The sequence below is a fragment of the Paenibacillus sp. GCM10023252 genome (assembly GCF_042653305.1).
Classification (GTDB): Bacteria; Bacillota; Bacilli; order Paenibacillales; family Paenibacillaceae; genus Pristimantibacillus.
Genome location: NZ_JBHSHW010000036.1, coordinates 1 through 114,266, shown reverse-complemented (window position 1 = coordinate 114,266; position 114,266 = coordinate 1). Strand labels below are relative to the sequence as shown.

The window sequence follows — 114,266 nt, the reverse complement described above, 5'->3', positions numbered from 1 at the left end:
GCTTGGATGGTTGTATTCCTCATGCTCAGGGACACTTAGCATCAGGCGAACGCCGTTGCACTCCAGGAAGGCCATATTCGACAGCTGGAATAATAGGGTTAGACCGAGCGTCTCGTGGTAGAACTTGGCGGCTTGCTCGATATTTTGAACCGGAATACTGACCTGCCCGATCCTCGTAATGTTGAACTCCTGACTCATCCTCCATCTCTCCCTTATCTTGTCTAGTTACCTCTATAGATTAGCACGATTGCCTCTTCCTATACTTCTCCAATATCACCTAATTGCGGCGAGCAGCCGCCCGATACGACCGAGGAGCCAGACCAGTACGCAGCTTGAACAGCTTGTGAAAAGAAGAAGGGTTATCAAACCCCACCCTTAAGGCAATCTCCGTAATAGACTCCTCCGTATGCTGGAGGAGACGCTGTGCTTCAGTCATCCGTCTGGCGCTTACATATTGATGCGGAGATACGCCGAACAGCTGCTTGAAGCTGCGAATGAGATGATTCACCGACAAGCAGGCGACGCGGGACACCTCCTCCAAGGGAAGACTGCGATCATAGTACGCATGCAAGTATTCGCGGGCTATGGCTGTCCTGCGGAACAGCTCCTCTCGTGTGGTTAGACGTGCAGCAGCCAGAGATTCCATCTCCATGGGCATTAAGCGATGAACGCAGAGAAGCGTCTGAAGCGCTTCGTGGAATTGTTCCTCCATCCATAGCGGGTCTTGGCCCATGACGGGGAGTTGCTGCTGCATTCGGTTCATGAAGCTCAGAATGAGGTCGCTGTGCTGGTAAGTCTTCGCATGGAATGGAGGAACGGGAGAGGAGATCCCGTCTTGCCATGGATCATTCAGCCCGTCTGCGAGCCCTCTGCTGAGATCGGTTAGCAGCTCCGGAGCCAGCCCCCTTCGGAAGAATAGACAGAAGGAGTCGACCCTCGTGTCCGAATCAATGGCAATCGTATAGTGCTCCCCTTCATTCAGAAGGAGATAGCTGTCCTGCTCAATGACATAATGCCCGCGGTTCGTCTGGTAGTAGGCGCGGCCGCCCTTGAACGTCTTGATCGACAGTGGTCCGTCGCCGCTCCAATGATGGGTCTTCGAGCTTGCTTGCAGGATGAAGCTGGATTGGAACAGCGGGTAGGCAGAGGATGGCATCCTAATTCCTCCAGTATGTAATGATATTGGACGAAGGTGGTAATAGTAAGTCGGTAACTCAATCTATGGGAATGAAGGATGGTGCTAACCAGGTGAACAAGTTGAAGTGGATGGGTAAATACATAGCTGTAGCTGCAATGGCTGTTATGCTGCTGGTCAGCATGCCTCATGTAAGTCTAGCTGTAGGTAAAGGTGCTCATGGACCGGATATATTCGTCATCCAGGGCATGCTTAAGTCCGTTGGCAGCTATGCCGGCGAGATTCATGGGTACTATGATGATACCACGGTTCGGGGCGTGAAGCATTTCCAGAAGAAGCATGGCCTTCCGGTGACCGGAGCGGTAGATCCGAAGACGTTCGAGTCCATTATGTACTCGTATGCTAGCGTGAAGCTCCGCGGCGGCGGCGGCGGAGCTGGGCAAGGCGGCGGAGCCGGTCAAGGCGGCGGAGCCGGTCAAGGCGGCGGAGCCGGACAAGGCGGCGGAGCTGGGCAAGGCGGCGGAGCCGGTCAAGGCGGCGGAGCCGGACAAGGCGGCGGAGCTGGGCAAGGCGGCGGAGCCGGGCAGGGTGGCGGAGCCGGGCAAGGTGGCGGAGCCGGGCAGGGTGGCGGAGCCGGGCAAGGTGGCGGAGCCGGTCAAGGTGGCGGAGCCGGTCAAGGCGGCGGAGCCGGGCAGGGTGGCGGAGCTGGTCAAGGCGGCGGAGCCGGTCAGGGCGAAGGGTCGGAGCAGACGCCGAGTCCCGCACCGAATGAGAGCAAGCCGGAGCCAAGCCAGGCTCCGAATGAGAACAAGCCGGCGCCCATCCCGTCGCCAGGCGAAGTGAAGCCGGCCCCGGCTCCAGCGCCTGTGCCGAATGAGAACAAGCCGGCTCCTGAGAACGGCAGCAAGCCGAACCCGAATAAGAGCTTCCCGGATAACTAAGGGGACCAGGTAATGCGTCAATGTGTGTCGGTAAGATGTGTCAAGGTACGACATCCTGCGTCTTATTGTCACTGAATCCATAGAATTATAGTAGGTACGACTTAAGTCCTACAATAGTTCATGAAGTTTGGGTGAAGTGGTTCCATTTTCCAGAGAAGTGTTGTAAAATGAACATCAGAGCAGGTAAAACTGTATATCATTAGGGATACGTTGAAGTATGTTCCGTCAATTGGGCACTAGGAGCATATGGAGTTACTAGTGCAACCGACCTAGTCTATTCTATAGACCAAGGTCGGTTTTTTTGTTGTCCTTCGACCTTGTCAGGGGAGAATGTGGAATGAAGAAGTCATTACTTATCACAGCCATTATCGCAATGATGACAGCGGGATTATGGATGAAGTCAGCTGCCTTCACAGAAGCAGCGGTGGAGAACGGTCTGCAATATGCCATAGTTCCAGGAAGTACAGCACTTATTGCTATTGATGATCAGTTGGAGCCAATGACAGGAGCAGCGAATGCTGAACTTACCCTGACTCTGCCTGTCACGAACAATCAGAATAAGGCTGCAGAGGTGACTGTTGATCCTCTGAATCAGAATGGAGAAGTCTTCTCAGCAGAGTCTGCCCCGCTTAGGCTCCAGCCGGGAGAGAGTGGAGAGCTGCACGTGTTGCTGCAGTCCGCTGAAGGGATGAATGCTGGTCTGTACCAGGTGGAGCTGCCTGTAGCGGTTAGCTACTTGGACGGGAGCGCTGTCGTCCCTGTCACCGTAGAGATCATGATTGAGGATGAAGCAGACCTTAAGGAAGAGCAGCTGAGTGAGGAACAACTGGATGAACCTTCCACTGCTCAAGCAGCTGAGCAGTCTGCGCCAGTGCAGCAATCGCAGGAGGAGTGGAAGGTCGAATGGCCTGCTATTGTCTCATCCGAAGGAGCGGGATCCGTGAATGAGTAACCTGCCATCCTCTGTGCCAGTCGCTATGCAAGGAACTCGTGCTCGAGGTACATCCTCTAAGAGACAGTTAGCACTAATGATCATCTTAACTATAGTCATGTCTATTATATCAATCTTGTTATGGTCACATCCTGCAAGCACGGTTACGTCTGTCGACATGAATGAGATTACGCAAGAGACGAAGCTGGATTATGAAGTTAAGGTTCTGCCACATCTGCTGCATCCGAGCGGGGGGTGGGTGAAGCCGGAGCAGGGACTTATTTTCGACGCGGTATCAACGGTATTGAAGCTGAAGCTCACGACGGAATTCTCATCCCGGCAGCCGATTACCTGGACGGGAGAGGAGGAGGTTACGCTCTCTCTGGTTGCCCCAGACTTGTGGAAGAAGGACATTCCACTGCGAGCGAAGAAGGCCTTCGAGGTGAAGGAGCAGCAGCAATATGTCATCACTGGAAGCTATGAGATTCAGCTGGCTGAATTGCTGGATGCGATGGAGCAAGTGGAGAATCAGCTGCGAATATCGCCAGCCGAGTATGTGCTTGAGGTGAAGCCGAGAGTAACGGGATTAATGATTCACGGAGAGTATCGCAAGGCGATCGCCGAGATTCCCCCGTTCGTATTCAAGCATCGTAACAATATGTTCACCTTCGAAGGCGAGCAAGCCTTCCAGAGCTCGGATGTCGAGACCACTCAAGAGACGATGGCAAGGCCCATCGAGCTTGCAGGGGTTGAGTTGCCGGTGACCGCATGGAGATATGGTTCGACAGCAGCAGCTCTTCTGCTGCTCATCTATTCGGTTCGCCTCTTAGGGAGAGACCGGCCTGCAACTAGATACTCTTCAACCGAGAGACTGGAACGATTCGAGAGGAAGTACGAGAAGCGTTGGATTCGTGTAGCAGAGCCTGTCCCGCAGCAAGCGACGATTCGGCTGCTCAAGATGGAGGAGCTGCTCAAGCTCGCTGACGAGAGGGATCTTCCTATCCTGATGTACCGAATGGAACACTCCCTTCATTGTTATATCATGGACCATCGCAATACGTATTGGTATAGCTTCGGAGAGGATGATCAGGCACATGGGCACAACGATGATAGGGCTGTTCAATCGCATGTTGTGGCTGCCAGCCATTCTTCGCATTCCTCATAAGGAGAAGCGAGTCCTGTCGCTCTTCCGATATTGCACATGGCTGCTCACATCGGTCTCTTATCTAGTTGGCATGCCTGACTCGCCTCTCGTATTCAAGGGAGCGGTCGTAGTCAGCTTATATGCGGCTGCTAGAATATTAACCGACTTGTATGCGAAGGTGGAGGATGAGCGATTAGTGAAGGGGATGGCTCTGCTCGAGATGGCAGGGTCGGCGGTGCTGCTCGTTCCTACCTTGGGTCTGGACAGCCCCTTCCTATGGTATGCCTTCAACCCTGTGCTAGTGTCAGCGGGCATCGCCTCGTATACCTTCTGCTGGGTGAACTTAACCTTATACATCAGCTCTGCTACGGCTGTTACTTACTTCATGGACAGCACCTATTCACGCTCGCTGCCTCTAATCCTGCAAGAGAATGTTCATCTCTTCACAGTGTTCCTCCTGCTGACGCTAGCAGCCCAGATGACACTTCTGCTGGCTAAGGAGCTGCGCGCACGGACCGCAAGCTTGCTCGAAGCGAAGCTGCAGGCACAGCAGAGTCGAATAGCGGGAGAGATGCATGATCAAGTGGCTCAGCAACTGTTCTCCGTCGTCTACGGCCTGAAGGCCTTGTCTGGTAACTGGTCTAAGCTCCCTCAGGAAGAAGTGGATGAGCAGCTTGGACTCATACGCACTAGTGCGTATGAAGCGTCCCAAGAGCTTCGCAGGGCAATCTACCGCATGAGTGAGGCTGGAGATTCCGAATCGCCGTCATTATATACCGAGCTTCGCCGCTCGCTTGAACGCATGACTAAGCTGTATGGCGTGGAGCTGAGCCTTGATCTGGAGGGAGTGGACAGCCGGTTGTCCGAGCCGCAGAAGCTGACAGCAGGCAGGATCGTGACAGAGGCCGCAGGCAACGCAATCCGTCATGGAAGATGCTCTACCCTTGCCATTATGATGAGGGTAACGGACGAAGGGCTGGAAGCGGTCATTCGGGACAACGGAATTGGCTTCATCGTGGATAGCCAGCGCCGCAAGGGGAAGCAAGGTCTTGGTCTGCGCGGAATGGAGAAGCTCATTAAGGATTGCGGCGGACAGCTCGTCATTCAGAGCCGCTTAAGCGCAGGTACAGAGGTTCGTATTGGACTCCCTATGCAAGAGCCGAAGGAGGCATTAGCGTGAATATAGTAGTAGTGGATGATCACCCCTTGGTACGCAGAGGATTAATCGCTGTATTAGACCAAGAGGAAGATATGCATGTGATAGGAGATGCCCCTAGCTCCAAGGAGGCGTTGCAGCTTCTTCAGAAGCTGTCGCCAGATCTTGTCCTCGTTGACTTGCACCTGGGCAGCGAGAGCGGACTTGACCTGATTAAGCGAGCCAGAGAAGCGGGAGCAGCATGCCGGTTCGCAATATTGACTTCTTCGGGTCAACGTGAGGACTTCCTAAGTGCAGATGCCATTGGTGTGGATGGATACATCCTGAAGGAAGCCCTTCCGGAGGAATTGGTCCTTGCGGTCAAGCGAATCATACAAGGGCGCAAGTATTATGATCCAGGCTTGCTCGAGTACAAGATGAAGAGTGCAGAGTCGGAGCGGCTAAGCGAGCTCACGCCCAAGGAGAGAGAAGTCATTGCCTGCCTCGGCAGCGGCTTCAGCAATCGGGAGATCGCTCAGGAGCTCTATATTACGGAATTCACAGTGAAGAAGCATGTCAGCCAGATTCTGTCCAAGCTCGGATTGTCCGACCGGACGCAGGCAGCCCTGCTCGCACAGGCGAGAGGGCTGACGAAGCTTAAGGTATCTGTATAACTCATAATGAATTAATGAACATAGGGGATTCGCCGCAGGCTGCGGCGAATCCTCTTGCTCGTCTGCGCACGGAATCGTGCATCCGTTAGTGGCGCAAGCATGATAGGAAGCGCCGGAATGAAGGAGGTGACTAGCAGCGCCACCCAGTAATTGAGCCGGCATAGCCAGTGAATAACCGCTGGCGGGAGCACAGGCAGGAACATGCCAATGTGAATGGTGGAATGATATACACCAGATCTCCGGCCCTCCACCGCCATCACTAGCTCCTGCTTCTCCCCCTTCGTCAGCCACAGCTTGTTCTGACTGAAGGTAATCTGCTTGTCCTCACTGGACACCGACACCGCAAGCGGGAAGGCCGTTGCATTATTCAAGGTGGATAAGGGCTTCTCCACCCGTTCACCCATGGGAATGACGCCGGTCGTTCCTACCGAAGGGCCGCTGCTTGCCCTCCCAGCTTCAGGGACGGAATAGTTGATATGGAGCTGTTGGCTGACAGAGAGGGTTACCCCGCCTATAATGACAGCAACCGTCAGCCCGGTCAGTACATAGAGAGCTTGGCCTCCGTCTACGCCGTGCCGTCTGCGCCGCTTCTTCCCGCGAAGCTCCATGACTCCGACGACACCGGCCAGCACGAGTGCCAGGGAAGGCAGCGTCCATGGGCTCTGCTGGAACTGCTCTGCATAGAGCGGCAGATAGCCAAGCTTCGGGATGACAATCGGCTTATCCTGCCAGGTTATCGCACGCGAGACGATCCAGTCCCGCTGAATCGCCCCCGTCTCACCAGCCGACTGGTCGGACAACTCATTGTTGTCTCCCTTCGTCATGTACCCCTTAGCATCATTACCTTCTATAATACGGTGGAAGATCCACCCTCTCGAAGCCAGCTCTCCGCTCTCCGATCGGAAGATGACGATGTCCCCAATCCGCCGCTCCGCTTGCTTGCTTAGCGGCCATACGACGACCATATCTCCTCTCTCCGTCAGGGGATACATGCTATTGGAGCGAATAACCGAGAGCAGCAGCGGCTTCTTCACTACCGCGGAGCCGATGGAAGCCGTTAAGATGACACCCGTGAAGATGAGCAGCAGAATCGTTATCCCTCGGGAGATTGCCTTGCGTATCGACATTATTTTTTTCACCTCTGATACTTAGTGTAATGCAGGAGGAGCGGGTATGCAGTGCACGTCATGCTACCTTCGTCTGGTACTTAAGTCTACTGTTGGTATACTTACGGGCCACGCCGATATGGTGCCTGCGTGATGCACAAGACTACTCCATGGAGGGAAGTGGAGGACGAGGGGGGCAGATATAATAAGAGTATCAAATACGAGATACGAAGGCGGAGGTCATTCACATGAAAAAAAGTCTAATCATTGTTGTCGCACTACTAGCAATCTCTGGCGTTATGGCTGCAATGGCATTCACAAGCGCTACAGTAACGAACTCAGCATCCTTCACGATTAGCAAGACGACTGGCGCATTGCTGGCTATGACTAAGGGCAACCACGCAGCTGCTTACTACGGCGGTCCTCGCGGTGAAGCCGAAGAGCACTTGATCATTGATCTGGCTAAGGGCCGCGACGGTCTGTCCTTCGGTGTACAGAAGAACTCCACTTACCAATGGGACAAGCTGTTCCAAGTAACGAACAACAACGAGAACCCGGTTAAGCTTCAAGTGTACCTAGCTACGAATGCAACACAACAAGGCAAGTTCTCGATCAAGGGCAATGGCGACACGAATTGGGCATGGGTGACTAATGCTCTGGCTGTAGGCGATAACAAAGAGTTCTACCAATCCGGCGTGCTTCAGCCTGGCCAATCCGTATGGCTTGACCTGAAGTATGAAGCTAAGCTGGCTCAGAACAACTGGCAAGGTACAGAGACTCCGAACATTGTCGTTAAGGCTGTATCGGTAGTTGAGTAATAGATGATGAATAGCGAACTCCCGTTATCCTTAGTGGATAGCGGGAGTTTTTTTTTATTAGCCGAATTCATACGGGGTGGATGGTGTTAAGCAGAGTGGTCGATTAATCCGTTAGCCTTAGACGCAGCAGCAGAGCGGGATCGGATGTGGTAGTACGCGTATGAGCCAGCTACGAATAGGTAACCGACGATGAACACGACGATGCCTCCTGTTAGTCCGTCGACCATGAGGGTCGAGTAGAGAGCTCCTGTCAGGTCGATAGCAAGTCCGGCATACGCCCACTCCTTCACCCGAGGGTTAATGCCCGGTATGAGAATGGCAGCAAGTCCAAGCAGCTTCGCCCAGCCTAAGAAGGGGAGCAAGTAATCTGGATAGCCTAAGTGTCGCATCAACTCAAGTGATTGCTCGGAGGATAGAATGTTCGGGATGGAGCCCGCCCCCATTAGGAGGATTAGTCCCCCTGTGCAGATCCAGTAGATAATCGCGTGCTTGCCCATGGTCGTTATTGCCCCTCTCCTATAATAGTTGCCAGCTCTTGCTCGAGCCGGTTCAGTGTCGACTTCGCTCCCTCAATCGCCCCATACTGCTCCGCTGCAATCTTCAGCTCTTCGGCGGACTTGAACACCATAATCATCGTTAGATCCGTCTGTCCGTCGTTATCCGCGAAGGCAACGCTAACCCGGAATTGCTCTTCATCTCCCGGTTCGCCATGAGTGTACTCGATCCGCTCGGGGCGCTCTACCTCTACATATCGAATGACATTGTTATAGTTCGTGCCGTCCGGGCCATGCATCACATAGATCCAAGAGCCGCCCTGCTTCACATCCATGCTCTCCTGCGTAATCGTGAACCCTTCCGGTCCCCACCAGTTGAGCAAATGCTTCGTCTCTGTCCATGCTTGGAAGACCAGCTCTCTTGGAGCGTGGAACCTTCTCTTCACGGTAAGCTCGCGTCCTTGTACCTCGGTCTCAGTATGCTGTAGTTGTGGGCCATGTGCCATCTCATAATTCCTCCTTAAGGTTCTTGTGAAGCCAAGAGCAGCTTCGTAAAATATTAGGGACACTCGCTGACTATGTATGATGTGCTCGCTTGATCTGATATTAATATACCTTATAGAGAATATTCCTGTCAAGGAATATAATAAATAAAGTTTTGCTATGCGTGTGAGATGAGGGACTTAAGAGCGCTTCGCTGTAATATATAAGTTAACGGACGACATAGTTCCAATATGTGGTATTATTTTATGAGTATAATCTAGGCTGTAATATTGGAGGAAAGCAATCATGCGGAAGGAACTATGGTGTGGGATATGATGATTAATCGGACATAATTAAATGCATTTAACTGAAGCAGGATTTTTCCAATTAGCCGTTTACAGACTGATCCGCTAAGGGATTGAGTAGATTATCGTTCATATTCTCTTGTATAGGAGTGAATTGAGTTTGCCAAAAATTATTAATCTTTTTATTGGTTTTATTGTTGGAGTCGTTCTGATGCTTCTACCTCAACCGCATATTTTTATTGTAAGTGAAGTGGTAAATGCATGGAGTGGAGGGGACTTAATAGATGGTCTTATCCATAAAATATTAGGCACAATAGGACTCGTACTTGTATGCCTTTTTGGATTTAGAATTGTGAAATTAGCCATCGAGGATGATAGATTTAAGAATCATTAGTGCTAGTTTGAATTGGGAGGTAAATCAGTGGTTATCTCGGCAGTTGTAAAGGGATAAAGAAGAAAGGATGATTGTATATTTCTACCCGATCGATTTTATTCCGCAAAATGAAAACGCCAAGTTCTATTTTCTTCTTCTCCGTGCTCCTTGTGTCAATTCTAACGGGCGTCTTGTCGAGAACATATTTCACGGAACGAGTCTTCTACCTGTACGAGGATATGTACAAATTCGCCGGCGAGCAGACCCATCTCGTCACCTATCATAGCAGCACGGCCGGTCCCGTCCAAGTACGTACCGACGACGAGCTGCACCGCACTTTGATCATTGGCAGGCAGTCCTATGCGATTGCGGACATAAGCGTCCCTTACTCGACCAAATTCAGCGTGTCCTACCCGAACGGCCATGTCTACAGCGTCGAGGATAATAATGGCATGCTCTTGAGCTACGATGACAAAGGCAATATCGTCATGACTATTCAGACGTACGTCAACGGCGAGCGGATCAAGGAAGAAGGCGAAGAAGACTTTCCACCATCGGCGCTCGTAAGCGCGGCTTACCCCGATTACCATGTCAATCGAGGCATGCCAGGGTTTCTGTTTCTTTCCCTCGGCTTGTTGATCTTCGGTTGGTGCAACTTCCGGTACCAAGCCATCCAGGATTTAATGTTCTGTCTATCTCCGCAGCGGCTCATGTACGAGAACCCCGAGCCGAGCGACTTCTATTATTTCATGAGTAAGGTTGGTGGCATTGTCGTGATGGTCGGTTCCATTTTCATCGCTTTCAAAGCGTATTAGACGCATGAGTTATGGTAAGCTCATTAAGCTAAAGAGCAGTTTTGCATGGGGCTATGCTAGAATTGTTAAGCGGTATTAAAACTTTGATCAATGGAGTCGGTATCATCTATGAAGCAACTTATTAAGCAAACCGTTTATTCAAGCTTCAAAGAGCTTAACATGTTAGAACAGTTAGAAGATGAACTGAAAGCTGAACTTGGTCTGGATTTCTGGGACACCATCGGGATCGGCTTCAATTATTGGCCTGAAGATGACAGTGGCCAATATGAGTGGGAAAGTATGCCGCTAGATATGGTTTTGCTAGGGTCAACGACCATTTCGGAGTGCACCTTTGGCTTTCTTACAGAGTTTAGTACGGTGGATGATCTTTCGAATGCACCAATTATTCAGCATGAAGCGATAGGTCTGGATAAACACTCGACTCTTATTGCGCGTAACTTTATTGATTTTCTTCGATTGCTCATCACCACAAAGAGCGTATTCGGATTAATTTCGGAAGAGGATGCTGAAATAGACGAGGTCCTAGATCCCACACATGAGTTAATTTTCAATCGAATTCAAGAAAAATTTCAAATTCATCCATTTGACAGTGTTAAGGCCTATAAGCAGCAACTTGTGCAAGAACGTGAAAAGAGTGTGGTCGTTCAAACTTTCAATGGTATTGGTGTGAAAAGAATAAAGGATCATAGTAACCAACAAAAGATTGACTTGGATTATACTGAAACTGACGAACGAATTGAAGAACGTTTACTAGCGTTTGTGAAAACGGTTAGTCTTGAGAGTGTTCTTGCCTATATTCGTGATGTTCAGGAAACAAGTTATATCGATGTGCCTTTTCCAGAGAAAGTTACGGCAGCAGTTAAAAGTTTGTTACAACAGCATGGGTTTGTAAATGAATTGCGACGTCTGAATTCCCTGTATTAACGATCTACTAGTTTTACTAAAGGGGAACGTTAGTTCAATTGCGGCATGACGGCAGCCGGAATACGATCGGCTGCCGTTGTCCGTTGAAGTAACGGGCAGCATTCCTATAATGCAGAAATAACAGGTTTGAAAAAGAAAAAGACTCCTTGGTAAGATAGTTTAGGGATCCCGGTAGCTGGCCAGCGAACGGATCCGAAAACAAAACCAAGGAGACTACAACATGAATTCTACCCAAAACGAACGAATAACTCAAATCACATCTACGACTCTCATCGTCGGGGTGGACATTGCAAAGTTCAAGCATGTGGCTCGTGCCCAGGACTTCCGGGGAGTAGAAGTTGGGAAGCCGGTAACCTTTGAGAACACGTTGAATGGGTTTGAGCAGTTCACGCATTGGTTTCGCAAACTCATGGTCCACCAAGGATATAAAGACGTCATCGTCGGCATGGAACCGACAGGCCATTACTGGCTGAATCTCGTTCATCATCTGAAGCAACAGGATATTATGTGTGGTGTGGTAAATCCGCTGCATGTGAAGCGGACGAAAGAGCTCGACGACAATTCACCGACGAAGAATGACGTCAAGGATGCACGCGTCATAGCACAACTGGTCAAAGACGGACGGTACGCCGTACCCAGCTTGCCGCAGGGTGTTTACGCCGAACTGCGAGAGGCTACGAAGATTCGCGACCATCTATCTACTGACCTGCGTGTCGTGCAAGGGCGCATGCATAACTGGCTGGACCGCTACTTTCCCGAGTTCCTGACAGTATTCAAGGATTGGGAATGCAAATCAGCCATACAGCTACTTAAGCTCAAACTTCTGCCGGCAGAGATCGTTCATGTATCCGACGAGTACCTCTTGGAACATATGAGACAGGTAGCGAAGCGTGGAGCCGGATTGAACCGGATTCCGGTTTAAAGAGGCGGCACGCCGCTCTGTAGGGATTGAGCAAGGCAAGGAACTGGCTAAGATGGAACTGCAACTGCTGCTAACGCAGTACGAATTTCTTCAGGAGCAGTTTACGGAGTTGTATGCCAGGATGGATGAACTCTTGGAGCAGATTCCGAGCAGTAAGCAGCTTTTAGCCATGAAAGGAATCGGCCGCGATACTGCTGTTGGATTTCTCGCTGAAATCGGCGACATTCAGCAGTATCGGCATCCCAGACAGATCAGCAAGCTGGCCGGCTTGAACTTACGGGAGAATACCTCCGGCAAGCACAAAGGCCAGACGAAGATTACAAAGCGGGGCAGGAAAGGGCTTCGAGCCTTACTTTTCCGAGTCGTCATACCGCTCGTGGCAAAGAACCCAGCCTTTAAGGCCTTGCATGAATACTACACAACAAGACCCGAAAATCCGCTCAAGAAAATGCAGTCGCTTATTGCGCTATGCAACAAGCTGATTCGGATACTATTTGGAATCCTTAAGAAAGGCCACGCATTCTGCGAGGACAAGATGCTGGCTGATATCCCTCGGTTTGCAAGTGAACCGGTTGCCGCTTAAGTAACAGTTACTAAACAGCTGAAACCATGACAACAACAGCACGGATGAGTCAGAACGGCGTTAACATACGGACGTAGATCCTGGCGGGCAGCATAATCTGACCTCCACCTCATGGACAGGTTGAATGAAGGAATGTGGGAGCGAAGACTCTTTGAGACATGGGAGGGTCCACCACCATGAGACCTTGTGGAGATCCAAAAGTGCGACTATATCTTTCCTGAGTAACCACTTTTTAAAACAGGTGGTCTAAGGAGAGGTTATTTTGCGCTTTCCCCGCCCCCAAGAATTTCTTCACCTTGATAACCGTTCCAACCCGTCATGGTCATTGCTTTCTTAAAAATGCCGGATTCATGAGTATAAGCGAGCAATTCGGAGAAAAACGTTTGCTCATAGAGGGAGTTATGTTTAATGATAAAATAGTTGATAAAATACATGTGGGCGTGATTTGTGTGGATATTTTGAGATACGGGGCTATAACACCAGGTAAGAGTATAGGTCCCTTCGAGATTGGATGTAATCGTGAAGCTCTTATATCTCTTTTAGGGAAGAACTACGAAGTTGAGACAAGAGCTAACTTCATTGTAATAAAAACAGAGACCTATTGGTTTTGGATTGATGACACTGATTCAGTATCTCAAATACGCATATTCAACGGATTTTTTGGGAAATTTGGTGGAAAAATTGGCATTGGCAATACTTTGAAGGATGTTGTAAATAATTTTGGTAAGTGTTCTTATGAAAAATATACCTATTTCATCTCAGCCATTCCCGGAATCTGTTTCGAATTAAAAGACGTAGAGGATTATGATGATGAATGGGACGAAATGAGCGCCCCAATCGAGTCAATTTACGTATTTGCTATTTCTTAATTAACTAAAAAAATAAAAACACATCTCGTTAAGCTAACGGGAGACGATAGCTGAAACAATACAACACGGCAGCCGCCCAAAACGTCGGCTGCCGTTGTTTATTGAAGTAAAGGGCAGGATAACTTAATCGTTACTCGAATATTTTCTGGAATGGATAATTTTATAAACTTTGTGAAAATGACGTTCATCTGAAAGATGCGCAATTATTATATGTGAGGGTGATTCGTTTGGAGAAAGGAATCGTTGTGTTGTTGAACGGAACTTCAAGTGCAGGAAAGACTAGTATTTCTTATGAACTGATAAATCAGAAAGAGATTCTTTTTCATCATTTATCAATAGATGATTTTTTTAATAATTTCAATGAATTTATTGAAAAAAAATTTCCGAATTTTAAACCTACAAGAGAAGTAGATGATCAAGTTATCGCGCAAATCATTTTTGATCCCATAGGCTCATATTACTATTCGACAATTAAATTGATCTCAGAAATGGGTTTGAATGTAATCGCAGATACTGTAATCGACAATGACAAGAGGTTTAATGAGTGTCTTGATGTATTTTTTGATCAGCCTACATTGTTTATAGGTGTAATATGCTCGAAAGTAGAACTCATAAGAAGAGAGCAAATAAGAGGAGATCGACAGATTGGACTAGCAAGTTCCCAATTTGACAAAGTATATTGCTTTGATGAATATGACCTTGAGGTAAATACTGAAGAATTGAATCCAGTAGAATGTGCTGAAAAGATATTGGGTTTTATTAAGTCCAATAAGGAATATTCGGTATTTAAGAAATTAAGTAAAAGAAATGTTAGTGTTTCTTAGAAGGCGTATCCATCAGATAGCACCATATACACGCAACGGAGAAATCGCCCCTTGGGCTGCCCGAGGGATTTCGGAATGCTAACGGGACACGATAGCTGAAACAAAACAACACGGCAGCCGTTGTTTATTAAAGAAAGGGAGTTTAAAGCAATAGTCAACTTTCACTACGTCTAGCTTAGAAGGAGGGAATCGGGGTATGAATAAAACGTTATTAATCTTCATTTTTATGGTTATTTTTTTATGTGCTTGTGGTAATAACGCAGAAATATTTCAGAAACAGACGGAAAAAGAAACACGAGTATTGGTATTAAACGACGTGTTGACTGCCCTTAATGATGCAGCTATTCAATATTTAAAAAGAGCGGAATCCAATAGCGCATATGATTTAGAGAGAGAAGGCGCTGAACGCCACCTATTTCAACTTGAATCAGGAAACTTGACAATATACATCTTCTCAAACGTTGCAATGAGGAGAGAAGTACAACGCGACCCATTTCCAACCGCTGGTGCTGTTCCACCTAACGGATCATATGGCATGGACAAAGTTCTCGTCTTTTATTTCGATGGGGATACCACAATAGCGCAGAAACTTAAAGAAGCTTTTGAACCGCTAGGTGTTGAGGAGCAAAGTCAATTGGAGATGTTAGCTCATAAGACGGATCATTGATGTATCAATAAAGGACTTGTTGTCTGTGGAGGTCAAACATCAAGCTTCTGGCATACTTTACCCGCGTGATATTAGAGCTACTACATCCTGATATTTTGAATGAGATTAATTTGCCCGTTCCGAATAATTACTATAATGAATTTACTTTATTCATATTAAGGATGTGTGCTGGATTGATCAACATATTAATTAACACTGCAAGGTTACTGCTAATAGTAACTCTTTTATTTATTGGTCCTGGAATTGTCCCAGTAAAAGCTTCAAATAGTTCGGATAACAATATTCGCGTTATCTTAGACGCAAATTTGATTTCATTTAGTAAGCCGCCATATATTGAAAACTCCACAACACTTGTACAATTCAGACCTATTTTTGAAAGTTTGGGTCTTGAAGTTTCATGGGATAAGTTCACTCGCACTGTCAAAGGAAGTAAGCAAGGCGTACTGATCGAATTACAGATTGATAATCCAGTAGCCAAAGTAAATGGTAAACCTATAACATTATCTGTGGCCCCTAAATTAAAAGATGGTCATACATTTGTTCCACTGCGCTTCATATCGGAGTCTGTTGATTCAAAGGTTGAATGGGATGATTCAAGTCGAACAGTGGTGATCTACAGCAAGAATAATTATGCAAGTGCCGACGGTAAATTTCATTTTACCGCTTATGGTCTTTGGAGAAATATGGCGGGGCTAGATAAAATTAAATCTGAGGACGATGAAAGAGTTCAGGATTTCGTTAGCGTTGAAGATGTTGAGAATATACAATTAGCACTACGTTACTTTAACTATACCATGTTATTTATTTCAGCTGAACCGTAGATAGATGAGACTAAAGGTATGAATCTGATTCAATATCTGGAACGTGCCAAGAAAAAAGCTGCTATATCTAACGTTGATATTCTCGAAGAAAAACAAATGAAGCTATTTGGATTTGACGCTCAACAGTTGACATACGTGAATCACAAAGATTGGGACAAGCGTGTCGATACCCTCATCGTATTCAAGTCTGACTCCCAGTTTTATAGTATTAGGAACTCATCCTATGAAGTTACTTATAAGAGTTCAATTCTAGATTTTCAAGAAATTTTAGAAAGTATGGAATTTCACGAAAGTAGTTCATAGTTTACCAATGAAAATGATTTTAGAACAAAGTGTCGATTGGATCCAACTGCCCGTCTAAGGGAGCAGGAAGACGACACGCGGCTGAATGAAAAGATGGTGTGCGACGGATGGACGGACAAGCTCTCTTGGTCGATCGGAGGGGTGGTGGAGGAACAGTCCTTAATCATTGGAGAGGGTCCTTCGAGCCTTCTAAAAATAATAGATCGGATTCGGAGGATAGCGAAAAACGAAGAGCAGAAGTGTTCACTTCCTCAATATTCAGTATAAAGTGAGTAATCCATCAGTAAACGAAGGATGTACGCTAACGATGAACGTTAATTCAATGAAAACAGCGACAGTTAGGACTATATTTTCTAGTCCATGACTGTCGCTGTTTCATTTATACAAGAGAGTCAGTCTAGCTGACAGCTCATCCGATATTATGGAAAGATGTGTGTAAACTAATCTAGAATCAGCCAAACGCAGCTTCAGCGAGCAGCTCGTACGAGCGAAGCCGTGCTTGGTGGTCGAAGATCTGGGAGGTGACAATTAACTCGTCAGCACCCGTCTCCTCTAATATTACGGGCAGCCGCTCGCGGATCGTCTCCACCGTGCCAACGATGGCGAAGCCGAGTTGCTTGCGTACGATGGCCTTCTCCGCCGCATTCCACAACTCATCCATATCGCTCACTGGAGGATTAAGCTGACCGGTACGGCCGCGTATCAAGTTCAGGAAGGCTTGCTCTTGAGAGGTGGCCAGCCTGCGTGCTTCCTCTTCCGTGTCGGCCGCAATGATATTAAGCCCCGCCATGACATAAGGTGCAGCAAGGTCAGCGGATGGACGGAATGAGCTGCGATAGAGGTTAATGGCAGGCATCAGATAGTCGGGTGCAAAATGGCTCGCAAACGCAAACGGCAGTCCGCGCTGACCAGCCAGCTGCGCACTGAAGCCGCTGGAGCCAAGCAGCCAGATCGGAAGGTTCAATCCTTCGCCTGGTATGGCGCGGACCGCGCGAGGGGCGTCCCCCTCGGCAGGTGCCTTGAAGTAGTCTTGCAGCTCGCTAAGCCGCAGCTGGAAGTCCTGACCATCACTGGCTCCGTCACGCCGCAGTGCTCTGGACGTTGCTCCGTCTGAACCCGGAGCCCGCCCTAGGCCAAGATCAATCCTTCCCGGGTACAAGGATTCCAATGTGCCGAATTGCTCGGCAATGACGAGTGGAGAGTGATTCGGAAGCATGATGCCGCCCGATCCGACTCGAATGGTGCTCGTTCCTCCGGCAATATGGCTAATGACGACAGAGGTTGCCGAGCTTGCAATACCCGGCATATTATGATGCTCAGCGAGCCAGTAGCGGTGATAGCCAAGCTTCTCGGCATGCTGCGCAAGGGATAGTGAATTCGCTAAGGATTGAGCAGCTGTGCCGCCCCGGACGATGGGAGCAAGGTCCAGCACGGAGAGTATAGGTGACTTGTATGACATAGAAGAACCATCTCCTTAAGATGTATGATAAAAATAAAGTTAATATAGTAATTATAGACACAGAACATCACTCAGATGCAAATCTGGTGGAGTTGACCGCTTGACAACTATCTCTAAATAAAGTATCTTTAAATTAAGATAAGTTGCTGAGCAAGTTGTTCATTACAAGTTGCTAACTGATTGAAGGAGGTGTGCAGCCATGAAGTCACAGCCGTCTGAGGAGTCACAGCAAGCCAAGCAATCACAGCAGAACGAAGTGCTCGACCTCTATATTGCCCTCAATCGTGCAAGCCAGTGGGTGAATGCCCATGCGGACCGAGATATCAAGCGTTATGGATTGAACCGCACCGAATTCGGCGTGCTGGAGCTGTTGTACCACAAGGGCGCGCAGCCTCTGCAGCAGATCGGCGGCAAGGTCCTCATGAGCAGCGGGAATATCACCTACGTCATCGACAAGCTGGTACAGAAGGGCTACGTGAAGCGTAATGCCTCGACTGAAGATCGCCGGCTCACGTATGCCGAGATTACGGAGCAAGGAGAGCAGTTCATAAGCGAAGTGTTCCCTAAGCATACAGCAATTATCACAGCTGCTGAAGCTGGACTGACCTCGGAAGAGATGCAGCAAGCAAGCGCACTGCTTAAGAAGCTGGGCAAGCATGCACAGGAGCACTATAAGTAGCAAGGGAGCGAATGGGTTAACCTATAAGACACTGCTCGAATAGGTTGCTGAGGCTTGGGACTCTTTTCACCCCATATATCTTAAATTAAAGATAGCTCAACAAAAATAAATCAAAGAGGTGTATTCCATTGACACAACAAACCGCAGGTATTCACCATATAACAGCCTTCGTAAGGCATGCACAGGCTAACGTAGACTTCTATGCAGGCGTGCTCGGTCTCCGGATGGTTAAGAAGACGATCAACTTCGACGCACCGGAAGTGTACCATCTGTACTTCGGCGACGAGCATGGAAGCCCGGCAACGATCATTACGTTCTTCCCTTGGGAGCATTCCCGTCAAGGCCGCATAGGCGGCGGGCAGGTTGGCGTTACGACCTATGTCGTTCCTCCGAATTCCTTCGAATTCTGGCGGGCAAGGCTGACTAGCCTAGAGATCTCCTACGAAGAATCCACTCGCTTCGGGGAACAATATATCGGGTTCAGCGATCGTGACGGCCTGCGTCTGGAGCTGGTCGAGCGGGAAGAGGGCCCGGAGAGCACTTGGTCCTACAGCGGAGTTCCTACTGACAAGGCGATTAAGGGGTTCGGCGGAGCGATACTGCTCAGCACGGCGCCTGCTAAGACAGCTCGTCTGCTGCAGGATGTCATGGGGCTGGAGCATGTTGCGACAGAGGGGGCTTATTCGAGATTCCGCGCAACGGGCAGCCTGGGCAACTTAATTGATGTGAATGTGGAGCCTGTGGCAGCTGGAGCTGGAGGAGCGGGAACCGTCCATCATATCGCATGGCGTGCGAAGGATTATGCCGACCATGAAGTGTGGAGAACCCATGTGGAGAGCAGCGGATATCATCCGACGCCGATCATTGACCGTCAATACTTCAATGCGATCTACTTCCGTGAGGAAGGCGGCATATTATTCGAGATTGCGACGGATCCTCCGGGCTTCGCGCGGGATGAAGAGGCTGAGCACCTTGGCGAGAAGCTGATGCTGCCGGAATGGTTCGAGCCGAAGCGTGCTGAGATCGAGAGCAACCTGCCGCCGATCGTCGTTCGTGAGCTGAAGGGAGAGGCTTAAGCTATGATGATGAAGCATATATGGAAGCAAGGGACGGATACGACTGCACCAGTCATTGCGCTATTCCACGGAACAGGGGGGACGGAGCATGATCTGCTGCCTCTGGCTGAGCGGTTCTCTCCAGCTTCCTCGGTACTCAGTGTGAGGGGCAATGTCCTTGAAAATGGGATGCCCAGATTCTTCCGCCGCCTAGCGGAAGGCATCTTCGACGAGGAGGACCTCATTGCGCGGACGAAGGAGCTGCATGAATTCCTTGCCGCTGCTGCCGCGGAGTACGGCTTCGATCGCAGCAATATCGTCGCTGCCGGTTATTCTAACGGCGCGAATATTGTGGGGAGCTTGCTCTTCCACTATGAGGGGGCGCTTAAGGGGGCCATTCTTCACCATCCGATGGTGCCGCGACGCGGTCTAACCTTGCCGAACTTGGCCAGCCTGCCTGTCTTCATCGGGGCTGGCAAGAATGATCCGATCTGTACGCCTGCGGAGACGGAAGAGCTTGCGGCCCTGCTGAAGGGTGCGGGAGCAGAGGTGGCCGTACACTGGGAGTCAATGGGGCATCGTCTGACGGGCACGGAAGTGGAAGCGGCGGCGAGCTGGTATGCACGCAGCTTCGGCAGCGAGCGGGGGTAAGGGATGATGGTATCCATTGATCCTTCCACTCAGACGGAGCGGGACAATTACAAGCTGCTTATTGGCAGCATCATCCCAAGGCCCATTGCCTTCGTCACGACACTCGCTGAGGATGGAACGCTGAACGCCGCGCCATACAGCTACTTCAACATCGTCGCGGCGAATCCGCCGATGGTGTCCATCTCGGTTCAGCGGAAGAATGGGGAGAAGAAGGACACCTCGCGCAACGCGGCAGCCACCGGCTCGTTCGTCGTGCATATCTCGGATGAGCATTACATCGAGCAGATTAATCAGACGGCGGCGGCGCTTCCTCCAGATGAGAGCGAGGTGCAGCTTGCCGGGCTGACGCCTGTAGCGAGTGAGGAGATCTCCGTGCCGGGTCTTGCGGAAGCGCGAATTCGGATGGAGTGCGTGCTGGAGCACTCGTTAGAGTTGGGCGGCAGCGCCGGCACCGACGGCCCAGGAGCGCCTGCATGCGACCTGTTAATTGGACGTATCGTAAGGTTCCATATCGATGAGAGCATCTACGACAATGGCCGAATCGATGCGGAGGCTCTAGCGCCAGTCAGCCGCCTTGCTGGCAACGACTACGCGAAGCTGGGCGAGCGGTTCACGATCGAGCGGCCGGTATAGGTTTTGAAGGAGGACTAAGCAGCGTAGATGCTGCTGGTCCTCTTTCTTTTTGTCGAGATTATGTATAAGGGAGTCACGTTAAGGTGGATAGTCCATGTTAAGTCTGCTTGAAGGGGGGCTGGCGGAGGACTTACCGGGGATTATCCTCGTTAAGTGCCTGATAAGCGATTCGTTTGGAGTTATGGAGTCGCGATAACACAGGTTTTCCGTGTTAAGTGGGCATCGAAGGGGGTTGGTGGAGGACTTAACGAGGATTTTCCTCATTAAGTTCCTAATAGGCGTACTGGATGGTGCTATGGCTCCCATAGACGGATCTTCCGATGAGTGGCAGTCCGGCTAGCGGCCCCTCGTTTTTTCGCTGTTTTCATGCACCATTCGACCATTCCTTAGAAAATTCTAACGAACAACTATGCCTTCAGTGGGTTGTGCGGTGTGACCAAGTGTGACAGAGTAGGACTACGGGAGAAATCCCGCAGCAATTGTAGAGGATGCTGCTTAAGCATCTTCCATTATTATTTTCTCAAGGAGGAATATCTGATGAACTTCCATTTCTACGTGGGTAACGATAACGGCAACAGTGAGCATGATCTGATTATCGACGGCAAGCTGGTGCAGCAGCCGAATGTGAACTGCACGGTGGACAAGCTGCCGTGGAGCGAGGAGCAATCGCCGGAGAGCTTCATTAAGAATCTGCACGACCAGCTGGTCGTGACAATTGACTCCCCCGCAGCGCGGCCGGGCATGTACTACATAGGCAAGTTCGCGCTCGAGAGCGGCGAGATTGTCGATAACCTGCAGATTGGCATCGACCTCAAGTCGGATATGGACCTGCCGGTCATTAATACGCTGGCGCAGATCGCGGCAGTCGGGGTGCAGAAGGCGTACGAGGAAGAGAAGAAGATTCCGGAGCAGCTCGTGCTTGAAGTTGATATGGCGACAGCTCTCCCAGTTACGCAGCATACAGATGAGACGGCCGCGAAGTTCGAGAAGCGGTTCATGGCGGGCACCCATCATGTGACGGTTCATCTCGGCACGGTGCGAGTCGGCGTGCGCATGACGTTCACATTCACGAAGGTGGTGCCTGAGGCGACGCCGGTTATCTTCACCTTGCAGAAGGATGCAGAGGGCAGCTGGCGTGAGGGCGATATTTTCACCGAATTCTCGGAGACGTATGGGGTGGACAAGAAGTTCAATGGCAGCTACTTCAAGGACAAGCGTATCCTTCATGTGGACATCGGCGACGGTTCCACCGAGTATCCGATTACAGAGGGCAATAAGTTCCTGCGTCAATTCGTCCAAGGCAGCCATCATGGGGCAGGGTATGCGATTGAGGAAGCGCTGGATGAGTTCAATCGGTTAATTCATCTGCCGGACAGCCCGCGTCAATTCTTCAGCGACGTGCTGAAGAATCCGAAGCATAAGTACCACGCCCGCGCCATCCGCACGCTGAAGCGGCCGCTCGAGAGCCAAGTGCGGCACATCGTCCAGCATGTGAAGAAGCAGCTAACGAAGGCGCGCAACGAGATCGACGTGATCTGCGTGTATGGCGGCGGCAGCATTCTCATGCGGAGCATGCTTGCGCCTCAGCTTAAGGAGCTGTGCGAGGAGCGGGAGATCAAGCTGCTCTATATTCCGGCGGAGTATGCGGTGCAGCTGAACGCGATGGGGCTGGACGCTTTTGTCCGAGGGAAGATCTATGAAGCACTGAAGAGTAAGGCCGTTCAGCCGGCGTAGAGGGTGAGAGGGACGAATGAAGAAGACGAAGCAGCCGGGCGACAATATTAGTCTGAAGACGAAGAAGTCCGAGAACCAGGCCATCATGGACTGGATTAATGCGCAGAGCAATCTGATGGATTCCTTGCGGTACCTCATCGAGCTGGAGGTTCATCGGTACGGCGTGCGCAACCTGCAGGCTCATGTGCCGATGGAGCGGAATGTGCTCGGGGGCGCAGAGGGCGTTGGCGTTGCTGCGGGTGCTGCCGCCTATGAGACGGCCGCTTCAGCGGAAGGTGCGCAGGCGGGAGCTCGGGCGGAGGATCTGGAGCCGGAATCGGGTACGGGGCTTGAGCTTCCTCCCGAGGATGAGATAGACGATGATGATATCGAGGCTTGGACATAACACTTCGGAATGCCGAGTAACACTTAGTAATACCTAGTATTACTTGGTTGTACTGAGTATCTCTTAGTAATCCGTAGGCATACTTAGTCATATTATTTGTGAAAAAAATATACGCCAAGCCCTGACTAAGTTGTCTGTCGGCTTGGCGTTTTTTTATCATACTATTCAGAGCCCTCATCTAGATGTCAACGTCCTTCCTACCTCTCTTATGCTCGCTTCTTGTACACTCTCATGGCGAAGATATAGGCAACGATTGTTATTCCGATGCACCATGCGAGTGCGACCCAGATGTCCTGGCCTACGGGCTGGTCGGACAGCAGGGAACGAATGGCTTCCACAATGGAGGTCACTGGCTGATTCTCGGCGAAGACGCGAACGACAGTTGGCATGGTCTCAGTAGGCACGAAGGCAGAAGAGATGAATGGAAGGAAAATGAGCGGGTAGGAGAATGCGCTGGCCCCTTCAACCGACTTGGCGGACAGTCCGGCAATCGCCGCCACCCAAGTTAGAGCGAGCGTGAACAGTACGAGTATACCAGCTACAGCAAGCCATGACAGTACCCCAGCCGATGAACGGAATCCCATAAGAAGGGCAACGAGTATGATGACAACAACCGATATGGCGTTGGATACGACGGAAGTCAGCACATGCCCCCACAGCACGCTGGAGCGAGCAATCGGCATCGTATGGAACCGTTCGATAATACCCCGTTGCTTATCTAGGAACAGTCGGTAAGAGGTGTACGCAATTCCGCTCGCGATGGCAATGAGCAGGATGCCAGGCAGCAGGTAGTTCACATAATTATCTGTATCGGTCTGAATAGCCCCTCCGAACACATAGACGAATAGCAGCATCATGGCAATGGGAGTGAGGCAGACGGTGAAGATGGTGTCCATGCTTCGCATAATATGGCGCATGGAGCGTCCGAGCATGACACTCATGTCGCTGAAGAAGTAGTTGTTCATCGTTATTGATCTCCTCTCTTGTGACCGATAATGGTAAGGAATATATCCTCGAGAGACGGCTGCTTCTCCACATACTCCACCTTAGCAGGCGGGAACAGCTTCTTCAGCTCCGAGAGGGTGCCATTCGCTATAATTCTACCCTCGTGTAGAATAGCAATTCGATCGGCAAGCTGTTCGGCTTCCTCTAGATATTGAGTAGTTAGGAATACGGTCTTCCCACCCTCAGCAAGCTCCTTCACAATCTTCCATGTCTCGATGCGTGCCTCGGGATCCAGCCCAGTGGTCGGCTCGTCAAGGAAAATAATGTCCGGATTGCCCAGAAGGCTCATGGCAATGTCCAGCCTGCGGCGCATACCGCCTGAGTAAGAGGAGGCCTTACGGTCTGCTGCATCCGTTAAGCCGAAGCGCTTCAGCAAGTCATCCGCCGCTTGACGCGGCTGCTTCAGATGGCGCAGCTTGGCGATCAGGACCAGATTCTCCCGTCCGGTCAGAATCTCATCGACTGCGGCAAATTGTCCGGTAAGGGAGATGGATTGCCGCACATGATCGGGCTTCGAAGCAATGTCGAAGCCGTTAACGGTTGCTGTCCCAGCATCCTGCTTGAGCAAGGTAGTTAGAATCTTGACGACGGTGGTCTTACCCGCCCCATTCGAGCCTAGTAGGGCGAAGATACTGCCCTTCTCTACCTCGAAGTCTACGCCCTTAAGGACCTGGTGCTCCTTGTAAGACTTGTGCAGACCCTTAACCTGAATAGAATGGCTTGTTGGCATCGTTATTCCCCCTTAATAGATCAATGCTTGTTAGATTGTGTATTAGATAACGGTGACGTTCGTTAGATTCGCTTCAATGCCCTTCAGTGAAGCGTAAGTCAGCTTATCCATCACCGCACCGTCGAAGTTGATCGTCTTAATGGCGCGGTAATATTTCTTAGAGAGTGTGAAGCCAGGCAGGAAGGATACATTCCGAAGCACGGCGCCCTTGAATGATACTCCGGAGAGTGCCGACTTGCCGAAGTTAACGCCGATGAATGTCTGTCCGTCGAAGTTCAGTCCGGTTAGATCGGAAGTGCTGAAGTCCACGCCGTCGAAGCTGCAATTGTCGAAGGTCGTCTTCCTCAGGTCAGTCATGGTCAGCTTAACGTCTGTCATCTTCACATCCTTGAATCTGACTCCGTCCAGACCGGACTTGCTGAAGTTGGTACGTACCAGGATGGACTTATGGAAGCTTGCATTCGATAGGTCAAGAGTAGAGAGCTTGCAGTCTGTCAGGTTCGCGCCGTCGAAGCGGGCATCCCGTACATCGCTGCTGGCGAACGAGCTGCCGGTCAAGTCTGCGCCAGTGAAGTCAGATCCTCTAAGCGCGCTTGATGTGAACTTACCCTTGTGGGCAGTAACGCCGGCGAAGTCGCTCTGAGCAAGGTTGCTCGCGCTTAAGTTCGTTACCACCTGGCGCTCCAGCGAGCGGGAGAGGTTAGCAACCTCAAGTACCGTCTGTTCAATATCACCGATGCTCTCAATCGTCAGCTCCAGGGCGGTCTGGTCATCCTTGCCTTCAGACTTGAGCTCACGGAACCGTTCCTGCAGGTCAGAGTGCAGGTCCGCCTTCAATTCCTCCACGCTTCTCACTCCTTCATAAGGTGCGAATACTCCATTCAGATAGTTGGTTAATTTCGAATTCATTCCATCCACTCTCCTTGTTATAGTAAGTTTTCTAACACACGCTTCGAGTACTCCCAGTTGCTCTTGTTCCGGACGTAAGCCTCCTTGCCCTTCTCGGTAATTCGGAAGTACTTACGCCGTCCCCCCTGTGATTCATCGCCCCAATACCACTCGATATCACCGTCCGCTTCAAGCCGTCGAACGCTGGAATACATCGTGGCTTCCTTCAATTCATACTCGCCATCCGAGCGCTCAGCAATCAGCTTAACTATCTCATAGCCGTAGCGGTCAGCTTCGGACAAGAGCCGTAGAATCATCGTGTCCGTATGTCCGCGAAGCAGGTCGGATGTGATCTTGTTCTCGCTCATATCATCACCTCCATGTCTGTATAATAAGGCATAGTACCTTGACTGTCAAGGTAGTATTTTAAATAAAATACTTTGGTCGTAAACTTAGTGAATCTGGAGTGGTACCGTTGCTGGAAAAGTGCGCCAGGATGGCGGTTAGCAAGGGGGGTGAGCGGTGGTTGGCGAGCGTGATAAGGTGCAGAAATGCACCAGAATGGTGGTGAGCGGGGGTTGGCGAGCGCGATAAGGTGCAGAAATGCACCAGGATGGCGGCGAGCGAGGGTTGGCGAGCATGATAAGGTGCAGAAGTGCACCAGAATGGCGGTGAGCGGGGGTTGTCTGGCGAGGGACGGAGAGCACGTGCAGCTCCAACAGTTGCAATGAGCCGCCTATTGCAGATACACTACAGTTGAAATGTAATAGTCGAAGTTACAGATGGAAGTCAGGGGAGTGGAGTCATGGGAACAAGGACGATAATAGAAGAGAAATCTACTACTGCTACTGATGCAGCGGGGGCTGCATACGCCTACACGCATCGCGGCAGCAAGTACAGCAACCAGCCGCCGTCTGTCATGGCGATGAACGGCAAGGTTATCCGCTCGCTGCTGCGTGACTATATGAAGCGAAATACGAATAGACGCCCGTCCGCTCTTATCTCTATGGATACCCCACAGCTTGACCACATTCCAGCAGATGGAGCCGTAGTCTCCTGGTTCGGCCACTCAGCGTTCTTCCTGCAGCTCGGAGGACAGAAGCTACTCATCGACCCGATGTTGGGCAAGGCACCCTCGCCGCTGCCTATCTTCGGAAGCAGCCGCTACAGCGGCAAGCCGCCGATTGAAGTAAGCCAGCTGCCGCAGATTGACGCCGTACTCATCTCCCATGACCATTACGATCATCTGGATGCGGGAACGATCAAGGGACTGAAGAATAAGGTGAAGCGCTTCTTCGTTCCGATTGGCGTTGCGGCCAGGCTCGTGAAGTGGGGAATCAGCCCGGACCATATTCAAGAGCTGAACTGGTGGGAGGAGACGACATACGAGGGGCTGAAGCTGGCCTGCACACCAGCCCGCCACTTCTCGGGCCGCGGACTATTCGACCGTGATTCCACGCTGTGGTGCTCGTGGGTCATTGAGGGCGGCGATACGAAGGTATTCTACAGCGGAGACAGCGGCTATGATGACCACTTCCGGGAGATCGGGGAGAGATACGGCCCGTTCGATCTGACCTTAATGGAATGCGGCCAATACGATGAGAGGTGGTCCGCTATCCACATGATGCCGGAGGAGACGGTACAAGCGCACATTGATGTGAATGGACGCATACTGATTCCTGTCCACTGGGGAGCCTTCACCTTAGCCTTGCACACCTGGACCGATCCTATAGATCGCGCGATCCGAGCTGCAGCAGGCCGCGAAGTGCTCGTGGCCACCCCGCGCATCGGGCAGCTCATGAATATTAACGGCACAGAGTACCCTTCGGAAGCTTGGTGGAGAGCGAGCGTTGATGAGCGGCTGCGGGGACACACCAGTAACAGCATGAATCCTAGGAGGTATAATCGCGAATGATCGATGCATCCTTGCATAAGAGGGTTACCTGGCTAGAGCTGTTCTACGACTTAATCTACGTCATTGCCATCTCCAGCGCGACCCACGTTCTCTCCCATCCCCATCACGGCGAGCTGGAAGCGGAGCTCTACTTCAAGTACATCCTCATCTTCGTGCCACTCTGGTGGTCATGGACGGGGTATACGATGTATGTGAATCGGTATGGAGAGGACCAGACCGGGCAGCGGCTGGAATCCATCTTGAAAATCTTCTTCGTCATGGTCATGGCAGCCAGCATCAACGTCGACTTCGACAGCTATTATCTGCCCTTCATGATCGGGTATGTAGGCAGCCGGCTGCTTACGGTCCTCATGTATGTGCGCATGTGGCGCAAGCATGAAGGCCATCACTCCTCCGTGGCAGGCTTCCTTGCGGCAAGCTTCACGGGCGGAGCGATTATTAGCTTGAGCTCCGTTTTTTTCACCGATGAGCTTCGATATATCCTGCTATATGGGGGGATTGTATTCGATATTGTCTTGTCGATCATTGGGAGGCCCCAACTGCGTAAGTTCCCTGTGCTCTATTCGCATCTGCTGGAGCGGTTCGGGCTCGTTACGCTGATTGTACTCGGGGAGTTCATGATTGGACTCGTCGCGACGCTGAAGTCATTGGACTACTCTCCAACCATCGTCGGGCTGGCGGTCATCGGCTTCATCCTGACCATCGCCATCTGGTGGCATTACTTCGAATCCTCGGAACGGGTAGGAGGCAAGCGCAGAACAGCGGTCGGACACTCCATTATCTACGGACATCTGCTCGTCCTGCTGTCACTCGGTCTGCTAGCCAATGTGGTTCGCTTCGGCATCGATCAGCAGCTGCACCGTGAAGCATACGAGCTGCTAGCGGCAGTCGGTATAGCTCTCTACGTACTAGCAACGGCTTATCTGTTCCGCTCGCGTAAGGCAGATTGGCCAATGATTGGGCGCTCTGCCTTGCTGATTGCTGCATACTATCTCTTGCTCCAATGGCTGCCGAGCGTCACCGCCATCTATGCGGCAACTGCAGCATTCCTCGTGCTGTACGCGACCCTCGGCCTGCTGAGCAGGAAGGTAGGGCAGGGACGCAGCGTCTGATTGTTTATCCCCACAACTTATGGGTAATGTAAGGAAGAACCTATAAGATGAGAGTGGGAGACAGCGCAGATGAAGCGTAGACTGGAATACATGTTAGTAGTCGTAATTGCAGCAATCCTCTATATCCTCCTCGGGACCGATGCCGGCTGGCTAGTGAAGGCTGCGGCTTCGGTCTTATACGCGTCTATCATCCTCTACAGCATGTATTCCTTAGTGCTCGAGAATCGTACGCCGCAGCATACGCTGCTGTGGCTGTATGTGCTGCTCTTCTTCCCTCTGTTCGGCTATATCTTCTACTTATACTCGGGCCAGCTCTATCTGAAGGGGTACTTGTTCCGCAGCAAGCGGAAGAATGACCGCGAGGAATGGCATCGTCTCGTGAAGGACGGCCAGACGTTCGACCAATCCCTCATTCCCGAGGCTCACCTTGGCTTCGCTCACTATGCCCAGCGTGTAGCCATAACAGCGATGGATACGGAGACGCATACGAGCATCCTCCGCAACGGCGAGGAGACCTTCGACGAGATTAAGCGCAGATTGCGCGAGGCAAGGCACTATATCCATATTCAGTATTACATCTTCCGGTCGGACCTGCTCGGCCAGTCGCTCATGGACATACTCATCCAGAAGGCTGGGGAAGGCGTCGAAGTGCGGTTCCTGTACGATGGGCTGGGCAGCTTGTCGCTGGCAGGCAGCGATATTGCGCGAATGAAGGAGGCTGGCATTGCGGTGCATGGCTTCTTGCCGATTAAGTATGCCTTCTTCAACCAGAAGTTCAACTTCCGCAATCATCGCAAAATCATCGTCATCGACGGCTCCGTCGGCTTCGTCGGCGGCTTGAATGTGGGGGTGGAGTATCTGGGGGAGGATAAGGGAATTGGCTTCTGGCGCGATACCCATATGGTCATGGAAGGCAGTGCCGTTCAGACGCTGCATGCCGTATTCCTGCTGGACTGGGACTATGCGGCCGGCGAATGCCTGCTCGAAGACCCGCGTTATACCGAGGCGAAGCCTGCCCCGGGAAGTGACGGTGTCGTGCATGTCGTTGCGAGCGGTCCTGATACCCAGCAGGGGGTCATGGGGGATATGCTCTATACGATGATTGCGAGTGCAAGGGAGTCCATCTGGATTGCTACGCCGTATTTTATACCGAATGAGGCCATTCGTACGGCGCTCCGAGTAGCGGCGAATCGCGGAGTTCAGGTGCAGATTATGGTGCCAGAGATTAACGACGGCTACTTGACCCAATATGCGACACGGTCATACTTCCCGGAGCTGCTGCGCTGCGGCGTAGAGATCTATTCCTATCAGAAGGGCTTCCTCCATCAGAAAATCACCATCGTAGACGGCGATCTCGCCACCATCGGCACCGCCAATATGGATATGCGCAGCTTCCATCTCAACTTCGAGGTGAATGTCTTCTTAATGGGGGCCAGCTCGATCCGCGATCTGGTGCAGCATTACGAGGACGATAGGAAGGACAGCACACGGGTCATGCCTGTCCAGTTCTACAAGCGGGGAAGGAAGGAGCGGACGAAGGAATCCTTCGCCCGCCTGTTCTCGGGGGTGCTGTGAGGGATCTTCCAGGATACTGCCCTTGAGCGGAGTGTGCCTGAGCTGCTGCCCGCCGCAAGAGCCTGCCGAGACCTTCGCGAAGGTTACTTCACCCGTACATTAACGCTATGCTTACTCGGTTCCACAGGAGTTGGAGCAGAGTCAGCGGTGGGGAGGCTGTAGCCGAGATTCAAGGCAGCTCTCTTGACCGAGTGAGTCACATTCTGGATCACCTCTCCCACATCATGCGCGGACTCGATAATAGGGTCGACCGCCTTCATCTTGCCCTTCACATCAGCCGTCACTTGATTCGCATTGCGAATCAGCTTCTTCGCTTCGCCCGTCAGCTCGTTCACCGATCCGCGAACCTCCGCGAGCGTCTTGTTCGTCTCATCGAGAGAGCTCATCGTCTTGCGCAGCGTTAAGATGGCATATACCACAAGCGCCGCGAAGGCAACCGCAATCAGTGTGACACTTAGCTGGAATGACATCGTGCACCTCCTTATTTTACTACCTATCGTATTATACAAGCCCCTCACTTATGCCCCGGGCCTGGTGATTCATCCGTGTAATCTATGGGTACATGGGTAGAATATGAGCTAACGAAGGCGTAGAAGAGGTGATTGGCAGCATGATTCAATTCATAGATGTGAAGAAGAAGTATACCGACGGCACATTAGCGCTGAAGGGAATTAACCTGGATATTAAGCAGGGTGAACTCGTGACCCTGATCGGACCGAGCGGCTGCGGCAAGACAACCACGATGAAAATGATCAATCGACTAGCCGAGCCTACATCCGGCCAGATCTTAGTGGACGGACAAGATATATCTCGTATCAATCCGGTGGAGCTGCGGAGGAATATTGGCTATGTCATCCAGCAGATCGGATTGTTCCCGCATATGACGATTGGTGAGAACGTCGCAATCGTGCCTAAGCTTAAGAAGATGTCCAAGGAGTCCTATGATCGTCGAATCGACGAGCTGATGGATATGGTTGGACTTGATCCGATCCAATACCGCGACCGCTACCCCGCTGAGCTAAGCGGCGGTCAGCAGCAGCGGATAGGCGTCATTCGCGCGATGGCGGCGGAGCCTTCCATTATTCTGATGGATGAGCCGTTCTCCGCGCTCGATCCGATTAGCCGGGAGCAGCTCCAGGATGAGCTAATTCGGCTGCAGGAGGAAGTGAAGAAGACGATCGTCTTCGTCTCCCATGACATGGATGAGGCGCTGAAGATTGCGGATCGCATCATCCTGATGAAGGATGGGGAGATCGTTCAGGCGGATACGCCTGAGCGTATTCTTCGCCGCCCGAACAATGACTTCGTCCGCACCTTCATCGGTGAAGGGCGGCTGCATGAATCCTCGGAGGCACTGACGGTAGATGAGGTTATGCTGACTAATCCGGTCACCATCTTCCTCTCTCGCGGTCTCGCGCACGGGGCGAAGCTGATGAAGAAGCATCGGGTCAATTCCCTGCTCGTCACGGATAAGAACCGCCGCTTCATGGGGGTCGTGACCAAGGAGATGCTCGAGGAGCATTATCATAATGAGGACCTGTCGCTGCTGGAGATTATGGAGCCGGATGTACCGTTCGTCTATACCGGTACGCCGGTAACCGATGCGGTGGAGCAGATGAAGGACCATCATATTCACCGTATTCCGGTAGTAGAGCGGAATGGTCAGCTGGCAGGGCTGGTTACGAATTCAAGTCTAATAGATGCATTGCTGAAGCAGATGTAAGGTGGAGACAACGATATGAACTTATGGGAAGTACTAGTTAACCGACAAGACGACATTATACGCGCTACAATGGAGCATATTCAGATCTCCTTCATCTCCCTCTTGATTGCGATCGTTATCTCTATTCCGCTCGGCCTGGCCTTAACACGCTTGCCTAGACTGGCAGGTCCGATTATCGGCATCACCTCCTTGTTCCAGACGATTCCGAGCCTTGCGCTGCTAGGCTTCATGATTCCGCTGCTAGGCATTGGTATGCTGCCGGCGATTATCGCCTTGACGGTGTACGCGTTGCTCCCGATCTTAAGGAACACGTATACGGGAATCATGAACGTTGAGCAGCCGATTAAGGAAGCTGGCGTTGGGATGGGTATGACGAGCATGCAGGTCATGGTGAAGGTGGAGCTGCCCCTTGCGCTCAGCGTCATTATGGCCGGTATTCGGACTGCGACGGTCATGCTGATCGGTGTCGCGACGCTTGCTTCGCTGGTTGGCGCGGGCGGGCTGGGTGATTTGATTTTCCGAGGGATATCTACCGTTAATACAGAGCTTATCCTGGCGGGGACAATTCCAGCTGCGCTGCTTGCCATCGTGTTCGACTTCCTGCTCGGACGGATGGAGGGCGCGGTGACGCCGAAGGGGCTGAAGGGTCGCGGGAAGAAGAAGTCGAGGCTCATGCGAGTCACCTCCATTGTGCTGGCCTCAGGACTACTGCTGCTCGTAGTTGTGGGCATTGCGATGAGCTCCATCGGAGGCGGGGAAGAGCGGATCGTCATAGGGGGCAAGAACTTCACCGAGCAAGACATTCTGGTGGAGATGACGGCTGCGCTCATTGAGGAGAAGACGGACATGGAGGTGCAGAGGAAGCCGTTCCTGGGCGGCTCTCAGGTGACGCATAATGCGCTAGTGAGCGGAGATATCGACATGTATGTCGAGTATACCGGCACGGGCTGGACCTCTGTCCTGCAGCAGAAGCCGCTCGGCGGAGAGCCGGAGCTGACATATGACAAGGTGCAAGCGGCATACGAGAAGGAATTCCAGGTGAAGTGGCTGAAGCCGCTGGGCTTCAACAACACCTTCGCCCTCGCTATGCGCAAGGAGAAGGCGAAGGAGCTTGGCGTGAAGACGCTGTCTGACCTCGCAGGTAAGTCTTCGTCGCTGGTGCTGGGCGCATCGCATGAATTCCTGGAGAGACCGGATGGTTACGTCGGTCTGGAGCAGGTGTACGGGATGAAGTTCAAGGATACGAAGGGACTGGATGTAGGGCTGATCTATGGAGCACTGAGAGATGCCAAGACGGATGTGAGCGACGCCGCGACAACAGATGGACGAATCGCTGCCTTCAACTTGCAGGTGATGGAGGATGATCAGCATTTCTTCCCTCCATACTATGCCGCGCCGATCGTCCGCATGGACACGCTGGAGGCCCATCCCGAGCTGGAAGAGGTGCTGAACCTGCTGGCCGGCAAGCTGAGTGATGAAGCGATGGCTAAGCTGAACAGCGAAGTAGATCTAGGCGGCAAGGAAGCCCGCGAAGTCGCTGTGGCCTGGCTCAAGGCCAATGGGTTGGTGAAGTAGCGGAGGCAGGCGCCCGGGTGGCATAGAGGGATGCGAAAGCGCGTGCGGTGGTGCGTGCGGTGCGAGCGGGTCGTGCGGTGCAAGCGCCGAATAGGGCAGATAGTGCATCAAAGCAGCAATGCACCTATCGAGTGCGGCTCGCCGAGTGTACGCGCCGAATAGGGTATAAAGTGCACTTATCGGGTGCAGCTCGCCGAGTATACGCACCGAATAGGGTATAAAGTGCACTTATCGAGTGCGGCTCGCCGAGTGTACGCGCCGAATAGGGTATAAAGTGCACTTATCGGGTGCAGCTCGCCGAGTATACGCACCGAATAGGGTATAAAGTGCACTTATCGAGTGCGGCTCGCGGAGTGTGCGCGCCGAATAGGGTATAAAGTGCACTTATCGGGCGGGGCTCGCCGAGTATACGCGCCGAATAGGGTATAAAGTGCACTTATCGAGTGCGATTCGCTCGGCATTGGCGCAACCATCACGTTACCGCCGCTCCGGGCAGGAGACTTAGTGAACGAATTCAACAATGGAAGGCGCCTAACTTGCCTTGCTGGAAGTCAGCAGCCCTGACAGCCGCTGCTTGAACTGCATCTGCAGTACAAGCAGTGGCTTTTTTTTCGCGTTGACCTGGTCGTTATGGGTGGAGTAGTTGCCAATACTGCTTATCCATATCATTCATGATGATTCAAGTTAGTTATCGCCTGAACCAACTCTGCCGGCTGGCTAATCATTGGTAGATGCCCGGCATCAATTGTTGTCACCTCATGCGGGTCCAAGTGCTTAATCATCCGATCCTGCTGGGAAGGAGGGAACGCCTTATCCTTGGAGAGCTTGACGTAGAGCTTAGGCACATCAGCAGCGGGTACAGCAGATTCCGTTCGGTCCGTATACACGCGAATGGACTCGGGAACGAAGTCGCGAACGATTGCTGCAGCTTGCTCGGCTGTCAGATCATTGCATAGTTCAGTGCGAATGGCCGATTCCGGGGGCTTCGTGCCCATCTTGCGCATAATAGCTGACACGATCAGCCTCTTGGGGAAGGGGAGGGTGGACAGGAAGGAACCGCCGTCCTTCGGAATGGCAGCGCCAACGGCAACGAAGCCGGCAAGCTGCTCAGAGAGCTCATCCGCAAGACGGAGAGCGAGCACGCCGCCAAGCGAGTGGGCAACAAGGATAATCTTCCGAAGTCCCCAATTCACGACCTGCTGCTTCATATCGGAGACGTACTCCTGGAGAGTCAGCTCAGCTTGAGTGTCATTCAAGCCCCTACGGATGGGAGGCTCTATGAGCAGATAAGGCCGGTTCAATCGCTGCACCACCCCCTCCCATATCCCTGTGCCCAGTCCTGCCCCGCTAATGAACACATACCCAATCTCCATCTCACTCCGCGTACGCTCTTGCCTATTCATCGCTTATCTCCTCCATCATGTTCCTAATATTGTTGATAAAAACCAGCACTAATAGCTGCAGTGCAGTCATGCCAGCGGCTACTCCCTTACTCTTAAATCTATACTAACAATAAAATAAGACAGATTATGTCTTGTTATTCGGTTATACTGAAAAAAGAGAGGAGGCAGCCTGCATCATGCAAAAATCGCAGCGGCTCATCCAGCTTATCATGAGGATTAATGCTAAGAAGTCATTCACGGTTCAAGAGCTTGCTGATGAGTTCGGCCTGTCGACCCGAACCATTACGCGGGATCTGGTGGAGCTAAGTGAGCTTGGTGTACCCGTCTACTCGGTTCAAGGCCGTGGCGGCGGATATCGGCTGCTGCAGGAGAGGCTGCTGCCTCCCATCTCCTTCTCCGAGAGCGAAGCGATTGCCATGTTCTTCGCTTGTCAGTCACTGGAACATTACAGCTCCTCGCCCTTCGGGGAGGGGGCGGATTCGGCCCTCCACAAGTTCTATCATTACTTGCCTGCCGATGTGCGAGAAGGGGTAGATCGCCTCAAGGACAAGGTATCCATCTATAGTCCATACCGGCCTATGTCAGGCGAAGTGCTGCAGCTGCTGCTGAAGGCGGTCATGCATCCCAGTGTGCTCACGATTGAGTACAGGTCCAGTGATGGCCTAGCTGCCCGTGATATTCAGCCATTCGGCCTCTATGCAAGCTCTGGTTACTGGTACTGTCCAGCGTACTGCTTCACCAGGCAGGATGTTCGGTTATTCCGCGCCGATCGCATTCAATCCGCCATACCGAATGACGGGATTCAACCACGTGAAGATATTGACCAGATGACGCTGGCGAATAAGCCGAGTAAGACGCACTTAGAGCAGATGGTCCTCCAGCTGGAGGTGACGAACAAGGGGATCTGGCAGCTTGCCTCTGACACCAGATTTGCTCCCCATCTGACTGCTCGTGAAGACGGCAGCGGGTCAGTGAGATTGCCTATAGCAGCAGAGGATCTGGCTTTTTTCATCGATCGTATCTGGCAGCTCGGCCCTGAAGTATGGCTCACAAGTCCTCCTGAGGCGGTTGCGGCAATGAGGCAGAGGATGAAGGCTGTGCAAGAGCGCTACGTATAGGTTGTCATAAAAAAAAGACGCCATCAATAAATCGATGAACGTCCTTAGGTGATCTTGATTCCATCAACCGACCTGCTCAATGGCTGCGTTCCGTGAAGGTGTGACAGCAAGTGTCGACTACGCCGGATGCGGTGTCTTGATGCTTCGTATCGTATTGCTCGTGACCATGCCCTTGCGATAGGGGCTTGTCCGCGTGGGCATTAATCTCAATCATGATGGTCTCTGCTACACAGTTGTTCCCGCTCTCCCAATACTCACAATTCTCAACACTGCACTTTACCATTGGATTCTCCATCTTGCTTCACCTCTTCTAAGTTATTTGCTTATATGTACCACGATAGGGGAGGGGTGAAACAGAGGTTGCTCAGTATAAGGACTGGAGGCACTGGACTGAGGCGCTGGACTGGCTGGACCAAGATGCTCGGAGCGGCGTGCTGCCCAGAGGCCGCAGGTCGGATTGGTTGGTTGGAATTATTTTGTGGAACAGGAGGAGTACAAATTAGGTATTAGAGGTTACAATAGAGTCGTATTACTATTAGAGGAGATGATTGGAAATGAGTAACGATACGAATCCGGAAATCAACGAGCAGGAGCTGATTGCTTATATTGCAGGCAAGACAAAGGCTGATCCGAAAACGGTAGCTCTAGTCTTGAAGCATGAGCAAGCCTTCATAGATGGAGTCGCAGCGAAGACCAAGGGGGAAGTGGATATCGACAGCGACGAGTTGGTCGACTATATCCTGTCGCGGCCGGATGTGAAGCTGACGGAGATTGCCGTGGACGATATTCTTGATGCCGAGATGGAATACCTCATGGACAAGGGCGTTGCCGGGTATGTCGATTAAGGGAGCAGGAGCTCCTGTGCAGAAGTAGGTGCTGCCGGTGGCAGATGTAGACTGGATGTCCTACCTAACGGAAGAGAACTTGCGGAGTCTGCTTCACCAGTACCGATCGCTTGGCCTGCTGCCAGGCGTCTTCTTGACGTTCATGAAGTCATTCGTTCCTCCGCTGCCTACGATGATTATCGTCGGAGTCAATGCCGCCGTATATGGATTCTGGCTGGGATTCCTCTCCTCGTGGATCGGTCTGGTCAGCGGGTGCGCGGTCACCTTCCTCCTCGTGCGGAAGGCAGCGGGTCATCCTTACTTAGAGAAGTGGGCGTCGAAGCCCAAGGTTCAGAAGGGCATGGTATGGGTGCGCCGCAATGCCTTCAGTTACGTCTTCCTGCTTAGCATCTCCCCGGTCGGACCCTTTGTTGTCGTGAACGTGGCTGCCGGCCTATCGCGCATGAGCGTTAGATCCTACCTGCTTGCCGTTGCGCTGGGCAAGGGCATCATGGTTCTCATGGTCTCTTATATCGGATATGATCTGGCTCGGTTCGCGCGTGAGCCTTATCGCTTGTTGTATGTGGTCTTATTCATTGGGCTATGCTTAATTATAATGCGCAGGCTGGAGGCTAGATTCACCCGTTCTGAGGCGAATGCAGCGGAATGAGAATATTACTTGACAACTAAACTATTTACCGTCAAAATTTCGGGTAGATACACGCAAGTATCGGAAGGAGATTAGAGATGACAACATCAACATCTGCCACAGTTGACGGGGCAAAGGAATTCTCCATCAAGACCATTATTGGACCGCTGATGGCCGTTATTCTTGGAATGATTATGGTTATCTTGGACAGCACGGTCGTCAACGTCGCGCTGCCAACACTGGAAAAATACTTCAATACGGACGTTGCGACGATGCAATGGTCGATTACCGGCTACACGCTGGCCCTATCTGCGGTAATTCCGCTCGCGGGGTGGATGATAGACCGGTTCGGAGCAAAAAATGTGTTCCTCACAACCATCGCGCTGTTCACCATTGGATCGGTGTTATGTACACTCGCTCAGACACCGGAACAGCTCGTGATCTACCGGGTGCTCCAAGGTCTCGGCGGTGGTATGGTGTCCCCGATCGGGATGGCCATGATCTTCCGTCTGGCTCCTCCGGAGAAGATGGGGTCCGTAATGGGGATGCTCGGCATCCCGATGATGCTTGCCCCGGCATCAGGTCCAGTCTTATCTGGCTGGCTCGTTGAATATGCTTCCTGGCATTGGATCTTCCTCATTAATCTGCCGATTGGAATCATTGCCATACTGGTAGGTCTTAAGTACATTCCGAAGCTGGACCGCAAGGAAGTGCCTGCACTCGATATCCTCGGGATTATACTTGCCCCGATTGCCTTCGCGATGTTGGCTTACGGGGTAAGCGAGGGAGGATCGGACTGGTCTTCCACTGGTGCGGTGACTGGTCTGCTCGTCGGCGGTGCTGCGCTGCTGCTCTTCATCTTCGTCGAGCTTCGCCAGAAGCAGCCGCTGCTGGAGCTTCGCGTATTCGGTTCATCTGACTTCACCCGAGGCATCGTCATCTCGTGGATTATGCAGATCGCGTTGTTCGGATCGTTCTTGCTGGTGCCGATGTACCTTCAGACGGTTAAGGCGTATTCACCGCTGGAGTCTGGCTTGATTCTGCTGCCGCAGGTGCTGGCGTCAGGCATTCTGATGCCAATTGGCGGCAAGCTGTTCGACAAGGTGGGCGCGCGTCCACTGGTCATGGTTGGACTATCGAGCATTACGCTAGGCTTGTACCTCATGTCTCAGATTACAGCCGCTACTAGTCTTGGCTTCATCATTATGGCACTCGTCTTCATGGGCGCCGGCATGGGCTTGTCGATGATGTCCATCAATACCCATGTGCTGCAGGCGGCACCGCGCCGCCTGGTGAACCGCGTGACGCCGCTAACAACAGCGGCTCAGCAGGTTATGGTATCCTTCGCGGTAGCTGGACTAACCGGCTACTTCAGCTCGCAGGTGACTGAGTATATGACGGAGAATAAGGGTGACCAGTTGACTTCCATGGCAGCGGCCTTCGGCGATACGTTCTTCGTATCTGCTTGTATTGCAGGCGCTGGGGTGGTGCTGGGTCTCATCCTTCGCAAGCCGAAGCTGAAGCCTGAGGAAGGTGAAGCTGGAGCTGAGGATCCGTCAGCCAAGGCTTCAATGATGGCCGGCCATTAGGCTGATGGGGTAATTAATTATATAGTGATGGGTAGGCGATTCCTTCGGGAGTCGCCTTTTTTTGATGTCTAGGCGGGCGGGGTCGACCTCTCTATTTTTTCCTTTTGGTCACTATCCCCTTCGCTCAGACGGAGTGGTGAGGGGGTGCAGAGGGTGCTGGGGGACAGATGTGATGCAGAGACGCATCCATTCCTGAACGAAGGGGATAGTGCAGCAAAGGAGCGAGAAAGGGCACCGATGCCGTACTGATTCTGCGCCAAGCCCTCAAATTTTATAAAAGCGGCCTATTGACTTCAGTGTTCGTTAGTTGTATGGTTAGTTACATAAGTAATTAACCAATATGGTGGTGAGAATATGGGGTTGTTCATCGATGACAACCGTCCGATATTCGTGCAGATTGCCGAGCGAATCGAAGACGACATTATTGAAGGCAGATTGCCGGAGGAAGGGCAGGTTCCTTCGACGAATCAATTCGCGGCATTCTATCAGATCAACCCGGCGACGGCAGCGAAGGGTGTCAATCTACTGGTGGATCAGAATGTACTCTACAAGAAGAGAGGGATTGGGATGTTCGTAACGACCGGGGCTCGGGCGAGTCTGATGGAGAAGCGGCGGGAGCAATTCTACGAGCAATATGTGGTGACGATGGTGCAGGAAGCGGAGAAGCTGGGCATCACAGCCGAGCAGCTGTCTGAGATGATTCGGAGAGGGGATGGCGTCCAATGAGTACAGTAGTGGAGCTCCGTCAATTGACGAAGTCGTATGGTTCGCAGGTCACGGCAGTGGATAAGGTCAGCTTCAAGATCGAGCAGAATAAGATCTATGGGCTGCTGGGCCGCAACGGCGCAGGCAAGACGACGATTATGCACATGATTACGGCTCAGCTGTTCGCAACGAGCGGCGTCCTGAAGGTATTCGGTGAGGAGCCGTATGAGAACAGCAAGGTGCTGGAGCGAATCTGCTTCATTAAGGAGAGTCAGAAGTATCCCGAAGTGTACCGTGTCGTTGATGTGCTGGACCAAGCGGGATGCTTCTTCCCCAACTGGGACCGCGAATATGCTGACTCCCTGATTAAGGACTTCCAGCTGCCGCTGAAGCGCCGGGTTAAGAAGCTCTCACGAGGCATGCTCTCCGCCGTTGGCATTGTAGTGGGCCTTGCAAGCCGCGCTCCGCTCACAATCTTCGACGAGCCCTATCTCGGACTTGATGCTGTCGCAAGAGGATTGTTCTACGACCGGCTGCTGGAGGACTACGCCGAGCATCCTCGTACAGTGATTCTGTCGACTCACCTCATCGACGAGGTGAGCCGTATTCTGGAGCATATCCTGGTCATCGACAAGGGACAGCTCATTATGAACGAAGACGCAGAGTCGCTGAGAGGCCGTGCTTTTACCGTCATTGGTTCGTCAGCGAAGGTAGAGGCGTTCACCCAGCAGCGCAACGTGATTGACAGAGTGCCGATGGGCGGGATGCTGTCCGCAACGATCATGGGGGAGCTAAGCAAGTCCGATCACCGAACAGCCGAAGCCGAGGGGCTGGAGCTCGTCCCCATCTCTCTGCAGCAGCTCATCGTCTATCTCACTCAGAACAAGGCAGATCGCAAGGAGGTGCTCAGCCATGAATAAGATCCACGCTGTAATCCGCATGTATGCTCGCGATCACTTCACATGGTTCATTCTCCCTTGGGGCATCCTGCTCAGCTCCTTTTTCATTAATATCATCATAGCTGCTCTAATCAATGAGCCTGCAGGGATGAAGACTGGAGGGATAGCCTCCATCGCCATCTACTTGCTCATCGCGGGTATAATGGTCATCCCGCAGACGTTCCACTATGCCATTGGACTGAGCGTGCGCCGGAAGGACTATTATGTGGGAACCGGGGCGATGTTCTTGTTCGTAAGCTTATTCTCAGGAATCTTAATCTCCTTGCTGGCTGTGGTAGAACGGGACTTCACCAACGGATGGGGCGTGAAGCTGCAATTTTTCAACATGCCGTTCCTTGAATCCATCGGCGTACTCGGCTCCATCCTGTTCTACACCATCCTGCTGCTCAGCATGTTCTACTTGGGTATGTCCATCTCAAGTATCCACCGCCGCTTCGGCAGAACAGGCCTATATACGTTCTTCGGCATCGGCCTGCTCTTAAGTACCATCTTCAGCTACATGGCCGGCGTGTACGGTTATTGGAACGATCTCTTCAACGGGCTGCTCCAGATGACGATGATGGATGTTATTCTGTTGCTCGCTGTCTTAACCGCGGTGTGCGCAGGAGCCACTTACCTGATGCTTCGCCGTGCGACCACACAGGCGTGATTGCTGGTTCATACTCGTAATAGGCACAGGATAACCCCTTCAGAGATGAAGGGGTTGACTATGCTAATATTGACCGAGTATTGTGAAGCACGGCTCTCATGAATTCGGACCAGCTGCTCACCGTCCGCCCCCCATTTGTTGACCCGCCTAGGTGAGCATGTTAAATTAATAGGCATGCAAGAGACGCATCGCAGAGCCCTGTTCTGCTGATCTACGCTCACCCAAAGGAGTCATCGACCAAGTGATCTTCTCAACGTATTCGTTCATCTTCCTATTCCTGCCGATTACCTTCTTCGGGTATCGGCTGCTTAATGTATTGAAGCTCTATCCCATCGCGAAGCTGTGGCTCGTGTTCGCCTCTCTGTACTTCTATGCGCAGGGGAGCGCGAAGTTCGTGTTCACCTTCATCATCGTCATCTTCTTCAACTATGTCATCTCGTCGATGATTCTGAACGCGGAGTCTACCGCCGTCAAGCGAATGCTGCTCACGCTAGGTCTCGCTCAGAACATTCTATTCCTGGGCTACTACAAGTACAGCAACTTCATGATTGAGAATTACAATGCGATTACCGGCTCGTCCCAGGCGCTGCTGAACATCGTCCTGCCGCTGGGCATCTCGTTCTTCACCTTCCAGCTCATCGCGCATCTGGTCGACTGCTACCGGGGGCAGACGAAGGAGCACTCCGTTATCAACTTCCTAGTGTTCATCACCTTCTTCCCGCAGCTGCTCGTCGGCCCGATCGTACATCACAATGACTTCGTCCCGCAGCTCGACAACGAGCGGCAGCCCTTCTTCAACAAGGCGAATATGATGCTGGGGATGTTCCTGTTCTCGGTAGGCTGCGCCAAAAAAATTCTCCTAGCCGACCCCCTCACCGGGTTCGCCGCATCCTTCTTCCACGATATCGCCGCAGGCGATACGTTGACGGCATGGACCGCGGTGCTGAGCTACACGCTGTCGTATTACTTCGACCTGTCCGGCTACGCCGACATGGCGATTGGCCTCGGACTGTTCTTCAACATCCGGCTGCCGCAGAACTTCAACTCGCCGTATAAGGCGCGCAACTTCAAGGAATATTGGAATCGCTGGCATATGACGCTGTCGCGCTTCCTATCCGACTACGTCTTCCGGACGGTGTACAAGCGGGGCAGCGGGAGCTTCCGATTCTATCTCTCGGTCATGATTACATTCTTCGTCTCCGGCTTCTGGCACGGGGCGGGGTGGAAGTTCATTCTATGGGGCGTCATCAACGGCGTGCTCGTCTGTGCGGCTCATTATATGACACGCAACAAGCTGAAGCTGCCCTTCGTGCTCGCTTGGACGCTGACCTTCCTTGGTGTAGTGGCGACACGTATCCTGTTCGTCGCAGCTGATACGGCGCAAGCCTTCGATGTCATGCGGATGTTGGTCGACTTCCACCAGTTCGCGGGCATGGACGTCCTCGGCGTGATGAAGTCCATCGCGAAGTTCGGCATCTACCATCTGTACACCCTTGTGCTGCTCGGCGTTGCGATGTTCATCGCCTTCTTCCTGCGGAATACGCATGAGATCACCGAGGACTTCAAGCCAACCGTGCGCCACGCATTCGCTGCAGCACTCTGCCTGGGACTCTCTCTCGTGCAGATGACATCCGTGTCCAACTTCTTATACTTCCAGTTCTAGAGGCAGGTGTATTATGACTTATCGCAAATGGCTGCTCGCATTCCTCGGTTCTCTCGCGGTCACCGCTGTGCTCGTCGGGGGCTTCAACTATGTCGTCGATCCGTTCGGCGTATTCGGTGACAAGGTGCTGAAGTGGCATTCCTATAACATGGTGAACAACCCTCGCGTTGCCAAAATCGGCTACCTAGACCAACACCACGAACGATATAACTCGTACGTGATCGGCGGCTCGAAGTCCGGTTCCATCTCTCCGGAGCTGCTGAACAAGTACTATGGGGACGATGCGAAGTTCTACAGCATGCTGATGTATGGCGGGGACTTCCATGATTATGAGAAGACTCTGACGTACATTATTGATCACTACAAGCCTAAGAATATCGTGCTCCACATGAGCATGCAGGAGATCTCTCATTATAATGAGAAGGCTACCGACTTCAAGCAGTCGCTGCATGCGAAGGTGAAGGGAGAGCCGCTGCTGCCCTTCTACCTGAAGTATCTGACGCTGAATCCGACCTACGGCTATACGAAGCTGGAGGGTCTCGGGAAGCATGCGGTCGACTCCTTCGAGTATTCGCAGTTCATCCCCGAGACCGGCGTCTACAACAAGGTGAAGCGCGATGCGGAGAAGATCGATGATCTTGAGGACTATATGGCGCGCAATAAGGCGGCGTTCGCCCCGTTCGGCAAGCTGGAGGCGACGGCGCTCGACAAGAATGTGGCTTCGCTCGCACGAATGAAGGCTTATACGGAATCGCGGGGCGTAACCTTCAGGCTCATCTCCGGAGCAACGTCGGTGCAGGAGCTGCAGAGCTACAAGCCGGAAGCGCTGAAGGAGTATTGGAGGAAGATCGCTGAGGTGACGGACTTCTGGGACTTCTCGGGGTATACCGCGGTGAGCGGGGACCCGCGTTACTTCTATGACACGATGCATTATCGGAATAGTGTGGGCCGGATGATGTTGGGTTATATTTTCAAGGATGAGGAAGTGTACGTGCCTAAGGGGTTCGGTCATTATACGACGAAGGCGAATGTGGTGAAGCATGCCGAGCAGGTGTTCACGAAGCCGAAGGAAGTGGCCGCCGCTGCGGCGAATGCCGCTTCATCGCTGAAGGTGCCGATCCTCGTCTACCACCATATTGATGATGACCCTTACGAGCCGAATGCGCTCATTACGCCGCCGGAGAAGTTCAAGAGTGACATGCTGGCGGTGAAGCAGGCGGGATACAACACGGTGTCGCTGCAGCAGTTGATTGCTTATGTGGATGGGAAGGGGACGCTGCCGGACAAGCCGCTCGTCCTCACGTTCGATGATGGGTATTACAGCAATTATGAATATGCTTATCCGTTATACAAGGAATTAGGAATGAAGGCGACGATCTCGGTCATCGGCTGGTCGATGGGGCGGACGGAGCACAGGCTAGAGGGCAAGAACTTCTACCGTCACTTCACGTGGGACGAGGCTCGTGAGATGGCTGAATCAGGACTCATCGACATTCAGAATCATTCGGTCGACCTGCATGAGACGGAGCCGAATGAGTACTATAAGCGCAAGGGTGTGCTTCCGAATGACGGTGAGAGCACCGGCGCTTATGCTCGGGCGTTCTCTGAGGATGTGCAGCAGATGGCGGGCGAGATTGAGAGCCGGATTGGGAATACGGTCAATGTATATACGTACCCGTTCGGTTATTATAGCCATCTGTCCGAGCAAGTATTAATGGATCTCGGCTATCGGGTGACGCTGACGACGAAGTCTGGCATCTCGAAGGTCGTTAAGGGCGACCCACGCAGCCTGTTCGGTCTGATGCGGATTAATGCGGGGCCGGAAGTGAAGAGCGAGGATCTGGTGAAGCTGCTCGGCGCGTAGAGAGTAGATGACTGCAGCGTGCTAATGAAAAAGGATCGCGAGAGGGAGCTGTGGAAGCTCCTCTCGCGATCCTTTTGTAATAATAAGCAGGTGTGTGAGTGTCTAGCTGCGGCTGCGGCGCATCGAGCCCATAATCAGGCTGACGATGAAGACGAGCACTACAGCACCTATGAGTGCCGGTACAATGTAGAATCCGCCTGTCTCAGGACCCCACTCGCCAAGCAGCAAGCCGCCCAGCCAAGCACCGATGAACCCGGCAATAATGTTACCGATGATGCCTCCCGGAATGTCACGACCCATGATTAATCCTGCCAACCAACCAATGATACCGCCGATAATAAGTGTCCATAATAAACCCATTTCTTTCAGCTCCTTTAGTATGAATGTTGTAGTTGTTATATTATTAACCACTATTTCGTTTTTGAAACGGTAATGTTGGATGGAAACAAGGTATTGGATATAGTTGGCAGAATTAGTTAAGGAGATGGTGTGGATCAGGGGAGGAGATTGAGCGGATGAAAGTGCAGATTGAGCATCATAATACGTTCCATTATGAGACCGAGGTGGATCAGAGTCTCAATATGATTCGGCTGAAGCCGCTGACCGATGAATGCCAGAGGCTGCTGTTCTATCGAGCGGATATCCAGCCGGCTTGTCTCACAAGGGAGAACACGGATATATGGGGCAATCAGGTGGAGAGTTTTTTCATCCCGGAGAAGCACAAGGTGCTGGAAGTGGTGACCACCTCCATCGTCAGTGTGCAGCGCAGTCCGTTCGTAGGTCGGGTGCAGTATTCCGGGAGTATGCGGGATATCTTCCACTCGGAGCTGTTCCAGCATCACTACTTGGCGTATCTCGGAGAGACGCCATACACGTATCTTAGGCAGGATCAGGTGCAGCGTGTGACGGAGGCTGCAGGAGGGATGGACGATCCGGTGCGATTCTCACTGGAGCTGATGAAGGTGCTGCATGGGATGCTGAAGTACAATGGCGATTCGACGAATGTCGATACAGTGGCTGCAGAGGCATTCGACATGCGCGCAGGCGTCTGCCAAGACTTCGCGCATATTATGCTCGGCGTGCTGCGGGCGAGTCGGATTCCCGCGAGGTATGTGAGCGGGTATCTGTATGTGGAGGAGGATTCGGGGCTCGTCGGAGACTTGGCCACTCACGCGTGGGTGGAAGTAATGGTGCCGGGCATCGGCTGGGTCGGGCTTGACCCGACCAACAATGTGGAGGCGCTCGGCAGCCACATCCGCGTCAGCACCGGCCGCGACTACGCCGACGTGAGCCCGGTCCAGGGCGTCTACCGCGGCGGCAGCTCCACGCTCGACGTCCGCGTGGCGGTGACGCGGGTGTAGGGGCGGGGGGGGCGGCTGAGCGGCGGGGCGGTAGGGCCGCGTGGCGTGCAGGGCAGCGGGGCGGTGGGGCGGTAGGTCGGCGGGAACGGCGGAGCGGCGGAGCGGTGGGGCGGTGGGAACGGCGGAGCGGTAGGGCGGCGTGGCGTGCGGGGCAGTGGGGCAGTGGGGCGGTGGGAACGGCGGAGCGGTAGGCCGCGTGGCGTGTGGGGCAGTGGGAACGGCGGAGCGGTAGGGCGGCATGGCGGCGGATATAACCGCTGGCGGGGCACTTGGCCAGCTGCCGGTCGGCGCCAACCGGGCGCATAAATGCACCTGATGACGTTTATCGACGCTCGCATACGCTCCCGCATCGACCAATAGGTGCATAATGTGCCTTATCCACGCTCGCACCCGCTCGTCGACCGCCTAATAGGTGCATAATGTGCCTTATCCACGCTCGCACACGCTCGTCGACCGTCTAATAGGTGCATAATGTGCCTTATCCAAGCTCGCACCCGCTCGCAGACCGCCTAATAGGTGCATAATGTGCCTTATCCCCGCTCTCAACTGCTCCCGGATCGCCCAATAGGTGCATAATGTGCCTTATCCACGCTCGCACACGCTCCCGAATCGCCAAATAGGTGCATAATGTGCCTTATTCCCACTCGTACACGCTCGCAGACCGCCTAATAGGTGCATAATGTGCCTTATCCAAGCTCGAACCCGCTCGCAGACCGCCCAATAGGTACGTATTGTGCCTTATCCTCGCTCGCTCACGCTCCTGAATCGCCCAATAGGTGCATAATGTGCCTTATTCCCACTCGTACACGCTCGCAGACCGCCAAATAGGTGCATAATGTGCCTTATCCAAGCTCGAACCCGCTCGCAGACCGCCCAATAGGTACGTATTATGCCTTATCCAAGCTCGCTCACGCTCCTGGATGATCAATAGGTGCATAATGTGCCTTATCGAAGCTCACACCCGCTCGCCGGGCGCCAAATAGGTGCATAATGTGCCTTATTCCCGCTCGTACACGCTCCCACAACCGCCCAATAGATGCATAGGAAAGCGCGCCGGCGGTCGGCACGCGAGCTAGCCCTTACGCGAGTATCCCTTGCGCTTGTGGAAGGAGATGGAGCGGTAGCGGGCGGCCAGCTTCTTCAGCTTAGCTTCCGTCATCTGTGATGCATTCATATGCAGACTTATGTTCCGTGCTGGCAGCAGCTTCTGCCCTGAGCGATTATCCGAGTAGCAGTAGTTGGCGTAAGTCTCGAATTCGGAGAAGCCGAATTGCTTCCGCATATTGATGCTCTGAATAATAGCCTTATACCAGCTCATCCCGTGGCGATGCTCGATTGCGCGCTTCAGCTCAGCTACCTTGGAACGCTCGAACAGCATATAGTGAGTGACGAAGGAAGAGGGACGAGGCGGCTTCCTGCCCAACAGCTTCGCATAGGTGACGAAGTATTCGGGCTGGCTCCAGCTTCGCGTATAGAATACGTTCCTCCCGTCCCCAGTCCGGAATATATGCGGGCGAATGAGCACGGTATCTGCGTCGATCACCAAGTAATACTTCGCCGTGCACAGCCTATCTCCACTAAGCTTCAGCAGCTGTTGGTAGAGCCATCCGGAACGCTCCCAAGCAGCGGAGCGATAATTAATCGACTTGGGCGTAATCGGCAGCAGCGACCGCTCGTCAATGAACGTACACCCCTTCCGCGAACAGAGCTCCTTCATCCGATCGGTAGCAGGGGAGACGATATAGAATCGGCCGATGGGGTGCTTTACCATTTTGCGAACACTATCTATTACATAGGGCAAGGTCCCTAGATCCTTCTCAATTGCAGGAATCATCACATCAATCGTAGGAAGCGTCACTCTCACATCTCTCCAATACGGTCATCTTGTCTCTCTAACAACCACAGAATATGTCGGGAGGGGGGAGAGTGTTCGAGTTGCTAGAGTACAAGTTGCACAGCACTCACAATTGCCTATATAGGCGCGGAGGGGACAACTAGCACCAGCACCAGCACAGATGGAGACAGGCGTTGATACTTCGGGTATGATGGTGAAAATAAGACAAGAAAGGGCATTCGCCATGCAAGTAGCCTTCATGAAGCCGGATGGAACAATGGATAACGCTCTCATCTACAAGAGAGAGATTCTATACACAGGGATGAACGGCAAGCATGTGGAGCGGGTATATACCTCACCTGACCAGTCCTACATCTTCAAGCCGCTGACCAACCTAGAGCAGCACAAGCTGGAAGGCTGGATCGGCGCGAATATCCTGCCATCCATCCCCGGCGCGCCAGCCCCGCGCCTGCTGGCAAGCTCGGACGACGGCGTCCGTCCGGAAGAGAGCTGGCTGCTGTACGAGGACCTCGGCAGCCTGGAGCACGTCTTCGACGTGGACACCGCCGCACAGCTGGCGGTGTCGGCCGCGCGATGGCACGCGCTGCCGTGCGCGCATCTGCGCGAGCTGCCGCTGCGCGGCCCGAAGCCGCCAGTCGCGCAGCTGGCGGCCCAGCTCCGCCGGGCGGACAGCGCCGCCCATGCCCGGCGGCTCCTCCAGGGCATGCCCGCCGCTCACGCGGAGCGGGCACTTGCCGTGCTCGAGGGGACCGGCAGCTACAGCTGGGAAGGGCTGCCGGACGTGCTCTCGCACGGAGACCTGCACCTTGGCAACTACGCCAAGGTGAACGGTGCGGTCAAGGTGATGGATTGGGAGCACCTCCATCTGAACCACCCCTACTGGGACCTGTACCATGTCATCGACTTGTCCCATCCAAGCTTCCCCAAGAACGTAACGAGCGAGGCTCGGGAACGCATCTTGGGGGCGTATGCAGCCGAGGCAGAGGCACTCGGCACCCTGCAACAATCCTATATGGATTTCAGCCGGGGGTATAGGGAGTTTGCGGTGATTTTCACCATGTGGATGCTGCAGTTAATACGGTCCGATCTCGAGCGGGGAAGCGGCCCGTGGCCGGAGGAGCAGCTCAGAAGGCAGCTGGGGGAGGCGGAGGCGAGTCTGGCTCAGTGCGTAGAGGATCTGCTATAAAACGCAGAGAACACCAGCCACCCTAGGGGCGACCGGTGTTCTAACAGCTCTCGTACTGGCTCTTGTACTTGGTCTAGCTCTTGTACGTGGTCTAGCTCTTGTAACTCCATCTTGCTCAATACACCGGTCTACACCCGGGTCCAGCACCTCAAGCTCTATGCTTCTCCCTACCCAACGGAACGCTCCGACAAGTAACTCGCCAGCCGCTGGAACGTTCCGCCGAACCCTTCTTCCATCATCTTGCCCGAAGCGGCGAAGGTGGCTGCTTCTTGCTCAGTTGGCTCTACGGGCTCTGCCGTCATCGTCAGGAGGGTCTGCCCAGCCTGCTCGGTGAAGGTGAACGTCGTTCGCGTGGCGAGCGGCCAGTTCGGATCGAAGGGCGCTCGTACGACTTGGCCATCCCCATCGCAGAAAGCGCTCGTATACACGATCTTCTCCGGCGCATTCAGCTCATGATAGACGAACTTGACCCACATCAGATGGCCATCAGGCGATTGCTGGCTATAATGGAACACCCCGCTTGGCCGGAACTCGAACGTGCTCACGCGCATCTCCCAGCCCTCGGGTCCCCACCACTGCAGCAGATGCTCGGGCGCGGTGAACGCCTCATAGACCAGCTCGCGCGGCGCATCGATGACACGGGTAATTTCCAATACTTTACTTAATTTACTCATACATAGCCTCCGTGGGGTTAAGGTTTTGGTTTGTTTTGCAGCTGGTGCAGATAGTGATTCAGTCCATCCAGATTCGCTCCCCACAGCGGGCGGTAGGGCTCGAGCCAAGCATCCATCTTGTGAAAAGGCTCCATTCGAAGCCCATAAATTCTCCGATTCGCATCCGTCTCAAATTCCACAACCCCCGCTTCGAGCAGCACGCGGAGATGCTTGGACACCTGCGGCTGGCGCATCTGGAGCTGCTCCGCAATATCGCCTACCGAGAGCGGGCCTCTCTGCAGGAGCTCGACCATCATCAAGCGATTGGGCTCGGCTAGTGCGCTCAGGATGGCACTGTCCATCTGGCCAGGCTACGCCGGAACGTAAGTAAGAACGATGGTCCCGGAACTGAACGTCTCAGACCCAGCCAGCTTCAGAGAGGTATTCGGCAGACCCTCTTCGAACAGCCGCTTGCCGGTCCCAACAACAACAGGGTACGTCATCAGGCGGTACTCATCGACCAGATTCAGCTTCAACAGCGACTGCACGAGAGTTGCGCTTCCGAACACGAGCAGGTCACGTCCGGGCTGATCCTTAAGCTTCGCTATCTCTTCAGCCAAGTCTCCTTGAATCACGCTCGAGTTGTTCCACTCTGGGTTCTCAAGTGTAGTGGACACCACATGCTTCGGATAGTCGTTCATCCACTGGCCATATTCGCCTGTCTCTGCGAGCATGTTCGGCCAAGCCTGGGCGAATCCTTCGTAGGTCACACGGCCGAGCAGCAGTGCGCCGGCTTCCTGCAATTCCTTGAACTTGAAGGCATCTTGTTCCGGGGAGGCGAACGGGAATGTCCAAGCTGGATTCTCCATGACTCCGTCTAGCGACATGAACTCAGATACAATAATTTTTCTCATGATAAGTAGTCTCCTTTGTTTTTGGTTTTTTAGTATTCCGCTTGAACTGGGCGTTTACTTTCTGAAGTTAATATACCACATTAGGAATATTCCTGTAAAGGAATATGTTAAAAAGTTTTCTGATCGTGTCCCAGAACCAGCAACTAGGAGCCAGCTAGCAACGTTGTTTATATAACTAGAGCATTCTACACGTCCAGCGCCGCTCGCTGCGGCCTATGGATAGAACAAGATAAGCATCGGATAGGAGGCTGTTGCTATGCTGCGCAAATGGAATGACGCGATTAAGAATCATTTTTTCATCATCGTGCTTGTCCTGCTTGCTGTTATGGTGGTCGGGGCGATGATTGGGATGAACTACTGATAGGGGAGGGCGAAGATGATTGATCGGGAGAAGGCTGAGCTAGCGGAGAGGTTGAGGACAGTGGAGGAGAGATTGGAGAAGTTAGAGAATGCTAAGCCGCCTAGATCTGGGGTTGTTAAGTTCATTATAGGCTTCGCTATTGTAACTCTCCTGATGCTGGTGTCGATTGGGATCGTTCAATTCTTGGTGAGTGGAAACAGCTATTCGTGAGTAAATTCGCGAGAAAATTACGCTTGAGCACAGAGTTCAGTTGGATTATAATGGGTAGCAAATCATACTATGTGCGGCGAAGAACGCCCTAACTCATTGTTGCAATGAGGTGGGGCGTTTTTGTGTTGCGGAGGAGGAACAGGAATGACATTCGAAGAGGCTCATGAACGCTGGCTGCAGCAACATCTCCGGAAGAGGAAGGGGGAGCGCAGAAGCAGGCTGGAGAGAGGGTATGGTCATGCAGAGCGTCTATTCGTGAAGGAGATATGGTGGATGTTGTATGGCAATCTGGAGTACTTGCATCCTGAATATGAGGTGTCGGACTGGCGGGGGAGGCCGTACTTCATAGACTTCATGTTGAAGATTGGACATTGGAGATTCGGAATTGATGTGAAGTCTTACGGATTCCACGTGCAGAATATGGACAGGGTTAGTTACAAGAAGGAGCTAGTCAGGGAGATGTACATGCAGGTATATGGATATCGGTTAATTATTATTCCGTACGATTATATAGTAGATGATCCGGAGCTGATCAGGAATCTGTTGAAGCTCCTGCTAGGACCGTACATGCAGCAGGTGCTTATAGAGCCGTCGTATACTCGCCGGGAGCGGGAGATCATACTTATGGGATTGAAGAGTGGGATTGTGCGACCGATGGAGGTTAGTGTGAGACTAGAGGTCAACAGGAGGACAGCGGTTAAGTATCTTAATGAGCTGTGTTCCAAGGGGAAGTTCCGTGCTGCACCTACAGAAATGGGAGCAAGAGTAAGAAGCTACGAGTATATCCGATCAACAAGTGACGAACTGTTGCTCTGAGTAACAGAGTGATGAGTAGGGGAGGGCGTGCGAGTGAGGTTGTGAGGGAGTGAGATTGCGGATAAGGCACAAAGTGCACTTATTAGGTGGTCGGCGAGGGTGTGGAGGCGAGGATAAGGCACAAAGTGCACTTATTAGGAAGTCGGCTAGGGAGTGGGGGAGTGGATAAGGCACAAAGTGCACTTATTAGGCGGTCGGCGAGGGTGCGCGAGCGAGAATAAGGCATAATGTGCACTTATTAGGCGGTCGGCGAGGGTGCGCGAGCGAGAATAAGGCATAATATGCACTTATTAGGCAGTCGGAGAGGGTGCGCGAGCGAGAATAAGGCACAAAGTGCACCTATTAGGCCTCGGCGAGGGTGTGCGAGCGAGAATAAGGCACAAAGTGCACCTATTAGGCGGTCGGTGATGGTGCGCGAGCGAGAATAAGGCATAAAATGCACTTATTAGGCGATCGGTGAGGGTGCGCGAGCGCGGATAAGGTATAAAGTGCTCTTATTAGGCAGTCGGCGAGGGGGTGGAGGTGTGAATAAGGCTCAAAGCGCACCTATTAGGCAGTTGGGGAGGGTGCGCGAGCGAGTATAAGGCACAAAGTGCACTTATTAGGAAGTCGGCTAGGGAGTGGGGGCGTGGATAAGGCACAAAGTGCACTTATTAGGCGGTCGGCGAGGGTGCGCGAGCGAGAATAAGGCACATTGTGCACCTATTGGGCGTCCTGCGAGGATGTGGGTGACCGGAGATGGCATACGAGTGAGCGGCGAAGCAAGGGGCGGCCTCACTCCCTCGCCGTCACTTTCCCTCGGTCCTTTCCGCCCCATCCCCAACCCCAACCCCAACCCCAACCCCCTCACTCCCCCGGCTCCTCCCGGATCAGCCCTGCCAGCGCGTACTGAAGCGCGGCTGCGGTGACGAGCACGACCGGTAGCCACACGGACTGCAGGTCCTTCGCGAACACGATGAGCGACGCGATGGACACGGCCCGCCCCGTGTTCAGGAACAGCTCCCGCATAACGACGGACTCCACGCGCAGCTGGCCCTTCAGCGGCAGCGTGCCTATCAACCGGTAGTAATAAGAGGTGAGCGTATTCACCGCGAGCGGGTTACACACGGAGAACAGAATCATGAACACCAGCACCGTCCACAGCCGAACGTCCACCAGCAGGAAGGCGGATCCCACCACTACACCCGTTGTCGAACACAGCACATACAGCCGAACATTCTCCTTCTTCGCCGCTCGCGAGATGACATACCCCGTCGCGACCGTCAGCGCCGAGAACAGGACACCGAAGTAACCGACCCAGTCTTCACGGCCCACCGTCTGAAGGAGCAGAATGTTCGGCAGGAACAGCATGATGCCTTGGAACAGCCCGAGGACGAGGAAGGCAACCAAGCTCTTCACCCAGCGATGGTTCCTCCTCATGACCAGTCCCATCAGTCCCAGATGATAGGCCTTATGATGCGACCTCATGAGCGGAATCCGGAAGGAGATTACCGCCGCAACCGCGAACATGACGAAGGCGATCATGAACGTCCACGTATACCCCCTCAGTCCCTCGCTCATCTGGATAATAACTCCTGCCAGCGCCGGGCCCGCCAGCCCCGCCGAGTTGAAGACGACCATATTAATGGCGAGGAATCGAAGTCGGTTCAGCTCCGTCGAGACATCGTACATGAGCACCAGATATCCGGTCCAGTACATGCCTGCCGAGATGCCATGGAAGATCGCGAACCAGATGTAGAACTCCGCCACACGCTCCTGAGCAAGCACGACGGCCAAGTAGAATAGTGCAATCATCACGATGCCCAGACGGTAGGTGACCATCCGGTCCTTATGCTTCGTAATCCATCCGCCCACCGCGAACGCCGCCGGTGTAATGAGATACAGCACAATGTTGTAGATCCCGTTCACCGCCAGGTCCTGCGTCAGCCGCCACAGATACAGATTGAGGAACAACCCCGACATCGATGCCCCGCATTGAAAACAACCATGAATCACAAGCGAGATCACCGCTTCTCGCCCAAGTCTTCTCTCCGGAGGAATGGCTCCTGCCGTCCCCCAGCCCTTCCATGCAAAACGTACGCGTGGCATCATATAACGAATTAGCCTCCCCAGAGTCCCCAGAACGTTACTTTACTAAACTATTTACAATTGTAGCATGTGAGCGCTCCCACTAAGCCTCCCTCACATGCCCATCTCCCCTCAAATAATCCGATCTCCCCCCGTCAATCCCTGCCTTGCCAATCCAAGGCATGATTTCCACAGCTTTTGGAAGAATTAAGGGTAAGCATACCCGTTGCATTATATAGAGAAACAGATTTTCGATCCTTCAGAAGAGTCTAAGTGGTTCGTTAACTAACATACAGTCCGGAATCAACCTGACCAGCTGACAACACAATCTATAGAAACCCCACCTCGAATCTTAAGTTCCCGCATTGTAAGGGTTATCATCGAGCCCTCATAATAAGGCTATGAAGTGAACAACGAAGCGAACAATGATGTGAACTCACATCACACAAGGGGGATTCATCCTAATGGGGAAATCATTCAAGGTATTGAAGCTGGCTATGATCGGCACGCTCGCCCTAAGCTTAGCTGCATGCGGCAGCAACAACGGCGCTAATAACAGCAGCAATACAGGCAACAACGCAGCGGCAGGCGGTAACAATGGCGGTACGAAGGCAGAGAACGTGACCATCACGTTCCAGAACATCTATCCAGACCCGACTGATCCGAAGCATGGCATGATGAAAAAAATCGTCGAGCAGTACGAGAAGGAACACACGAACGTGAAGATCGAGCTCGACTCCCTGAATACCGACCAACAGAAGCTGAAGTTGAAAACCCAGGCCGCTTCCAAGGAAGTACCGGATATTACCATCGTGAATCCATCGGCTCAGATGAAGCCGTTCGTTGATGCTGGCCTATTCGCGCCGCTGAATGACATGGTCGAACAGAACGGGCTGAAGGATACGTTCCAAGAGGGAATCCTCGATTGGTATACGTTCGACAATAACCTATATGCTCTGCCGGATGGCAACAACATTGGTGTCGTCTACTACAACAAGGAGCTGTTCGAGCAAGGCGGCGTGAAGGTGCCGACGACGTTCGAAGAGATGGTTGAAGTGGTGAAGGCGCTGAAGGCGAAGGGCATCCAGCCAATGGCCATCGGCGAGAAGGATACATGGACCGGTTCGTTCCTGTTCATGAACATTCTGCTTCGCACGAACCAAGGGCCGGGCTTCCTGAAGGACGTGCAAGAAGGCAAGAAGACGTTCGAGGATCCAGCCTTCGTAGATGCCGTGACCGCTATGCAGGACCTCATCCAAGCTGGCGCGTTCCAGGAAGGCGTAACTTCCTTCGACTATAACGCAGGCGAGAACCTGTTCAAGACCGGCAAGGCAGCGATGTACTACATGGGCAGTTGGGCTACCGGCGGCATGGAAGCTTCCTCCGTGAACGGCAAGGTTGGCGTGTTCAAGTTCCCGACAGTGAAGGGCAAGGGCGATGCGAATCAGTTCATGCTGGCGCCGGGCAGCGCCTTCGCGATCTCCGCGAACAGCAAGCATCTGGAGGAGACGAAGGACTTCCTGAACTACTTCATGCTGAACTTCCCTAAGGAAGCGTTCGCAGTGAAGGGCGCAGTCGGAATCGCGCAGAAGGTAGACGGCGACTTCAAGGCACAAGGCTACTCTGATATGGCAATGGAAGTGCTTGGCCTGTTCAAGGAAGTACAAGGCGGAGACCTCAGCTTCGACAATACGATGAACCCGGGCACGTCCCAAGGCCATCTGACTAGCATCCAGAATCTGTTCGTACAGAAGAAGGATCCGGTCGATGTGGCGAAGGAGCACCAAGCGGCGTTCGAGAGCAACAAGTAAGGTCGGCAATCTTCTACGATATGAAGGGGTCCATGGGTGTTACGAGGGCCCCTTCTTCTTTTACCCAACTATTATTGAGAGGGGATGAGCGAGCGTGAATGTACTAAGAGTCTCTAAGCTCACGATCGCGCTGTTCGTGCTGCCTTGTCTGCTGCTCTACGTCTGCCTGGTGTTCGTACCAATCCTAGTGTCGCTCTACAGCGGGCTGCTCGACTGGAACGGCATCGGGACCTCCACCTTCGTCGGGCTCGATAACTTCAAGACGCTATTGTTCGACGATCCTGTGTTCTGGCCATCCGTTCGCCGGACGTTGATGTTCGCGGTATTCTCGATGGCGGAGATTCCCGTCGCGCTGTTCGTGGCTATCCTGCTTAACCGCTTCGTGAAGAAGCCGAACTTCCTCGTCTCCAGCTACTTCATGCCGGTTATTCTGTCGGTTGTTATTATCGGGCAGCTGTGGAAGACGATCTACAACCCGGCCTCCATGGGAGGCATGCTGAATGGATTATTGGAGATGCTTCATCTAGACAGCTGGACCAGATCTTGGTTAACCGATCCAAGCATAGCGATGTATTCGCTCTACTTCGTCGCGCTGTGGCAGTATCTTGGCTATCATACACTCATTCAATTCACAGGCATTCAGAACATTCCCGCAGATATCTACGAGGCGGCGAAGATTGATGGAGCCGAAGGCCTGCGGGCCGACTGGCACATCACACTCCCTATGAATATTCCGATTATCAAAATATCGATCGTCCTCGCCTTCATCGGCTCGCTCCAAGCGTTCGATATGGTGATGGTCATGACGGGCGGCGGCCCGGCTCATGCGACCGACGTGATCTCAACACATATGTACAATATGTCGTTCCTGTCCATGAAGTATGGCTACGGAAGCGCTATTGCTGCCTTCCTCGTCGCACTCTGCCTGCTGGCAACGGTCATCATCAACTTCATCTTCAATCGTCTAGAACGCAAGTATACCTAAGGAAGGGGGCTCGCTAATAATGAGTCAGACAATTCGTGTGGCAGGGGCGAAGCCTGTCCTTCAGACGGTGCAGAAGCGCAAGCTTGGGCTGGTGAAGATCATCGTCATCCTGGGCTTGTCCATTCTGTTCGTCACGCAGCTGTATCCGCTTCTCTGGCTGCTGCTCTACTCTCTGAAGAACAATGAGGAGATTCTGTCCGGTAGCTTCTTCTCGCTGCCGGCCTCGCCGCAGTGGGTGAACTTCAAGGACGCCATCGCGTCGGGCAACTACTTCAAGTATCTGTACAACAGCATCTTCGTCACCTCGGTGACCATGGTCGGTGTGCTGCTGCTTAGCTCGCTAGCTTCGTTCGCGATCTCACGGTTCCGCTGGAAGTACGGCCAAGCCGTTATGGTCATTTTCCTCATTGGGATGATGATTCCGATGCAGGCGACGCTGCTTCCTTTGATGATTATTTTCAAAAACATGAATATCCTAAACACCCATCTCTCCATCATTCTGCCGTATATCGCGTTCCAGACGCCGATCGCCGTGTTCATCCTGAGCGGCTTCATGAAGTCGATCCCACATGAGATTGAGGAATCTGCGGTGGTGGACGGGGCTGGCGTGTTCCGAATCTTCCGCAGCATCATCCTGCCGATCTCGGTTCCGCCGATGATGACGGTCTGTATTCTCACCTTCATCAACATCTGGAATGAGTACATTATGGCCGCGACGTTCCTCTCTTCGGAGAAGCTCAAGACGCTGCCGTTCGGGGTGTACAGCTTCGTCAGCCAGTACTCGGTGAACTATGGGGCAATCGGCGCGTTCCTCGTGCTTGGCGCACTGCCCGTCATCGTCATCTACTTCCTGCTCGCAGACAAGATTACGAAGGGGATGGTTGCAGGAGCGGTGAAGGGCTAATCGAGCCCTCCCGCTCTTGTTCCGCGTTAGACGGGCGAAGTGGTAGAATGGAGATACTAGGTGTGAAGGAGGAAGCGGAATGAAGCGGGGCAGCAGACATTCTATTCATAATCGGCTATTCCTGCTCTTCCTCTCCAGTATGATGGTGCTGCTGATTCTGGTCAGCGTACTGTATTACCAGAAGACGACGAGCATCATTCACAGCAAGATCGGCGACCTCGCGGAGAAAAATATCTCCCAGACCGTCGGTCTATTCGACCTTCTGCTGGAAGGGTACGATAGCATTACGAAGTCGCTCAACTCCAACTACGAGCTGCTCCGGCTCTTGAAGGAGCGGGACGGCGAGCAGGATGTCGCGGTATCCGTCATTAATGAGCGGATGATAACGAACATTCTAGGCGCCGTCTACTACTCGCGGGACGATATTGTAGGCATCCACGTCGTCACGAACGAGGGGAAGCTTTACAACTATGAGAAGCGGTTCGCCGGTGTTGTGGATGTCAATTATGCTTCATCTGATTGGTTCCGGAAGCTGCAAGCCTCCAGCGGCGAGATGGTGTGGCTCGGACTGTTCAAGAGCTCCGTCATCAACAGTCTGCAAGAGGAGCCGGTGTTCGTGTTCGGTCGGCAGCTGTATGATCTGAGTAATTATCGGAAGATTGGCGTTGTGTTCATCGAGACGAGTCCTAAGCCCATTCTATCCGCGCTGTCGAATGTGACGATCAGTCCGAACAGCCGCGTATATATCGTGGATAAGCAGAGTCAGGTCATTGCGTCGACGGAGAAGGAGGAGGGACAGATGCCGGTCTTCGAAGGGCTGCCAAGGCCGAGAGGCAATGAGGTGGTCGTCGATCGGCAGACGGACCAGCTGCTCGTGGCAGCGAAGGCGAGGATGGCGGATTGGACGATCTTCGGCATGACGCCGAAGGCCGACATTAACGCCGAGGTGGTTCAGACAAGAGAGCATCTGCTCTGGGTCATCCTCGCGGTCGTTGTGGTGTCGACGCTGCTCGCCAGTATCATCTCGCGGACCATTGCTTCTCCAATGAAGCTGCTTATTCGCGAGATGAAGCAGGTGGAGATGGGGAACTTCCGCGGCATGGTCAACGTCCGGTCATTCGAGGAGATTAATTCGCTTGTCTTGTCGTTCAATCGAATGGTATTCCGAATGGATGAGCTGATCGAGCGGATGACGCTGTCCTCCATTAGTGAGAAGAATGCGGAGCTGCAGGCACTGCAGTCGCAGGTGAATCCGCATTTTCTATACAACACGCTGGATATGATCTATTGGATGCTCGATGAGCGAGAGAATGACCGGCTTGGCCGCGTCATCCTGGCGCTGTCGCACATGTTCCGCTACAGCAGCGATTGGCAGGAGGCGTCGAAGACGACGCTGCGGCAGGAGCTCGATCAGATGCGCCATTATATGACGATTATCGAGAGCCGGCTGGAAGGGCGCGTGGCCGCTGAGGTGGAGGTCGAGCCAAGGTGGCTGGATGTGCCGATGCCGAAGATGACGCTGCAGCCGATCATTGAGAATGCGGTGAAGAGCGGCCTTGAGCCGCTGGGTGCACAGCGCAGCGGACGGCTGCGCGTGTATGCGGAAGCGGATGAAGCAGCTGGCGAGCTTCGCGTCGTCATCGAGGACAACGGTGTGGGCATGGATGAGCAGATGGTTGCGGGGCTGAGGGAGAGCCTGAGCGGGAGCAGCGCGGGCACGGAGGCGGACTCCGGTGCAATGACTTCAGCTGTTCCCGTACGGCGCGGCATCGGGCTGCCGAATGTGCATCGCCGGCTCATGCTGCTGTTCGGTGAGCCTTATGGGCTGCGAATTAGCAGCAAGCAGGGAGAGGGGACGACGGTCATGATTGTAATGCCGCTGCCTGCAACTCCTCGAACGGAGTAATGAAAGGGGGATTGCCCTGATGAACATTCTCGTTGTGGATGATGAGCACGTTATTAGGGAAGGGATTAAGCGAACGCTGCAGAACCGGTTCCCTGACTACAAGGTGTATCTGGCTGGGGGCCCGGAGGAAGCAATCGCACTGCTGCGTGCCCATCGCATTCATATGGTACTGACGGATATTCTGATGCCGGGAATGACGGGTCTGGAGCTGATGAGTCACTCACGAGGCAGCTATCCTCAGGTGAAGTGGGTCGTCATCTCAGCCTATTCTGAATTTGCTTACGCGCAGGAGGCCGTGCGGCTCGGGGCCAAGGATTACTTGCTGAAGCCGATTGGCAAGGAGATGCTGACAGAGATGATCGGCAAGCTGAGTGAGGAGGTACAGCGGGAGCAGGAGCAGATGGAGGAGGCAGAGCGTCTTCGGATCAATCGGAAGTACCTGCGCGAGGCCGTATTCCAGCGCTGGGCTTCGGGGCTCGACATTGGCAGGCTGGATATGGGACCGTTCCTGGAGAGCCACCCGTATTTTCACCTTGTCATGGTGAAGATGGAGACCGACAAGGTCGTGCAGCTGGAGCACTTCATGATTGAGAACGTGCTCGGCGAGCTGATCGAGCAGCATGGCTGCGGCTTCGTATCCATCTACGATAACAAGAGCTTGCTCGGCTTAGTTACTCTGCGTGAGGGTGCAGCCTTGTCGAAGCTGCTGGATGATCTGCGCGTGTATCTCATCAAGTGCTTGCGCGTCCCGTTCCAGATCATGCACTCGCAGCTGCTGGACGGCTTCAGTGAAGTACCAGCGGAAGTGCAGCGAATGCGGCAAGCCGCAGCCACGCAAGTCTACGAGCATTACGCCAGCGGCGGCGACCAAGCGGTCGAGGTGGCCCTGCAGTATATGAAGACCCAGTTCCAAGGTGATCTGTCGCTGGAGAAGGTCGCGTCCATCGTCTACTTGAACCCTGTCTACTTCAGCCAGCTGTTCAAGCAGAAGACCGGCGTCGGATTCAAGGAGTATGTCATGGGCCTGCGCCTCGACCTCGCCAAGCAGCTGCTGCTCAATCCGAAGCTGAAGCTGGCCGACGTCGCTGAGCGGATCGGCTACCAGGACCTGCGGCACTTCTCGCAGGTGTTCCGCAAGCGCTTCGGCGTGACGCCGACGGAGTATCGGCACAACGCTGGAGAGCCCGCCCCGGGAGTTTCGCCGTAATGGGAGAGGAGCAATTGCTATGAGTTTTTCTATTAAGGATGCTTCGGACAAACTGGGCATTCCAGCACATACAATCCGATATTATGATAAAGAAGGTCTTCTGCCTTTTATTCAGAGAGATATACACGGGAACCGCATCTTTGAAGATAAGGACCTTGAGTGGATTACCTTAATGACCTGCTTTCGAGTGACAGGGATGCCTATATCCCAGCTCAAGCTTATTGTAGATCTGGCGCTTCAAGGAGAAGCCACGATTCATGAGAGAAAAGCTATCCTCGAAGAGCATAAAAAGGTGCTCAAAAAGCAGCAGAACGATTTAGACCGTGCCTTTGAAGCGGTCGATTATAAGTTATCCAAATACGAATCCATTCAAAAAGGAGAGATTCCGCAGAGCTCGGAATTTGATATGTCTCCATGAATAAAACAAGAGTATCTCCTGCCGGCACTTCATAATCGGCAGGAGATACTCTTGCTTTTTATTCATAACCCAATATTGCCTTAGGCTCAACGTGTTCTTCCAAGCCATATACCCCGGAATCGCGGCCTAACCCGGACTGTTTGAACCCTCCAAAAGGAGCGTACGGGTCATCATGAGCGCCTTTATTAATTAATACTCTTCCGGCAATCAACTTGGAGGCTACTCTTCTAGCCCTTGAAAGATCGGAAGAGCTTACATAAGCTGCGAGTCCGTAGACGGTATCATTGGCAATCGCAATCGCCTCCTCTTCCGTCCGATAAGAAATGACAGATAACACAGGCCCGAAAATTTCTTCCTTAGCGATTTTCATATCATTCTTAACATTAGTAAACACGGTCGCTCTCGCAAACCATCCATGCTCAAGCCCTTCCGGATGTCCAAGGCCGCCTGTGATTAAATCAGCACCTTCGTCCAAGCCGGACTGAATGTAACGCTGAACCGTTTCATACTGCTTTTGGTTTACTAATGGCCCAAGCACGGAATCCGGATCCGTAGGGCTGCCCATCTTGGTTGAAGCAACGGACTGCCGAATTAAGCTTGTCACCTCTTCCATACGTTGCTCCGGTACCAAAATCCTTGTCCCTGCGTGGCACGCTTGTCCTGTGTTGCTAAGGCCGATCTGAACAGCGAGCGGAATGGCCTTGGCAAAGTCAGCATCATCTAGAATGACATTCGGATTTTTACCGCCTAATTCTAGAGCAAGCCTTTTGAGCGTATCAGCAGCACCTCTTGCAATTATTTTTCCTACATGAGTTGAGCCAGTAAAGGATATCTTGGCAATATCAGGATGATTGGTCATTTCCGTTCCAATTACTGCACCTGTACCATTCACAATGTTCACTACTCCGGGAGGGAATCCTACATCAGCAATACATTCCATAAGCAGTTGAGTTTGAGTTCCGCTAAGCTCACTCGGTTTAACCACAATCGTGCAGCCCGTTGCAATAGCAGGTGCTATTTTGTTGCATATATGAGTATAGTTTGCGTTCCACGGTGTAATGGCTCCTATGACACCTAATGGCTCCAGAATGACCTTGGTCGTTCCCGACATTTTTTCAAATAAGAAATTTTTTAATGCTTCTATTGTATACAGACAAGTCTTCGCCGAGAACACTGTACGCCCTCGGGTGGCGCTTATAGGGGACCCGTACTCTTCCACAGCCGCCTTCGTTAGCTGCTCTTCGTTCTCCATAATTCTGTCATGCAGCCTCTGAAGTAAAGATATCCGTTCTTCTATTGTTGTTTTGGAGAATGAGGCAAATGCAGCTTTTGCCGCAGAGATAGCTTCCCTAACATCTTCTTCGTTCCCGAGCGTCAGTCTACCGATTACTTCTTTTGTAGCAGGATTCGTAAGTTCAAGGACTTCACTCCCTCGAGACGTAACGAATCTGCCGTTAATATAGTGCTGGTCTAACACCCTCATATAGGGATACCTCCTTCAAGATAGTGGTAGTATCTAATGCCCATGGCTTAATTATTCTTCCTCGAAAGCTCTCCAGATTCCCTGATCTGAACAACACAAACTTAAACCTTAAAGTCCACTTTAAGGCAAGTCCTTTTTTTTGGAATTTTAGAATAATGGAGATGTATGCCGTTATTGATGAAATGATTAGGTGAAAGGAGTATAAGAGGCAGGGTATGCCCCTATATAATATAGGGGTAGTGGTTAGGAGTAGAGGTTACACTTATTATCGAATCCATAACTTGCAGCAGACCTGCTATGATTTAAAATTGAGCCCCTGCGACTGCAACGCAGACCTAAGCTTAGGCAGGGAAGCAGGACCCATACCGTGGAGCTTCAGAATCTCGCGTTCACTGTGCTCAGACAGCTGCTGCAGCGTCGTGATGCCATGGTGCTCCAACGCCCTTCTGGCAGGAGCAGGCATCTCAGCAAGGAATCCGCTCTCCGGCTTCAGCTCTTGCTCACAGGTCGGACAGGTCGGACAATCACTGCTTTTATAGTATTTGTGCCCTTTGTTGCAGGTCTTTAGGGTTTTCTTGGAGGTTGTCATAATACTTCTCCTCTATGATTCATTATTGGGAAGATTCCATTTACAGAACGATACCATGCAATGAACTCGTTATTATTTTTGCTATATTTAATTTTATAGAAAGTATTGGAGTATTGCTCCCGTTTACCTATTCTACTCTCCATCGTATCTAAATAAGGACTTTCTTCAAGCTTTACTTTGTGGATACTGACTACTTGTCCCCCAAGATTTTGAACCACTCGTTCAATCTCATTCTCAGCTTTATTATTGTCAACAAGATATACAATTCCAAAAAAGATTAATCCGATAATCAAACAGGTTACAGCAATGAGTCCACCTGTCTTTGTTCCCGTTTTTCTTAAGACCATATTGACCTCACTTCCTATTCGAAGCTTATACGGGTCTATCTTTTATACATCTCATTAAAACGTTGAATAATTTCTGTCTCCTCTTGGGCTCCAAGTAATATAAATTCTCTTGACTTACCATTTCGCAATTCAATATTCAACCGACCGTTATGTGGAATGTTTGCCATGCCCCATTTTTTAGAAGGGTTAAATGAAATATCACTCAAATCATAATGATTATAAATGAAATTATTTTTGTTCGAATTCATTATGGTAACCTCTGATAGGTCACTCCATGAATAAACGTCTAATAATTTCTCGTTAATGTATGTTAAAGGATTATTGTATATAGCACTATTGTTCTGTGATTTCATAACTGCAGGATCAACTGCTAGTAGACCATGCGCGATTATCCCTATTATACATTGTGGATTAAATATAACTAAATACGTACGATTGAGTACCAGCCTGTAATACTCCATACCTATAAAATAGGTAGTATCTAATGAATCTAACCGGTCACGAAGTTCAGTCCTCATTGTCACCCCAACACCATCTCAGCCGCCCCAGCCTGCTTCTCCCGGATACGAGCTAGCGAAGCGGACGACATTCCGAGGCAGGAAGCCACCTGCTCCGCAGGGATCTGGCTGGCCAGATGGCCGTACTTGCTGTCGAACAGCTGCACGCGCTGATCTGGAGGCAGCAGCAGCTCGCGCTCGCGGAGCTCCTTGCGGACGAGCAGGCCTTCGGCCAACCGCCGGCCGAGGCGCTCCCAGCAGACATTCCGGTCATAGAGGGACTGGAAGTCCTTGTAGGTTATGCTCACTACGGTGCTGTCGGACAGCGCTTCAATCGTCTGCAGCGAAGGTGCGACCTGCAGCATAGAGCTGTAGGACGCCGCGAAGCCGCCAGCGCCTAAGAAGCCTTGAGTGAGCTGCTTGCCATCACGCGTGCTTGCATGCACACGGAAGAGACCGCGGAGACAGAATCCCATCCTGTCCGCAATCTCGCCTTGCTTCATATAATATTCCCCCTTGCGGAGGGTGATAGGCCTGCATAGCGCTTGGAAGACGAGCCACTCCTCGTGAGGAACTGGCGCAAGATAGAGCAATTCAGCATAGATAGAATCCCATTTGTCGACCATCGAGTTCATCCTTTGAAGGTTGATGTGATGTTTACAGAAGGATTCGATATTTGGAACGATTATCCTGCCCCTCGGGCCAAAAAATTAAAAAACCGCGGCCCGTGCTCTTAAGCACTTTCCGCGGTTTTCATGCATATTAAGCTGAATTATTCCGTCTTCGTCGTATCTTCCGTCATCGCATCGTCCGTAGCAGCAGGAGCATTCTCATCCTCTACATCTACGTCCACATTGCTGTTACCGTTGCCTGCCGGATCCGTGCTCTCTACGTTCACATCCGTGTTGTCATTGCCGTTGTCTCCGCAAGCAGTAGCCCCGAATACCAGTGTTACACACATCACCGCAGTCAGCAGCATCGTCGACCATTTCTTCTTCCCATTCTTCTTTTCCATGTTCATTACCCCTCTCAGGTTCGTGTAGTTGTTGTTGCTTCATGTCTACTTAGTAACCGCCCTAGCGAGAATCGAATCACCATAATCATGAGAATAATCTAATGTTTATATTTGGAAGAGGCGGGTATGGTTCACGAACTCTATCAATAGGGTATATGACATTCAGCATATAGTAGAAGAGAAGGGGAGTCCTTATTATGATACAGCCACAGCCGGCAACAAGGCGTCAGACGAGATTTATGCTACGTAAAAGGTGGATCGCTCTTATTCTAGTAGGACTTATTCTTACGAGCACGATGATTGTGCATACACAGAAGGAGGTGCCGGACGGCCTCTCCTATGAGAGTCCCGTCTACCGGACCGACGACGTCAAGTTCCTATACAACTTGTCCTATCAGCAAGGGGATAAGCGAGCCTTCGAGGATGGGATCTATAAGGCGTGGTATGGGATGATTCAAGGAGCCGAGGAGTATATCGTGTTCGATATGTTCCTGCTGAACAGCTACTATGATAAGGGTCAGGAGTATCCGGAGCTGGCTGGGAAGCTGACGGATCTCATAACAGAGCAGAAGAAGAAGCATCCTGAGCTGAAGGTCTACTTCATCACCGACGAGGTGAATACGAGCTATGGCTCGCATAAGGTACCTTACCTGGAGAGGTTGAAGGAGAGCGGGGCTGAGGTAGTGATTACTGATATGAAGCCGATGCGGGATTCCAATCCTCTGTATTCCGGCGTGTGGCGTGCCTTCTTCCAATGGTTCGGGCAGAGCGGGGATGGCTGGATGAAGAACCCACAAGGCAGCAATGCCCCTGATGTTACGCTGCGTTCCAATCTCAAGCTGCTTAACATTAAGGCGAATCACCGCAAGGTGCTGATGACGGAGAACGGGGCAATGGTCATGTCCGCGAATGCGCATGATGCCAGCTATTATAACGGAAACATTGCCTTCCAGTTCGAAGGTCCGATAATGAAGGAAGTGTGGAGCAGCGAGCAGGCGGTTGTCCGCATGTCCGGCCGGAAGGATGCGCTGCCTGCTTATCCAGGTGAAGCTTCCGCTGGCCGCGGCGAGGGCAACATCGCGCTGCAATGGCTGACGGAGAGCAAGATTCAGAAGCATGTCGTTCAAGCGATTAAGGAGGCCGGCGAAGGGGACCGGGTGCGGATTGGGATGTTTTTCATCGAGGACCGGAGTATAGTGGAGCCGCTCCTCGCCGCGTCGAAGCGGGGGGCTGATATTCAAATCGTGCTGGACGTGAATGAGAATTCGTTCGGGCACAAGAAGAGCGGGATGCCGAATCGCCCGATTGCGGCTGAGCTGCTGCAGCGTTCCGATGAGCGTATCCAGATTAAGTGGTACGAGACCGAGCAGGAGCAGTACCATACGAAGCTGCTTCTGGTGGAGCATCCTGACCGCAGCGTCATCATCGGCGGGTCAGCCAACTATACGCGCCGTACGCTCGATGACCTGAATCTGGAGGCCAATCTCAAGATGGAGGCACCCTCGGAGTCAGAGCTAGTGAAGTCAGTTGGCGCGTACTTCGAGCGAATCTGGAACAACAAGGATGGCGTCTATACCGTCCCTTATGAGAAGCATAACGACGAGCTGCCGTTCTTCAAGCAAGCTCTGTACGTGGTGCAGAAGGTGTTCAACTTCACGACTTATTAAGTGGTGGAAGGGGCCCCCGGCGGGTGCCGAAGAGAGCTGCAGTGCTGATTATCAGCACTAGAGCAGCCCCGGCGGGTGCCGTCGAGCGCTGCAGTGCTGTGAATCAGCACTAGAGCAACCCCGGCGGGTGCGCCGTCCAAGCAGCCCGCCAGCGAATTGCGCGGCACTGCCCGCACAAAAAGACCGGAAGGCGAAAAAATTCGCCTTCCGGTCTTTTTTGCAACACATTCCTACCCAAACACGACGCGGTCGTCCGCCATCTTGTGGCCGCTGATCTGCTCGAACTCGCGGAGCAGCTGCTCGACGGTGAGGTCCTGCTTGCGCTCAGCGGGCACATCGAGGATGATGCGGCCCTTGTCCATCATGATGAGGCGATTGCCGAGGCGAATCGCTTGCTCCATGTTGTGGGTGACCATGAGCGTCGTGAGCTGCAGATCACGCACGATACGCTCGGTCAACCGCGTAATCAGCTCGGCACGAGCAGGGTCCAGCGCTGCCGTATGCTCATCGAGCAGCAGTATCTGCGGCTCGGTGAACGTGGACATGAGCAGGCTCAGCGCCTGGCGCTCGCCGCCGGACAGCTGGCCGACCTTCGCGCTCAGGCGGTTCTCCAGCCCAATGCCGAGCCGCACCAGCTGCTCGCGGAAGAACTTGCGCTTCGCGGCTGTGACGCCGAAGCTTAGTCCGCGAGACTTCCCGCGGGCATAGGCCATCGCCAGGTTCTCCTCGATGGTCATGTTCGGCGCGGTGCCGGCCATCGGATCCTGGAAGACACGGCCGACCCAGCGGCTGCGCTTGTGCTCCGGCAGATGCTTGATCGACTCGCCGTTAATGGCGACCTCTCCCGCATCAGGGATAATGACGCCGGAGATGATATTCATCAGCGTAGACTTGCCCGCCCCATTGCTGCCGATGACCGTGACGAAGTCGCCGGGATTCAGCTTCAGATTAATATCCATGAGGGCAATCTTCTCATCCGGAGAGCCGGGGAAGAACAGCTTCGATACATGAGATAATTCCAGCATTATCGGCCACCTCCTGTACGTCCGCCGGTCAAGGAAGCAATCAGTTCAGCCGTGCGCTTCTTCGCCTGGTACTTCTGTCTAACCGCTCTGCGCGAGGCAGGAACGACGAGGGCAATAATAACGATGACCGCGGTAATAATCTTCAGGTCGGAAGTCTCCAGCCACTCCACCTGCAGCGCGAGCGCATAGATGATCCGATAGATAATGGAGCCAAGCGCAGCTGCAACTACCGCAACCCACACATACCGGCTGCCGAGCAGAGCTTCACCGATAATTACCGAAGCGAGTCCGATGACAACCATGCCAATCCCCATACCCATATCTGCGAAGCTCGATTGCTGGACAACCAACGAACCAGACAGAGCAACGAGCCCATTAGACAACGCTATGCCAAGAATCTTCGTCGTATCCGTGTTAGAACCGAAGCTGCGAATCATCCTCGCATTGTCCCCAGTTGCTCGAAGCGCCATTCCGACATCTGTCCGAAGGAATAGCACAAGCAGGACGATGACGACAAGAGTAATAATGAGTCCCATCCAGATGGGATCCGCTCCGCCGAATATCGTATCCATACCCATAATCGACACATTCGGCTTGCCCATAATCCGTAGGTTAATGGAGTAGAGGGCAATCATCATCAAGATGCCGGATAGCAATCCGTTAATCTTGCCCTTCGTATGGAGCAGTCCAGTGCACGCACCAGCCGCTAAGCCTCCGCCGAAGGCAGCCAGTGTAGCTATCCAAGGTGAATAGCCGTTCGTAATCATAATGGCCGCGATTCCTGCTCCCGTGGTGAAGCTTCCATCCACCGTAAGGTCCGGGAAGTCCAGAATGCGGAACGTAATATAGACACCGAGAGCCATCAGGGCATACAAGAGCCCGAGCTCAATTGCTCCCGGCATAGATAAGAATAGTGCCATAAGCCTGCCAACCTGCCTCTCTATTAGAATAACAGAAGGGGCGAACGCCAGGCGCTCACCCCCGTCATCTCCCTATTACTTAATCAAGTTCTGTTCAGGGTCCTTCATGCCGCTCTTCATTGCTTCCGTAATCTCAATGCCTTGCTCGGCAGCCGTCTTGGTATTAATGATAAGATCCAGCTTATCAGGAACCGTTACCGGAAGCTCAGAAGGCTTCTTGCCATTCTTCAAGATCTCAACAGCCATCTGGCCTACTTGGTAACCATGATCGTAATACTTGAACCCAACGGTTGCAAGAGCACCCTTCTCAACCGTCTCGCGGTCACTGGAGAAGTAAGGCATCTTGTTCTCCTTAGCCGACTTCAGGATGGCATCCACACCGCTGACAACCATATTATCCAACGTTGTAAAATAAGCATCTGCACGTCCAACAAGGGACTGGGCTGCTTGCTGCACTTCAGAAGTGTTAGTCACAGCCGCGCGAACGAGCTTAATGCCATGCTTCTCAAGCGCCTCTTCCGCAATATCAGCCATAATGACGGCATTCGTCTCACCTTCATTAATAACGAGGCCTAACGTCTTCACCTTAGGGAAGTTGGCCGCGATGAAGTCCATCAGCTGCTTAATCGCTTCCGGATTCGTATCAGAAGCACCAGTGACGTTGCCGGACGGCTTGTCCAGGTTGTCCACAATCTTCGCGGCGAGCGGATCCGTTACTGCAGCGAATAATATGGGTGTATCCTTCACCTTATTAACTACCGCTTGAGCGGATGGAGTTGCAATGCCGAGTACAAGATCATTCTTAGCTGTAGCCAGCTTCTCTGCTATGGATAAGTTATTAGGTTGTTCACCCTGTGCATTATTGAAGTCAACCTCAAGGTTCTTGCCTTCCTCGAATCCGCCGTCCTTCAGTGCAGCCAGGAACCCCTCGCGAGTAGCATCTAGTGACGGATGCTCAATAATCTGCGATATCGCAATCTTAACCTTCTTCTCATCTGTCGCACCAGCACCATTATCTTCAGCTTCGTTCGTGTTGCCGCCGTTCTTGGAACCGCCCCCGCATCCTGCTACAATCAGGACCATGGAGAGCATAAGTGCAAGCCAAGTTAACTTCTTCATTATTCGTATTCCCCTCTCTTAGATGGACGCATGCGAAGCGGCGCTGTTGTAACGCTTCTGTCTGGGACAGCGGCAGAGCGCACCTACGCTCGTCCTCTGTATACGTTATCAATTATTATACAATATTATTAGGGTTGCGGGTGCTTACATTTCAAGGAATTCCATCCATCCCCTCATGAAAAATAGACTTGTCCCTGTCCGCAATGCTTGCTATACTATGGTAAGTTAAATTCCGACTAGATTACTATGTATATTGTCACACGATGTCGAAAGGAAAGGGGGAGCTTCATTGATTCGATTACATGAAGTAAGCAAGACCTACAACAGCCGCGGCCAAGTGATTCATGCGGTTCAACCCACTTCATTAGAGGTGAAGAAGGGTGATATTCAAGGCATTATCGGCTTCAGCGGTGCGGGCAAGTCGACACTCCTTCGTATGGCCAATCTGCTGGAGAAGCCGACAGAAGGCAGTGTATATATAGATGGGCATGATCTGACGAAGCTGTCCGCTAGAGACCTGAGAGAGGCGCGGCAGTCGATCGGCATGATTTTCCAACACTTCAATCTTCTCAGCAATGAGACCTGTCTAGCTAATGTAGAGTTCGCGCTGAAGGCAGCAGGGGTAGGAGCTGCGCAGCGGCGGAAGCGGGCGGCGGAATGTCTGGAGATTGTAGGCCTCAGCGACAAGGCGAAGCAGTATCCTTCCCAGCTAAGCGGAGGGCAGAAGCAGCGGATTGCGATTGCGCGTGCTCTCGCGAACAACCCGAAGGTGCTCCTGTGCGACGAACCGACCTCCTCGCTGGACCCGATGACGACCCTGTCGATTCTCGAGTTCCTCGAGCAGATTAACCGGGACTTCCAGGTGACCCTGCTGCTCGTGACGCATGAGATTAATGTCGTCAAGCGGATCTGCAATGGGGTCTCCGTCATGGAGAACGGCCGCATCATTGAGCGTCTTGATCTCGGCGAGGAAGAGGTTCAGCCGACGACACCGCTCGCTCAGTTCCTGTTCGAGACGGCTAACGGCTGGAAGAAGGGGGGACAAGCCCGTGGATAAGTGGACAGAGAGCTGGAACACCATCAACGACTTAATGCCGGAGATTATACTGTCGATGGAGCAGACCTTCCTCATGGTCTTCATCTCCGTAGCCTTCGCTGTTATTATCGGCTTGCCGATCGGACTCCTATTGTTCCTGTCGGCGCCGGGCAATCTGCATGAGAATCGCGTCCTGTACACGATTGTCAACTATGTCGTCAACCTGGTTCGTTCCTTCCCGTTCGTCATCCTGCTCGTTGCTCTTATTCCGTTCACACGATTGGTGACAGGGACGACAATCGGTCCGGTCGCTGCGGCGGTCTCGCTGTCGGTTGCTGCGATTCCGTTCTTCGCTCGGCTAGTGGAGCAGAGTCTGCGTGATGTTCCGCGCGGCGTCATAGAGGCGGCAGTCGCTTCGGGCGCTTCACTGAAGCATATTATTGTAGGCGTATTGCTGTCTGAGGCACGCCCGGGTCTCGTATCCGGACTTACGGTTACGATCATCTCCTTCATCTCCTACTCTGCTGCGGCAGGCGCCGTTGGCGGCGGTGGAATCGGAGACTTGGCCATCCGGTATGGCTATTACCGGTTCGAGACGGAGATCATGATCTTCTGTATTATTCTATTGGTTGTACTCGTTCAGCTCGTCCAATGGATTGGCACGCGGCTGGCGGTTAAGCTGGATAAGCGTAAGTAAATTAGAGAACTTAGAGGAGTGGTCATGCATCATGAGTAATCAACTACGTAGAGCAGGTCTAGTCAGTCTAGTGCTGCTGTTAACCATGGTCGTACTTGCAGCATGCGGCGGCGGAAGCAAGGACAGCGGTTCGTCCGCAGACAAGAAGGACATTAAGGTCGGCTTCATCCCAGGTCCTTACGCCGATCAATTCAAGTCGGCGATTCAGCCGATTCTGGAGAAGAAGGGCTACACGGTCAAGATTACCGAGCTTAGCAATGCGATTCAGCCGAACACTTCCGTGAAGGAAGGGTCTTTGGACGTGAATATTTTCCAGAATGATGGCTTCATGAAGTCCTTCAACGAGGAGAACAAGGCGGAGCTCATGAATCTGATGACGGTTCCTACTGCACCGCTCGGCATCTACTCCAAGAAGGCGAAGAGCCTGGATGACATCAAGGACGGCGCTATTGTCTCTGTGCCGCTTGACCCGACGAACCTGGCGCGTGCGCTGGTGCTGCTGGAGAAGGCAGGCCTTGTGAAGATCAAGACAGACATCGATCCGCTAACCGCTACCGAGAAGGATCTGGCGGAGAATCCGAAGAACATCAAGTTCCGTCTGCTCGAAGCGCCGCAGCTGCCGCGCTCCCTGGAGGATGTTGACTACTCCGTCATTACTGGCAACCACGTCATTGCCGCTGGCATGAAGCTGTCGGAAGCCATTCAATTGGAAGAGCCCGAAGAGAAGTTCCAGATTATCGTGACGATTCGTCCGGAAGATAAGGACAAGCCATTCGTGAAGGCCATCGAAGAGGCTTATAAGTCAGAGGAATTCCGCAAGTTCGTTGAGACCGATGAGAACGCGATTGGATTCTCCAAGCCAAGCTACTGGAAATAATAATGTGCAAGTGAAGAAGGGAGCCGTTCGCTCATGACAGCCAAAAAAGAAATAGTATTCAACGCTAAAGTATTGCCTCCAAAAGGCCCGTATGCTCAAGCCATCAAGGTGAGCGAAGCGACCTCCACAATCTACACCGGGACGATTACTTCCCTGGATGTGGATTGGAATGTAGTAGGAGCGGGAGATATCCGTGCGCAGACGCGCAAAACGATCGAAAACCTCGAGCTGATCCTCGAAGCTGCAGGCGCTACGCTCGCGGATGTGGTGAAGACGACTTGGTACCTGGTTGATATCAACCACATGCCGATTGTCGCTGAGATCCGTAACGAGATGTTCGGCGGTGCGGTGCCGGCGAGCGGAACGATTCCGATTAACAAGCTGTTCTATCCAGAACTGCTGCTTGAGATGGAAGCAATCGCTGTTATCTAATCGTACACCCAAGATGGAGAGGATGGGTTCTGTCATCATGAGAGTAATCAAGCTGCCTATTGATCATGTAGGAATTGTTGGTTCGGATCTGGATAGGATGCTCGAGTCCTTCTCCAAGCTTGGCTTCTACTTGTCCGGCCGGACAGAGATGACGGCAGGGGTGGAAGGTCAGGGAGCCTCAACGAATGCTCACTTCGTGTTCGACCAGGGGTACATCGAGACGATCGCTTCCACTGGATCGGATCATCTGGCGGACTATCTCGCACGCGGTGAAGGGCTGCACATTGCAGCTCTTCGCTCGGGCGATGCTCGCAAGAGCCGGGAGGAGCTGGAACAGCGGGGGCTGAAGCCGGGAGCGGTATTGTCGGCTGCAAGGCCGGCCAGACATGGATCCGTGCAGGGACAGGCCTCCTTCGACTGGTTCGGCTTCGACCCGAGCAGCTTCCCCGAAGGGCTCGTCTGCGTGGTGGAGCACAAGACGCCGGAGCTGATCTTCCAGCCGGAGACGCGCTACGTTCACCCGAACGGAGCGAAGGGGATAGTGGACCTGTTCGTCTACACAGCTGGCGAAGAAGGAGCGGCTCCGTATGAGTCGCTGGCAGCGGGAGTACCGGCTATGCCGCTTGCTGCCGGGCATACGCCCGAGTGGACGGAGCAGCTCACTCTGCTGGTTAGTCCGAGCGAGGTCCGGGACCGCTTCCCGTTCCTCGGTGAGGTGAGCGAGCCGCGGTTCCTCGGCGTGCTGATTGAGGTGGCTTCGCTGCAGGTGGTGAAGGACCTGCTGGACGAGGCAGCTGTCGCCTATCACGGCGATGGCGGCGGAGACGGCGACCGCGACCGCGATGGCCGCCGCGATGGCCGCCGTACCATCTGGGTGCATCCGAACGATGCGGCTGGGTGTATGGTGGGCTTCACCGAACGATTGTAAAATAAGTACCGCGCTATCCCGGCACATAGTTGCCTCGGATAGCGCGGTTTTTTTGTGATGAGTGCAGGAGTGCACCATAATCGTAGGTGCGCAGGGCCGTCGGCCAGGATAAGGTGCACAAGTGCACCATAATCGCAGGTGCGCAGGGCCGTCGGGCGGGATAAGGTGCACAAGTGCACCATAATCGCAGGTGCCAAGGGCCGGCGGGCGTGATAAGGTGCACAAGTGCACCATAATCGCAGGTGCCCGGGGCCGGCGAGCAGGATAAGGTGCACAAGTGCACCATAATCGCAGGAGCCAAGGACTGGCGAGCAGGATAAGGTGCACAAGTGCACCATAATCGCAGGTGCGCAGGGCCGGCGGGCGGCATAAGGTGCACAAGTGCACCATAATCGCAGGTGCCAAGGGCCGGCGGGCAGGATAAGGTACACAAGTGCACCATAATCGCCTTAGCCGAGCTCCAGCGAGCAGTGGCAGTGCTGTAATTCAGCCAGCACTTAGCCGCAAGCTTAGTGTTCCGTTCTCATCTAGCTGGTTGCATCCCCAACGAGCAGTCGACGCTGCCTAGTAAGCAATGCCCACCCTGGCACAATGGTACTCAACTGAGAATAGCTGCTTGTAGGTGAGCTCCGCCGTATCCGCAACCGAGATCTCCTTGCCGCCTTCGGGAAGCCGATCCCGCTCTGCGCGATACCTCCCTGTGTACTGCCCGTCAGGCAGGTATGTCGGGCAGACGATTGTCCAGACCAGACCGGAAGCATGCTGCTCCTCCTGCAGCAGCTGGAACACCTGATGATGCTCCTCGGCTGCGCGAGTGAGCGTCCGCCTGGACTCGCTGGATTGATAGCGCAGCAGCCCGGGCTCAGCCCGGCTGTCCAAGATGCCCGCCGTGCCCACGGTAATGATTCGCTTCACCCCTTGCTCCCGCATGGCCTCTAGTACAAGGGGAATCCCCTCCGACAGGGTAGTCCCGCCATCTGTGCCGAGTGCAGAGACGACCGCATCGACGCCTTGCATCGCCTGAGCCACCTTACCGCTGTCTAGCACGCTCCCTTCCACAATCACAGCCGGTGCTTCACTGCTGCTTCCTGTCTGCAGCTTGTCCGGATTCCGAACAAGCACATTCACCTGATGGCCATCAGCCAGCGCTCGGCGAACTACTTCTGATCCCACTCTGCCTGTTGCTCCTAGTACGAATACCTTCATGATACAGCTCCTCGCAATTGTTGTATTCCCTACTTCCCATTGTAACTAGGACTGAGGCGATTAACCAACTTGGTCTGAACGGACGCTAGGCATGCAGCATTCCTAGCTGCTTGCCCATATTCAACAATGCCCTTCCTCTAACAGAAAAAAAGCCCCGTCGCATCACGCGAAGAGGCCTGCTTATCGTCCAGGTCTGATCTGGTCTGAGCTTACTTAATCTAATCTAATCTAATCTGATCTAATCATGTCTCATCTCGTCGGATACCAGATCCCTAATTCGATCCTGAATCCGGTCCCTAATCCAATCCTTAATCCCATCCCTAATCCAATCCTAACTCTTGTCCCGCCGTTCAACGGTCCGCCCTACTTCAGGAACCGAAGCAGCTCCTCATTGAACTTGTTCCGTTCATCGAACATGAGCCCGTGTCCGCTCTGCCCGAACGGGATGAGCTCCGACCCGCGGATGTGCTCCTGCATCTGCTCGGCGAACTCATAAGGGCAGATAAGGTCCAGCTGGCCATGCATGATCGCAGTCGGCACCCGAATCTCTCGCAAGTCGCCCTGCAGATCCTCGTCACGGAGAGCGAGAGCGCTTCGCACAGTGGCCCATGAAGTGGCCTCCAGCGCAAGCCCATGGAACCATCGCGTGAAGCTCTCGCTGGCACCCTGATGAAGGAACTGCTTGCCGAAGTCGGACGCCATATTCGGTCGATCAACTCTCGATGCATGGACGAGCGCATCTACCTCATCCTTGGTCATCCCGTAGGGATATCCCTCTCGCTGTGTGAAGGCAGGAGCTGCAGCCCCTAGCAGGGCGAGCTTCCTTACTCCATAGCCTTGATGCCTAGCCATATAGCGTACGGCAATAGCCCCGCCCATGGAGAAGCCGACCAGCACAGCGTCCGTCAGCTGGAGCGCATCCACGACAGCTCGAACGTCATCTGCCATACGGTCATAATGGTAGCCGGAGAGGGGGGCATCGGATCGTCCGAAGCCGCGCAAGTCGATGCCTATGCAGCGATACCCTTGATTCTGGAGCAGCTCGAACTGGTACTCGAACATTCTATGATTCACTGGCCATCCGTGCAGGAACAGCACAGGCAATCCTTCACCAACATCCTGCACGAACAACTTGACCTTCTCTTCCACTTCAATGATATGTCCCATTACCTCTCCTCCTAGGCTGCAATAATGACGTACTCCTTGTCATTACCCATCTAGCTGGAAGCTGTAACGGTTACATCTGCTTGCGGCGGCTCATCATCATGTAGGCTCCAACGGCAATGAGCGCTACAGCGATGATCGTCCGGCTTCCGTTCATGGTGTCGAAGAATGATGAGATGGAGAAGACGATGAAGAATAGCAGGGAGAGGACAGTTAGAATATTAATCGGGATGAGCAGCCAGCGATTCCGCGTACCGAACCAGTATAGCTCCAGGAGCCCTACAGCAGGCGCGAGGATGAAGCCTGGCCACATCACTTCCCACTTCCCGGTGAGCATGGCAATCTGGCTGACTACTCCGGCAACGAGCACCGTTCCTCCTGCCACGAGCAGTCCCACTCCCTTGCGGCCCGTCATGCTGAAGTACAGCCAATGAAGCAGCAAGCCTACCGGGATGACGAACAGGGTTGGCCAGAATAGTTCGAAGATATGCCCCACCCCGAAGTCGGCACCTTTATTGAGCAGCAAGACCGCTCCGAGCAGAATGAGTAATGGTCCTGCAATCGTTCTTGTATTCATCGGTCCAATAACCTCCTTCCATATGTTTTCGTTATAGACTACAGCTAGCCTATCATATCCCCCGGGACATTGTCCTCCTGCCAGAGCTACCCCGATGAACTAGACCTCAGTCTAGTTTTTGGAGGATGCATTCCGACGCCAGGTGTGCTACGATACCCCTTGTTTATTCGTGAATAACGTTAGATCGAACATCTTCCTGGTCTAGTAAAAAAAATCGCACAGAGGTGACCCAGCATCATGGCTCAGTCAGCAGCAACAAGCCAAGGAGGCAAGCCAGCCTCCAAGGATATGAACTTATTCTACTTAACATGGCCGATCTTCCTGGAGATTCTTCTCTTCATGATGATGGGCATTGCCGATACCTTCATGCTAAGCGCCATCTCGGACAACGCTGTCGCCGGTGTAGGGGCAGCCAATCAATTCCTGCATATTGCCATTCTTATTCTTGAGGTCATTGGCAACGGTGCTTCCATCGTCGTCGCTCAGTATATCGGGTCTCGCAAGTATGTCGAGGCCGCACGCATCTCTGCGACGGCGGTGACCCTTAACCTGCTCGTTGGACTCGTCATCAGCGGACTATTCCTGCTGGGATGCAGCGGATTGCTGCAGTCTATGAACCTGACGGGTGAGATCTACGATTACGGACATAGGTACTTGTCGATTGTGGGCGGGGCGATTTTCCTACAGGCGATTATTAACTCTCTGTCTGCCATCATTCGGGTCCACGGCTTCACGAAGGAAGCGATGTTCGTCTCCCTCGGCATGAATGTCGTCCACATTATCGGCAATTACATGCTGATCTTCGGCAAGTTCGGCGCTCCTGAGCTCGGGGTGGAAGGGGCCGCATGGTCTACCGTATTCAGCAGGCTGCTCGCGATGCTCGTGTTCCTCTGGGTGCTGTACCGCATCATGGAAGTGAAGATCGAGCTCAGGTACTACTTCAGCCTCATGAAGGACTACGTTGTGAAAATCCTCAAAATCGGCGTCCCCTCCGCGCTCGAACAAGTGATGTACCAAGCTTGCCAGATGATATTCCTCTTCTATGCGACTTATCTGGGAGCCGAAGCGCTCGCTGCTCGGCAGTATGCGTTCAACATCTCCATGTTCATCTTCCTGTTCGCTCTGGCGGTGGGTGCTGGGACGGCCATTATGGTAGGACGGCTGGTCGGTGAGAACCGAGCGGAGGACGCTTATCACCGGGTATGGCGAAGCGTAGCTTGGGCAGGAGCGGTCACTTGTGCGATGGTCGGCATCGTGACTCTGCTGCGCGTACCGCTCATGAGTATGTTCACCGATGATGCGGAGATTATTCGGATGGGGGCGCAGGTGCTGCTCGTCAGTATCGTGCTCGAGACGGGGCGGTCCATCAATATGGTGCTCGTGAACGCGATTCGCGCTTCCGGCGATGCCAAGTACCCGCTCTATGTCGGGGCGTTCACGATGGTGCTTATTAGTGTGCCGCTTGGTTACCTGTTCGTATTCCAGCTGAACCTGGGGCTCGCCGGGATCTGGTTCGCCATCGCGGCGGATGAGTGGCTGAGGGCGGTCATTATGTACTTCCGCTGGCGAAGCCGCAAGTGGGAGAAGCATGCGCTGGTGAAGCATACCCCGCAAGGGGACAAGCAGGCCGCCGGTGCGGCGGTGTGAGGTAGCATAAGCTGCCCGGACTACCGCATCGTGCGGCGGTGTGAGCGAGCCTCTCTCCCAGGTGAAGGGGAGGGGTAATCCTGCCGGACTTGGGAATGCAACGCCATTGCGGCGCAGTCGTAGTAGAGGTACAGTAGTGGTGCACCGCTTAAGCTGACGAAGAACGGCTATAATTGTGAACACACTGTGCTGAGGTGCTTAGCGCCGCTTGTGGCGGTTAGAGTAACCAAGGAACGCAGCTGTAAGGGTCTTAACGTCCCTTGCAGCGCCTAAACTAACTAATAAACGCAGCTGTAAGGGTCCTAACGGACCTTGCAGCACCTAAACTAACCAATGGACGCAGCTGCAAGGGTCGCAACGCCCCTTGCAGCACTCGCTTTTTACTGTAATGATGCTTACGATGTAGGTTTTACTTCGCAAAACCTTAGCTTATGCTTACGAAGTGAGTTTACTTCGTAAACTCTTAGCTTATGCTTACGAAGTGAGTTTACTTCGTAAACTCTTAGCTTATGCTTACGAAGAAGGTTTTGCTTCGCAAAACCTTGTAGGAGGTGATAAAAATGTTCGAGTTGATGGAGCTGCTGGAGGTCATCCCTTACTTCGTCGTAGCGAATGTCGTCTGTTCGTTCGCCTTCCTGTATCTAGGGCGTGTCCATGCACACCGGTACGAGGGAGCGGGAGGAGATCACCCGTTCCGATTCATTCCAACGATCAAGCTGCCTAGTCAGGTGAGCCATTGGGGTGAGGTTCAGGAATGGCTGGCCCGATTGCTCAGGAGAAAAGAAGGACCCGATGATGATTCAGCAGAGCTGTTATCCTCGTATGCTGCGATGTCGCACAAGCTACGACGAGGAGGCGCTCTATGGGCAAGAACATTGGATTCACCTTCGGTACAATTGGTACACGGAACAAGTTAGCGATCGTCATGGTTATGTTGGTGCTGCTTAGCGGTTGTGGGGTGAATGGGACGATTGATGCGGATACTCCGGGTTTTTTCAACCATTATGTAGTGTTCCCGCTGTCCTATCTCATTCAGCATATGGCGGGCTGGTTCGGCGGAAGCTACGGCCTGGCCATCATTGCCATTACGCTGGTCATTCGATTGGCGCTGCTCCCTCTGATGCTGAACCAGTCGAGCAAGCAGTCCGTGATGAAGGATAAGATGGCGGTCATTCAGCCGGAGATGAACCGTATTAAGGAGAAGTATAAGGGCCAGACCGATTCCGCCTCGAAGCTGCAGATGCAGCAGGAGATGCAGAAGCTCTATTCGGACCATCAATTCAATCCACTGGCAATCGGCTGTCTGCCGATGCTGATTCAGCTGCCTATCTTAACGGGGCTGTACTATGCGATTAAGGCAACGCCGGAGCTGGCTGAGCATTCCTTCCTATGGTTCCAGCTCGGTCAGCCGGATCACATTCTGCCCTTCTTAGCGGGGCTCGTCTACCTGATTCAGTTCAAGGTATCCATGATTGGAACAGATGGAGCCGCGCAGAAGCAGATGGCCATACTAGGGTATCTCTCGCCCATCATGATGGCAATCTTCTCATTCTCAGCTCCGGCAGCCGTCCCGTTGTACTGGGTAGTCGGGGGTACGTTCATGATCCTGCAGACGTATCTAAGCAAGCGGATGTACCCGCCAGCTGCGGGATTGCCCGCATTGCAGGTGGATGCCGGGACGACAGCCGTGCTGGCTGGGACTGATGGGTCAGTGTCTGCTTCAGCCTCTGCGAAGGGCACAGTGTCTCCTTCAGAGGCTACGAATCCAGGTCAAGCTGGGAAGCCTAAGTCTAACAAGTCTAGCAAGGCTAATAAGTCTAACAAGAGCAGCAAGGTCTCAGCCACGCCAAGAGCAGCGGGGAAGACAACTGGCGGGAAGCCCTAGACTCATCCTAGCTCGCGCAAAAAAGCGCTGACTTAAGCATATTCTGCTTAAGTACAGCGCTTTTTTTGACTTGGTTATCAGGATAGGATGGAAGCCGCACCATTGTCTTAGTTCCTCTACTGCAACTGTAAGGGGGCGTAACCATGGGAGGAGAGAGAGAGAATAGGTGCATTTTATACCCTATTCACGCTCGCGCCCCCTAGCTGGGCGACTGATAGGTGCATTTTATACCCTATTCACGCTCGCGCCCCCTAGCTGGGCGACTGATAGGTGCATTTTATACCCTATTCACGCTCGCGCACCCACGCAGGTTGACCGATAGGTACACTTTATACCCTACTCCGGATGGTTGTGCGTAGCGCTCCCGATCGAGAATGGGGAGGTGTAGCCCTCATACATGAGATGCATGGTCATCCCGCCTGCAGCATGCACGAGGTTGTGGCAGTGGTCCATCCAGAGGCCGGGGTTGTCGGCTCGGAACGCAAGCTCATAGGTCTCGCCCGGCAAGACATCAAGCGTATCGGACCACCACGGGCTGCCGTCCACGGCCTCTCCATTACGAGAGAGTACGAGCACGTGGTGCCCGTGCAGATGCATCGGGTGGTCGACAGAGCTGCGGTTCACGATCTTCACCTTCACGAGATCCCCTTCGGCAACCATGAACATCGGCATGTTCGGGAACACCTCTCCATTAATCGTATACAGCTGGTCGAAGCCGCCATTATAGAACCCCAGCTTGTTGTCCAGCACCATCTCGAAGCGGCGATCATAGTCACTCTGAGCATCGAACGGCACCGCAGCCGGGCGTCCATAGTGCGTAGGGTCGAAGGCAACCGTATCACCGGGCACCGCTGGAATCTCGCCCTTACCATCTGGACTCATCAGCACTCCAAGGTTCTTCTTGCCTCCGACACTCAGGAACACAGGACCCTCAGGCATGGTGAAAATCACATCAAACCTCCCGCCGGTCGTCAACTCCAGATGAGTGCCCTCTAGCAGATCCGGTTCGTTCAAGTCGGTTCCGTCAATCGCAGCCACCTGGTAGGGAGCGCCAACCAGCACATACTTCTGCCTGGTCCAATCGTCTGTATGGATAAGTCGCAGCCGGACTCTAGTCCCGGGTTCCACTCGCTTATGCTGAACCGTATCCGAATCTCCAATCGCCAGCCCGGCTCTATCCCAGATATGGCTGATAACCGTATAGTCGAACTCAGCCGAATCTGCGGGAGAGACAGCAACGGAGGCGGCAGCATTGGTACTGCCGTCTCTGCTTACTGCTTCGAACTGAGCCTCACCGTCACGAGGCTCCACAATCATCGCACCGAACAGCCCTCGCTGAACCGCTTCCCGGGATACCTGATGTGAATGGTACCAGAAGGTGCCGACCTGGTCGGCAACGAACCGGTACACATACGTCTCGCCAGGCATTACCGCATCCTGAGTCGCTCCGGCTACACCATCCTCTGCATTGGGCACATCCAGCCCATGCCAGTGAACCGTTGCCCCGTCCTCAATATCCTTGTTCACCAGCGTAACCTCAACCAGCTCGCCTTCCTTCAGCCGCAGCTCAGGGCCCGGAATCTGGCCGTTGTACGTCCAGGCCTCTACCTCCTTGCCGGAGCTCAGCGTGACGGTCTTCTTCTCCGCTACGAGGCGGATGGTCTGATCGGGCTCGCCCTCCTGCGGCCCCGTCAGCTCTGTGACGGAGATGAGCTGACCTGCACGATTATCTGCTTCGCCCGATTGCTCATCGCCAGCACCAACTTCATCATCGCCAACCTCATTCCGGGCACTCCCGCTTACGGCAGCCACTCCATGCTGATGCTCGGAAGTTATCGTACCTCGCCCATCATCCACTGGTCCCGTCATCATATCCATCCGTTCAGGCAGCAGGCTATCGCTCCTGGCAGTAACTATGAATAATGCCCCGATGGCGCCGACTAATGCTACCCACGTCAGGTCGCGGAAGAAGCGGAGCCATGGACGGTTCACCACCGCAGCATTCGCGCGCGTCACGCTTAAATGTCTGCGGTCATGCAGCAGCCACAGCACACCCCATATGACAGCGAATAAGCCGAGCGGAGCCGCAATGCTGATCCATTCCAGCGGCAAGGCTGGCGGAATAGCGGTGAAGTAGAAGGCGGTAGCAGCACCGAATGCAATGACTTGGAAGGGCACCACAAGACCAGGGTGCGAAGCTTGCCACAGTAGTGACGCGGGCAGCGTCTCTTGAACCACCCCCCCACGTGAGCCTGAGTCAGCAGCCATAGCACGAGCCTGCCCCATCCCAGCATCGCGACCAGCTGACTCTGTCTGCGCCCGCCCCGTCCCAGCATCGTGACCAGCTGACTCTGTCTCAGCCCGCACCATCTCATCCTCGTGTCCAGAGGTCTCTGACCACTCCAGAGCGGACTCGTCGCGCATACCATCGAACTGGCCAGCCGCCGCCATATGCGCTCTAATCTCCCGATTAAGCAGCCACAGTCTAGGCACCGCCACGACCAGCAGCCACAGCGCCGGTATACCTACTAGCGGCGCATGCAGCAGAGCGCGGTCCAGCCACAGCAGCCGATCCGGCATCTCGCCAGCAAGCGCGACTACGAGCGCTGCTTCTCCTCCAGCGAGCAAGAGGAACAGCACCGCCCACATCATCTGTCCCCGCACCTTCTTGCGGAGCTTAGCTGCCGTTCCGCTGTACAGCAGACCGGAGGCTTTTTTGCCCCCGATCCATGCCAATATAGTGAATAAGAATAATCCCCCAAGCTCTAGGCCCGTCAATAATCCGTACACATGCATTGCCTCCCTAATCTCTCTCTAACCACGATTCCTCTCGAGTCCCCCTTATTGTAGCGTGCCCGCCGCGGGGAGTGGTACCGCCCTCAGGACGGGAAGCTCCTAGACCTTAGTTCAGGCTCCTATCCATTCTGTTGTCCCAAAAACCCTCAACCTATTGCCATGTCCAATAGGTTGAGGTATCGTTCTTCTATATATAGCCATAACGGAGGGTGACTTGACGCATATGAGCCAGAAATATGTCATTGGAGTGGACATGGGGACGACGAGTACGAAGTCCGTCCTATTCACCGAAGAAGGGGCGGTCGTTGCCGTACACGGCATCGAATATCCGCTGCATTCCCCAACCCCGGAGGTAGCGGAGCAGGATCCGAATGAGATCTTCCAAGCAGTGCTGGGCACCATTAAGGAAGTCATGACACAATCAGGCACTCAAGCAGACGATATTCTGTGTGTCTCCTTCAGCTCGGCGATGCATAGCGTCATTGCCATGGATGAAGCAGGGGAGCCCATTACCGCATGCATAACGTGGGCAGATAATCGGGCAGCCGAGTGGACGGAGCGCATTCGGGCAGAGATGAACGGACACGAGATCTACCTTAGGACGGGGACGCCGCTGCATCCGATGTCCCCGCTGTCCAAGCTCACTTGGCTGCGCTACGATCATCCGGATATCTACAATCGGACACATAAGTTCATCTCCATTAAGGAGTACATCTTCTACAAGCTGTTCCACACTTATGTAATCGACTATTCCATCGCATCCGCAACGGGGATGTTCAATCTGCAGCAGCTAGGCTGGGATGAGGAAGCGCTGCTAGTGACCGGCGTGACGCCGGACAAGCTGTCGAAGCCTGTACCGACGACTTATAGCCTGACTGGCATGGACGAGCTGTATGCGCTCGCAACCGGGCTGTCCATCCGTACTCCATTCGTCGTCGGAGCAAGTGATGGCGTTCTCTCCAACCTCGGCGTGAATGCAATCGAGCCAGGTGTTGTTGCCATCACTATCGGAACGAGCGGCGCCATTCGCGCAGTAACCGACCGTCCGGTGACCGATCCGAAGGGAAGAATATTCTGCTATGCACTGGCGGATAACCTGTGGGTCATCGGGGGACCGGTCAACAACGGCGGGATGATTCTCAGATGGGCGAAGGAGCAGTTCGGTCAGCTGGAGATGGCTGAGGCGGAGCTCACAGGCGACAATGTCTATGACAAGTTAACGGAGCTTGCCAGCGGAGTGAAGGCGGGCTCGGATGGCTTGCTGTTCCATCCGTACTTGTCGGGGGAGCGTGCCCCGCTCTGGGATGCGAACGCACGAGGCTCGTACTTCGGACTGGGACTTCATCATAAGAAGGAGCACCTTATTCGGGCAACGCTTGAGGGCGTGATTCTGAACCTGTACACCGTATTCCTCGCGCTTGAGGAGCTCATCGGAGTACCGCACAAGATTCAGGCGACAGGCGGCTTCGCTCGTTCCGAGCTGTGGCGCCAGATGATGTCGGACATCTTCGATCAGGAGGTGCATGTGCCGGAGAGCGTAGAGAGCTCTTGCCTTGGCGCAGTGATACTGGGATTATATAGTCTTGGCCGGGTCGATTCGCTGCAGGTCGTATCGGAGATGGTCGGTGCGTCGCACAAGCATGTGCCGAACAAGGCAAATGCCCAGATCTACCGCGAGCTTGTCCCAATCTTCGTTCGGGTGTCCCGATTGTTGAAGGAAGAGTATGAGGAGATCGCCGCTTTTCAGAAAAAATGGATGAACTAACGAAGTCCGCAGCCCCTCGCACAGCCCCAAAGCCGTGCGGGGAGCGGGCTCGGACAAGGCTGCCCAGCATTTCCCGTGGAGCTTCTTGGCACTTTTGCGAAAGCGTTTTAAAAAATATTGGTTTAGGCATTGGCTTTTCTTGCAGCAGTGTGTTAAGATAGGTTTATTCATAGCATGAAACCTGAATTCACATATTGCAAAGGGTTATCATTCAGTGATGGTACTCTTTTCAATGTGTGAATTTTTTATTTGTTAACAACAATAAAAAGGTACATGTTAAATATTCTATTGGAGGTTTTCACAAATGCAACAAGGTACAGTTAAATGGTTCAACGCAGAAAAAGGTTTCGGTTTCATCGAGGTTGAAGGTGGCAACGATGTATTCGTTCACTTCTCCGCAATCACTGGCGAAGGCTTCAAGTCCCTTGACGAAGGCCAACGCGTTGAGTTCAACGTAGTTGAAGGCAACCGTGGTCCACAAGCTGAGAACGTTGTAAAACTGTAATCTCAGTTACACAAGAACTGCCCTTAACATCCTTGTTAAGGGCAGTTTTTTTTATGATTAGAAGGAGGAATGTTGTCATGTACTATCGCAAACGATCGTTAGAGGATATTCCCGAAGAGAACACGAACATCTGGTCCTGCAGTCAAGAGGAGTGCAATGGGTGGATTCGCGATGACTTCGCCTTCAAGTATGTGCCGACTTGCGGCTTCTGCCATTCTACAATGGTGAGCAGCACGCGGATGCTTCCGACTCTTGTGAACACGAACAAAGATATGAAGTCGCTCAAGATGGGCACCATCATAACGGAATAAGTGTTCTCTCTTCAGGGAATCTTGCGTGTACAGACGCGGGGTTCTTTTTTTTTTTATATACATACAACCGCAAGGGGAAAATGCATGAGGGGCTGCTGGAAGCGGGATACTACCAGAATAAGGGGTGTTCCTATGAAGCGAATTCTAACCCTGTATGGGCATGATCTGCGAAGTATCTACAAGAGCTGGACTACCTTGATTATTATTATAGGACTTGCCTGTCTGCCCTCACTCTATGCTTGGTTCAATATTAAGGCGACGTGGGACCCTTATGGCAATACCCAGGGCATCCCACTCGCTGTAGTCAATAATGATACTGGTGCTGTGCTGGAGGGCAAGCCGCTCAGGCTAGGTGACGATATCGTGGAAGAGCTGCGGCATAATGATAAGATTGGATGGGTGTTCACTAGCGAGAGCAAGGCTCGTGAAGGGGTGAGGCGCGGCGACTACTATGCCAGTCTAGTCATTCCTACAGACTTCTCGAAGAAGATAGCGACGGTGCTCGACGACGAACCGGACAAGGCTGTTATTATCTACACGGTGAATGAGAAGATTAATGCGGTCGCCCCCAAGATTACCTCCAGCGGCGCATCGGCTGTCATTGAGGAAGTGCGGCAGCAGTTCGTGAAGACGGCGAACGGAACGATCTTCCGCATACTGAATGAAGTAGGCGTAGAGCTTGAGAATGAACTGCCTACCATTAATAAGGTGCGTGAGCTGGTCTTCAAGCTTGAGGGCATATTCCCTGAGCTGAATCAAGCCGCTGCGCTGGCGGAACGAGATATCTCTCGAGCGGACGGGCTCGTCCGGAAGGTGCAGGACAATCTCCCTCTTGCAGCTCAGCTTGCGAAGGAAGGAGAGGAGCTGACGGGCAAGCTGGTTCGTTATCTCGGGGTGAGCAGTGAAGTGCTTGAGGGAGTTCCAGCTGCTGTGAAGCAGAATCTCCAGCTGCTCGAGCAATCGATTCTGGCGACTCAGCAGTTCATTCCTCTATTGAGGGAATCTGCTGGGCAAGCTGGGGCAGAGGCTGGAGCAGGGGTAGGAGGAGGCTCAGCGGCTATTGAGGCTTCACTAACAGCGGCGCAGAATAGTGTGGAGAGGGGCACTGCTGCAATCGATGGGATCAGCTCCTTGCTCCGGCAGCTGGGTGGTGAATCAACAGCTGCTGGGGGCGCGCTGTCACCCGCACTGAATCAGCTTCAAGAGCTGAAGAGCGAACTGCTGAGGCAAGGACAGCTGCTCACTTCAATTCGGGACGCTGTTGATAAGCAGGAGCAGGTAGATGCAGAGCGGCTGAAGGAGCTTAGCCGGTTATCGGATGAGACTGCGGAGCGCATTCGAGGACTGGTTAGTGGTTATGACAGCGGCATTGAACCAGCGATTACTGGGGCTCTGAACGGAGCGAAGAGTCGAGCGGAGGAGGCGCAGAAGCTGCTGCAGGAAGCATCGAGCAGCCTTCCTGAGATGGAGCAGATTCTTAAGGATGCAGCTAGAGGTCTGCGTGTTGGAGGAGCGGAGCTTGCAGCGATTAGGGGGCGTCTTCCTGATGCGCAAGAGCGTGTAGCATCTGCAGCGGACCGTATTCGTGAGCTGGAGAAGCAGGGGAACATCCAAGAGGTTATTGACTTGCTTCGCAATAACTTTGAGAAGGAGAGCGCTTTTTTTGCCGAGCCTGTTCGGCTTCAAGAGCAGAAGCTGTTCCCGATTCCGAATTATGGATCGGCGATGTCGCCTTTTTTCACCACGATGTCTCTCTGGGCTGGAGCGCTCATGCTGGTGTCCTTGCTGGCTGTGAATCTCGGTAGTGAGGAAGGGGGCTATCGCAGCTATCAGGTCTACTTCGGCCGATTCCTCACGTTCCTGACCATTGCTCTCGTGCAGTCGGTGCTGGTGACGGCGGGGGATATCTATATTCTGAAGGCGTATGTCGTTCATCCGTGGGCGTTCATCGGATTCGGACTGCTCATTAGTGCGGTGTTCATGCTGATCGTCTACACCTTGGTGTCGCTGCTCGGCAACGCGGGCAAGGCGCTGTCAATTGTGCTGCTCGTGCTGCAGCTTGCAGGCTCCGGGGGGACGTTCCCGATCGAGGTCACTCCGTCGTTCTTCCAGGCGATCTACCACTGGCTTCCGTTCACCTATGCGATCTCTCTGCTTCGCGAGGCTGTTGGCGGCATTGTGGATGACCGGGTTGTGCGCGACCTGTGGAGTATGCTCGGGTATGCGGCCGTGACCATTGTACTCGGAATTACGCTGAAGCCGTACTTGAACAGGCTGAGCAGCAGGCTGCTCCGCAAGGAGAAGACTAGCAGGCTGTTGCATTGAGGAGCTGACATAGACATAGCGATGAGCAGACTGCGGGCTGTTGCTCTGAAGAGATGACATAGTGAGGAGCAGAGTGCGGGCTGTTGCATTGAAGAGTCTGCTCGCAACAACATTCTACCCCTTATGCAAATTCAGTGGTCGACCGTTTGCCGTCATGCAGCGAAGAACTTCGTGCTGGGAGCTAGTCGTAGAGCAGAAGCTAAGCATAAGTAAGCAGCTGAGCAAGCTTGTGAATAAGCTGCTCTAATTATCTGAAGAATAGGGCAATTGAGACGACTATTTGCTTGAATTATCAGATAGTCACAGATAGTTATCCACAATGTGGATATGATTGTTGATAACTATGTGTGTAACTTTATTAATCCGGGTAAGAGGCGAGGAGGGGAGCGGCGGCAGGGAACGACAGAGGCGGGCGTGATTCGACATCTGCTTATCGGGGTAATAGTGGATATGATTGATCTACTGATATGACAACCTACGAAGAGGAGTGATTGAGATGGACAACAACGTATTCAAGGGCAAGTGGAAGCAGATCAAGGGTGAGACTCAGAAGCAATGGGGCAAGTTGACTAATGATGATATTGATGTGATTGACGGTGAGCGGGAGAAGCTGATCGGCAAGCTGCAGGAGCGTTATGGCTACGCCAAGGACCGCGCTGAGCAGGAGTATACCGACTGGAGCAACAAGCATAATAGTACGACTGTGTAATTGCATAGGTGAGCTGGCTATATGCCGGCTACAGTTAGAGCAGCCCTCATATTGGGGTTGCTCTTTTTAGTGCGGTTTAGTGCGGTGAGGCAGCCAAGCTCGTAACCCCCCTTGGCCCCCGCTAGCCGCTGGAGAGGAAGAATAGGTACAGAATGTGCCTTATGCCCGGTCAGCTGGTGGCTGGAGAGGTGGGATAGGTGCAGAATGTGCCTTATCCACCGTATGCTAGCTGCTGGAGAGGTGAAATAGGTGCAGAATGTGCCTTATCCTCGGTTCGCTAGCTTCAGCTTGGTGAGGCTAGCGTGATAAGGTGGGTGGTCATGGTTCATTCGTTGCTCGTTAGGGGTAAGATTACCCTATAAGGAAATAATAAGTTGAACCATAACAGAGGAGGAAGAAGCGATGGCTGACTATATCTATGAGAAAACGAACAAGGACCTAGTAACCGAGCGGGATATTGATCCCGAGTTCGGATTGTTCGCTGATGAGACACCGAAGGGAAGCGTCCGTGGGTCTACGGAAGAGCTGGTGGCGCTCTACCCGGATCAAGATGTCATTATGGATACAAGACAGCGCAGTGATGAGGAAATTCCTGATGCGGATGAGGTCTCCTTCCACTCACCAGTGGACCCGGCCTCACCACCTGATGAATTCCATGGGACGGACCTGCTGAACGGGGTAGGACATGACCCGGAGCATGAGACGGAGGACTAGATAGGTGGAGGGATTCTCGAATGAATCAGCATGAGACGGAGCAGTAGAGGCGGTTAGAGGAATTCAATCGCCGTCAATGTGAGACGGAGGAAGCTCCAATGTCAGTTACGGTCCGATCTGCTCCTCCGCTGGAGTCGAGCGAGATGCAGAACAAGAGCAAAGAAGCTCCCGATTCGACATCCTCGCCCCCTACCAGCAGCCCCCTGCCCGTGCTACAATGGAAGGAACAAACGTTCCCTGCCCATGCGGCGGTTAGGAGAGACTTATGCGAAGTACGGTGCACATCGCGGTTCGTCCGCTGGTTGAATATGTATGTCGCAGTGGGAGCATCGAGTCGGGGTTCCGCACGGCAACTGCGCTGACGGAAGGGACCAAGGCCCACCAGAAGGTGCAGAAGCAATATGGCGAGCAAGACCAGAGCGAAGTATATGTGAAGGCGGAGATTCCTTATGAGGATCTCCTTTTTGTCGTGGATGGCCGATGTGATGGTCTGCTGAGAGAAGAGCAGCCTCCCGGAACACCCGAGAGCACCGACTGCATGCTCACCATTGATGAGATCAAGTCAACCTCACATCCCCTCACGCAGATGACCGAACAAGGTTACGCGGTTCACTGGGCCCAAGCTCGCTTCTATGCGTATATGGTAGCGAAGGATCAGGGGCTGGAGCGCATTCGGGTCCAGCTCACCTATGTCCGAGTCAATTCCGATGAGCAGAGAAGGTTCGCAGAGGAGTCCACTCTGGAGGAGCTGGAGGCGTTCGTCTATGGTATCCTTCGGAGTTATGCCCCTTATGCGAAGCTGCTGGCCGAGCATGAACAACGCCGCAACAACAGTATAGCGGAGCTTGCCTTCCCCTTCCCACAATACCGGGAGGGACAGCGGAAGTTCGCGGGCAGCGTGTACAAGTCCATTGAGAACGGAAGCAACCTGTTCGCGAAGGCGCCAACCGGCACAGGCAAGACTATCTCCACCACCTTCCCTTCCGTGAAGGCTATAGGATCTGGCACCCTGCAGAGATTGTTCTACCTCACAGCGAAGACAATTACCCGAACGGCAGTCGAGGAAGCTTGCCACCTCATGCAGAGTCAAGGATTGCATATGCATACAATCACCCTTACAGCGAAGGATAAGATATGCTTCAAGGAAGAGGCGATGTGCGACAAGCGAAGCTGCCAATATGCAGACGGTTATTACGACAGAGTGAATGAAGGTATGTTGGATATGTTGTCGAATGAGACGATAATGACGCGAACTGTCGTTGCAAAATATGCAAAAAAACACACACTATGTCCGTTCGAGCTCTCTCTGGACACGGCCTATGCGGCGGATGTTATTATATGCGATTACAATTACATCTTCGATCCGCGCGTCTCGCTGAAGCGGCTGTTCGGCGAGCAGCGCAAGCAGACGGCGCTTCTCATCGATGAAGCGCATAATCTGGTGGATCGAGCGCGGGAGATGTATTCCGCGACGATCCACAAGTCCGCCTTCCTCGAGCTGCAGCGCGAGATGAAGGCGAAGGAGCCAGACGTTCACCGCGCGGCGAAGGCGGTGAACGACTACTTCATCGCGCTGCGCAAGAGCGCGGAGGAAGGGCAGAGGCAGCTCGTCCGCAAGGAGCTGCCTGAGGAACTGATCACGCTGCTCGAAGCCTTCATCGCAGCGGGAGAGCGAGTGCTGGCAGGCGGCGGCCAAGGCGCCGCTGAGCAGCTTCTGCTGGATTGCTACTTCACCGCGCAGAATATGGTTCGGACCTCGAAGCTGTATGATGAGCGGTATGTGACGCTCACGGAGGTGACGCGCAGCGAAGTGCAGACGAAGCTGATGTGCCTCGACCCGGCGCATAACCTGCAGGGGATGGCGAAGGGGTTCCGCTCGCAGATCTACTTCTCGGCGACGCTGTCCCCTCTGACCTTCTACATGGAGATGCTCGGAGCTGGACCGGAAGATTATACGGTGACGATTCCATCGCCATTCCGCAAGGAGCAGCTGGATGTAGCCATTATGCCGCTGTCCACCAGATTCCATGATCGCGAGCGCTCCAAGGAGCCGCTCGTCGCCCTTATTAACAAGACGGTTGCAGAGCGTCCGGGCAACTATCTGGTGTTCTTCCCGTCCTACGCGTACATGAATGATGTGTATGAGAGCTTCGTCCTGGCCAACCGCGAAGTGGATCATATGATGCAGGGGATGGGCATGTCGGAGGAAGATCGCGAGAGCTTCCTGGAGGAGTTTCAAGCAGGCAAGGAGCGGACGCTTGTCGCATTTGCTGTGATGGGTGGGATTTTCTCCGAGGGGATAGACTTGGTTGGGGATCGGTTGAATGGGGTCATCGTCGTCGGGGTGGGGATGCCCCAGCTGGGGCCGGAGCGGGATCTCATGAAGGAGTACTACAACGAGACGGGAAGACGCGGCTTCGATTATGCCTACGTCTTCCCGGGGATGAACAAGGTGCTGCAGGCTGGAGGGCGTCTCATTCGCTCGGAGCAGGATCACGGCACGCTCATCTTGGTCGATGACCGCTATCTGCAGCCGCAGTACCAGCGTCTGCTCCCGGAGGAGTGGCAGCATTACCGCGTGTTGGTCTAGTGCCAACGACCGCCTGACGAGGTCAGGGGCTGAATGGCAATCCCTGATAGCTGTCCTGCTAACGCCCGCCTAACGAGGTCCTCCGCTAATCAGCTATCCCCGATAGCTGTCCTGCCAACGAAGCAGACGATTCTCTAGCAGCCGGACGAGGGAGTCCGACAGCTTGCCGACGGCGGCGAAGAGGATAATGCCGAGGAAGACAACTTCCGTGCGCATGAAGGAGCGGGCATCTTGAATGAGATAGCCGACCCCCGCGTCCGCTCCCATCAATTCGGCGACGACTAGGCAGAGCCATGCAATGCTGAGCGACAGCCGGAGACCGAGCAGGACGTTAGGCAGCGCGGCAGGAAGAATGAGCTTAACCACTTGCTGGTAGGGGTTGAACTCGAGGACTCGAGCGACATCGAATAGCTTCAGATCCACATTGCGGACACCGAGGAACGTATTCACGTACAGTGGGAAAAAAGCCCCCATCGAAATCAGCAGCACCTTCGACAGCTCACCGAATCCAAACCATAAAATAAAGAGCGGTGTAATGGCGAGGAGCGGAATCGTCCTCAGCATCTGCACGCTTGGATTCAGATAGTCCTCCGCGCGTCTAAACATACCGACTAGGAGCCCGATCAGCAGGCCGCTTGTGCCTCCCAGCAGGAATCCGAGTGCCGCTCGAACGACACTTATTCGCAGATGATGCAGCAGCTCGCCGGAGGAGAGCATGGAGAGGAAGGTGTCCAGTATATAGGAAGGAGGAGGGAACAACTGCGGGTTGATTCTCTCCGTGCTGCTAAGGAACTGCCACAAGGCAACAACCAAGACAGGGAGCAGAGCGCCTCGAAGGGCGCCGGCCCATGTCGCCCTCCCCTTCACCCTCGGATTCGTCTTCTTATTCGTGCCCTTCCCATTCGTCACGAGGGAAGACTCCCCGGAACGAACACTCGGCGTGGCTGCCGAATTCACTGCTTGACTCATCTACCATCACCATCCCAATTGCTAATTGTAGGGCAATCCCTTCGTATCTCGTCAGATCGTCCACTCTTCCCGGTCCGGCTCCTCATGCTCCAGCAAGCCGACCAGCTTCGCCCGAAGCTCCTGGAATGCTTGCCCCGACCTCTTGCGAGGATAAGGGAGGTCTACGGGAATGATAGCCTTCACACGGCCGGGCTTCGCATCCATGACGATGACCCTGCCCGACAGGAAGAGTGCTTCGTCAATATCGTGTGTCACGAATACCATCGTCGTCCGATTATTATGCCAGATGTCCAGCAGCGCCTCTTGCATATGATTGCGGGTGAATGCATCCAGCGCGCCGAACGGCTCATCGAGCAAGAGCACCTTAGGACTCCGCAGCAAGGCTCTCGCAATCGCCACACGCTGGGACATTCCGCCGGATAGTTGCTTCGGATAAGACTTCTCGAAGCCTTGCAGCTTCACTAGCCGGATAAGATCGTCTACACGCTTACGTACCTCAGGCTTGCCCAGCGGCTGCTCGGCTGCGATGTTCTTCTCAACCGTCAGCCAAGGGAAGAGCCGATGCTCCTGGAAGATGAACCCCTTGTCCTTGGAAGGCTTCGTAATGCGCTCTCCTCCTAAGGACAGGCTGCCCGAGTAGTCGGTATCCAGCCCTGCAATGATCTTGAGCAGGGTGCTCTTGCCGCATCCGCTTGGCCCGATCATCGTTACGAATTCTCCTGCCTTAATCTCAAGGTCAATCTCATCCAGGACGTGTGTGTCCCGCTCGACCGCATGGAATGTCTTGGACAAGCCCCGTATATCCAGCACAGCTTGGGTCATATGGCAGCTTCCTCTCTTACTTCTTCTTTTGCATAAAAAAAAGAGATCAACAAGTACAGAGTCCGCCCCTTCTCAGGGAGTCCTCCATCACTTATTGAATCTCTAGCGGTCTAGTCGATTCTGGTCCTTGCGGGTGTTATGGACGGAATCTTATCACCCTCGCCTTGCCTCTGTCAATACCTAAGTAACATTGTCGGATATAACGGGAGCTAATCGATCGGCTTAACAGACTTACCTCGTCAGAAGTCGAGGTACTGCTCCTCCCACAGGCCTTCGTTATAATCATGCTGGCGACCTTATCCAGAGGCCTCTTCATCTTGTAAGGTTAGATGAGCAGGAGCAATTGGAGGAGAGGTGTGGGAGAGATGGGGAGTGTGAAGAGCAGCAGGACGGGAAGCTTGAGGGGCACAGCGATTGCTGATCGATCGTTAAGCCGTGAAGGATTATGGTGGAAGGAAGAGAGGCTGCGGATTGTGGGTACTGCTGTTCGGGGCGGAGGTAGAGCCGGATGGCAATGTGGCGAAGGCGATCTCCTTCAATGCGGCGCTAGGAATATTCCTGCTGTCTACAGCTGCGATCCTTCCTTACTCTGGTCTCGGGAAGCGGGGTAAGGCGATCTTCCGCTGGTCCTATTGTGTGATGGCGCTATACGCTTATGGTGCAGAGACGATTCAGAACGTACGCGGAGTGAATCCGAGGTTCGTCATCGACGGTTCGGCCTTCGACAATGCGGTCGCGGCGGGCTTCGCCATCGTAGCTCTGCTGCTTGTGCTCTTCTACTTGGCTCTAGCCGTTCAGTACTTCAGGAGGAAGAGCTATGAGGGGAGGCCCGTCCTGGTACTAGGCATACGGTATGCGATGGCGGCTGTTATGCTGTCCTTCGGGGCAGGCATCTCCATCTCGATTAACGGGGGATTGTATGTTGGAGCGGAAGGGAATATTCTCTGGCTGCACGGACTTGGATTCCATGCGCTGCAGGCTCTTCCTATCTTGTCCTGGCTGGCAGAGAGGACGGCGTACCCGGCGTCTCAGCGGCAGCTGCTGCTCCATGCGGCAGGCATAGCCTACTTAGCTGCGCTTGTCATGATGGCTGTGCAGACCTACCAAGGTCATTCCGTATTCACCTGGTCACTTCTACCGCTGTTATCGGCCAGCTGCTTCCTCATTACGCTTACCGTCGGCGCCGTATTCCTCTATGATGCGCTCCGTGCAGGTGGGCTGGCTAGCAGGGAGATCTAGGCTGTGTGTCACAGAAAAAGGCTATGCGAACGCTGAAAACGGTTCAGCGTTCGCATAGCCTTCTGGTTATTCATGGGACAATCGCCGGTACCCGAGCGGTGAGATATTCATCCATCGCTTGAATTGCTTGCTGAACTGCGAGACATCCCGGTAGCCGAGCTTGCGGGCGATGACCTCTATGGATAGAGAAGAGTCCATCAGCAGCAGCTTGGCCGTCCGAATAATAAGATCCGATAGATGCTGCCTCGGAGAGATGCCGTACACCTTGCGGAACACTCGATTACAATGCGCGGAGCTGTAGCCTAGCTGCGCGGCAATCTCCTCCATGCTCACTCGTTCCTCGCGGTCGCCGTCCTGAAGAATCAGCTGCTGAAGGCGCCGTTCGATTTCTGCGGCGAGTGCGACTTCCTGCTCAGTAGCTCTTCCGAGCCCGGGTAATTTCAAGCTATGCCCCTCACTCTCAGCGGCCCATTCGGTTAATGCGGCAAGGAAGAGGAAGGTATCGCTTAGCGACTGGAGCTTATTAGGCTGCTCTTCCGGAAGGCCGTGACCGGTTGCTTGTTCTCGCTTAGCGGCATTCGCAAGCTTGGATAGTGCAATTCGAAGCTGATCAGCGGTCGGGGACTTCGCAGCGAATGGGAGCAGGAGCTGCGTCATCTCAATTAACTGTCTGCGAAGCGGCGGGTGATCGATGTCGAAGTGCAAGCAGAAGTATTCCATATCGCCAGCTCCACATGAGCCATCACTGCTGTGCGGCACACCAGGGTGCAGAAGCAGGAGATCCCCCTCTGACATGGATACAGGAACACCGTTCACCTTCATCTGCTGGCGGCCGCTCAATACCAGATTGATCTCGAACATTGGATGCCCATGCTCGGGGTAGGTCCAATAGGCATTCACTCTCCGCCAATGGGCAGCATAGATCTGGAAGCTGAGCTGAATGTCCCTCGTCATATGTCCTTCTAGACTGTTCTCTAGTCCAACTGGTGAAGTGAAGTTAATCATACGCAGCAAGGCCTCCGCTTCGTTCGTGTAACCGTTCTACTAGCAGTTATCCCATTATATCATAGGCTCTATGGGGGCGGCTGTTGAGAGGTGCGTTTTGCCCAAATAAATGCTTAATTTGACCATGTGCAAGTACGGCATTCCCGCCTAAGATGAACGTATGCCTCATAATGAAGGAGTGTTCATCTGACCTATGGCAGCTAACCAATATTTCAATGCGCATCACTCACCGATCGGCGCATTCGCAAGCTTCACCTTAGGCTTCCCGGGAGCGGGAGGAGGACTGGATCTCGAGCTGGGGCGTTCGCCGAAGCAGAATGTCTATATCGGCCTTGAGAGAGAAGACGGAACAGGCTACGATGCGCTGCCTTTCTTCAATGTGCCGGAGGAGGACGAGAGCAAGCGGTACGATGTGGAGAATCCCGATCCTTCACCGAATAAGCCGAAGATCATTCACCCGTTTGCCCGCGCTCAAGTGAAGCGAGACTTCCGCTTAGGCACGGACACATGGACGGCTGGCGACCTGACCTTCACAATCTACTCTCAGGTACGCAGTGTTCCCGACCCGGAGACGGCGTCGCCTGAGGAATTGAAGGCGGTGCTCGTGCCGGCGGTTCTAGTTGAGATTACGGTAGACAATACGAAGTCGGAGCGGGCGCGGCGAGCTTTCTACGGATACAACGGTACTGACGCTTACTCCTCCATGCGCCGTATTGACGATACGAGCGCGACGCTGCGAGGGGTTGGGCAAGGGCGTAATTATGCCATTGTCTCGGATGACCCAGGGGTAACATCGGCTCTGCACTTCTCGTTGGAGGATATATTGACGGAGCCGCTCGTAGAGAATTGGACGTTCGGTCTCGGGCATATCGGCACGTTCATTATGGACACGGAGGCGGGCGAGAGCCGCACCTATCGGTTCGCGGTCTGCTTCCATCGCAGCGGCTATGTGACGGCGGGGCTGGATGCCAGCTATTATTACAATCGGTACTTCCCGAATATTGAATCTGTTGGTGAATATGCAATGGAACAATTCGAGGAGCTGAAGAGGGCTGCAGTGGCAGGCAATGCCTTAGTGGAGGATTCCGCACTGTCCGAGGACCAGAAGTTCCAGCTTGCGCACGCGATCCGCAGTTACTACGGCTCCACAGAGTTCCTTGACTACGAGGGCAAGCCGTTCTGGGTCGTGAACGAAGGCGAGTACCGGATGATGAACACGTTCGACCTGACGGTGGACCAGCTGTTCTTCGAGCTGAAGCTTAATCCTTGGACCGTGCGCAACGAGCTTGATATGTTCGTCGATCGATTCAGCTACGAGGACACCGTCTTCTTCCCGAACGACCCTACCCCCCACCCCGGTGGAATCTCCTTCACGCATGATATGGGGGTCGCGAATACCGTCTCCCGTCCAGGCTATTCCTCCTATGAACGGTATGGCATCGATGGCTGCTTCTCGCATATGACTCATGAGCAGTTGACGAACTGGGTGCTCTGCGCGGCGGCGTATGTGGAGAAGACCGGTGATCAAGCTTGGCTCCAGTCGCGCCTTCCGGTGTTCGAGCGCTGCCTCACGAGCCTGGTCAATCGAGATCATCCGGATCCGGCCGAGCGCAATGGGGTAATGGGCCTCGACAGCTCCCGCACAATGGGTGGAGCGGAGATTACGACCTATGACTCTCTGGACGTATCTCTGGGGCAATCACGTAACAACATCTACTTGGCTGGCAAAAGCTGGGCTTCCTATCTCGCGATCGAGAAGCTATTCTCGGAGAACGGACGCGGCGAGCTGGCGCAGCTCGCTGGCGAGCAAGCGGACAAATGCGCAGCTACAATCGTCGCGCATGTAACTGAAGACGGCTATATTCCAGCCGTCATCGGGGAAGGCAACGACTCGAAGATTATCCCTGCCATCGAAGGGCTAATCTTCCCTTACTACACCGGCTGCGCGGAAGCGCTTGATGCGAATGGGCGCTTCGCCGAGTACATCGGCGCGCTGAAGACGCATCTGGCCCATGTGCTCCAGCCGGGCATCTGCCTCTTCGAGGATGGAGGATGGAAGATCTCATCCACCTCGAACAACAGCTGGCTGAGCAAGATCTACCTCAGCCAGTTCATCGCCCGCGAGCTGCTGGGCCTCGCGTGGGATGAGCAAAGCCGCAAGGCCGACGCCGCTCACGTGGCTTGGCTGACGCACGAGAAGCTGTCGATCTGGAGCTGGAGCGACCAGATCATCTCCGGCGAGATCACCGGCAGCAAGTACTACCCGCGCGGCGTCACCGCCATCCTCTGGCTGGAGGAGACCGCCTCCCGAGAGGCTGCCGCTCGCGGTAACGACGCCGCCTTGCAAGTGTAGAGGATAGAGAGAAGAGGATCAGCCCGCATGTTGAGCGGGCTGATCCTCTTTGTGGTTTAATCTTAGTATTCGGAAGCTCTATCGATGGATGATTACGAATCAACGGAGATTGGGTAGAATTTAGTTGATATTAACCGAAGAGCTTATCCCATCCCAGCTTACTTTCTTGCCCAGTGTCTCCCCAAGGAATCGAAGCGGCACGAAGGTGTTGCCTCCCTGAATGACTGGAGCTGCAAGCAGCGGCTTCGGCTTCCCATTCACATAAGCAACCTTCTGTAAGGCCGTCAGCTGGATCTCCAGCCCTTCCTTCGTTCCCGTTACCTTCCTCGTCGCTGCATCCCACTTCACGTCCAGCCCGAAGTGCTCGAACAGGGCCCTGAACGGCACGAGCACAGTCCCATTCTGCTTAATCGGAGCAACGTCCAGCGGCAAGCTGAGGTTGTCTACATACACCTGAACTTGCTTTTTGCCGAAGGCGAGCATTCCAATATCGAAGCTTGTGGAGTAGATATTTCCGTTTTTGCCTAGGGTCAGATTGACATGCTTATGCCAGAATGCATTGCGCAAGAATACGAAGAACTCCTGTCCATTGCTGTTAAGACCAATTATATTACCCGCGCCCGTTGAGAAGTAGAGATTTCCCATAGGGTCCGTCAGAAGATCGTCCAAATAACCTAACCCCTGCGTTTCAGAACCTCTTCCAATGTACTCCCAGAGGACCACTCCGTTCAGGTTGATTTTGAATAATCTGCCTTGATCGCCAATGTAGAATCCTCCCCTCCCGTCAGAGGGGACTCCTGCTGACAAGATATCTGCGTTATCGACCGTCCTAGCGAGATTAACGGTACTACCATCTTCTGTCCGCAACGCCTTAAGGCCGTCTATGGTGAGGAAGTAGATAAGACCAGTATCAGAGAAGTAAGGGTGAAAATTTGCAAATGCATGCACAAAGTCTAAACGCCCGGATCGCCATCTCTCCACTCCGTCTGAATCTACGGAAATGACCTCTCCTTCGTCGGAATTCAAGTACAAATGGCCTGACCTATCCAAGAACAGGCTGATGCTTAGTCCTTCGTCTGTAAGATCCCATGGGTCAGCGGAAGTAAATTTCGTATTCACCCAGTTTATTTTTCCCTTAGCATTAAGTGACACTAACCCATCCTCGTTGAAAAGATATAGATTGCCTCTAGCATCACCAGCAAATTGATAGTTATGAGAACTAATTAGCTCGTTGGAATCTAGCTTCCAGTTAATAGTTCCCTTAGGAGATATGGCATAAATGACGGAAGTTCCTCGCACAGTTAATTGGTCATCCGTATGTGCGTATAGTGTGCCGTCTTGTCCAAGGAATAAGTTGATAAGGGTTTCAAATCCGGGGTCAAGCTTCAGCGACCACTTCTCCTTGCCGTTCGGATAGATAGCATGAATGGTATTGTTGCTGTCTGCGCTGTATAACACACCCTGCTCATCTTGTACGAGATTCAAATCTAGATGATTGCCCTTTTTCCACTTCAGCTCATACTGGGCTGCATTCAGAATCTTCGGGAGCGGGCGCTTAGGCGGTGTCTCGGTGTAGGTTAGGTTCAGCTCCACTCCATCCTTCTCTGACAAGTATGTATTGTCCGCGGCAAGTGAATGGGTTGGCGAGAGTATGGCGGCGAGCATGAGCATGAGCATGAGCAGGAGCAGGAGCAGGAGTGAAAGCGGGAATTGGCATTTTTTCATCATATACAAGTCTCCTTATGTGAATCTTGGACATATTGCTTCTGCTGATTCTCAGATGACATGGATGTCTAACGGAACCTACAGCCGTTATTTTACCTGTATGGCAACATTTCTGAAGCTATCGGAACTAGGAGTTCTTATTTGGCTATTTCGGAGGAGAACCGGGACTTTCTTAGGCAGATAAGGGCTCTCCGTTCCGTTAGACCCTGCAAAAATGCCGATTCCATGCAAATAAGATCTGTGAGTTCCGTCCGCTAGGACCGGCTAGGTTCGGCTAAGGTCCGCTGAATGCTCCAGTCCTATTATTCGACAAAGGCCTCCGCATTCCTCCGCATTCCTACCGTTGACAAAGATTCGTCCCTGGATATATAATTCATCCCAACATATCCCATAAGCGATCATCAGAGACATGATCTCATCCTTCAGACAGCGCAGAGAGAGGGGCAACCGCTGCAAGCTCCTTCGGATCTGACGATGAAGTTACCCCTCTGTAGCTGTGGCGTGGAACCCGTCCGACTAGCTCTGTAGTGCTCGGAACGGCTGTAATCGCCTCCGCTTCATCCCCGTTAACGGATGCTATATGAGGACCCTGCAGCATAGCTCTATGCCAATGGGTCGAATTTAGGGTGGAACCACGAGTTTACAAGCACTCGTCCCTTTGCGGGATGTGTGCTTTTTTGTTCGTTCACATATAGCACTTAGGCACACCTCCCGCTTGTCTTGATGCTGATGAATCAGGAAGGTGAACAGGTATGGTTATTCAAGTGATATTGCCAGACGGAGCTAGCAGAGAGGTGCAGGCAGGAACGACATTGGAGCAGCTTGCGGGGTTCATCTCCCCGAGCCTTCGCAAGAGGGCAGTCGCAGGCAAGATAGACGGCAAGATCGTTGATCTAAGCGCATCAATCACAGAGAATGCAGCTGTGGAACTGTTAACTCAGGATTCGGCAGAAGGCTTGGAGGTGAGCCGCCACAGCGCGGCACACCTCCTGGCTCAAGCCGTGAAGCGACTGTACGGCGGAGCGGCGGTGAAGCTGGGAATCGGTCCCGTCATCGCAGACGGATTCTACTACGACATGGAGCTGGAGCGGCCTCTGACGCCGGACGATCTCGAGCAGATTGAGCAGGAGATGCTTCGCGTTGTGAAGGAGAATCTGGCGATTCAGCGGCGGGAGGTGAGCCGGGAAGAGGCTGGGAGGATTTTCGCGGAACGGGGGGAGGATCTTAAGCTCCAGCTGCTGAGGGAATTGCCGGAGGATGAGGTCATCTCACTCTATGAGCAGGGGGAGTTCGTCGACTTGTGCCGCGGGCCCCACTTGCCATCGACTGGGCGGATACAGGCGTTCAAGCTGCTGCATACGGCGGGAGCGTACTGGCGGGGCCAAGCGGACAACCAGATGCTGCAGCGGATCTATGGGACGGCATTCCCGGATAAGAAGCAGCTAGAGGAGCACTTATTCCTGCTGGAGGAGGCGAAGCGGCGGGATCATCGGAAGCTGGGAAAGGAATTGCAGCTATTCATGTTCTCAGAGGAAGCGCCGGGCATGCCGATCTATCTGCCCAACGGGATGATTGTAAGGGGTGAGCTGGAGAGCTTCGCTCGCATGCTACAGCAGGAGGAAGGCTACGATGAGGTGCGCACGCCGCTCATGATGAACCGGGGGATGTGGGAGCAGTCGGGCCACTGGGATCACTACAAGGACAACATGTACTTCACGAGTATCGATGAGACGCCATATGCGCTGAAGCCTATGAACTGCCCGGGGCATATGCTCATCTACCAGAATCAGCGCCACTCCTACAGGGAGCTGCCCATCCGGCTGGCTGAATTCGGTCAGGTGCACCGCCACGAGTTCTCAGGAGCGCTGAATGGCATGATGCGGGTGAGGACTTTCTGCCAGGATGATGCGCATCTCTTCGTTCGTCCTGATCAGATCGAGGAGGAGATTCACCGGGTGATGGCTCTGATCGACCAGATCTATGGGGTGTTCGGGTTCGAGTACCGTATCGAGCTGTCGACTCGGCCGGAGAAGTCTCTAGGGTCTGATGAGCTGTGGGGCAGGGCGGAGTCTGCGCTGCGTAATGTCCTAGATAGCCGTGGGGTAACTTACCGCTTGAACGCGGGTGATGGGGCTTTCTACGGACCGAAGATCGACTTCCACATTCAAGACGCCCTGAAGCGAAGCTGGCAGTGCGGAACGATTCAACTGGACTTCCAGATGCCGGAGAAGTTCGAGTTGTCTTATATTGGGGAGGATAATCAGAAGCATCGGCCAGTGGTTATCCACCGTGCGGTATACGGCTCCATCGACCGGTTCATCGGAATCTTGACGGAGCATTACAGCGGGCAGTTCCCGGCATGGCTGGCGCCCGTACAGGTTATCGTGCTGCCCGTATCAACAAGCCAGGCGGATTATGCGGCTGAGGTGCGCAGGAGGCTGAAGGAGCAGGGCATTCGGGTGAAGGTGGATGAGCGTGAGGAGAAGCTGGGCTATCGGATCCGTGAGGCTCAGCTGTCCAAGGTGCCTTATATGCTCGTGCTAGGTGAGCAGGAAGCGGGAAGTGGAACGGTCTCCGTTCGGAGGCGCGGAGTTGGGAATCTTGGCGTGCAGGAGTTGGGGGCGTTCGCGGAGCGGGTAGCCCGTGAGATTCGGAGCAAGGCGGCGGAGTAGAATATATTAATGTAACACTGGGACGACTATATGCTATATTTATAGCAGGGACTATAAGCGGTGGAGTGACCACGGCGCAGCCTTCCGAGAGGAGGTGATGCCATGGTCGCACTTGTGGCGCTACTGGATATCCTTAAGTGGATTGCTACCATTCTAAGCCTTGCGCTTAGTATACGGAAGCTCTATCGATGGATGAGACGGCAGCTGAACAAGCGAAAAACCCACCGCCTAAGGTAGAGGCCTAACGGTGGGTTTCGCTTTAGGTAACACTTAGCGCGCCGTGGGTGTCCACAGCCTTTTGTCCTCAGAGTCTTTGCCGTTGGAGCGGCAAAGGCTCTTTTTCAAGTCTACGCTAGTTGGAAGTTCTTCATACTCGTATACTACCACTTGCAAGGCTATGAATCAACGGTCAGATGCGGCTCCGACATAGGGAGATACAGCTCGAATCTGGTCCCCTTACCCACCTCGCTGGCTACATCGATCCAGCCGCCATGCAGCATAACATTCTGCTTCGCGATAGCAAGGCCGAGGCCCGTTCCGCCGCTGAGTCGCGTCCGTGAGGAGTCGGCGCGATAGAAGCGGTCGAAGATGAGAGGCAGCTCTTCCGGCGGAATTCCCGCACCATTGTCCTCTATTGTAATACGAGCATAGGCGCCCGCTCGACCGCTAGGATGCATCACTTGGTCACACAGAACAATAACCTTGCCACCGCTGCTTGTGTAGTGAATCGCATTGGTCACTATATTATAGATAGCTTGAAGGATACGAGTCTTCTCTACAGCCGCATAGAGCTGTTCCACGCCTTCCCGTTCCATCACAATCTCCTTATCCTCTGCCAGGAACAAGGTCTTGTCCACGACGCTGTCCACCAGTTGAACGACATTCACAGTCGACGCTCGAAGCTCCTCATGCCCCGCCTCCATCCTCGACAAGTCGAGCACATCATGTACCAAGCGGGACAGCCGCAGCACTTCATCTAACAGGGACGCCTGCTTCTCCCGAGTAAGGGCAGTATCCATCTCCTGTGCAAGCTCCAGCTCCCCTTGCATAATCATAAGCGGCGTCTTCAGCTCATGCGCCACATCGGAGAACAGCTGCTTACGCGAGCGCTCCAGAGCTGACATGCTCTCATTCATTGACCGCAGCGCGCGAGCAATCTCTCCGAACTCATCCTTCCTCCTCACAGGGAGGATTGTCTCAGGCATTCCAGTAGACATGTGAGCAATGCCCTTCATAATCTTGCGAATCGGCACTGACATCCGCCAGGATAGAATTAGAATCGTGATGAAGGAGGCTATACAGGTGAAAAAAAGCGACGCACGAGCAACAATAGGGAGCCTATCGACCCACATGCGCTTGAAGTCATACGTCTTGAACTGTCGTTCGTCCATGACGTAGAGCCGGCCAATCTTGCGCCCATCCGCCTCAAGCATCAGCGGGAAGCCGTCGTTGCGCAAGCTGCTCAGGCTCAAGCTGCCTTGCTTGTAGAGGGTCGCGCCGTCTGCCACCAAGGCAATCTCCACGAAGGCTCCGCTGGACGTGAAGCGTTCCCTATCGACCCCCTCCCAAGAGCGATGCTCCCCGTAGTACGCCTCGAACTCTTCCTCCAAGGAGTTGAACACCTCCCTGTTCTCGAAGTAAGCCACATCACGCGCGAGGTAGAACTGCACGAAGGTTACAAAAAAGAAGAAGAACAAAACTCCAATCACTAAAAGTCCCATGGAAAGGAAAAGCTTGGTTCGAATTCTCATGATCCGCCGCTCCCGAATCGATATCCAAATCCGTATACGGTCTGGATATAGGCTGCATTCGAGCTGTCGTCTTCAAGCTTGCGGCGAAGCTTGCTAATATGGGCATCCACCGTCCGCTCGTCCACGATAAATTCTTCCTCGAACGCATGCTGCAGCAGCTGCATCCGGCTGTACACCCGCCCTGGCTTGGAGGCTAGAAGATGCAGCAGCTTGTACTCCGTCGGAGTCAGGCGCAGCTCCTGATTCCCCTTGAACACTTGCAGGCTGTCCTCGTGGATGGTCAGCTCACCGCGTCTCATCACAGGGTCCGTACCACTTCGATCCTCTCTATTCATACGCCGGAGCAGAGAGCGGATCCGTGCCGACAGCTCTCTTAAGGAGAAGGGCTTCGTCAAATAATCGTCCGCCCCCATCTCGAGACCGATGATCTTGTCTGTCTCCTCATCCTTGGCCGTAACAAGGATGATACCAGGCTGTCCGAGCTCTCGAATACGGCGGCAAGCATCGATGCCGTTCATGAGCGGAAGCATCCAGTCGAGGATGACGATATCCGGAACATGCTCTATATATAGCTTCACTGCAGCCGCGCCGTCCGCTGCTGTAATCACTTCATACCCTTCGTTCCGCAGGAAGCTGTCCATGAGAGACAATATTTTTTCCTCATCCTCCACGACTAATAGCTTGATTCCCATCTGCGGAAGCCTCTCTTTCTTCGTGTTCTTTTTCTACCCATTATATAGGATTCTTGCCGGCACGCGTAATCTCTCACAACCTCTGCATCACTTCATCACAAGATCGCAACATTCTGGTGATAGCCTATGTTCATCACGATGAATGAGGAGGAATTGTTATGAAGTTCAGACTGCCGCTAAGAGGGAAGCAGCTGCTTATAACCATACATGTGCTGGCCGTCGTATGTTGGCTCGGAGGTGCTCTTGTCATGCTGCTGTTGGGCAGCTATATGCTGAAGTCAAGTAATGGAGAACAGCTCTATTACACCCTTGCTAATATGCATCTCGTGGACATGGTGATGATTAGGTATACTGCGCTTGCAGCCTTCCTGACAGGGCTAGCTCTGTCGGTGTGGACGAATTGGGGACTGTTCACTTATTACTGGATAGTTATTAAGCTCGTCCTGACTCTGTCCTTGATCGTATTCGGAATTGGGTGGATGGGGGACTGGCTGTCTGCTGTGATAAGTATGGGAGATGCCGAGCGTATGCACGCGCTAAGCAACCCAAGCTTCTTAAGCACGAGTCATGCTCTGCTTGGCGGGGCTATTGCGAATATCGCCGGACTTGTGTTCATGACGGCGATCTCTTACTTCAAGCCCTTCGGACGCATTCGCAAGACAGCACGGAAGGGGTAGATCAGACATGATAGAGACAATAGTCAGTGTATTGTGTGCTATAACGATGACCCTGCTTGCGGCTGCTGCAAGCGTGCTGGTCACGGGATTGTCAGAGCGGAGAACGAACCGAGGCCTTGCGCTGTCAAGAGGGGCGGCGCTTGGACTGTGCTGGAGCGGTGCTGCGATTCTGCTCGTGTGGTGCGGGTTCGTCGCCCAGCAGTGGATCAGCGGCGGTTGGCTCATGGTGGAGGGTACGGTGATAATAATGGTGCCACTCCTGCTAGTCGGCTATATGCCAGTCTTGATCTACACGCTGCCGAGATTGGCACGGGTGAGTGCGGATAGAGAAGCGGGCAAGGAGGCTGTATCCTTGGATATCTCCCGTCAGGCTGCAGATCCAGGGCTCGTCATACCTGTATATGGGTCGGCTGCAGCGTCGGTGGTTCATTTGCAGACCGTTATTTTCGACCAGCCGGTTCTTCCTGATCTGACGGATCTGCTGCTGAAGCTGCTCGTGCTCCTTATTCTGGTGCTTGCTCCTGGATATTATTCGGTTCGGAGATATAGAGCGTTACTGAGACGCCCGCTGCCTAGGCCGAAGCTGTGGAAGCGAGCTGTGAGGATTGCAGGTGTTACCGCTGCGGCGGTCGTCGTTAGCCTTGCCGTTATGGTTACCTCGCTGTTCCTCGCTGCTCAATCATCTAAGCTGCCTGAAGCTTCCGATATGATGAATCATCAGGCGATGGACGAAGGCGGCGGAACACCGACGATGATGTCGAGCAAGGGACGGTATGGCGCGCATGCCAACGGGCATGCCAATCATACCGCCGGTCAGAACCAGAATCAACAAGCATCAATGGTGGAGGTGGCGGATCTGACGGGAGATCTCTCTGCTCCTGCAACAAGCTCGTTCGAGCTAGTCGCCATGAAGAAGGAGGTTACTCTAGCTTCAGGAGCTATGGTGGACAGCTGGACGTATAACGGGGAGATTGCACCCGAGCTGCGCGTGCAGCAGGGAGAGATGGTGGAAGTGAAGCTGGTGAATAAGGATATCGACTCAGGCGTCACCATCCATTGGCATGGCTACAATGTGCCGAATGCGATGGATGGCGTGCCGGGAATGACACAGAATGTTGTGCTGCCGGGGCAATCCTTCACCTACAAGTTCCATGCGAAGCAGGCAGGAACGTATTGGTTCCATTCGCATCAGCAAGCCTCAGACCAAGTGGAGAGAGGGCTGTTCGGAACGCTTACTGTGGAGCCTGAGGCGGAGGAGGCATTCGATGAGGATATAACGGTCATGAATCATAGATGGTCCACACGGGATGGAGGGGGGCGGACTGCATTCGGCTATGAAGATGAGGTGCAGCTGCGTAAGGTTCAGCCAGGCTCGAGGGTAAGGCTAAGAGTGATCAATACGGATAACAGCTCTGAGCATTATGTGCTGCAAGGGGTGCCGTATCAGGTAACAAGTATCGACGGTGTGTCCATTAAGAGCCCGGGGATGCTGGAGGAGCGAACGGCAATTCGGGTGGCTTCGGGCGGGAGATATGAGGTTGTTTTTGTAATGCCGGATCATCCTGTAGGGTTCAAGATGGGGGCTGCTGATGCGGCGGACAAGCCTGGCATCGTATTCTACACTGGAGAGGTGCCTGCCGACTTAGGATTCGAGCCAGGGCTCCATGAGTTCGACCCTTCGGATTATGGCGATCCCCTCGAGAGTGAACTGACCGCGGAGGGGATGAAGTTCGACCGAGACTTCACGATGATTATGGGCAATCGGATGGGGTTCTATAACGGGATCCTCTACTTCCTCTGGACGGTGAACGGCGAGGTTCACCCTCGCACACCGACATTCGTCGTGAAGGAAGGTGAACGGGTTCGTACAACCTTCGTGAACCGGAGCTTGGCAGAGCATCCGATGCATCTGCACGGGCATCATATGACGGTGCTGAGTAAGGATGGGAAGCGGGTCAAGACGCCATGGGTGACGGACACGCTGAACGTACAGCCAGGAGAGCGGTATGAAGTCGCCTTCGTCGCGGACAATCCCGGCATGTGGATGGACCACTGCCACAATCTTCACCATGCCGCCACGGGCATGGTGCTGCACTTGATGTACGACCACGTCATGCCATCCTATGAGGTAGGGACGCGATCAGGGAATCTGCCGGATTAATACCCGCTGCCCGGCCGTTCCTATCAAGCTCGGGTAGCCGATAAGCCCACGGAACAGGCCTTGCTCCAGTTGTCTGGTTGCGGTGCGTTCGGATTCTTCCTCCACATTCCTCTTCATAAGCATAATCTCCTTTCTGAAGGTGTAATCAATATAGAGGGACAGACGCCATCAGCTTGTTCTTCTTATTGTTCTTTTTTTGTACATGTATATGGCAGTAAGAAGGGCAAGGGCAGCTACACCGATTAACCACGCAGAATCATAACCGAGTGCACGGTCCACGGTTTGATCCCCGACAGAGGCTCCACCGGTATGGATTGCACCTTTGGAATTCTTAGGAGAGGCGGATCGTTCATCGTTTAATTGTTTTACTTTCTTATTGAATTCGTCAATGGATATTAGTTTGTGTTTTTGCATATTTAGAGACAGATGGTCCCTCAATGGAAGGACAACAGGTTCACCTGTTGTTAATTCCGTTTCAAGTGCATATAGACCATAGGCTTGATCATAGATTAATCTTGCTTGATTCATTTCTGTGAGGTTTTTTTTGGCATATTCCAGATCTCGTGTAAGTGTATCGTTGTTTTTAATGTTGAAAATTTGCCATTTACCGTCTGATTGTTCTGTAAAAACAACCCCGACCTGTCTACCAGAAGCTAGTATAGGGAAGACATATCCACTGAATTGTAGAGACTCTTCCTGAACTACCGTCCAGTAAGGAATTCCTTCACCTAGTTCCTGAGCAGATTCATGTTGGTGCATCCCGAAATTTTTCTTATCGACCTCTAGCGAACCTCTAGATCCATCAAACTCTGCCTCAATAACAGCTCTGACAGCAGGGTCAGCTACTTCAGTAATGTTTTTTGGGGTAACAGCAGCATGTGTAATGCCAGGTAGGACGAGACATACAGCCAAGTATGTTATCACTGCTAATGTTGTTAGCTTCACCAGAACACCTCCATATACTAGACCTAGACGTTAATATATTGGAAATAGTTGCTACCCGCCCACTCACCGCCCATCCCGCCTTCACCAAAAAAATACGCGATACCCCGTTGACAGGATTTTCAAAGCCGTGGTAAAGTTGCGAAAGAAATTATTCGAGAGGAGGATTACGTTAATGCGTAACGGTGCGAACCACACAATTGTATTTAGGAGTCAATTGAATACCGAAGCGTTAGACGTAATCCATCCGCGCGTTCAATAACTGACTGGGTAAGACTTGAGTCGGGAGGCGCATGGTTACGTTCGCGTAATCGTGCGCCTTTTGCGACTCTAGGGAAGGCTTGCCGGCAGATGCTAGATCAGAGCAGCGCGCTCTGGCTCAGTCTGCAGGCTAAGCCGCATTCTCAGATGACTCGGAAGAAGCGTATCGCATTAGGCGGTGCGCTTTTTGTGTTGTATGGATTAGCGGATGGGTTACGCAAGCTAAATATTAGGATTCTTGCAAGGAAAGTAGGTTGATCTCATGTTCGTTGTACTTAAAAAATTAAGCTGGTTCTTCAAGATGAACTGGAAGCGGTATGCCGTGGCGGTCACGCTGCTCACACTGACAGGCTTCATCGACGTCATTCCGCCATGGCTGCTCGGCTACACCATTGACGGCATCCACCAAGGTCTCCTGACGGATGCCAAGTTCTATTGGATCGTAGCCGCGTGGATCACGCTGACCGTGGTCGGCTATGCCATTACTTATGTGTGGCATTATCAATTATTCGGAGGAGCCTTCGTCTTAGAGAAGCTGATGCGATCCAGATTAATGCGTCACTTCCTGAAGATGACGCCTACCTTCTACGAGCGTAATCGGACCGGCGATCTCATGGCCCGCTCAACGAACGACCTCGGTGCGGTCTCGCAGACGGCGGGCTTCGGGATCCTGACGCTCGTCGACTCAACGCTGTTCATGATTACGATCCTCGCTGTGATGATCGTTCTGATCTCATTCAAGCTGACGCTTGCGGCCATGCTGCCGCTGCCGTTCATGGCGCTTGCGCTTAAGTACTTCGGCGCGAAGATTCACGAGCGGTTCATGGACGCGCAGGACAGCTTCGGCGAGCTGAATGACCAAGTGCTGGAGAGCGTGTCGGGCGTTCGCGTCATTCGTGCCTTCGTGCAGGAGGAAGCGGATGAAGCGAGATTCCAGAGCAAGACCGCAGAGGTGGTGGGCAAAAACATCGCCGTAGCCCGCATCGATGCGCTCTTCGAGCCCACGATGAAGGTGCTTGTCGGGATGAGCTACCTCATCGGCCTCTGCTACGGCGGCTATCTGGTGTTCCATAACGAGATTACGCTCGGCGAGCTGGTGTCGTTTAATATTTTCCTAGGGATGCTCATCTGGCCGATGTTCGCGATTGGGGAACTCATTAACATCATGCAGCGGGGTAATGCTTCGCTTGATCGGGTCAGCGAGACGCTGAACTACAAGCAGGATGTTCCGGAGACCGAGCAGCCTGTGGCCGTCACAGAGCCGGATGCGATTACCTTCTCTCAGTCGACCTTCAGCTATCCTACCTCAACGACGGATAACCTGAAGGATGTGACATTCGAGCTGAAGCAGGGACAGACGCTCGGCATCGTCGGCCGCACAGGAAGCGGCAAGACGACGCTGCTGAAGCAGCTGCTCAGAGAATATCCGCTTGGGGCCGGGGATATCAAGGTGTCCGATGTGACGCTGGATCAGCTTGCGACGGATCAATTGCTTGGCTGGATCGGCTATGTGCCGCAGAATCCGATCTTATTCTCCAGGAGCATCCGAGAGAATATCTTGTTCGGGAAGAAGGATGGCTCGCCGGAGGATCTCCAGCGCGCGCTGGAGAGGGCTTCCTTCGCCAAGGACATCCGATTCCTGCCAGATGGCCTCGATACGATGGTGGGCGAGAAGGGTGTCGCCCTCTCAGGCGGCCAGAAGCAGCGGGTCAGCATCGCACGGGCACTCATCGGCGATCCGGAGATTCTGATGCTGGATGATGCTTTATCTGCAGTAGATGCGAAGACCGAGGCTGAGATTATTGACGGCATCCGCACGGAGCGGGCTGGCAAGACCACATTCATTACAACCCATAGATTATCAGCCGTGCAGCATGCGGATTGGATTCTGGTCCTTGATGAGGGCCGGATCGTGCAGGAAGGCACCCATGAGCAGCTGCTGCAGCAAGAGGGCTGGTACAAGGAACAATACGACCGTCAGCAGCTCGAACAATTAGTCGAGACGACGACGGGTTAAGGAAGGGGACACGGGCCCAATGACGAATCACAGCAAGAGATTATGGCGATATGCTTGGCTATATAAGAAACCGATCATCCTGGCGTTAATTCTGCTCATTCTCGCTGTATCAGCGGAGCTGGCAGGACCGTTCATTGCGAAGCGGATGATTGACCAGAACATTCTGGGTATTGAGAAAAAGTGGCATCAGGTTGAGGGCAAGCAGCCTTATGCGGTGGAATATGAAGGCGCTTGGTATAAGCGCGAGGACCACTTCGCAGCTGGCGAGGAGAAGGGCAAGGAGGTGCGCGTGCTGCAAGCAGGGCGTACGTTCTACTGGCTGGACGGCAAGCTTGCCTTCGACAAGGGCGTGCGGCGTGTCGTGGATGGACAGCTGACGATCACGAGCGCGGATAAGACGCAGACGGCAACGTACCCAGTCGTGAAGCTGGACTCGAAGCAGCTGTACCAATTCTACAAGCCGGAATTCGGCGGGCTGCTGAGAATGGCGTTCTTCTACCTGGGGCTATTATTGGTAGGAGCCGTGTTCACGTATGGTCAACGGCTGCTCCTGCAGACGTCGGCTAACCGAATTGTGCAGAAGATGCGTAACGACGTCTTCGCGCACATCCAGCGGCTGCCGGTCAATTACTTCGACAACCTGTCTGCGGGGCAGGTGGTGTCGCGGGTGACGAATGATACGGAGTCGATTCGTGAGCTGTATGTGAATGTTTTGGCTAATTTTTTCACCGCGATTGTGTATATGACGGCTATCTACGGGGCGTTGTTCCTGCTGGATACTCGTCTGGCGCTGATCGCGCTGCCGCTTGTGCCGATTCTGATCGTGTGGATTCAGGTATACCGCCGCTTCGCGGCTCGCTACAACCGTGTCATTCGCGCGAAGCTGAGTGAGATTAACGGGATGATTAACGAATCCATCGGCGGGATGGCGATCATTCAGGCGTTCCGCCGGCAGAAGGAGACGATGAAGGAATTCGAGGAGCTGAACGAGACGTATTATACGTATCAGAACAAGCTGCTCAGCCTGAATTCGATTACGTCGCATAACCTGGTTAACGTCATCCGGAATGTGATCTTCCTCATCGTGCTGTGGATGTTCTTCGGCAACTCGCTTGGTGAAGCAGTATCGGTGGGCGTGCTGTATGCATTCGTCGATTATATGAACAGGATGTTCCAGCCGATCGTCGGTATCGTGAACCAGCTGTCCAATCTCGAGACGGCGCGGGTGTCTGCGGAGCGGATCTTCACGCTGATGGATCAGGAGGGAATCGATGTGGTGCCAGGCAAGCTTGAGCGCTACAAGGGTGAGGTGAAGTTCGAGGGCGTCTCGTTCGCCTACAAGGGCGATGATTATGTGCTTCGCGACATCTCGCTTACGGCGCGCCAAGGGGAGACGGTCGCTCTGGTCGGTCATACCGGCTCTGGCAAAAGCTCCATCTTGAACCTGCTCTTCCGGTTCTATGATACGCAGGAGGGACGGATCTCCATCGACGGACGCGATGTGAGAGAGCTGCCGAAGCAGCTGCTTCGGCAGCATATGGGCATTGTGCTGCAGGATCCGTTCCTGTTCACGGGCACCATTGCTTCGAACATCTCGCTGGATAATCCAGCGATTAGCCGCGAGCGGGTCGAGCAGGCGCTGCGTGATGTGGGCGCCTACGAGATGTTCAGCGCGCTGCCGGGCGGCATCGACGCGCCGGTCATTGAGAAGGGCAGCACGCTGTCGGCTGGTCAGCGTCAGCTGATCTCCTTCGCCCGGGCGCTCGCCTATGACCCGGCGATATTAATCCTCGATGAAGCGACCGCCAGCATCGATACGGAGACTGAGGCAATCATCCAGGGGGCGCTGGATGTGCTGAAGAAGGGACGCACGACGTTCGTCATCGCGCACCGCCTCTCCACGATCCGCAGCGCGGATCAGATTCTCGTGCTCGACCGCGGCCGCATCGTCGAGCGCGGCAGCCACGATGAGCTCATGGCGCTGCGCGGCAAGTACTTCGGCATGTATGAGCTGCAGCAGGCGGGCTAGAGCCGCTGACAGGCGAGTGAACTATTATATGTGTCGCCACTTTGTGGCACTCGAAGCACCGGATGATTGATCCATCATCCGGTGCTTTTATGTTTTTATCGGCGGAATGATTAGATGAGATGTCCATGAGTCGGTGCTGGAGGGAGGGGGAGGATGAGGGGGAGAGAGGGCAGCGCGGTTCTGGCGTAGCGGCCTGTCTTCCTGTCTGGCTGTCTACCTATTTGTCTCCTTTTGCTCACTATCCCCTTCGTTCAGGAAGAACAGGGACAGGATCAGGACTAGAATCACAATCAGGTGATGGCAGCTATTCTCTTCTCTATACGATAGGCGCTTTTGAACGCGATAGCCACTAATCCTGAGCGAAGGGGATAGTGGGGCAAAGGAGTGAGAAAGCGCACCCGCTCGCTTCTGCAAAGCAGTAGCGGTTAATCGCAACGGAACTGAGCGCTCTTATTTCAATGAATGTGGCGATGTTCCAATTGGTTACGGAACTCAGCGACGCTATTCGCCTCCATCCACCATATATTAACGCTGAATAGCAGTAATAACGTCCCTCAGTTCCGCAAGACCTCAGAATATGCTTATTTTCCACCCCATAACGTCGCTCAGTTCCGTCCCTCGTATTTAAGGGGCTTTCTCACGAATGCTCACTCATTCGCAGG

Annotated in this window: 108 protein-coding genes, 1 pseudogene and 1 riboswitch (1 of these 110 running past the window's edge); of the genes and pseudogenes, 68 read left to right on the top strand and 41 right to left on the bottom strand. The window is 53.3% G+C overall.

Features of this window, described 5'->3' with window-relative positions:
* Positions 1-198, bottom strand: the 5' portion of a protein-coding gene (locus ACFO9Q_RS20410) for a VOC family protein (RefSeq protein WP_379185417.1). Its footprint begins 195 nt before the window's first position; the window shows 198 of its 393 coding nt (coding positions 1-198); its start codon is at positions 196-198; the stop codon falls past the left edge of the window.
* Between the two features lie 79 nt (positions 199-277).
* Complete coding sequence (locus ACFO9Q_RS20405) at positions 278-1,156, bottom strand: AraC family transcriptional regulator (protein WP_379185416.1); 879 nt, start codon at positions 1,154-1,156, stop codon at positions 278-280.
* A 92-nt stretch (positions 1,157-1,248) separates the two neighbouring features.
* Here ACFO9Q_RS20405 and ACFO9Q_RS20400 point away from each other — a divergent pair, with 92 nt between their 5' ends.
* The 5 genes from ACFO9Q_RS20400 (at position 1,249) to ACFO9Q_RS20380 (ending at position 5,960) form a co-directional block, all read left to right on the top strand.
* Entirely contained in the window at positions 1,249-2,076 is an 828-nt protein-coding gene (locus ACFO9Q_RS20400; RefSeq protein ID WP_379185415.1) for a peptidoglycan-binding domain-containing protein, read from the top strand.
* A 194-nt stretch (positions 2,077-2,270) separates the two neighbouring features.
* A riboswitch (cyclic di-GMP riboswitch) is annotated at positions 2,271-2,355 on the top strand.
* 58 nt (positions 2,356-2,413) lie between these two features.
* Positions 2,414-3,028 (top strand): hypothetical protein, encoded by a 615-nt coding sequence (locus ACFO9Q_RS20395; RefSeq protein WP_379185414.1) that lies wholly within the window; start codon positions 2,414-2,416, stop codon positions 3,026-3,028.
* Positions 3,029-3,104: 76 nt separating this feature from the next.
* On the top strand, positions 3,105-4,172 hold the full coding sequence (locus ACFO9Q_RS20390) for a DUF5305 family protein (RefSeq protein ID WP_379185413.1): 1,068 nt from the start codon (positions 3,105-3,107) through the stop codon (positions 4,170-4,172).
* Positions 4,102-5,331 carry a sensor histidine kinase gene (locus ACFO9Q_RS20385; protein ID WP_379185412.1) on the top strand — a complete coding sequence of 410 codons (1,230 nt, stop codon included), beginning with the start codon at positions 4,102-4,104 and terminating at the stop codon, positions 5,329-5,331. The genes ACFO9Q_RS20390 and ACFO9Q_RS20385 overlap by 71 nt, the downstream gene beginning before the upstream one ends.
* Positions 5,328-5,960 carry a response regulator gene (locus ACFO9Q_RS20380; protein ID WP_379185411.1) on the top strand — a complete coding sequence of 211 codons (633 nt, stop codon included), beginning with the start codon at positions 5,328-5,330 and terminating at the stop codon, positions 5,958-5,960. The genes ACFO9Q_RS20385 and ACFO9Q_RS20380 overlap by 4 nt, the downstream gene beginning before the upstream one ends.
* 11 nt (positions 5,961-5,971) lie before the next feature.
* Here the strand turns inward: ACFO9Q_RS20380 and ACFO9Q_RS20375 are convergent, their stop codons facing one another.
* Positions 5,972-7,087, bottom strand: coding sequence for a signal peptidase I (locus ACFO9Q_RS20375; RefSeq protein WP_379185410.1), 1,116 nt, complete (start codon positions 7,085-7,087; stop codon positions 5,972-5,974).
* Between the two features lie 227 nt (positions 7,088-7,314).
* On the opposite strand from ACFO9Q_RS20375, the gene ACFO9Q_RS20370 reads away from it, so the two are divergent.
* The gene (locus ACFO9Q_RS20370; protein WP_379185409.1) at positions 7,315-7,884 is read left to right on the top strand and encodes a hypothetical protein; all 570 of its coding nucleotides are present in this window, start codon (positions 7,315-7,317) and stop codon (positions 7,882-7,884) included.
* Positions 7,885-7,970: 86 nt separating this feature from the next.
* On the opposite strand, the gene ACFO9Q_RS20365 is transcribed toward ACFO9Q_RS20370, so the two are convergent.
* Both ACFO9Q_RS20365 and ACFO9Q_RS20360 read right to left on the bottom strand, forming a co-directional pair.
* Positions 7,971-8,381: a DoxX family protein gene (locus ACFO9Q_RS20365; RefSeq protein ID WP_379185408.1), complete on the bottom strand. Its 411-nt coding sequence runs from the start codon at positions 8,379-8,381 to the stop codon at positions 7,971-7,973.
* A 5-nt stretch (positions 8,382-8,386) separates the two neighbouring features.
* Positions 8,387-8,884, bottom strand: a complete 498-nt coding sequence (locus ACFO9Q_RS20360; RefSeq protein ID WP_379185407.1) for an SRPBCC family protein — start codon at positions 8,882-8,884, stop codon at positions 8,387-8,389.
* Positions 8,885-9,326: 442 nt separating this feature from the next.
* Here ACFO9Q_RS20360 and ACFO9Q_RS20355 point away from each other — a divergent pair, with 442 nt between their 5' ends.
* The 9 genes and pseudogenes from ACFO9Q_RS20355 (at position 9,327) to ACFO9Q_RS20315 (ending at position 16,267) form a co-directional block, all read left to right on the top strand.
* Entirely contained in the window at positions 9,327-9,560 is a 234-nt protein-coding gene (locus tag ACFO9Q_RS20355) for a hypothetical protein (protein WP_379185406.1), read from the top strand.
* Positions 9,561-9,730: 170 nt separating this feature from the next.
* Positions 9,731-10,354, top strand: a complete 624-nt coding sequence (locus ACFO9Q_RS20350) for a hypothetical protein (protein ID WP_379185405.1) — start codon at positions 9,731-9,733, stop codon at positions 10,352-10,354.
* Positions 10,355-10,462: 108 nt separating this feature from the next.
* Positions 10,463-11,278: a hypothetical protein gene (locus ACFO9Q_RS20345; RefSeq protein ID WP_379185404.1), complete on the top strand. Its 816-nt coding sequence runs from the start codon at positions 10,463-10,465 to the stop codon at positions 11,276-11,278.
* 220 nt (positions 11,279-11,498) lie between these two features.
* Positions 11,499-12,783, top strand: a pseudogene (locus ACFO9Q_RS20340) (IS110 family transposase).
* Between the two features lie 350 nt (positions 12,784-13,133).
* Complete coding sequence (locus ACFO9Q_RS20335; RefSeq protein ID WP_379185403.1) at positions 13,134-13,652, top strand: hypothetical protein; 519 nt, start codon at positions 13,134-13,136, stop codon at positions 13,650-13,652.
* A 227-nt stretch (positions 13,653-13,879) separates the two neighbouring features.
* Entirely contained in the window at positions 13,880-14,476 is a 597-nt protein-coding gene (locus ACFO9Q_RS20330) for a chloramphenicol phosphotransferase CPT family protein (RefSeq protein WP_379185402.1), read from the top strand.
* 196 nt (positions 14,477-14,672) lie between these two features.
* The gene (locus tag ACFO9Q_RS20325; protein WP_379185401.1) at positions 14,673-15,143 is read left to right on the top strand and encodes a hypothetical protein; all 471 of its coding nucleotides are present in this window, start codon (positions 14,673-14,675) and stop codon (positions 15,141-15,143) included.
* A 173-nt stretch (positions 15,144-15,316) separates the two neighbouring features.
* Positions 15,317-15,964: a copper amine oxidase N-terminal domain-containing protein gene (locus ACFO9Q_RS20320; RefSeq protein WP_379185400.1), complete on the top strand. Its 648-nt coding sequence runs from the start codon at positions 15,317-15,319 to the stop codon at positions 15,962-15,964.
* Positions 15,965-15,982: 18 nt separating this feature from the next.
* A complete protein-coding gene (locus tag ACFO9Q_RS20315; protein ID WP_379185399.1) occupies positions 15,983-16,267 on the top strand; it encodes a hypothetical protein in 285 nt (94 codons plus the stop codon).
* Between the two features lie 451 nt (positions 16,268-16,718).
* Here ACFO9Q_RS20315 and ACFO9Q_RS20310 read toward each other — a convergent pair whose 3' ends face one another.
* Positions 16,719-17,726 (bottom strand): LLM class flavin-dependent oxidoreductase, encoded by a 1,008-nt coding sequence (locus ACFO9Q_RS20310; protein ID WP_379185398.1) that lies wholly within the window; start codon positions 17,724-17,726, stop codon positions 16,719-16,721.
* Between the two features lie 199 nt (positions 17,727-17,925).
* On the opposite strand from ACFO9Q_RS20310, the gene ACFO9Q_RS20305 reads away from it, so the two are divergent.
* The 6 genes from ACFO9Q_RS20305 (at position 17,926) to ACFO9Q_RS20280 (ending at position 22,863) form a co-directional block, all read left to right on the top strand.
* Positions 17,926-18,405, top strand: coding sequence for a MarR family winged helix-turn-helix transcriptional regulator (locus tag ACFO9Q_RS20305; RefSeq protein WP_379185397.1), 480 nt, complete (start codon positions 17,926-17,928; stop codon positions 18,403-18,405).
* A 128-nt stretch (positions 18,406-18,533) separates the two neighbouring features.
* Positions 18,534-19,481 (top strand): ring-cleaving dioxygenase, encoded by a 948-nt coding sequence (locus tag ACFO9Q_RS20300; RefSeq protein WP_379185396.1) that lies wholly within the window; start codon positions 18,534-18,536, stop codon positions 19,479-19,481.
* Positions 19,482-19,490: 9 nt separating this feature from the next.
* The gene (locus ACFO9Q_RS20295; protein ID WP_379185468.1) at positions 19,491-20,111 is read left to right on the top strand and encodes an alpha/beta hydrolase; all 621 of its coding nucleotides are present in this window, start codon (positions 19,491-19,493) and stop codon (positions 20,109-20,111) included.
* Between the two features lie 6 nt (positions 20,112-20,117).
* A complete protein-coding gene (locus ACFO9Q_RS20290; RefSeq protein ID WP_379185467.1) occupies positions 20,118-20,744 on the top strand; it encodes a flavin reductase family protein in 627 nt (208 codons plus the stop codon).
* Between the two features lie 537 nt (positions 20,745-21,281).
* Positions 21,282-22,478 (top strand): hypothetical protein, encoded by a 1,197-nt coding sequence (locus ACFO9Q_RS20285; RefSeq protein ID WP_379185395.1) that lies wholly within the window; start codon positions 21,282-21,284, stop codon positions 22,476-22,478.
* A gap of 16 nt (positions 22,479-22,494) precedes the next feature.
* On the top strand, positions 22,495-22,863 hold the full coding sequence (locus tag ACFO9Q_RS20280; protein WP_379185394.1) for a hypothetical protein: 369 nt from the start codon (positions 22,495-22,497) through the stop codon (positions 22,861-22,863).
* Between the two features lie 206 nt (positions 22,864-23,069).
* Here the strand turns inward: ACFO9Q_RS20280 and ACFO9Q_RS20275 are convergent, their stop codons facing one another.
* From ACFO9Q_RS20275 to ACFO9Q_RS20260, 4 genes are read right to left on the bottom strand one after another with little or no spacing between them, the layout of a single operon-like run.
* A complete protein-coding gene (locus ACFO9Q_RS20275; protein WP_379185393.1) occupies positions 23,070-23,828 on the bottom strand; it encodes an ABC transporter permease in 759 nt (252 codons plus the stop codon).
* 2 nt (positions 23,829-23,830) lie between these two features.
* Positions 23,831-24,598, bottom strand: coding sequence for an ABC transporter ATP-binding protein (locus ACFO9Q_RS20270; RefSeq protein WP_379185392.1), 768 nt, complete (start codon positions 24,596-24,598; stop codon positions 23,831-23,833).
* Between the two features lie 42 nt (positions 24,599-24,640).
* The gene (locus ACFO9Q_RS20265; protein WP_379185391.1) at positions 24,641-25,507 is read right to left on the bottom strand and encodes a pentapeptide repeat-containing protein; all 867 of its coding nucleotides are present in this window, start codon (positions 25,505-25,507) and stop codon (positions 24,641-24,643) included.
* Between the two features lie 17 nt (positions 25,508-25,524).
* Positions 25,525-25,854, bottom strand: coding sequence for a PadR family transcriptional regulator (locus tag ACFO9Q_RS20260; RefSeq protein ID WP_379185390.1), 330 nt, complete (start codon positions 25,852-25,854; stop codon positions 25,525-25,527).
* Between the two features lie 551 nt (positions 25,855-26,405).
* On the opposite strand from ACFO9Q_RS20260, the gene ACFO9Q_RS20255 reads away from it, so the two are divergent.
* The 3 genes from ACFO9Q_RS20255 (at position 26,406) to cls (ending at position 30,088) form a co-directional block, all read left to right on the top strand.
* A complete protein-coding gene (locus tag ACFO9Q_RS20255) occupies positions 26,406-27,401 on the top strand; it encodes an MBL fold metallo-hydrolase (RefSeq protein WP_379185466.1) in 996 nt (331 codons plus the stop codon).
* The gene (locus tag ACFO9Q_RS20250; RefSeq protein ID WP_379185389.1) at positions 27,398-28,513 is read left to right on the top strand and encodes a low temperature requirement protein A; all 1,116 of its coding nucleotides are present in this window, start codon (positions 27,398-27,400) and stop codon (positions 28,511-28,513) included. The genes ACFO9Q_RS20255 and ACFO9Q_RS20250 overlap by 4 nt, the downstream gene beginning before the upstream one ends.
* Positions 28,514-28,582: 69 nt before the next feature.
* The gene (gene cls, locus ACFO9Q_RS20245; RefSeq protein WP_379185388.1) at positions 28,583-30,088 is read left to right on the top strand and encodes a cardiolipin synthase; all 1,506 of its coding nucleotides are present in this window, start codon (positions 28,583-28,585) and stop codon (positions 30,086-30,088) included.
* A gap of 83 nt (positions 30,089-30,171) precedes the next feature.
* On the opposite strand, the gene ACFO9Q_RS20240 is transcribed toward cls, so the two are convergent.
* Complete coding sequence (locus tag ACFO9Q_RS20240) at positions 30,172-30,558, bottom strand: DUF948 domain-containing protein (RefSeq protein WP_379185387.1); 387 nt, start codon at positions 30,556-30,558, stop codon at positions 30,172-30,174.
* A 140-nt stretch (positions 30,559-30,698) separates the two neighbouring features.
* On the opposite strand from ACFO9Q_RS20240, the gene ACFO9Q_RS20235 reads away from it, so the two are divergent.
* Both ACFO9Q_RS20235 and ACFO9Q_RS20230 read left to right on the top strand, forming a co-directional pair.
* Entirely contained in the window at positions 30,699-31,811 is a 1,113-nt protein-coding gene (locus ACFO9Q_RS20235; protein WP_379185386.1) for an ABC transporter ATP-binding protein, read from the top strand.
* A gap of 15 nt (positions 31,812-31,826) precedes the next feature.
* A complete protein-coding gene (locus ACFO9Q_RS20230) occupies positions 31,827-33,386 on the top strand; it encodes a glycine betaine ABC transporter substrate-binding protein (protein ID WP_379185385.1) in 1,560 nt (519 codons plus the stop codon).
* Between the two features lie 665 nt (positions 33,387-34,051).
* Here the strand turns inward: ACFO9Q_RS20230 and ACFO9Q_RS20225 are convergent.
* Positions 34,052-34,789: an alpha/beta fold hydrolase gene (locus tag ACFO9Q_RS20225; protein ID WP_379185384.1), complete on the bottom strand. Its 738-nt coding sequence runs from the start codon at positions 34,787-34,789 to the stop codon at positions 34,052-34,054.
* A gap of 176 nt (positions 34,790-34,965) precedes the next feature.
* On the opposite strand from ACFO9Q_RS20225, the gene ACFO9Q_RS20220 reads away from it, so the two are divergent.
* A complete protein-coding gene (locus ACFO9Q_RS20220) occupies positions 34,966-35,907 on the top strand; it encodes a helix-turn-helix transcriptional regulator (RefSeq protein ID WP_379185383.1) in 942 nt (313 codons plus the stop codon).
* Positions 35,908-35,983: 76 nt separating this feature from the next.
* Here ACFO9Q_RS20220 and ACFO9Q_RS20215 read toward each other — a convergent pair whose 3' ends face one another.
* The gene (locus tag ACFO9Q_RS20215) at positions 35,984-36,202 is read right to left on the bottom strand and encodes a DUF1540 domain-containing protein (protein WP_379185382.1); all 219 of its coding nucleotides are present in this window, start codon (positions 36,200-36,202) and stop codon (positions 35,984-35,986) included.
* 259 nt (positions 36,203-36,461) lie between these two features.
* Here ACFO9Q_RS20215 and ACFO9Q_RS20210 point away from each other — a divergent pair, with 259 nt between their 5' ends.
* The 8 genes from ACFO9Q_RS20210 (at position 36,462) to ACFO9Q_RS20175 (ending at position 44,809) form a co-directional block, all read left to right on the top strand.
* On the top strand, positions 36,462-36,752 hold the full coding sequence (locus tag ACFO9Q_RS20210; protein ID WP_379185381.1) for a hypothetical protein: 291 nt from the start codon (positions 36,462-36,464) through the stop codon (positions 36,750-36,752).
* Positions 36,753-36,807: 55 nt separating this feature from the next.
* Positions 36,808-37,401, top strand: a complete 594-nt coding sequence (locus tag ACFO9Q_RS20205) for a TVP38/TMEM64 family protein (RefSeq protein WP_379185465.1) — start codon at positions 36,808-36,810, stop codon at positions 37,399-37,401.
* Between the two features lie 77 nt (positions 37,402-37,478).
* A complete protein-coding gene (locus tag ACFO9Q_RS20200; protein WP_379185380.1) occupies positions 37,479-38,969 on the top strand; it encodes an MDR family MFS transporter in 1,491 nt (496 codons plus the stop codon).
* Positions 38,970-39,323: 354 nt separating this feature from the next.
* Complete coding sequence (locus tag ACFO9Q_RS20195; RefSeq protein ID WP_379185379.1) at positions 39,324-39,695, top strand: GntR family transcriptional regulator; 372 nt, start codon at positions 39,324-39,326, stop codon at positions 39,693-39,695.
* A complete protein-coding gene (locus ACFO9Q_RS20190; protein WP_379185378.1) occupies positions 39,692-40,594 on the top strand; it encodes an ABC transporter ATP-binding protein in 903 nt (300 codons plus the stop codon). The genes ACFO9Q_RS20195 and ACFO9Q_RS20190 overlap by 4 nt, the downstream gene beginning before the upstream one ends.
* Positions 40,587-41,282 carry a hypothetical protein gene (locus ACFO9Q_RS20185; protein ID WP_379185377.1) on the top strand — a complete coding sequence of 232 codons (696 nt, stop codon included), beginning with the start codon at positions 40,587-40,589 and terminating at the stop codon, positions 41,280-41,282. The genes ACFO9Q_RS20190 and ACFO9Q_RS20185 overlap by 8 nt, the downstream gene beginning before the upstream one ends.
* Positions 41,283-41,523: 241 nt before the next feature.
* Complete coding sequence (locus tag ACFO9Q_RS20180) at positions 41,524-42,945, top strand: MBOAT family O-acyltransferase (protein WP_379185376.1); 1,422 nt, start codon at positions 41,524-41,526, stop codon at positions 42,943-42,945.
* 13 nt (positions 42,946-42,958) lie between these two features.
* Positions 42,959-44,809 (top strand): polysaccharide deacetylase family protein, encoded by a 1,851-nt coding sequence (locus ACFO9Q_RS20175; protein WP_379185375.1) that lies wholly within the window; start codon positions 42,959-42,961, stop codon positions 44,807-44,809.
* A 102-nt stretch (positions 44,810-44,911) separates the two neighbouring features.
* Here ACFO9Q_RS20175 and ACFO9Q_RS20170 read toward each other — a convergent pair whose 3' ends face one another.
* Positions 44,912-45,169: a GlsB/YeaQ/YmgE family stress response membrane protein gene (locus ACFO9Q_RS20170; RefSeq protein ID WP_379185374.1), complete on the bottom strand. Its 258-nt coding sequence runs from the start codon at positions 45,167-45,169 to the stop codon at positions 44,912-44,914.
* A 155-nt stretch (positions 45,170-45,324) separates the two neighbouring features.
* On the opposite strand from ACFO9Q_RS20170, the gene ACFO9Q_RS20165 reads away from it, so the two are divergent.
* Positions 45,325-46,170, top strand: a complete 846-nt coding sequence (locus tag ACFO9Q_RS20165; RefSeq protein ID WP_379185373.1) for a transglutaminase family protein — start codon at positions 45,325-45,327, stop codon at positions 46,168-46,170.
* A 1,072-nt stretch (positions 46,171-47,242) separates the two neighbouring features.
* On the opposite strand, the gene ACFO9Q_RS20160 is transcribed toward ACFO9Q_RS20165, so the two are convergent.
* Entirely contained in the window at positions 47,243-48,004 is a 762-nt protein-coding gene (locus tag ACFO9Q_RS20160) for a DUF6492 family protein (protein ID WP_379185464.1), read from the bottom strand.
* Between the two features lie 244 nt (positions 48,005-48,248).
* Here ACFO9Q_RS20160 and ACFO9Q_RS20155 point away from each other — a divergent pair, with 244 nt between their 5' ends.
* On the top strand, positions 48,249-49,211 hold the full coding sequence (locus ACFO9Q_RS20155; RefSeq protein WP_379185372.1) for a phosphotransferase family protein: 963 nt from the start codon (positions 48,249-48,251) through the stop codon (positions 49,209-49,211).
* Positions 49,212-49,378: 167 nt separating this feature from the next.
* Here the strand turns inward: ACFO9Q_RS20155 and ACFO9Q_RS20150 are convergent, their stop codons facing one another.
* From ACFO9Q_RS20150 to ACFO9Q_RS20140, 3 genes are read right to left on the bottom strand one after another with little or no spacing between them, the layout of a single operon-like run.
* Positions 49,379-49,885: an SRPBCC family protein gene (locus ACFO9Q_RS20150; RefSeq protein ID WP_379185371.1), complete on the bottom strand. Its 507-nt coding sequence runs from the start codon at positions 49,883-49,885 to the stop codon at positions 49,379-49,381.
* Between the two features lie 17 nt (positions 49,886-49,902).
* Positions 49,903-50,226: an ArsR/SmtB family transcription factor gene (locus ACFO9Q_RS20145; protein ID WP_379185370.1), complete on the bottom strand. Its 324-nt coding sequence runs from the start codon at positions 50,224-50,226 to the stop codon at positions 49,903-49,905.
* 9 nt (positions 50,227-50,235) lie between these two features.
* The gene (locus ACFO9Q_RS20140) at positions 50,236-50,778 is read right to left on the bottom strand and encodes a dihydrofolate reductase family protein (protein WP_379185369.1); all 543 of its coding nucleotides are present in this window, start codon (positions 50,776-50,778) and stop codon (positions 50,236-50,238) included.
* Between the two features lie 376 nt (positions 50,779-51,154).
* Here ACFO9Q_RS20140 and ACFO9Q_RS20135 point away from each other — a divergent pair, with 376 nt between their 5' ends.
* Positions 51,155-51,349 (top strand): hypothetical protein, encoded by a 195-nt coding sequence (locus tag ACFO9Q_RS20135; RefSeq protein ID WP_379185368.1) that lies wholly within the window; start codon positions 51,155-51,157, stop codon positions 51,347-51,349.
* A gap of 144 nt (positions 51,350-51,493) precedes the next feature.
* Complete coding sequence (locus ACFO9Q_RS20130; protein WP_379185367.1) at positions 51,494-52,165, top strand: hypothetical protein; 672 nt, start codon at positions 51,494-51,496, stop codon at positions 52,163-52,165.
* Positions 52,166-53,011: 846 nt separating this feature from the next.
* Here ACFO9Q_RS20130 and ACFO9Q_RS20125 read toward each other — a convergent pair.
* Positions 53,012-54,256 carry an MFS transporter gene (locus ACFO9Q_RS20125; RefSeq protein WP_379185366.1) on the bottom strand — a complete coding sequence of 415 codons (1,245 nt, stop codon included), beginning with the start codon at positions 54,254-54,256 and terminating at the stop codon, positions 53,012-53,014.
* Between the two features lie 440 nt (positions 54,257-54,696).
* Between ACFO9Q_RS20125 and ACFO9Q_RS20120 the strand changes: the two genes are divergently transcribed.
* The 6 genes from ACFO9Q_RS20120 (at position 54,697) to ACFO9Q_RS20095 (ending at position 61,463) form a co-directional block, all read left to right on the top strand.
* Positions 54,697-56,043 (top strand): extracellular solute-binding protein, encoded by a 1,347-nt coding sequence (locus ACFO9Q_RS20120; RefSeq protein ID WP_379185365.1) that lies wholly within the window; start codon positions 54,697-54,699, stop codon positions 56,041-56,043.
* Between the two features lie 94 nt (positions 56,044-56,137).
* Positions 56,138-57,028, top strand: coding sequence for a carbohydrate ABC transporter permease (locus tag ACFO9Q_RS20115; RefSeq protein ID WP_379185364.1), 891 nt, complete (start codon positions 56,138-56,140; stop codon positions 57,026-57,028).
* Between the two features lie 19 nt (positions 57,029-57,047).
* On the top strand, positions 57,048-57,932 hold the full coding sequence (locus tag ACFO9Q_RS20110) for a carbohydrate ABC transporter permease (RefSeq protein WP_379185363.1): 885 nt from the start codon (positions 57,048-57,050) through the stop codon (positions 57,930-57,932).
* 79 nt (positions 57,933-58,011) lie between these two features.
* Positions 58,012-59,838: a cache domain-containing sensor histidine kinase gene (locus ACFO9Q_RS20105; protein WP_379185362.1), complete on the top strand. Its 1,827-nt coding sequence runs from the start codon at positions 58,012-58,014 to the stop codon at positions 59,836-59,838.
* Positions 59,839-59,857: 19 nt separating this feature from the next.
* Positions 59,858-61,045: a response regulator gene (locus tag ACFO9Q_RS20100; protein WP_379185361.1), complete on the top strand. Its 1,188-nt coding sequence runs from the start codon at positions 59,858-59,860 to the stop codon at positions 61,043-61,045.
* A gap of 19 nt (positions 61,046-61,064) precedes the next feature.
* Positions 61,065-61,463, top strand: a complete 399-nt coding sequence (locus ACFO9Q_RS20095; protein ID WP_379185360.1) for a MerR family transcriptional regulator — start codon at positions 61,065-61,067, stop codon at positions 61,461-61,463.
* A 58-nt stretch (positions 61,464-61,521) separates the two neighbouring features.
* On the opposite strand, the gene ACFO9Q_RS20090 is transcribed toward ACFO9Q_RS20095, so the two are convergent.
* From ACFO9Q_RS20090 to ACFO9Q_RS20065, 6 genes are all read right to left on the bottom strand, one after another.
* On the bottom strand, positions 61,522-62,946 hold the full coding sequence (locus tag ACFO9Q_RS20090) for an aldehyde dehydrogenase family protein (protein WP_379185359.1): 1,425 nt from the start codon (positions 62,944-62,946) through the stop codon (positions 61,522-61,524).
* A 295-nt stretch (positions 62,947-63,241) separates the two neighbouring features.
* The gene (locus ACFO9Q_RS20085; protein ID WP_379185358.1) at positions 63,242-63,535 is read right to left on the bottom strand and encodes an RNA polymerase alpha subunit C-terminal domain-containing protein; all 294 of its coding nucleotides are present in this window, start codon (positions 63,533-63,535) and stop codon (positions 63,242-63,244) included.
* The gene (locus tag ACFO9Q_RS20080; protein ID WP_379185357.1) at positions 63,532-63,882 is read right to left on the bottom strand and encodes a hypothetical protein; all 351 of its coding nucleotides are present in this window, start codon (positions 63,880-63,882) and stop codon (positions 63,532-63,534) included. The genes ACFO9Q_RS20085 and ACFO9Q_RS20080 overlap by 4 nt, the downstream gene beginning before the upstream one ends.
* A gap of 35 nt (positions 63,883-63,917) precedes the next feature.
* Positions 63,918-64,130, bottom strand: coding sequence for a hypothetical protein (locus ACFO9Q_RS20075; RefSeq protein ID WP_379185356.1), 213 nt, complete (start codon positions 64,128-64,130; stop codon positions 63,918-63,920).
* A gap of 272 nt (positions 64,131-64,402) precedes the next feature.
* Positions 64,403-65,005: a Crp/Fnr family transcriptional regulator gene (locus tag ACFO9Q_RS20070; RefSeq protein WP_379185355.1), complete on the bottom strand. Its 603-nt coding sequence runs from the start codon at positions 65,003-65,005 to the stop codon at positions 64,403-64,405.
* Positions 65,006-65,151: 146 nt separating this feature from the next.
* On the bottom strand, positions 65,152-65,394 hold the full coding sequence (locus ACFO9Q_RS20065) for a hypothetical protein (protein ID WP_379185354.1): 243 nt from the start codon (positions 65,392-65,394) through the stop codon (positions 65,152-65,154).
* A 197-nt stretch (positions 65,395-65,591) separates the two neighbouring features.
* Here ACFO9Q_RS20065 and ACFO9Q_RS20060 point away from each other — a divergent pair, with 197 nt between their 5' ends.
* The gene (locus ACFO9Q_RS20060; protein WP_379185353.1) at positions 65,592-67,061 is read left to right on the top strand and encodes a phospholipase D family protein; all 1,470 of its coding nucleotides are present in this window, start codon (positions 65,592-65,594) and stop codon (positions 67,059-67,061) included.
* Between the two features lie 230 nt (positions 67,062-67,291).
* Here ACFO9Q_RS20060 and ACFO9Q_RS20055 read toward each other — a convergent pair whose 3' ends face one another.
* From ACFO9Q_RS20055 to ACFO9Q_RS20045, 3 genes are all read right to left on the bottom strand, one after another.
* A complete protein-coding gene (locus ACFO9Q_RS20055) occupies positions 67,292-68,086 on the bottom strand; it encodes an ABC transporter ATP-binding protein (protein ID WP_379185352.1) in 795 nt (264 codons plus the stop codon).
* Positions 68,086-69,006: an ABC transporter permease gene (locus ACFO9Q_RS20050; protein ID WP_379185351.1), complete on the bottom strand. Its 921-nt coding sequence runs from the start codon at positions 69,004-69,006 to the stop codon at positions 68,086-68,088. Before ACFO9Q_RS20050 ends, ACFO9Q_RS20055 begins: the two co-directional genes overlap by 1 nt.
* 75 nt (positions 69,007-69,081) lie before the next feature.
* Entirely contained in the window at positions 69,082-70,125 is a 1,044-nt protein-coding gene (locus ACFO9Q_RS20045) for an ABC transporter substrate-binding protein (protein WP_379185350.1), read from the bottom strand.
* A 289-nt stretch (positions 70,126-70,414) separates the two neighbouring features.
* On the opposite strand from ACFO9Q_RS20045, the gene ACFO9Q_RS20040 reads away from it, so the two are divergent.
* From ACFO9Q_RS20040 to ACFO9Q_RS20020, 5 genes are all read left to right on the top strand, one after another.
* A complete protein-coding gene (locus ACFO9Q_RS20040) occupies positions 70,415-71,182 on the top strand; it encodes a methionine ABC transporter ATP-binding protein (protein ID WP_379185349.1) in 768 nt (255 codons plus the stop codon).
* A gap of 73 nt (positions 71,183-71,255) precedes the next feature.
* Positions 71,256-71,858: a methionine ABC transporter permease gene (locus ACFO9Q_RS20035; RefSeq protein ID WP_379185463.1), complete on the top strand. Its 603-nt coding sequence runs from the start codon at positions 71,256-71,258 to the stop codon at positions 71,856-71,858.
* Between the two features lie 31 nt (positions 71,859-71,889).
* Positions 71,890-72,735, top strand: coding sequence for a MetQ/NlpA family ABC transporter substrate-binding protein (locus tag ACFO9Q_RS20030; RefSeq protein WP_379185348.1), 846 nt, complete (start codon positions 71,890-71,892; stop codon positions 72,733-72,735).
* Positions 72,736-72,768: 33 nt separating this feature from the next.
* Entirely contained in the window at positions 72,769-73,167 is a 399-nt protein-coding gene (locus ACFO9Q_RS20025) for a RidA family protein (protein ID WP_379185347.1), read from the top strand.
* Positions 73,168-73,204: 37 nt separating this feature from the next.
* Positions 73,205-74,095: a VOC family protein gene (locus tag ACFO9Q_RS20020; protein WP_379185346.1), complete on the top strand. Its 891-nt coding sequence runs from the start codon at positions 73,205-73,207 to the stop codon at positions 74,093-74,095.
* Positions 74,096-74,659: 564 nt separating this feature from the next.
* Here the strand turns inward: ACFO9Q_RS20020 and ACFO9Q_RS20015 are convergent.
* The 3 genes from ACFO9Q_RS20015 to ACFO9Q_RS20005 all read right to left on the bottom strand — a co-directional run bounded on the left by ACFO9Q_RS20015 (position 74,660) and on the right by ACFO9Q_RS20005 (position 77,042).
* Positions 74,660-75,301, bottom strand: a complete 642-nt coding sequence (locus tag ACFO9Q_RS20015; protein WP_379185345.1) for an NAD(P)-dependent oxidoreductase — start codon at positions 75,299-75,301, stop codon at positions 74,660-74,662.
* Positions 75,302-75,664: 363 nt separating this feature from the next.
* Positions 75,665-76,468, bottom strand: a complete 804-nt coding sequence (locus ACFO9Q_RS20010; RefSeq protein WP_379185344.1) for an alpha/beta fold hydrolase — start codon at positions 76,466-76,468, stop codon at positions 75,665-75,667.
* A gap of 70 nt (positions 76,469-76,538) precedes the next feature.
* On the bottom strand, positions 76,539-77,042 hold the full coding sequence (locus ACFO9Q_RS20005; RefSeq protein ID WP_379185343.1) for a hypothetical protein: 504 nt from the start codon (positions 77,040-77,042) through the stop codon (positions 76,539-76,541).
* Positions 77,043-77,279: 237 nt separating this feature from the next.
* On the opposite strand from ACFO9Q_RS20005, the gene ACFO9Q_RS20000 reads away from it, so the two are divergent.
* The 3 genes from ACFO9Q_RS20000 (at position 77,280) to yidC (ending at position 80,574) form a co-directional block, all read left to right on the top strand.
* Entirely contained in the window at positions 77,280-78,689 is a 1,410-nt protein-coding gene (locus tag ACFO9Q_RS20000; protein ID WP_379185342.1) for an MATE family efflux transporter, read from the top strand.
* A gap of 560 nt (positions 78,690-79,249) precedes the next feature.
* Positions 79,250-79,606: a hypothetical protein gene (locus ACFO9Q_RS19995; RefSeq protein WP_379185341.1), complete on the top strand. Its 357-nt coding sequence runs from the start codon at positions 79,250-79,252 to the stop codon at positions 79,604-79,606.
* Entirely contained in the window at positions 79,552-80,574 is a 1,023-nt protein-coding gene (gene yidC / locus ACFO9Q_RS19990; protein ID WP_379185340.1) for a membrane protein insertase YidC, read from the top strand. The genes ACFO9Q_RS19995 and yidC overlap by 55 nt, the downstream gene beginning before the upstream one ends.
* A 336-nt stretch (positions 80,575-80,910) precedes the next feature.
* Here yidC and ACFO9Q_RS19985 read toward each other — a convergent pair whose 3' ends face one another.
* Complete coding sequence (locus tag ACFO9Q_RS19985) at positions 80,911-83,364, bottom strand: multicopper oxidase family protein (RefSeq protein ID WP_379185339.1); 2,454 nt, start codon at positions 83,362-83,364, stop codon at positions 80,911-80,913.
* A 229-nt stretch (positions 83,365-83,593) separates the two neighbouring features.
* Between ACFO9Q_RS19985 and gntK the strand changes: the two genes are divergently transcribed.
* The 7 genes from gntK to ACFO9Q_RS19950 all read left to right on the top strand — a co-directional run bounded on the left by gntK (position 83,594) and on the right by ACFO9Q_RS19950 (position 92,289).
* Positions 83,594-85,135, top strand: coding sequence for a gluconokinase (gene gntK, locus ACFO9Q_RS19980; protein ID WP_379185338.1), 1,542 nt, complete (start codon positions 83,594-83,596; stop codon positions 85,133-85,135).
* 304 nt (positions 85,136-85,439) lie between these two features.
* On the top strand, positions 85,440-85,640 hold the full coding sequence (locus ACFO9Q_RS19975) for a cold-shock protein (RefSeq protein WP_379185337.1): 201 nt from the start codon (positions 85,440-85,442) through the stop codon (positions 85,638-85,640).
* Positions 85,641-85,717: 77 nt separating this feature from the next.
* Positions 85,718-85,951: a cold-shock protein gene (locus ACFO9Q_RS19970; RefSeq protein WP_379185336.1), complete on the top strand. Its 234-nt coding sequence runs from the start codon at positions 85,718-85,720 to the stop codon at positions 85,949-85,951.
* A gap of 132 nt (positions 85,952-86,083) precedes the next feature.
* Entirely contained in the window at positions 86,084-88,276 is a 2,193-nt protein-coding gene (locus ACFO9Q_RS19965) for a YhgE/Pip family protein (protein WP_379185335.1), read from the top strand.
* A 496-nt stretch (positions 88,277-88,772) separates the two neighbouring features.
* Positions 88,773-88,985, top strand: coding sequence for a CsbD family protein (locus ACFO9Q_RS19960; protein ID WP_379185334.1), 213 nt, complete (start codon positions 88,773-88,775; stop codon positions 88,983-88,985).
* Between the two features lie 402 nt (positions 88,986-89,387).
* Positions 89,388-89,699 (top strand): hypothetical protein, encoded by a 312-nt coding sequence (locus tag ACFO9Q_RS19955; RefSeq protein WP_379185333.1) that lies wholly within the window; start codon positions 89,388-89,390, stop codon positions 89,697-89,699.
* Between the two features lie 265 nt (positions 89,700-89,964).
* Positions 89,965-92,289, top strand: coding sequence for an ATP-dependent DNA helicase (locus ACFO9Q_RS19950; protein ID WP_379185332.1), 2,325 nt, complete (start codon positions 89,965-89,967; stop codon positions 92,287-92,289).
* A 93-nt stretch (positions 92,290-92,382) separates the two neighbouring features.
* On the opposite strand, the gene ACFO9Q_RS19945 is transcribed toward ACFO9Q_RS19950, so the two are convergent.
* Entirely contained in the window at positions 92,383-93,258 is an 876-nt protein-coding gene (locus ACFO9Q_RS19945) for an ABC transporter permease (RefSeq protein ID WP_379185331.1), read from the bottom strand.
* Positions 93,259-93,309: 51 nt separating this feature from the next.
* On the bottom strand, positions 93,310-94,080 hold the full coding sequence (locus ACFO9Q_RS19940; RefSeq protein ID WP_379185330.1) for an ABC transporter ATP-binding protein: 771 nt from the start codon (positions 94,078-94,080) through the stop codon (positions 93,310-93,312).
* Positions 94,081-94,551: 471 nt separating this feature from the next.
* Between ACFO9Q_RS19940 and ACFO9Q_RS19935 the strand changes: the two genes are divergently transcribed.
* Positions 94,552-95,319, top strand: a complete 768-nt coding sequence (locus ACFO9Q_RS19935) for a hypothetical protein (protein ID WP_379185329.1) — start codon at positions 94,552-94,554, stop codon at positions 95,317-95,319.
* A 66-nt stretch (positions 95,320-95,385) separates the two neighbouring features.
* Here ACFO9Q_RS19935 and ACFO9Q_RS19930 read toward each other — a convergent pair whose 3' ends face one another.
* Positions 95,386-96,324 carry an AraC family transcriptional regulator gene (locus ACFO9Q_RS19930; RefSeq protein ID WP_379185328.1) on the bottom strand — a complete coding sequence of 313 codons (939 nt, stop codon included), beginning with the start codon at positions 96,322-96,324 and terminating at the stop codon, positions 95,386-95,388.
* Positions 96,325-96,517: 193 nt separating this feature from the next.
* Between ACFO9Q_RS19930 and ACFO9Q_RS19925 the strand changes: the two genes are divergently transcribed.
* Positions 96,518-98,677 (top strand): glycoside hydrolase family 52 protein, encoded by a 2,160-nt coding sequence (locus tag ACFO9Q_RS19925; RefSeq protein ID WP_379185327.1) that lies wholly within the window; start codon positions 96,518-96,520, stop codon positions 98,675-98,677.
* 120 nt (positions 98,678-98,797) lie between these two features.
* Here ACFO9Q_RS19925 and ACFO9Q_RS19920 read toward each other — a convergent pair whose 3' ends face one another.
* Positions 98,798-100,405: a stalk domain-containing protein gene (locus tag ACFO9Q_RS19920; protein WP_379185326.1), complete on the bottom strand. Its 1,608-nt coding sequence runs from the start codon at positions 100,403-100,405 to the stop codon at positions 98,798-98,800.
* A 412-nt stretch (positions 100,406-100,817) separates the two neighbouring features.
* Entirely contained in the window at positions 100,818-101,000 is a 183-nt protein-coding gene (locus ACFO9Q_RS19915; RefSeq protein ID WP_379185325.1) for a hypothetical protein, read from the bottom strand.
* Positions 101,001-101,154: 154 nt separating this feature from the next.
* Here ACFO9Q_RS19915 and thrS point away from each other — a divergent pair, with 154 nt between their 5' ends.
* On the top strand, positions 101,155-103,074 hold the full coding sequence (gene thrS, locus ACFO9Q_RS19910) for a threonine--tRNA ligase (RefSeq protein ID WP_379185324.1): 1,920 nt from the start codon (positions 101,155-101,157) through the stop codon (positions 103,072-103,074).
* A 395-nt stretch (positions 103,075-103,469) separates the two neighbouring features.
* On the opposite strand, the gene ACFO9Q_RS19905 is transcribed toward thrS, so the two are convergent.
* Both ACFO9Q_RS19905 and ACFO9Q_RS19900 read right to left on the bottom strand, forming a co-directional pair.
* Complete coding sequence (locus ACFO9Q_RS19905) at positions 103,470-104,825, bottom strand: sensor histidine kinase (RefSeq protein ID WP_379185323.1); 1,356 nt, start codon at positions 104,823-104,825, stop codon at positions 103,470-103,472.
* Positions 104,822-105,517, bottom strand: a complete 696-nt coding sequence (locus tag ACFO9Q_RS19900) for a response regulator (protein WP_379185322.1) — start codon at positions 105,515-105,517, stop codon at positions 104,822-104,824. Before ACFO9Q_RS19900 ends, ACFO9Q_RS19905 begins: the two co-directional genes overlap by 4 nt.
* Positions 105,518-105,675: 158 nt before the next feature.
* Between ACFO9Q_RS19900 and ACFO9Q_RS19895 the strand changes: the two genes are divergently transcribed.
* The gene (locus tag ACFO9Q_RS19895; RefSeq protein ID WP_379185321.1) at positions 105,676-106,194 is read left to right on the top strand and encodes a hypothetical protein; all 519 of its coding nucleotides are present in this window, start codon (positions 105,676-105,678) and stop codon (positions 106,192-106,194) included.
* Between the two features lie 7 nt (positions 106,195-106,201).
* Positions 106,202-108,355, top strand: coding sequence for a multicopper oxidase family protein (locus tag ACFO9Q_RS19890; protein WP_379185320.1), 2,154 nt, complete (start codon positions 106,202-106,204; stop codon positions 108,353-108,355).
* Here the strand turns inward: ACFO9Q_RS19890 and ACFO9Q_RS19885 are convergent.
* Together ACFO9Q_RS19885 and ACFO9Q_RS19880 are read right to left on the bottom strand one after the other, a co-directional pair.
* Entirely contained in the window at positions 108,335-108,472 is a 138-nt protein-coding gene (locus ACFO9Q_RS19885) for a hypothetical protein (RefSeq protein ID WP_379185319.1), read from the bottom strand. The two genes, ACFO9Q_RS19890 and ACFO9Q_RS19885, sit on opposite strands and share 21 nt — an antisense overlap.
* Before the next feature lie 51 nt (positions 108,473-108,523).
* Positions 108,524-109,300 (bottom strand): hypothetical protein, encoded by a 777-nt coding sequence (locus ACFO9Q_RS19880; RefSeq protein WP_379185318.1) that lies wholly within the window; start codon positions 109,298-109,300, stop codon positions 108,524-108,526.
* 520 nt (positions 109,301-109,820) lie between these two features.
* On the opposite strand from ACFO9Q_RS19880, the gene ACFO9Q_RS19875 reads away from it, so the two are divergent.
* A complete protein-coding gene (locus tag ACFO9Q_RS19875; RefSeq protein WP_379185317.1) occupies positions 109,821-111,575 on the top strand; it encodes an ABC transporter ATP-binding protein in 1,755 nt (584 codons plus the stop codon).
* A 19-nt stretch (positions 111,576-111,594) separates the two neighbouring features.
* A complete protein-coding gene (locus ACFO9Q_RS19870) occupies positions 111,595-113,604 on the top strand; it encodes an ABC transporter ATP-binding protein (protein ID WP_379185316.1) in 2,010 nt (669 codons plus the stop codon).
* Positions 113,605-114,266 lie beyond the last annotated feature (662 nt).

Excerpts from the sequence above, each read along its gene's own strand:
- ACFO9Q_RS20105 (WP_379185362.1), top strand. The coding sequence starts at position 58,012 with ATGAAGCGGGGCAGCAGACATTCTATTCATAATCGGCTATTCCTGCTC.
- ACFO9Q_RS20275 (WP_379185393.1), bottom strand. The coding sequence starts at position 23,828 with ATGAACAACTACTTCTTCAGCGACATGAGTGTCATGCTCGGACGCTCC.
- ACFO9Q_RS19940 (WP_379185330.1), bottom strand. The coding sequence starts at position 94,080 with ATGACCCAAGCTGTGCTGGATATACGGGGCTTGTCCAAGACATTCCAT.
- ACFO9Q_RS20135 (WP_379185368.1), top strand. The coding sequence starts at position 51,155 with ATGATTGATCGGGAGAAGGCTGAGCTAGCGGAGAGGTTGAGGACAGTG.
- ACFO9Q_RS20045 (WP_379185350.1), bottom strand. The coding sequence starts at position 70,125 with ATGAAGAAGTTAACTTGGCTTGCACTTATGCTCTCCATGGTCCTGATT.
- ACFO9Q_RS20325 (WP_379185401.1), top strand. The coding sequence starts at position 14,673 with ATGAATAAAACGTTATTAATCTTCATTTTTATGGTTATTTTTTTATGT.
- ACFO9Q_RS20315 (WP_379185399.1), top strand. The coding sequence starts at position 15,983 with ATGAATCTGATTCAATATCTGGAACGTGCCAAGAAAAAAGCTGCTATA.
- ACFO9Q_RS20395 (WP_379185414.1), top strand. The coding sequence starts at position 2,414 with ATGAAGAAGTCATTACTTATCACAGCCATTATCGCAATGATGACAGCG.
- ACFO9Q_RS20150 (WP_379185371.1), bottom strand. The coding sequence starts at position 49,885 with ATGAGTAAATTAAGTAAAGTATTGGAAATTACCCGTGTCATCGATGCG.
- ACFO9Q_RS20090 (WP_379185359.1), bottom strand. The coding sequence starts at position 62,946 with ATGAGGGTGTTAGACCAGCACTATATTAACGGCAGATTCGTTACGTCT.
- ACFO9Q_RS19975 (WP_379185337.1), top strand. The coding sequence starts at position 85,440 with ATGCAACAAGGTACAGTTAAATGGTTCAACGCAGAAAAAGGTTTCGGT.
- ACFO9Q_RS19960 (WP_379185334.1), top strand. The coding sequence starts at position 88,773 with ATGGACAACAACGTATTCAAGGGCAAGTGGAAGCAGATCAAGGGTGAG.
- ACFO9Q_RS19930 (WP_379185328.1), bottom strand. The coding sequence starts at position 96,324 with ATGATTAACTTCACTTCACCAGTTGGACTAGAGAACAGTCTAGAAGGA.
- ACFO9Q_RS20370 (WP_379185409.1), top strand. The coding sequence starts at position 7,315 with ATGAAAAAAAGTCTAATCATTGTTGTCGCACTACTAGCAATCTCTGGC.
- ACFO9Q_RS19885 (WP_379185319.1), bottom strand. The coding sequence starts at position 108,472 with ATGAAGAGGAATGTGGAGGAAGAATCCGAACGCACCGCAACCAGACAA.
- ACFO9Q_RS20145 (WP_379185370.1), bottom strand. The coding sequence starts at position 50,226 with ATGGACAGTGCCATCCTGAGCGCACTAGCCGAGCCCAATCGCTTGATG.
- ACFO9Q_RS20025 (WP_379185347.1), top strand. The coding sequence starts at position 72,769 with ATGACAGCCAAAAAAGAAATAGTATTCAACGCTAAAGTATTGCCTCCA.
- ACFO9Q_RS19895 (WP_379185321.1), top strand. The coding sequence starts at position 105,676 with ATGAAGTTCAGACTGCCGCTAAGAGGGAAGCAGCTGCTTATAACCATA.
- ACFO9Q_RS20205 (WP_379185465.1), top strand. The coding sequence starts at position 36,808 with ATGTCCTACCTAACGGAAGAGAACTTGCGGAGTCTGCTTCACCAGTAC.
- cls (WP_379185388.1), top strand. The coding sequence starts at position 28,583 with ATGAAGCGTAGACTGGAATACATGTTAGTAGTCGTAATTGCAGCAATC.
- ACFO9Q_RS20075 (WP_379185356.1), bottom strand. The coding sequence starts at position 64,130 with ATGAATTCGAACAAAAATAATTTCATTTATAATCATTATGATTTGAGT.
- ACFO9Q_RS20155 (WP_379185372.1), top strand. The coding sequence starts at position 48,249 with ATGCAAGTAGCCTTCATGAAGCCGGATGGAACAATGGATAACGCTCTC.
- ACFO9Q_RS19970 (WP_379185336.1), top strand. The coding sequence starts at position 85,718 with ATGTACTATCGCAAACGATCGTTAGAGGATATTCCCGAAGAGAACACG.
- ACFO9Q_RS20385 (WP_379185412.1), top strand. The coding sequence starts at position 4,102 with ATGGGCACAACGATGATAGGGCTGTTCAATCGCATGTTGTGGCTGCCA.
- ACFO9Q_RS19905 (WP_379185323.1), bottom strand. The coding sequence starts at position 104,825 with ATGAGAATTCGAACCAAGCTTTTCCTTTCCATGGGACTTTTAGTGATT.
- ACFO9Q_RS20335 (WP_379185403.1), top strand. The coding sequence starts at position 13,134 with ATGAGTATAAGCGAGCAATTCGGAGAAAAACGTTTGCTCATAGAGGGA.
- ACFO9Q_RS20270 (WP_379185392.1), bottom strand. The coding sequence starts at position 24,598 with ATGCCAACAAGCCATTCTATTCAGGTTAAGGGTCTGCACAAGTCTTAC.
- ACFO9Q_RS19875 (WP_379185317.1), top strand. The coding sequence starts at position 109,821 with ATGTTCGTTGTACTTAAAAAATTAAGCTGGTTCTTCAAGATGAACTGG.
- ACFO9Q_RS20360 (WP_379185407.1), bottom strand. The coding sequence starts at position 8,884 with ATGGCACATGGCCCACAACTACAGCATACTGAGACCGAGGTACAAGGA.
- ACFO9Q_RS20285 (WP_379185395.1), top strand. The coding sequence starts at position 21,282 with ATGAACTTCCATTTCTACGTGGGTAACGATAACGGCAACAGTGAGCAT.
- ACFO9Q_RS20210 (WP_379185381.1), top strand. The coding sequence starts at position 36,462 with ATGAGTAACGATACGAATCCGGAAATCAACGAGCAGGAGCTGATTGCT.
- ACFO9Q_RS20165 (WP_379185373.1), top strand. The coding sequence starts at position 45,325 with ATGAAAGTGCAGATTGAGCATCATAATACGTTCCATTATGAGACCGAG.
- ACFO9Q_RS20125 (WP_379185366.1), bottom strand. The coding sequence starts at position 54,256 with ATGATGCCACGCGTACGTTTTGCATGGAAGGGCTGGGGGACGGCAGGA.
- ACFO9Q_RS20290 (WP_379185467.1), top strand. The coding sequence starts at position 20,118 with ATGGTATCCATTGATCCTTCCACTCAGACGGAGCGGGACAATTACAAG.
- ACFO9Q_RS20185 (WP_379185377.1), top strand. The coding sequence starts at position 40,587 with ATGAATAAGATCCACGCTGTAATCCGCATGTATGCTCGCGATCACTTC.
- ACFO9Q_RS20220 (WP_379185383.1), top strand. The coding sequence starts at position 34,966 with ATGCAAAAATCGCAGCGGCTCATCCAGCTTATCATGAGGATTAATGCT.
- ACFO9Q_RS20240 (WP_379185387.1), bottom strand. The coding sequence starts at position 30,558 with ATGTCATTCCAGCTAAGTGTCACACTGATTGCGGTTGCCTTCGCGGCG.
- ACFO9Q_RS20225 (WP_379185384.1), bottom strand. The coding sequence starts at position 34,789 with ATGAATAGGCAAGAGCGTACGCGGAGTGAGATGGAGATTGGGTATGTG.
- ACFO9Q_RS20405 (WP_379185416.1), bottom strand. The coding sequence starts at position 1,156 with ATGCCATCCTCTGCCTACCCGCTGTTCCAATCCAGCTTCATCCTGCAA.
- ACFO9Q_RS20170 (WP_379185374.1), bottom strand. The coding sequence starts at position 45,169 with ATGGGTTTATTATGGACACTTATTATCGGCGGTATCATTGGTTGGTTG.
- ACFO9Q_RS20345 (WP_379185404.1), top strand. The coding sequence starts at position 10,463 with ATGAAGCAACTTATTAAGCAAACCGTTTATTCAAGCTTCAAAGAGCTT.
- ACFO9Q_RS20260 (WP_379185390.1), bottom strand. The coding sequence starts at position 25,854 with ATGAGCGAGAACAAGATCACATCCGACCTGCTTCGCGGACATACGGAC.
- ACFO9Q_RS20055 (WP_379185352.1), bottom strand. The coding sequence starts at position 68,086 with ATGCTGGAATTATCTCATGTATCGAAGCTGTTCTTCCCCGGCTCTCCG.
- ACFO9Q_RS20080 (WP_379185357.1), bottom strand. The coding sequence starts at position 63,882 with ATGGTCTTAAGAAAAACGGGAACAAAGACAGGTGGACTCATTGCTGTA.
- ACFO9Q_RS20215 (WP_379185382.1), bottom strand. The coding sequence starts at position 36,202 with ATGGAGAATCCAATGGTAAAGTGCAGTGTTGAGAATTGTGAGTATTGG.
- ACFO9Q_RS20000 (WP_379185342.1), top strand. The coding sequence starts at position 77,280 with ATGGCTCAGTCAGCAGCAACAAGCCAAGGAGGCAAGCCAGCCTCCAAG.
- ACFO9Q_RS19915 (WP_379185325.1), bottom strand. The coding sequence starts at position 101,000 with ATGCTGCAGGGTCCTCATATAGCATCCGTTAACGGGGATGAAGCGGAG.
- ACFO9Q_RS19925 (WP_379185327.1), top strand. The coding sequence starts at position 96,518 with ATGGCAGCTAACCAATATTTCAATGCGCATCACTCACCGATCGGCGCA.
- ACFO9Q_RS20085 (WP_379185358.1), bottom strand. The coding sequence starts at position 63,535 with ATGACAACCTCCAAGAAAACCCTAAAGACCTGCAACAAAGGGCACAAA.
- ACFO9Q_RS20130 (WP_379185367.1), top strand. The coding sequence starts at position 51,494 with ATGACATTCGAAGAGGCTCATGAACGCTGGCTGCAGCAACATCTCCGG.
- ACFO9Q_RS20100 (WP_379185361.1), top strand. The coding sequence starts at position 59,858 with ATGAACATTCTCGTTGTGGATGATGAGCACGTTATTAGGGAAGGGATT.
- ACFO9Q_RS20195 (WP_379185379.1), top strand. The coding sequence starts at position 39,324 with ATGGGGTTGTTCATCGATGACAACCGTCCGATATTCGTGCAGATTGCC.
- ACFO9Q_RS20070 (WP_379185355.1), bottom strand. The coding sequence starts at position 65,005 with ATGGTCGACAAATGGGATTCTATCTATGCTGAATTGCTCTATCTTGCG.
- yidC (WP_379185340.1), top strand. The coding sequence starts at position 79,552 with ATGGGCAAGAACATTGGATTCACCTTCGGTACAATTGGTACACGGAAC.
- ACFO9Q_RS20305 (WP_379185397.1), top strand. The coding sequence starts at position 17,926 with ATGAAGTCACAGCCGTCTGAGGAGTCACAGCAAGCCAAGCAATCACAG.
- ACFO9Q_RS20015 (WP_379185345.1), bottom strand. The coding sequence starts at position 75,301 with ATGAAGGTATTCGTACTAGGAGCAACAGGCAGAGTGGGATCAGAAGTA.
- ACFO9Q_RS20310 (WP_379185398.1), bottom strand. The coding sequence starts at position 17,726 with ATGTCATACAAGTCACCTATACTCTCCGTGCTGGACCTTGCTCCCATC.
- ACFO9Q_RS19965 (WP_379185335.1), top strand. The coding sequence starts at position 86,084 with ATGAAGCGAATTCTAACCCTGTATGGGCATGATCTGCGAAGTATCTAC.
- ACFO9Q_RS20060 (WP_379185353.1), top strand. The coding sequence starts at position 65,592 with ATGATACAGCCACAGCCGGCAACAAGGCGTCAGACGAGATTTATGCTA.
- ACFO9Q_RS20050 (WP_379185351.1), bottom strand. The coding sequence starts at position 69,006 with ATGGCACTATTCTTATCTATGCCGGGAGCAATTGAGCTCGGGCTCTTG.
- ACFO9Q_RS20020 (WP_379185346.1), top strand. The coding sequence starts at position 73,205 with ATGAGAGTAATCAAGCTGCCTATTGATCATGTAGGAATTGTTGGTTCG.
- ACFO9Q_RS19870 (WP_379185316.1), top strand. The coding sequence starts at position 111,595 with ATGACGAATCACAGCAAGAGATTATGGCGATATGCTTGGCTATATAAG.
- ACFO9Q_RS19945 (WP_379185331.1), bottom strand. The coding sequence starts at position 93,258 with ATGAGTCAAGCAGTGAATTCGGCAGCCACGCCGAGTGTTCGTTCCGGG.
- ACFO9Q_RS20140 (WP_379185369.1), bottom strand. The coding sequence starts at position 50,778 with ATGAGAAAAATTATTGTATCTGAGTTCATGTCGCTAGACGGAGTCATG.
- ACFO9Q_RS20110 (WP_379185363.1), top strand. The coding sequence starts at position 57,048 with ATGAGTCAGACAATTCGTGTGGCAGGGGCGAAGCCTGTCCTTCAGACG.
- ACFO9Q_RS19900 (WP_379185322.1), bottom strand. The coding sequence starts at position 105,517 with ATGGGAATCAAGCTATTAGTCGTGGAGGATGAGGAAAAAATATTGTCT.
- ACFO9Q_RS20255 (WP_379185466.1), top strand. The coding sequence starts at position 26,406 with ATGGCGATGAACGGCAAGGTTATCCGCTCGCTGCTGCGTGACTATATG.
- ACFO9Q_RS20065 (WP_379185354.1), bottom strand. The coding sequence starts at position 65,394 with ATGGAAAAGAAGAATGGGAAGAAGAAATGGTCGACGATGCTGCTGACT.
- ACFO9Q_RS20190 (WP_379185378.1), top strand. The coding sequence starts at position 39,692 with ATGAGTACAGTAGTGGAGCTCCGTCAATTGACGAAGTCGTATGGTTCG.
- ACFO9Q_RS19950 (WP_379185332.1), top strand. The coding sequence starts at position 89,965 with ATGCGAAGTACGGTGCACATCGCGGTTCGTCCGCTGGTTGAATATGTA.
- gntK (WP_379185338.1), top strand. The coding sequence starts at position 83,594 with ATGAGCCAGAAATATGTCATTGGAGTGGACATGGGGACGACGAGTACG.
- ACFO9Q_RS19890 (WP_379185320.1), top strand. The coding sequence starts at position 106,202 with ATGATAGAGACAATAGTCAGTGTATTGTGTGCTATAACGATGACCCTG.
- ACFO9Q_RS20030 (WP_379185348.1), top strand. The coding sequence starts at position 71,890 with ATGAGTAATCAACTACGTAGAGCAGGTCTAGTCAGTCTAGTGCTGCTG.
- ACFO9Q_RS20390 (WP_379185413.1), top strand. The coding sequence starts at position 3,105 with ATGATCATCTTAACTATAGTCATGTCTATTATATCAATCTTGTTATGG.
- ACFO9Q_RS20095 (WP_379185360.1), top strand. The coding sequence starts at position 61,065 with ATGAGTTTTTCTATTAAGGATGCTTCGGACAAACTGGGCATTCCAGCA.
- ACFO9Q_RS20280 (WP_379185394.1), top strand. The coding sequence starts at position 22,495 with ATGAAGAAGACGAAGCAGCCGGGCGACAATATTAGTCTGAAGACGAAG.
- ACFO9Q_RS20010 (WP_379185344.1), bottom strand. The coding sequence starts at position 76,468 with ATGGGACATATCATTGAAGTGGAAGAGAAGGTCAAGTTGTTCGTGCAG.
- ACFO9Q_RS20200 (WP_379185380.1), top strand. The coding sequence starts at position 37,479 with ATGACAACATCAACATCTGCCACAGTTGACGGGGCAAAGGAATTCTCC.
- ACFO9Q_RS20250 (WP_379185389.1), top strand. The coding sequence starts at position 27,398 with ATGATCGATGCATCCTTGCATAAGAGGGTTACCTGGCTAGAGCTGTTC.
- ACFO9Q_RS20230 (WP_379185385.1), top strand. The coding sequence starts at position 31,827 with ATGAACTTATGGGAAGTACTAGTTAACCGACAAGACGACATTATACGC.
- ACFO9Q_RS20265 (WP_379185391.1), bottom strand. The coding sequence starts at position 25,507 with ATGAATTCGAAATTAACCAACTATCTGAATGGAGTATTCGCACCTTAT.
- ACFO9Q_RS20160 (WP_379185464.1), bottom strand. The coding sequence starts at position 48,004 with ATGATTCCTGCAATTGAGAAGGATCTAGGGACCTTGCCCTATGTAATA.
- ACFO9Q_RS19995 (WP_379185341.1), top strand. The coding sequence starts at position 79,250 with ATGTTCGAGTTGATGGAGCTGCTGGAGGTCATCCCTTACTTCGTCGTA.
- ACFO9Q_RS20365 (WP_379185408.1), bottom strand. The coding sequence starts at position 8,381 with ATGGGCAAGCACGCGATTATCTACTGGATCTGCACAGGGGGACTAATC.
- thrS (WP_379185324.1), top strand. The coding sequence starts at position 101,155 with ATGGTTATTCAAGTGATATTGCCAGACGGAGCTAGCAGAGAGGTGCAG.
- ACFO9Q_RS20035 (WP_379185463.1), top strand. The coding sequence starts at position 71,256 with ATGGTCTTCATCTCCGTAGCCTTCGCTGTTATTATCGGCTTGCCGATC.
- ACFO9Q_RS20375 (WP_379185410.1), bottom strand. The coding sequence starts at position 7,087 with ATGTCGATACGCAAGGCAATCTCCCGAGGGATAACGATTCTGCTGCTC.
- ACFO9Q_RS20120 (WP_379185365.1), top strand. The coding sequence starts at position 54,697 with ATGGGGAAATCATTCAAGGTATTGAAGCTGGCTATGATCGGCACGCTC.
- ACFO9Q_RS20295 (WP_379185468.1), top strand. The coding sequence starts at position 19,491 with ATGAAGCATATATGGAAGCAAGGGACGGATACGACTGCACCAGTCATT.
- ACFO9Q_RS19920 (WP_379185326.1), bottom strand. The coding sequence starts at position 100,405 with ATGATGAAAAAATGCCAATTCCCGCTTTCACTCCTGCTCCTGCTCCTG.
- ACFO9Q_RS20235 (WP_379185386.1), top strand. The coding sequence starts at position 30,699 with ATGATTCAATTCATAGATGTGAAGAAGAAGTATACCGACGGCACATTA.
- ACFO9Q_RS19955 (WP_379185333.1), top strand. The coding sequence starts at position 89,388 with ATGGCTGACTATATCTATGAGAAAACGAACAAGGACCTAGTAACCGAG.
- ACFO9Q_RS20005 (WP_379185343.1), bottom strand. The coding sequence starts at position 77,042 with ATGAATACAAGAACGATTGCAGGACCATTACTCATTCTGCTCGGAGCG.
- ACFO9Q_RS20175 (WP_379185375.1), top strand. The coding sequence starts at position 42,959 with ATGACTTATCGCAAATGGCTGCTCGCATTCCTCGGTTCTCTCGCGGTC.